Here is a 114714-nt window from a genome sequence, read left to right on the forward strand (position 1 = left end):
AAAAAGGAAAGCATTAAACATCATGTTGGAGATGGTTCCCTCTTTGGTGTCAATGTGACGTATATTGAGGAAAACGATCCGCTTGGGACGGCAGGGAGCCTCTTTCAACACGCGAACCGTTTTCAAGAAACATTTGTTGTATTGAGTGGGGATGCGTTGACGAATGTTTCATTGGAAGAAGCGATTCGATTTCATAAATCTAAGGGGGCGCTCTTGACGTTAGTAGCTGTGGAAGTGGAGCATCCAGAAGACTTTGGAATCTGTTTAGTGAATGAGGAAGGGCGATTACTATCTTTTCTCGAAAAGCCAACGAAAGAACAAATCTTTAGTAAGGTTGTTAATACAGGCATTTATATTATGGAGCCAGAAGTGTTTCAGCGATATTCATTTAAAGGAAAAGTGGATTTCGCTAAAGATCTGTTCCCTGTTATTTTAAAAGATTCTGAGAACATTTTTGTGTATCGTTCAGATGCTTATTGGCAAGATATTGGGAACCCTTATCAGTATTGGTTAGCAGAAAAAAGATTGAAACATGGCATTGCAGGTATAGACTGTACGCGAAAACCGCCTATTGTTCAAATTAGCGACTATTCAACACAACTTTTAAAGCGTTTTCATTTGCGTGATGCCCTTTCCGCTAGTTGGACTGAACGAAATACCCATCCGTGGGTCATGAAAACAACAGAACAATAAAAAAACAGACTAGCATTTGCGAAAAAAAAGTGATATTATAGAAAAGTCGTAAAGAAGATACAAATGATGTATTGAAAAGTTTGGAGGGAAAAAAAGATGCGCGTAAATATCACTTTAGCTTGCACTGAGTGCGGTGATCGTAACTATATTTCTAAGAAAAACAAACGTAACAACCCTGATCGTCTTGAACTTAAAAAATATTGTTCAAGAGAAAAGCGTGTTACTACTCATCGTGAAACAAAGTAAGCAGCGGGATCCTTTTCCTGCTGTTTTTTTTCTTTATATGAATGTTTTCTTCAATGATGCTGTTGTTTCACGTAAAAAGTAAGGGGGATGAATATGAATAAGCAGCTGTTGCGGCAGCAGATGAAAGAAAGCTTAGCAAAAATGACTACATTAGAGTATGAACAATACTCGTTTCAAATTGCTCAACAATTATTTTCCTTACCGTTATGGCAAAGAGCGGAGACGATAGCAGTCACTGTTTCTCGTGTGCCGGAAGTGGATACATGGTCGTTGATCACCAGAGGATGGGAAGAGGGGAAAAAGGTAGTGGTGCCGAAATGCAATCCAGCAGATCGGAGTATGGACTATTATCAGCTCACTTCTTTCTGTGAGCTTGAGACGGTGTATTCAGGCTTATATGAACCGGATCCTTTGAGAACAGCTTACGTTGAGCCGAAAGAAATAGATGTATTACTTGTGCCGGGGTTGGCGTTCGATCAGAGAGGATATCGCCTAGGGTTTGGGGGCGGTTATTTCGATCGATTTCTCGAACATTTTCAAGGGCCTACACTAGCGCTCCTATTTTCGCAGCAACTGTTAGCAGAAGTGCCGAGAGAAGCATACGACTTACCTGTCCAACAGCTGATTACAGAAAGGCAGTTATATAACTGTTCTTCTGAATAAAGCTTTGTCCAATCAATAGACTGACTTCAACTGTCTGGCACAATGTCAGTAGACACGAGGGGAAAGTTGTTATGGCCGTTTCCGCATAACCTTAAAATAAAAAGAGACCCTAGGCTTTACAGCTCCTTTTTTCATTCGTTATAGTAAGAGAAGAGTAAAATGAGAATAAAGGCAGTGATGAGATGGGCTCGAATGAAAATAATCTATTTTGGAAGCTTGCTTATTTTTTTGTAGTGGAGAAAGATTATCAAATCATGAGTATGGCTGATCATCGGCAGGAAATACTGCTTGAAAATATCACTAATAAATCCGCACAACTCATTCGATTAATACGTGCTGATGTTGGTTGGTCTAATCATCTTCGCAAAGATATTGAACGTGTGTCTGCGATAGGTGAAGGTATTCGCAAGCGATTAGGAAAGCGTTCTTTAAATGTGGTTAATATTTACATATCCTCTCATTCTCCGATTGATGATTATGAAAAATATGTGAAGGACCCGTTTTATTATCCGCAAGGGCAAAAAACAAAGGTGACATCCATTTTATTCAGTCAAGATCGTCATAGGGAAACAATAAATCAATTAAATCCGCTATTTCAAGAGGCGATTGTGTCTTCTTTTTTTGACAGTTGCTCGGATGAAGAAGCATATGCTTATCATCGAGCGGTTCTTGCTTATTCGGTAAAGAAAAAACAAGAAGATCAAAAGTTATTCAATTATGCCACTCCGTTCTTTTCTTTCTTATTTATTGGCATACAGGTCATTGTTTTTATGTTAATGGAATTAACGGGAGGAAGTACGAATTCATCTAACCTCATCCGTTTTGGAGCAAAATTTAATCCGCTTATTTTTGAAGGAGAATGGTGGCGGTTTTTTACTCCGATGTTTTTGCATATCGGCTTTTTGCATTTGTTGATGAATACGGCGGCTCTTTACTTGTTAGGAACAGCTGTAGAAAAGATTTTTGGCCGATTGCGCTTTTTATTCATTTATTTATTTGCCGGCTTTACAGGAACATTGGCTAGCTTTTTAATGAATGATTCGCTATCAGCCGGAGCCAGCGGAGCGATATTTGGTTGCTTTGGTGCTTTGCTATATTTTGGTACAGTGTATCCAAGACAGTTTTTTCGAACAATGGGAATGAATATTATCTTTATTATCATCATCAATCTTGTGTTTGGGTTTACAATGCCTGGCATCGATAATGCTGGTCATATTGGCGGATTAATTGGCGGTTTTTTAGCGGCTGGTGTCGCTCATTTGCCAACCAACAGCCAAGCAGGGAGACAGCTCGTTTTTCTAGCAGGAACGATGATGATAACAGCGGGTGCACTGTATGTAGGTTTTAACTAATAGATGTGTAAAATTTAGCTTAAAGGATAGGTGTCGATGAATACAATCTGGGATGTTCAACAGTTATTAAAAAGATTTGGCGTGTTTGTGTATATAGGAGATCGGGTTGCTGATTTAGAGTTAATGGAAGCGGAGTTAAAAGAATTAAATCAGTCCCAGCTAGTAGAACCAAAAGAGTTTCAGATGGCGTTACTATTGTTGCGACATGAGATTCGAAAAGAAAAAGAGAAACGAAAGAACGGGTGAATGATGTGAAGCCTTCATTAATCGCAGCTGTTGATCTTGGGGGTACGACAACAAAAATGGCTTTTATCAATACAGAGGGAGACATCATTGTTAGTTGGCAAATCCCCACGGATGTTTCGGATCAAGGGAAGAAAATTGTTGTGAACATTGCCCGGGAAATAGAGAAGAAGTTGGTAGAAATGGTGATGTCCAAAGAGGAGCTTCTCGGGGTAGGTGTAGGTGCACCAGGTCCTTTTTCGGAAAGCGGAGTGATGTATGAAGCGGTTAATTTAGGATGGGAGAAACATTACCCTTTAAAAGCTCTTTTAGAAAAAGAAATCGGTCTTCCTGTTATGGTAGAGAATGATGCCAACTGTGCAGCTCTTGGAGAAAGGTGGAAAGGTGCTGGGGGCGGAGCAAAAAACTTAATTTGCGTCACATTGGGAACGGGTGTTGGCGGTGGAGTGATTGTAAACGGTCAAGTTGTTCGCGGAGCGCGTGGAGCAGCCGGAGAAATTGGTCATATGACCGTAATGCCGGAAAATGGTTTTTTGTGTAATTGTGGAAAAAAAGGGTGTTTAGAAACGGTGGCTTCTGCTACGGGTATTGTTCAACTAGCTGTGCAACAACTACAAACAACTTCTACGCCTTCTGCTTTAAGAATGCAGGGGAAATTTAGTGCGAAAGATGTGTTTGTTGCGGCAAAGAATGGAGATGAATTAGCTGCTTTCGCTGTTGAACAATGCAGTTATTATCTCGGACTAGCATTATCCCATCTTGGCCATGCTTTAAATCCGGATGTCATTGTGATAGGAGGAGGAGTATCCAAAGCAGGAGAGCCCCTTTTGCAATCGGTCAGGAAAGCCTTTCATACCTTCGCCTTTTCTCCTGTTAAGCACTCAACGAAAATTAACTTAGCTGTTCTCGGCAATGAAGCGGGTGTGGTTGGTGCGGCTTCTTTAATTAAGCAATCCATGCCGCTCTTCTAATGAGACTAAAGATCTGTTTTTTCTGTAAATGGAATAAACAAAGGTGAACAAGCTCTATTTTCCTCTATGGAGTTTGCTCACCTTTTTAACGTTATTTTTAGTAACCTAACCTATTATTCTACAAAATCTCTGTTTTCTCTTGTTTGCTTTTTTGTAAAAAAAGTATTAAGATTATCTATGATGTTTTTACAATTGCTAAAAATAAGCAATTGTGTGAGCTGTGAGGGGTGTACTAAGGAGGGTATTTAATGAAAGGAACCTTACGCAACAATGTTACATTAATTGCTGTTGCTGTTTTGTTCTTGTGGTTGAAGACTTATATTACTTATAAAACAAGCTTCCATATGGATATTGAAAACACTTTACAAGAGATTATTTTATTTATTAATCCATTGAGTTTTATCATGCTTGTATTGGGAGTAAGTTTATTGTTTAAGAGTGATAAAGCAAGAAATCGTTATGTGATGATTACAAGCTTTTTCTTAACAATCTTACTTTATGCGAATGTAGTATTCTATCGCTTTTTTAATGACTTTATTACGTTGCCGCTGTTGTTCCAAACAAGTAACTTTGCTGATTTAGGAAACAGTGTCACAGAAGAGTTCAAATGGTACGATATTTTCTACTTTGTTGACTTAATTTTGTTAGCTGTCATTTTAAAAGTGAAACCAAAATTTATTGCATTCCGTTCCATGACTAAAATGAACCGGCGCGCTTATTTTTTAACAGCGGTCGCTATGCTGTTTTTAAACTTAGGTTTATCTGAAATTGAGCGTCCGCAACTTTTAACAAGAACATTTGATAGAGAAATGCTTGTTAAAAATATTGGTACATTTAATTACCATGTGTATGATGTGATTTTGCAGTCTAAGTCATCCGCGCAGCGTGCGCTCGCAGATGGCAGCGAACTAGCTGATATTGAAAACTATGCCGATGCTAATTACGCGAAACCGAATGATGACTTGTTTGGCGTCGCTAAAGGAAAGAACTTGATTGTTGTATCGGTGGAATCTACTCAAGACTTTGTCATTAATAATAAAGTCAATGGTCAAGAAATTACGCCATTTATGAATCAATTTGCGAAGGAAAGCTTGTATTTTAACAACTTTTATCACCAGACAGGACAAGGAAAAACATCGGATGCAGAGTTTCTTGTTGAAAACTCATTGTATCCATTAAGCCGCGGGGCCGTTTTCTTTACTCACTCTGGTAATAAGTTTCATTCAATGGCTGAAAAGTTAAATGAAAATGGCTACTACACGAATGCCATGCATGCCAATAATAAAAGCTTCTGGAACCGCGATATTATGTACAAATCTTTAGGATATCAGCGTTTTTATGAAGCGGGAGATTATGATGTGAATGACGAAAACAGCGTAAACTGGGGAATGAAGGATATCCCGTTCTTTGAGCAATCGGTTGAGCATATGAAAGAAATGAAGCAGCCTTTCTACTCAAAGATGATTACGTTAACGAATCACCATCCGTTTTATTATGATGAAGAAGATAAGTTCATTGATGAGTTTACTTCTAAAGATGGAACGGTGAACCGTTACTTTGTTACCGTCCGTTATACGGATGAAGCATTAAAGCGTTTTGTAGAGCAATTAAAGGCTTCAGGATTGTATGAAAACTCCGTGATCGTTCTTTACGGAGATCACTATGGCATTTCTGAAAACCATGACCAAGCGATGAGTGAATATTTAGGGAAAGAAGTGACACCATTTGTGTCCACTCAGTTGCAAAAAGTTCCATTTATGATCCATATCCCTGGAGTAAAAGGAAGAGTGGTTGAAAATGTAGGAGGTCAAGTAGATATTCGACCGACACTGCTTCATTTGCTTGGAATTAATACAAAAGATGACTTGCAACTTGGACAGGACTTGCTATCTGCTGATCATGAAAATTTAGCCGTCTTCCGTGATGGACGCTTTGCTACGAAAGACTATGTATATGCGGATAATAAATGTTGGGATAAAAACACTGAACAGCCAACAGAGAAAAAGTACTGTGAACCATTTATGGAGAAGGCATCTACAGAGTTAAGTTATTCGGATCGGATTATTTATGGCGATTTGCTTCGTTTTTATGATCCAAACTCTGCCAAAAAGCTTGCCCAATAATGTAAAGAAAAGCTTACCTATTATGGTGAGCTTTTCTTTTTTTGTTTAACAAAAGTGGACAGGTTAGCCTGCATATATATGAAGATAAGGGCTTTCTATAAGGAGGGGTTTCATGTCTTTTTTATGCTTTCGGCCTTATGATTTTCAGCAGCTATTAAAAGATATAAGTAAGTTAAATAATAACTATTCCTTTGTTCATGTGTATGAAATTGGGAAAAGTGTAGAGGGCCGTCCAATATGGGAAATAAAAATAGGAGAAGGGGAAAGGAAAGTTCATTTTAATGGGTCTTTTCATGCAAACGAATGGATTACTTCTTCTGCACTCATGTCTTTTGTTAAGGAGTATGCCGAGGCTGTTGATCAAGATGGAGAAATAGAGGGGGTGTCCTCTCAGTTTTTGTTTAGTGAAACAGCCTTGTCTATTGTTCCGATGGTCAATCCCGATGGAGTCGAACTAGTGATTAATGGACCCTCGAAAGCAAATGCTCAACAGGTAATGGCGATGAATCACGGTTTGACTGATTTTTCAGGATGGAAAGCGAATATTCGAGGAGTAGATTTAAATAATCAGTACCCTGTTGGCTGGGAGATTGAGAAGGAAAGAAAGCTTCCTAAGTCGCCCGCTGCCCGCGATTATCCAGGCGATCGGCCGCTAAGTGAGCCTGAAGCAATTGTCATGGCGGAACTTCAAATGAGAGAGCAATTTGATCGCGTCCTGGCTTTTCATACACAAGGAGCGGAATTTTATTGGGGGTATAATAATAAAGAGCCGGAAGAGTCTAAGCAGTTAGCTGAGCGATTTGAGCGAGTAAGCGGGTATGAGGCTGTTCACTTTATCGATAGTCATGCAGGATTTAAAGATTGGTTTATTCAAGAGTACGAACGTCCCGGGTTTACGATCGAACTTGGAAAGGGGTGCAACCCGCTGCCGCTGACACAATTAGCAGCCGTTTATGAAGCAACAAGAAGTATATGTATCGCGGCTTTATTGAAATAAATGAGAAAAGAGCTGTCTCTTAAAGCAGTAAGCCCTTTCTTTTTATGAGAAACAGCCAATGCTCTTTGTGGAGACAGCTCTTTGATGCTCTAGTTATCCGTAGTGGAATTTTAGTGTCCGCCAGGGTAACCAGAATGGATGAAGGTCATGATTGTAAACCATCCGAACACGCCAACAGTTCCAAGGCCAAAAATAATACCTAGAATATTTTTGTTTTTTAATGCGCCCAATGAACTGAATACGGCAAGAATTGCAACAAGACCGAAAATAATAATTAAGCCGTTCATTGTCAAACCCCTTTCTGATTTACTCGATATCCATAGAGTTTATAATAACTATGTAAAACAAGTACATACTCATCACTATTTTATATTTTTTTGGAAGGTTTGTCGAGGTGCAATGTAATATTCTTTCCATAGCCATGAAGGACTGGTACGATAAGAGTATTCCAGTAGAAAGGTGTGCGAAAAACATGAATTGGTCACAACTGCCATTAGGGACATTGAAGACAAATTGTTATGTGTTATCTAATAGTGAAAACGAATGTATTATTTTTGATCCAGGAGCAGAAGGGGATCGGCTAGTAGAATGGCTGAATGCCAATGAGCTATCGCCGTTAGCTGTATTATTAACCCATGCTCATTTTGATCATATCGGAGCTGTTGACGATGTTCGCGAGGCATTTAATATTCCTGTCTACCTTCATAGTGAAGAAAAAGATTGGTTAATGAATCCTGCTTTAAATGGGTCTGAATTTTTCCGCATGGGGATTGTAAGTGCCAACCCTGCTGATCATATTTTGACAAATGAAGAAGAACTGCAAATCGGGAATTTTCATTTTAAATTATTTCATACTCCAGGTCATTCGCCGGGAAGTATTTCTTATTATTATGAACAAGGTCAGGCGATTTTTTCCGGGGACGTTCTTTTTCGAGGAAGCATCGGGCGTACGGATTTGCCTCAGGGAAATCATGATCAGCTGATTGAAAGCATCCATCGTCATTTGTTATCTCTTCCTGAAGAAACCATTGTATTGCCTGGACATGGACCAGCAACTAGCATGATAGAAGAGATGGAGAGCAATCCTTTCCTGAATGGATTTTAACGGAGTAATAGAGTAGACATTGATGTTAAGGTTAAATGAGTGAAAAGTCAAACAATGTCTAACAGAAAAAACCAGCCTCTTGTAAAGTAGGCTGGTTTTTGTGAGCAATTAATGCCCAGCTCCTGGAGTTACCATAAACGTAGTCCAGTACGTAAATCCTGCAAAGAATACAGTCAAGTACGCTGCAAACACATAAATATACATTCTTTCAGTTAATTTTAAATAGCTCAATAGTAAGAAAAATCCTGTTTGACCTAAGAAGATTAGAGCAGTAATATTCATATGGCCAAGATAAAACATTACTGAAAAGATGCCTGTCCAAAAAGCTAAAACACGGAACATCCGATCCATTATGTATCCCCTCCTTTATACAACACTCCATCAATATCTTATTATAATGGAACAATCATGCAGTTGTAAATGTTTCTTTCAGTTACTTTGTGACGATTACATGATATGTACATTCTTTGCAGCCGTCTGTCATGCTTGCTGTTTGCTGAAAAGACAACTCCGAGAACAAGCGGCAGAAGGCTCCTTTTAAGAAAGCAATATGTATTTTACATGTAAGTTCGCCATACTCCTCCACTGATTCTTTAAAAGGGCAGTTATACAGGGTGAAATGAATATGCATCCCATCCGTTTTTTCTTCCACTGCTGGAATATATCCAGTCATCGCTGAAACTTCTTGTAATAGTTCTAATTTTTCTTCCTTTGATAAAGTTGGGCTATTGCCAGTTTTTTGTTTGATTACTTTTTCACCGAATGAATAAGCCACTTTTTGAGCCTCTTTCATTCCAGATTCACCCATGGCTGCGATAGTGGTTAAAGCAATATCAGCAAGCATCTGAAAATCTCTATGCGGAAAAGAAAGCTGAACGGGTTTTTCGGAAGGTTTATATAATCTTCCTGGTCGTCCTCCTTTTCCAGACTTGTGTAAATAGGAATTGATGACTTGAATATCTTCCAATTTCGAAAGATGCAGCCGTGCTACATTAGGGTGAATTTGAAATTGTTCAGCGATTTGTTGAACGGATACCTCTTTTTGATGCTTGATCATGTACTGATAAATAGAAAATCTTGTGGCATCAGCTAGTGTGGCAGTCATTTTTAATGTTTGTTCCATTTCCAACACCTCTATATTGTTTATTGTCCCCATTATAGTGAACAATCAATCGCAAAGAAATGATAAAAGTCATACATAAATGATGAAAAAAGTTTTGTTTATTATATGTGCAAGTAATGTTCAAATGTTGTATAATTAATTTAAATAGTTTGTATAACCTAATTCATGGAATGAATCAAGAAGGAGGAAGTGAATATGTCAGATATTATTTTTTATACGTATCCTAGTTGCACTTCATGCCGGAAAACAAAAAAGTGGTTGAATGCTCATTCTGTTGGTTTTCAAGAAAGACATTTATTTAGGGAAACGCCGACTTATGAGGAGCTGATTCATTTACTATCTTTAACGACAGATGGATTAGATGAATTGTTAGCTACTAGAAGTCAAACGTATAAAAATTTAAAAGTGGATGTGAATGAGCTTCCGCTATCAGAAGTTGTGAAATTATTGGTGAAAGAACCTAAACTGTTAAGAAGACCTATATTAACCGACGGAAATCAGCTTGTGGTGGGCTACCATCCAGAAGCATTAAGAGGTTTAACGAATAATAAGCAGCAGATGAATCGGATGTTATGCTAGAAAGTAACTTTGAGCAGATATGGAAAAAAGAAACGTTGGGAAAGTACATTTTCTCAGCGTTTTTTCGTTTTATAGGAAATAAGTAAAAATCATAAAAATGACGATGGTCACTTAGCTAATTACTTTGCAAAAAAATTCTAAAAAAAAGAAGGAGTTCAGCTATTCGTGTCGAAATGAGTGGGTAGCCAAAGTGAAAGGTGGTGAAATTTGTATATGGTGGTTGAAAAGGTGGTCGAAGAGATATTGAGCCAAGCATTAGCCCTCAATTCTACTGATATCCACTTTATCCCTCGTCAACATGGCTATGCCATTCAATTCCGTTCCTCTGGTCAATTAGTTCCTCACACTGAATTTTCTTTACGAGAAGGAGAACGATTAATCTCACATATTAAATTTATGGCATCGATGGATATTGGCGAGAAAAGGAAGCCTCAAAGTGGCTCTTTTCAGTTAGAATTATCCGGCTTTGTTGTCTCTTTACGTATTTCTACTCTTCCTACGGCCCTCTCTAAAGAAAGCCTCGTGATTCGATTATTGCCTCAGCAAGCCGTCCTTGATATGTGTCAACTATCTTTATTTCCAGATTCAGCTCGAAAATTATTGGCGTTGTTATCGCATTCTCATGGAATGATTATTCTGACTGGGCCGACTGGCAGCGGTAAAACAACGACCCTTTATTCGCTTATTCAGCATAGTACAAATCAACATGGAAGGAATGTGATTACGCTAGAAGACCCTGTGGAAAAGCAAAATGATCGCTGGCTTCAAGTGCAAGTAAATGAAAAAGCCGGTGTCACCTATTCTGCTGGACTGAAAGCAATTTTGCGCCATGACCCCGATGTGATTATGGTAGGGGAGATTCGCGATGAAGAAACAGCGAAAATTGCCGTCAGAGCCGCATTAACGGGTCACTTAGTTTTGACGACATTGCATACAAGAGATGCCAAAGGAGCTGTATTTCGTCTGTTAGAGTTCGGTTTAAAGTGGCATGAGATTCAACAAACACTCGTGGCAGTGACGGCCCAGAGGCTTGTGAATTTACTGTGTCCTGAATGTGGAGCTGTCTGCTCTTTGCAATGTTCGGTTGGGAATAAACGTAAGCAAGCGACCATTTATGAAATTTTAAGTGGCAAAGATTTGCAAGAGGTGCTGAAGGAAGCAAAGGGAGAGGACGGAGATTATCAATATCCGTTACTAAAAGATGTATTAAGAAAGGGGATTACACTTGGATATCTCTCTCAAAAAGAATATGATCGTTGGGTATTTGAAGAAGAGGAGAGCGACAAAGTATCAAGGTGAATTTATTTTCCGGCTAGGTGAGATGCTACAGCAAGGTTTTACTATCGGTGGTGCCCTGGAGTTTTTATTATTAAATTTTGATCGAAATCATCAGCAGTCGATTCGCTTAATTCGATCCGAATTAAATGCAGGGACTCCATTGAATGAAATTTTGCAGCTGCTTCAATTTCCTTCAACCATTTGCCTTCAAGTGTTTTTTGCCGAAAAACATGGACATCTTCCCGCTACATTAAAGCATGCCGGCGATCAATGGAAAAAAACTGAAGAAGCGAAAGAAAAACTAACGAAATTGCTTCAATATCCATTGTTTTTACTGTTCATTTTATTTATGCTGTTATTTTTATTAAACAGCTTTTTAACGCCTCGTTTTGAAGAGCTATATTCTTCACTCGGTTTTACCCCACAAGGAGGGACGTTTGCGCTAATTGCTTTTTTGCAGGTTGCTCCACCGCTATTTCTGATGATGACTTCGCTATTTCTGATCCTGTTTATCATGTTCTTTCTTTATTATCAAAAACAAACTCCTCAGAAAAGAATCACTTTTTTAATGAAAATACCCGTTGTTTCTGCTTATTTTTCGCTGTTTTTCACACGCTTGTTTTCTAAGGAAGTATCTTATTTGCTCAAGAGCGGTTTTGCGGTCAATGAGGTGCTGTTCATTTTGCAGCAACAGATGATGCATCCGATCTTAAAGCATATAGCCGCTGAGATGAAAGCTGCTTTATTGCTCGGTCACTCTTTTGCTGAAGCGGCAGAGAAAATTCCGTGCTTTGAAAAACAATTAGCCAAGCTTCTTCGTCATGGAGAAGCGAATGGCCGACTGGCAGAAGAACTGTTTATTTTCAGCGAGTTTTGCGAGAGGGTCATTGAAAAAAGGGTGAAGAACATGTTAGCTGTTTTGCAACCGTCTATTTTTCTATTTGTAGGTATCGTGGTTGTAGCCATCTATTTATCTGTCATGTTGCCGATGTTTCAAATGGTTGGATCGATATAAACGGAGGGAACAAAATGAGAAAAATACTTAAAAATGATCAAGGATTCACATTAATAGAAATGATGATTGTGTTATTGGTTATTTCCGTCTTGCTCTTTATTGCGATTCCGAATGTGGCGAAGCAAAGTAAGAATATTAATAGCAAAGGCTGCAGTGCTTTTGCACGGATGGTTGAAGGGCAAGTTCAAGCCTTTCGAATCGAGGAAAAGAAATATCCTAGTGACGTTCAAGAGATGGTGGACAAAGGCTATTTGAAAAAGGATGAAACAGCCTGTCCAAATGGCAACAAATTAACGATTGGCTCAGACGGGGAAGTTAAGGTTGAAGATTAAAGTGAATTTTCTTCGGAATCAAAAGGGGATGTCGATGCTTGAGATACTGATGGTTCTGTCGATTGTTTTAATTATATTAACCGCTGCGATGATTCCTTATCCGAAGATGATCGAGAATATGGAAAAAGAGAAGTTTATCGATCAATTACAAGCGGATCTTTATCTTGCCCAGTCCCATGCGATATCGAAACAGCAGATTGTCAACGTTCAATTATTGACAACAAGAGATGCCTACCAAATGAAAACATTGACGGCTCCTTCGACGATTCTTGTGCAAAGACAGTTTCCCGATTCCATTCGACATTTAGATGGTTCGTTGCAAGAAATTCGTTTTTTACCAAACGGCAATACGAACCGTTTTGGTACGATGCTTTTTCAATATAAGGAGAAGTATATAAAAGTGGTGTTTCAAATTGGGAAAGGGAGATTCTATGTGGAAGAACAATGAACAGGGTTTTTCTTTAGCGGAGAGTTTGTTGTCTTTTTCGGCCATTCTTATCGTAACAATCTTCATTTTGCCTTTGCTTCTGCAAATGATTGGTCAATCGAAAGCGTTGTGGGAGAGAGAAAAGGCGATGAGAGTGTTATTTGAAGAAGGAGAAAAATATTTTCAAGAAGATGTTGACTTTACCTATGTTTATGTGGAAGAGGGTGAACAATATCAAGTATCATGGGAAGCTAAAACAGCAGCATGTGTGGAAGTTTCCGGAAAGAGCTTTTGTATTCAGCAGCAATAAAGGCTTTACGATGATCGAATCATTGCTCATTTTGCTTGTGTTTATGACATTAGCCACTTTGTTTCCGATGATTTACGGGACTGTTTATCGTGTCAATGAGCAACTAGAGCCTGGTAGGAAGTCAGAGTGGGAGTTATTTGTCATTCAATTACGAAAAGAAATGTATGCTTCACAGTTATGGACACCAGCTAATGATAAGCTGTCTTATCAACATGAGGGGCAAAAGATTTCCATTGAAAAGTATAAAAAGGGCGTAAGGCGGAGAGTTAATGGGATGGGGCATGAAATGATTCTGCAACAAGTGGAATCCATTCAATTCTATTGGGAGAGCCAAACTCTTTGCGTAAAAGTCATTTTTACGAATGGAGAAGAAGAACAGGCCCAATTCTATGCGTTGCCTGAGGGAACGACATGAAACAATGGATCATGAATGAACGTGGCATGTTATTTCCTTATGTATTATTGCTGTTTATCGTTGTGTTATCAACCGCTATTTTAGGAGTCGACATTTTTGTCAGCAAGCAAAGAACAGCCATGCATTTAACGGAATACTACGAAACGAAAGTAATGGAGCTTCTTGCGTTGCAGCATGTGGCTTCGCAGCTAGATCAAGGGACAGCAGCGTCAGGAGTATTTGTGACAAATAAGGGAGAGGTTCATTACTCGGTCTCGGAAGAAACGAATCAAGATCAATATATCATTCACTTAAAAACAAAGAAAAAGGATTCGAACTTTTATTCAAAAGTCATTTATGACGAGAAGACGAAGCAAATGGTGAAACGTCTAGAATAGAAGCAAAAGAGCCGATATAATAGAAAGAGAAAGAAGGGAGATCTGTGGGATGACGACCATTTTTATGACGGGATTTATGGGAACAGGCAAAACGACTATCGGCCAATTACTAGCTGATCAACTACAAATGCCAGTGATTGATACGGATGTTTATATTGAGCAGCAAGAAGGGATCACGATTGCTGAGATTTTTGAACAAAAAGGGGAAGCTTATTTTCGAGAGTTAGAGACGGCTGTTCTTGAAAAATTAAGCACAAACGAACAGAAAGTCGTGACAACAGGCGGCGGCATTATTATGAAAGAAAAGAACCGACAGCTAATGAAGCAATGTGGGACCGTTGTTTTTCTAGAAACCGATTTAGCAGTGATTTTTGAGCGGCTGAGAGGGGATACGAGCCGACCCCTTATTCAAAATCAAGAACGATCCCGCATTGAAGAACTGTATGAAAGCAGGCTACCACTGTATAGAGAAGCAGCAGATGTCATTATTCATACAACGAATCAAACAGCTGAACAAGTAGCACAAGAAGTGATGCAACGTTTAAATCTTAAAAGAAACGGAGAAACTAACACCGTCTAATAGGAGGTGTGGCCGTTTGTCTATCTATGAACTTATTCGCTATTCCACTCACAAAATTTTAGCTTATTTAAATGAACCGAAACAAGAGAGAAAAGAAAAACGGCAACGCCGGAAAACAGAGAGACCAGCCTTTTCATCCAGATGGTTTGGTGTTGTACCTTGGGCTCTCCGTCAGTTGTTTCGGAAAAGTGGATAGTCAGTGACTTGGCGGGATCAAATAAATGATTCCGCCATTTACAATGTCCACTTTAATTTTTGGTTCATACCGTTTTCTTAATGCATCTTTCTCAAGGAAAAAAGCTTCCGGTTTTTCTTCTTCTCCTTCATAAAATGATGTCAATAAGGAAAGCTCTTCCTCCCATCTTCTAATCGCTTCGTTCGCCCAGTCTTGATGTTCATGTTGCAGTTGAGATTTTAGAAATTGTTGAATTCGTCGCACGCCGCTTAACGGTTTAATTAAAGGGGTAATGGTAAATGAGAAATCTGGAATTTTTCCTAAGAGTGATTTTCGTTCAAGCAAGTCCATAAATTGTTCTTCAATATAACCATTAATTAAATTCAGTCCGAGTGAATGAAACTGTTCTTTTTTTCGATCCGCTTCATAAGCGACTTTCACATTGGCAAGAAGCCAAGGATGAAGCGCTTGCTGATGAGTGGTTGGCGATTGTTCATAAAGGCGGATGAACCCAGCATGTTTTTTGGCTGATTGAAAAATTTGCTGCAGACGCGGAGCTCCGAAATGAACAACTTCTCCTTCGAGGGGCTCTTGAACTTCTTTCTGGTTAGTAATTAATGTCAATGAGAGCGGTTCGCCCATTAACCCGGTTTTTTCAATATAATGCCAATAAAAAGGGCGGTTCATTAGTTCCTTGTCCAATTCAGGCGTTAATTGAACCTTCATGAAATAAGGTTTTTTTTCTACAATTGAACATTGTGCCATATGAAAATATTGTTCAAGAAATTGATGAATTTCGTTTGTGTGCAATAATCTCTTCCTCCTTTTTCCATTCGTTTGCTAATTCAAATGCCGCTTCGAAATTTCTCATTTTAATTTGCAATTCACCTTCTGTTTTCGAATGCTGAAAAATATCTGTCAAATGCTCTTGCATATTAGGGATCTCCATTTTTGTTAAAATATCATCTAGTTCGCCGATGGCTTGCTCGAATAGATGAATTTTTTCGTATAATAGCTGCAAAATTCGGTCTTCAATGGTATCTTTGATCGAAAAGTTATAAATATGCACGTCTTTTGTTTGACCGAAACGATGAATACGTCCAATTCTTTGCTCAAGCCTCATTGGATTCCATGGAAGATCAAAGTTAATGAGATGATGACAAAATTGTAAGTTTAAACCTTCGCCGCCTGCTTCTGTGGCAATTAATACTTGGGCGTGATTTTTAAATAACTCTTTCATCCAATCTTTTTTTCCGCGTTTGAATCCGCCACGGAATGGTACTGAGCTGATACCATGCTGTTTAAAAAACCACTGCAGATAAAGCTGAGTGGCTCGATATTCCGTGAAAACAATGACTTTATCATCAATGGATTGAATGAGTTCCAATGCTTTTTGAGCTTTCGAATTATGAGAGAGCCCTTCAATCGCGGCCAGCACGTTATGGAAACTTTCAGGCAATGCTTCGGAGTGTTGCATCCATTGATCGGCCATATTTTTTAATGTATAAAACACTGCTTCTTTACTGCTACAAGCTTCCCGTTGCAAAGTGAGTAAAGAAAATGAGTGACCGATTTGTTCTGGATGTTGGCGAATAAATGTTTCCAGTACTTCATAAAGAGCACGTTCCTCTTCGGTAAATTCCACTTGAACATTTTCTACTTTCCTTGCTGTCCATTCCACTCCTGTATCTTGCCGGCGATGGCGAACCATTACTTTGTCCATTAATTTCATTAAATGCTGATGGTTTTGTACTTGGCGATCCCCTTTTTTAAATTGTTCACTGAACTGTGTTTCGCTTCCTAAATGGCCCGGCTTTAATAAGGAAACGAGATGAAACATCTCATCGAGGCGATTTTGAATCGGGGTGGCGGTTAACAATAAACAAAATTTCTTTTTTAAATGCCGAACAAATTGATAGTTTTTCGTTTTATGATTTTTTAGTTTATGGGCTTCATCAATGATGACCAAATCATATTCTTGTTCATAAATTTTCTCTTTATGGGGACTTCTTTTCGCCATATCAATAGAGGAGATTACAATATCATATTGATCCCAAGCGTATGATTTGTGTTGAGCGACGGCAGGGATATAAAATTTTTGATTCATTTCACTTGTCCACTGCGAGACGAGGGAAGCAGGAGTTAAAATCAATACCTTTTTTACTAATCCGCGAATTAAGTATTCTTTCAAGATCAATCCTGCTTCTATCGTTTTTCCAAGCCCCACCTCATCTGCCAAAATAGCTTTTCCGTTCATTTCCTCAATCACTTTTCTAGCCGCTTCTAGCTGATGAGGCAAGGGCGCAAGGTCCGGTAAGAGCTCAGGGGCTAACAATCCTTCAAAATCATTAACTAACATTCGTGTTTCCATTTTTGTAGCTGATTGAAAAAGAGGCCAGCTTCCCCATGGGCCGTCTTGGTTAAACCTTTTTTCAAGTTCTTCTCCCCACTCTTCATTAAACAGTATGTCTATGCTCATCTGCAAAACTCCTTTATAAAAATGATTGCGAACCTTTCATCATTAATGGTAGGATGTAATTGAACAAAATATTATGTCATTTCGCAAAAACCGAACGATAATCATCTGGAATATGCGGATGTTCATAGTATGCCCATTTTTAAATTTAATATTGCGAATGAAGGCAAGGGGAGAGACTGTGTATGCAGCGCCGAAGGAGCAAACAAGTCATTTGTGAATCTCTCAGGCAAAAGAACTCTTGTTGGACGCACCTCTGGAGAGTGTTTCGTTCACGAAACCACCAAAGAAGACAGCCTGTTCATTCAGGGTAAACTTTCAGGTTCAAGGACAGAGAACAACTTTTATAAGCTGTTCTCTGTCTTTTTTGTATGGAAGCGCCTAAATGAAGAGGGAAGCAACATGAAATGTTACACGAAAATCAATAATTAAGGGGGAAGGCTAATGGGAGACTTAAAACGTACACCGCTGTTTGAAGTATATAAACAATCTGGTGGAAAAACGATTGATTTTGGTGGATGGGAGCTTCCTGTTCAATTCTCAAGCATTAAAGAAGAGCATGAAGCGGTCCGAACGAAAGCAGGATTGTTTGATGTATCTCATATGGGAGAGATCACAGTCAAAGGCAAAGACTCGCTTATGTATCTCCAAAAAATGATGACCAATGATCTTTCCAAATTGACACCTAATGGTGCTATTTATACAGCAATGTGCTATGAAGACGGTGGAACAGTCGATGACTTGCTTGTTTATATGCTAGACGAAGAGGATTATTTACTTGTTGTGAATGCTGCTAACACAGAAAAAGATTTTGATTGGTTGAAGCAGCACGAAGAAGGAGAAGTTCATATCGAAAATGTGTCTAATGATTGGGCGCAGCTTGCTTTGCAAGGACCCTTAGCAGAAAGCGTGCTTCAAAAGCTTGTCAAAGAAACCGATTTAAGTGAAATTAAATTTTTTAAATTCCGTCAAGACGTGATGGTCAATGGAGTATCAGCGCTTGTTTCACGCACAGGCTATACAGGAGAAGATGGCTTTGAAATTTATTGCCAAAGCGCTGATGCTGCTAAACTATGGGAAACGATTTTGGCGGCTGGAGAAGAAGAAGGTGTGCGCCCTTGCGGCTTAGGTGCTCGCGATACCCTTCGCTTTGAAGCTAACTTAGCGTTATACGGACAGGAATTATCAAAAGATATTTCACCAATTGAAGCGAATCTTGGCTTTGCGGTGAAAACAAACAAGGATTTCTTTATCGGGATCGAAGTCTTAACCGCCCAAAAAGAAAACGGTCCAGCGCGCAAACTCGTCGGACTAGAAATGACGGAACGCGGTATTCCCCGTCATGGCTATCCGGTATACGCTAACAATGGAGAAGAAATTGGATGGGTGACAACAGGTACACAATCACCGACGTTAAAGAAAAATATTGGGCTTGCTTTATTAAAATCGGAACACATCTCCATGGATACAGAAGTGTTTGTCGAAATTCGCGGCAAAAAATTAGCAGCGAAATTAGTAAAGACACCATTTTATAAACGATCAAATTAGAAGGATAGGAGAGGGGAGAAAGTGATGAAGCATCGTTACTTACCAATGACAGAGGCTGATCAAAAAGAAATGCTTGCAACAATTGGCGTTCAAGCCATTGATGAATTATTTGAAGATATTCCAGAGAAAGTTCGCTTTCAAGGATTATACAATATTAAGGAAGCAAAAGCCGAGCCTGCTTTGAAAAAGGAGTTAAGTATACTCGCTGCGAAAAATGCTCATGCGAAACAATATACGTCCTTTTTAGGAGCGGGTGTGTATGATCATTACGCTCCATCTATTGTCGATCATGTCATTTCGCGTTCCGAATTTTATACTGCTTATACACCGTATCAGCCGGAAATCTCCCAAGGAGAATTGCAGGCGATCTTTGAGTTCCAAACGATGATTTGCGAACTGACAGGCATGGATGTGGCGAACTCTTCGATGTATGACGGCGGAACAGCATTGGCAGAAGCGGCGATGCTAAGCGCGGGACAAACAAAAAGAAAGAAAGTGCTCGTATCAAAAACGGTTCATCCGGAATCTCGTGATGTGTTAAAAACGTATGCGAAAGGCCAAAATATTGAAGTAGTAGAAATCCCTCATAAAAATGGAGTCACCGATATTGATCAATTAAACGCTCTTGTAGACGATGACACAGCGGCAGTCATTGTTCAATATCCAAACTTTTTTGGAGCGATTGAATCATTGCCGGCAGTAGAGAAATCCGCTCATGAGCATAAAGCGTTATTCGTCGTCTCAGCTAACCCGCTTTCACTTGGCGCATTAACGCCTCCTGGAAAGTTTGGGGCTGACATTGTAGTTGGTGACGCTCAGCCGTTTGGCATTCCAGCAAGCTTTGGCGGGCCGCACTGCGGTTACTTTGCGGTGACGAAAAAACTGATGCGTAAAGTGCCGGGCCGTTTAGTAGGTCAAACACATGATGACGAAGGCCGCCGAGGGTTTGTGCTGACGTTACAAGCGCGCGAGCAGCACATTCGCCGTGACAAAGCGACCTCTAATATTTGTTCGAATCAAGCCTTAAATGCACTGGCAGCGAGCGTAGCGATGACAGCTTTAGGGAAAAAGGGCATTAAAGAAATCGCTCTACAAAATTTGCAAAAAGCGAATTTTGCAAAAGAAACATTAAGACAACATGGGATAGAGATTGTGTTCGATGCCCCGATTTTTAATGAGTTTGTCGTTCGTTTACATCAACCAATTAAAGAAGTGAATCAACAATTATTCGAAAAAGGAATCATTGGCGGATACGACCTTGGTTTAACTTATCCAGGTCTTGAAAATTGTATGCTGATGGCTGTCACAGAATTGCGGACAAGAGAAGAAATCGAATTACTTGCGAAAGAATTGGGGGATATTCATGAATAACAACGACCAATTACTCATTTTTGAAATGTCTCAACCAGGCCGGATCGGCTATAGTTTGCCAGAACTAGATGTTCCTGAGCAAGATGTATTGACTTTGTTGCCTGCGGGCTTTTTGCGTGAGGAAGAGCCAGAGCTGCCTGAAGTATCAGAACTGGATATTATGCGTCATTACACAGCGCTGTCGAAAAGAAACCATGGAGTAGACTCAGGCTTTTATCCGCTTGGCTCTTGTACGATGAAGTACAATCCGAAAATTAATGAAGATGTTGCTCGTTTTGATGGCTTTGCTCATATTCACCCACTTCAGCAAGAAGAGACGGTTCAAGGCGCGCTGGAGTTAATGTATGATCTTCAAGAGCACTTGAAAGAAATCACAGGAATGGATGAAGTGACATTGCAGCCAGCGGCCGGAGCGCAAGGTGAGTGGACGGGGCTGATGTTGATTCGGGCGTTCCATGAAGCGAATGGCGATTTTAACCGCACAAAAGTCATTGTTCCCGATTCCGCTCATGGAACGAATCCGGCGTCTGCGACAGTGGCTGGATTTGAAACGGTCACGGTAAAATCAGGCGAGGATGGGTTAGTGGATATAGAAGATTTAAAACGCGTTGTTGATGAAACGACAGCCGCTTTAATGTTAACGAACCCTAATACGCTTGGATTATTTGAAGAAAATATTTTAGAGATGGCGGAAATTATTCATAGTGTAGGCGGAAAAGTCTATTATGATGGAGCGAATTTAAATGCTGTTTTATCAAAGGCTCGTCCTGGAGATATGGGCTTTGATGTGGTGCATTTAAATTTGCATAAGACATTTACAGGCCCTCATGGTGGCGGCGGACCAGGGTCGGGTCCTGTAGGCGTGAAGGCGGATTTAATCCCATTCTTGCCGAAGCCTGTTCTTGTGAAAGAAGGAGAGGCGTACCGGTTTGACTATGATCGCCCGCAAGCGATCGGACGTGTGAAGCCTTATTATGGGAACTTCGGTATCAATGTTCGAGCTTATACGTATATTCGTTCTATGGGACCAGATGGGTTAAAAGCAGTAACGGAATATGCGGTATTAAATGCGAACTACATGATGCGCCGTTTAGCTCCGTATTTTGATCTGCCGTTTGACCGTCATTGTAAGCATGAGTTTGTTTTAAGTGGAAAGCGCCAGAAAAAACTTGGTGTCCGCACGTTAGATATCGCGAAGCGCTTGCTTGATTTTGGCTATCATCCGCCAACCATTTACTTCCCGTTGAACGTTGAGGAATGTATTATGATTGAGCCGACAGAAACAGAATCGAAAGAAACGTTAGATGCTTTTATTGATGCGATGATCCAAATTGCGAAAGAAGCGGAAGAAAACCCAGAGGTGGTGCAAGAAGCCCCTCATACGACAGTGGTTGGCCGTCTAGATGAAACAACAGCGGCCCGCAAGCCGGTCCTTCGTTATGAAAGACCGCTGCAAAACGCCTAATCATAATAAAAACTGCCTCGTGTGGGCAGTTTTTATTTGCTTTTTACTTTTCCTGTCCATTTCTTGAAGCCGCCTTCAAGATGGCTAATATCATTGTAACCTTTTTTATGTAACATGATGGCAGCCCGTCCGCTTCGCATGCCGCTTTGGCAATAGAGATAAACTGGTTTATCAGGGCGAATTTCCTTCATGCGTGTTTTTAATTGGCTCATCGGAATATTTCGCGCACCTAAGATGTGGCCCGCTTCAAATTCGTTTGGCTCACGGACATCAATGAGCTGAGCTTTACGGTAACCTTTAATGAACTCTTCCTGTGAAAGTGGCGTGACCGCTTTTTTCTGGGAAAAATACATATATAAAGTGTACAAAATAATGATGCCCAAGATAGTGGCAATGGTATACAGCAACGTATACACTCCTTTCAAGTAAAATAGCGCTATGACCTATTATAAACTTGCTTTAATTAAGAATCAAAAGAAATTAAATCAATGTGTCCATTTTTGAACAGGGCTTTGTTTTTTTAGCTCGTATTTGATAGACTGTATGAGGGAATTTACAAACGAAAAAGGCGTGCATGGATCATGAAAAAAGAAGTATGGAAGTTTATTGATTCTGGTCATCGTTCAGCTAGTTATAACATGGCGATGGATGAAGCATTGCTCGATTGGCATAGTCAAGGAAAGATCCCGCCAGTGATCCGTTTCTACGGTTGGGATCCAGCTGCACTATCAATTGGGTATTTTCAAAAAGTAGAAAAAGAAATTAATATGGAAGCGGTCAAGAAGCATGGGCTTGGGTTTGTGCGACGTCCAACAGGCGGCAGAGGCGTTCTTCATGAGCATGAATTAACTTATAGTGTGATTGTGTCCGAAGAGCATACAAACATGCCTACGGGCGTTACAGAGGCCTATCGCGTTATTTCAGAAGGGATCTTAAAGGGGTTCCACCATCTCGGCTTGGAAGCTTATTTTGCTGTGCCTAAAACCGAAGAGGAGAAAAGTGCGTTGAAAAATCCGCGTTCTTCCGTCTGCTTTGATGCACCGAGTTGGTATGAGTTAGTTGTAGAAGGTCGAAAAGTTGCTGGAAGTGCTCAAACAAGGCAAAAAGGTGTCATTTTGCAGCACGGCTCCATTTTATTGGATTTGGATGAGGATAAGCTATTTAGTCTGTTTCATTATCCAAATGAACGCGTGAAAGAGAGAATGCAAAAAGCGTTTAAAAATAAAGCGGTAGCGATCAATCATATCAGCTCTGAAACCATTACATTGGACATGGCTCGCCAGGCGTTTAAGCGAGGTTTTGAGGATGGTCTGTCCATCGAATTAGAACCGCTGGAACTATCGGATGAACAGTTGGCCTATGTTGAAAAGATTGCCAAAGAGCGCTATGAGTCAGATGAATGGAACTTTAGACGATAAGTGACTGTACGGTTCGATCATGCTTTCGCGCAAAGACGAAAAAATTTTTTGACGCAACCTTGAAAATTATTCTTTTAGCCGGATTATCATTTGTTTTTCTAATGAAATCTCTCTTTTTCCGGCAAATACAGCAGTTTAGTAGCTTGACAAAAAAATGTTTTTAACTCAATATGTAGTAATGTAAACACTAGAACAAACACAATATATTGTGTTTGTTCTAGTTTTTTATCAAAATATATGGGTATACAATTAAGAACTGCTAAGAACTACCAAGAAAATTGTATAGAAAAGGAGTTGTCCATATGTCTGTTACGTCTGCAAAGAATATGTCTATCAACATTGACAGGCTGAATAAAGACATTAGCGTTTTTCCGCAGGTTCACCCTGTAACCCCTGAGATGAAAATTACACATAAAGGGGTTTCACGCCTTGTGATGATCGACCGCTATTCATTTAAAGACACAGAAAAGGTGACCTTAACAGAAGGGGATTTTGTTGTATTAACGGTTAAGGAAGATCCGAAGTTTCCTGCTCGAGGTGTTGGTTTCATCGTGAGCATCGACTGGGAAGAAAAGAAAGCGGAAGTGCTGGTGGAGGAAGAATTCCGAAGTGCGCTAGATGATCCTCAAGAACAAGAAACAGGGATCATTTGCCGCTCGCTTGATGTGATTGAAAAGCCGTTGGAAATTTTCTACGAGCAAATTGCAAAACGTAACGCGACAGGTCTTGCCTCCGTTGAAAAAACAGAAGAAAAGCGAAAAGAATGGTTTGAGAAGTTTTATCATGAACTTGTTCATTTGAACTTCATTCCGGCAGGACGAGTTCTATATGGAGCGGGTGCTGCGACAGACGTAACCTATTTCAACTGTTATGTTATGCCATTCGTACAAGATTCACGCGAAGGCATTTCAGAACATCGCAAGCAAGTGATGGAAATCATGAGCCGCGGCGGCGGAGTGGGAACAAACGGTTCAACCCTGCGTCCGCGCAACACGCTGGCTAAAGGAGTCAACGGAAAATCTTCCGGATCGGTCTCTTGGCTCGATGATATTGCGAAGCTCACACATCTTGTGGAGCAAGGTGGGTCACGGCGTGGAGCACAGATGATTATGTTGGCGGATTAAAAAAGTTGAAAGTTGTTTGTTTTTCCGTTATCCTCTAATCAGGAACAAGTGTTCTGTTGAGGGGCATGCGGAAAAGAAGAACAATTTATCCAAATGCTAGTCCGCGTCGTTCAGAGAATGAACGATTAGAAAACCGGGTGAATTGCAGGGAAATCCTGAGAGGCAATTAAGCTACAACGTGACTGGAAACGGTGAGCGTGAATGCTAAAAAATTAATTGCATTGGACAATCTGCAGCCAAGCGCCGTATAGGTGAAGGTTCAACGACTATCGAAAACATTCGAATGGAATGGAAGTAGAGTAGGAAAAAATTCTTTCCGAAGCGCCCGGCCCCTAACAGATAAAGCTGAGGGTGATGATATAGTCTATTCCGTCTGCATAAGCAGAGTTAAAGTATCCTGAAAAGGACGGTACAATTGTGGCATCCTGATATTGTTGAATTCATTATTTCAAAAATGCAAAACCCGCGTATTTTACGCTTCTTAATTGAAAATACAGAAGACGAACAAATTAAAAAAGCGGCGCAAGAAAAGCTGAACTTTAAGCCGTTGTCTGAGCGTGAATCAGCGATGTATCAAGGAGTGGTCAATTATAAAAACATTCCGGGTTATGGCGGATTCAGTCCTGAGATTATTTCAGATGCTGAGGAGAAATTACGTACAGGTGGAACGTACACGGTACACCACCCAGAGTTTTTAACAGGCGCGAATATTTCCATCTGCTTAACGAATGATTTTATGGAGGCAGTGGAACAAGATGCAGAATACGAATTGCGCTTCCCAGCTGTAGAAACGTACAGTAAAGAAGAAATGCAATATTACAATGAAAACTGGCATAAAGTCGGTGATGTGCGCGAGTGGGAAAAACAAGGTCATGCGATTCGAACTTATCGAAAGATCAAAGCGCGTGAACTTTGGAACTTGATCAACATTTGTGCCACATACTCCGCTGAACCAGGCATTTTCTTTATCGATAATGCCAACGAAATGACAAATGCCAAAGCATATGGTCAGCAAGTTGTTGCGACAAACCCATGTGGAGAACAACCACTTGCACCGTTTTCTGTTTGTAATTTAGCTGCTGTGAACTTAGCGGAAATGGCAGACAAAGAAACGAAAACGGTGAACTTTGAAAAGTTAAAACAAACGGTAGCTGTGGGCGTGCGTATGCAGGATAATGTCATTGATGCGACACCATACTTCCTTGAAGAGAACAAAAAGCAGGCATTAGGTGAACGTCGTGTAGGCCTAGGAGTCATGGGGCTTGCCGATCTATTGATCTACTGCGAGAAAGAATATGGCTCACCAGAAGGTAATGAACTAGTGGATCAAGTATTCGAAGCAATTGCTGTTACTGCTTATAAAGAATCCGTTGAATTAGCGAAAGAAAAAGGTAGCTTCCCATTCCTTCAAGGGGAAACAGAAGAAGAAACGAATCGTTTAAGACAAGCTTTTATTGAAACAGGCTATATGAAAAAAATGCCTGAAGATGTGCGTGCAGCGATTCGCGAACATGGAATCCGCAACTCGCACTTATTGACTGTTGCTCCAACGGGTAAATAATATTGCCCCCCGTGTGAGTAATCACATGGTGTAAATCGTACTATATGCGGGAAACTCTGAGAATTCTTTTGTACCTGTGCTTTGCCACCACGAAAAGGTAAAAATCAAAAGATGCAGACAATCCGCAGGGAAGTCGTGGCTGACCCCTCAACGACTAAACGTACGACAACCGATAATCTTCGGTTGATGATATAGTCTGACCCATATGGCGACGTATGGAGTGGGTACTAATAATCCCACCCTCCTAAATAAAGGAGAGTAACAAACGTGAGTACTGGAACAATGGTTGGCGTGTCAACAGGATTAGAACCATACTTCTCTTTCACTTACTACCGCAGCGGCCGCTTAGGGAAGTTTATTGAAGTGAAAGCGGATATTGTAAAGGAATATTTAGATCGTCATCCAGAGGCAGCCTCTGATCAGTTGCCTGAATGGTTTGTGACGGCGATGAGCTTGTCTCCTGAAGCACATGCGGATGTACAATGCGTGATTCAACGTTGGATCGACAGCTCGATCTCGAAAACAGTGAATGCGCCACGCGGCTACACGGTGGAGCAAGTAGAACAAGTGTATGAGCGTCTGTATAAAGGCGGAGCAAAGGGCGGTACGGTGTATGTCGATGGAAGCCGTGATTCGCAAGTGCTTACGTTGAAAGCAGAGGAAAATGTGTTTGAGGAAACAGAAACAAAAACAAAAGAACATGAAAACCATGTGGTTCTAGTTGATACGATTCAAGAAATTCGTTCAACGAATGTGACGATCGGCAGTGAAGTCGGCAACACTTGTCCGGTTTGCCGTAAAGGAACGGTAGAAGAAATGGGCGGCTGTAATACATGTACCAATTGCGGTGCTCAATTGAAATGTGGTTTATAAAGTATAAAGTGAAACTTCAATCAACGTAGTCTTACAGCCCGTTCATGCGGGATGAAATAGATAAGAAAGCGGCTACCCATCGTTTGATGGGTAGCCGCTTTTTGACTAGGCTTTATGAAAGTGTTTAGTTGACCTGATTTTACACTTCTAGGACAACTTTTTTCTGCTTACATATATAACAGTTGGGTGTAAGTAGGAGAGGTGTGGTAGCGATGAAGATCGATGGAGTGTTTTCGGGTGGTGGAATTAAAGGGTTTGCGCTAGTCGGTGCGTTTGAGGAGATTGAACAAAGAGGTTTAACCTTTGTCCGCTTAGCCGGCACTAGTGCAGGAGCGATTATTGCCGCTTTTATCGCGGCTGGGTATTCCAGTGAAGAGCTGAAGCTAATGGTGATGGAAGTAAACGAAAAGCAGTTATTAGATGATGTGATGTTTGACTTCCCCTTTTTTAAGTGGATGAAGCTTTATTTTCAGCTCGGTTTATATAAAGGGAAGAAACTTGAACAATGGCTAGAAATGAGGCTAGAACAAAAAGGAATACGAACGTTTGGAGATCTTCCACCAGAAGCGCTACGTGTCGTCACATCTGATATTACCAATGGTCGCTTGCTTGTTCTTCCAGATGATTTGCCCTCTTACAATAAAGATCCTCTCGCATTCTCAGTGGCGCGAGCCGTCCGGATGAGCTGTACGATTCCGTATTTTTTTCAGCCCGTCAAACTAAATGGCCGAGCGTTAACGGTCGATGGAGGGGTGTTGAGCAACTTTCCGATTTGGCTGTTTGATGAGGAAGATAAAAAACTGAGGCGGCCTGTGCTTGGGGTAAAGTTAATGACGAAAACAACAGGACTTCAGCGGCAAGTGAAAACAGGGATCGATTTATTTGGCGCCTTATTCCACACAATGAAGGACGCTCATGATGCCCGCTATATTTCAAGAAGACATGAAAGCAATATTCTCTTTATTCCCGTGCAGGAAACCGCTATTACCGATTTTAACTTAACAGACGAAAAAAAATACGCCCTTATTCAAACAGGACGTGATCATGCTAAAGCGTTTTTAAAGCGCTGGAGTTATTAATAACCGGGTTTTACGAAGAAGCCCGGTTATTTTTTTTGCCTTTCTTGCCTTCAATGACTCTTAAATGTGCAGAGGACTTTCTTCTTAAAGGCTTCTTTTTTGTAGCTGGAGTGGAGGGGTGAGTGGTTTTCTGGCGGCTTTTCAATCGTTTTTTCGATTGTTTAGCGGCCTTTGCAAACGCTCGCTCTTCACTATTGCCGCCTAAGCGCTTTCTCATGACGAGGCGATAGATTAACACAATAACAGCTACAGTTACTGCCGCAATAATCAGCTGCCGAGCCAAAGCTCCAGGGGCATTAAACAACATGGAAACGAGCCCAATGGCAGCAAGTGCAATTAATGAAAAGGTAATGACTGTACGAGTTGTCAATAAAGCCACCTCCTAACAAGCTGTTAATTACATATTAGACAATTTCCTCAGCGTTTAATCCTTTTTGTGTGTTTTCCTCAAAACTTATTAATTTTTCAAATGAGGCAATTGCTACTTCTACTTGATCATCTGTTGGTTCTTTCGTTGTTAAAAGCTGAAGCCACAAACCAGGATAGCCGAGAAAACGCAATACCGGAACATCACGCAATTTATTAGTAAACTGAAGCACTTCGAAAGAGATGCCGAGAACAACAGGAATCAAGGCGATTCGATTAAGCACTCTTACATATAATGGTTCAGTAGGTACTAACATATACACAAAGATACCGACAATCACGGTAAATAAAATGAAGCTTGATCCGCAGCGATAATGGAGACGGGAAGCTGCTTGAACATTTTCTACTGTGAGCGTTTGATTGTTTTCATAGGCATTGATGACTTTATGCTCTGCCCCGTGATACTGGAATACTCTTTTAATCATCGGGGTGAAAGAGATTAAGTAAATGTAAACTAATAGAAGGATGAGCTTGAATAGACCTTCGATTAAAATTTGCTCCATATCACTTGAAAAGATCGACCGGGTAGATTCGGCCAGAAAGACAGGAACTAAAGTGAAGATAAATTTCCCGAATAAAAAAGAGAGGATTCCGATGGCGGCCACTCCTAAAATCATTGCCAATTTAGATGGCTCCGAATTTTTTTTCGTTTCTGCCTCATCTGCATCTAAATCATACTGCTCTTGAGCGAAATTTAAATGTTTAGATCCGTTAGCGGCAGCATCTAAAATCGCAAAAATTCCTCGAATGAACGGAATCTTTTTTAACGTTTGAAAAGATGCTTTCTTTTTTCTTGGTAAATGGTAATAGGCGATCGATTGGTCTTTTTTGCGGACTGCGGTAACGGTATGGTGCTTTCCGCCAAACATAACGCCTTCTATGACTGCTTGACCGCCATAAACTGGCTTTTGTTCACTCATGGAATACCCTCTTTCATTAAATTAAAGATAAAGCTTGATATACATATTTTAGCTGTTATTCAGGAAAAATAAAAGCTGAATCACTCAATAAAGTGAAACTTCAATCAGCGTGGTCTGACAGCCCGTTCATGCGGGATAAAAAGGCTTTCTGGCAGCTTGTTATTTGTGAAGGTGGAGGTGCATGATGGAAAAGGACGTCAAACGAGCGGATGAGAATCATTTCTCGCTAAAAAATGCGATGATTATTGGTCTGTATGGAGGTTTATTTTGGGGTGCGCTTGCCCAATTTGTTTCATATTTTCATTTTATTAGTTTCAATCCGAATGCTGTACTGAAATATATGTATATCACCGAATTCAAAAAAACGTATTTGAACATCGCAACCAGTATTTTATTTTATATGATTTGTTCTCTCCTTCTTGCTTTGATTTATTATGCTTTATTCCGAAAAAAGAAGTCGATGTGGGTGGGAGTTATGTATGGCGCTGCTTTATGGGTTGTATTTTTTATCATTTTACGTTCGATTTATCCGGCCATTCCTTGGTGGAGAACGATGAATAACGATACGTTAGTGACAACGATTTGTCTTCTTCTTCTATACGGTTTATTTATTGGATACTCCATATCCTATGGTTATGAACATCATCAACAAATGAACCGTCAGGAGGAAGAAACAGAGTAAGTAGTTATTGGTAAAGTAAATATGTTAGAATGTTCTTGTAACTATATTCGGGGGCAGGAGACGGTATGAAGAACATTTTATTAGTAAATGGTCCTAATTTGAATCGGCTTGGCAAAAGAGAGCCGGACATTTATGGAACGACCACATTAGATGAACTGGAAAGTCGGCTCATTTCTAAAGCAAAGGAATGGGGAGCGACTCTTTCTGCTTTTCAATCGAATCATGAGGGCGAATTAATTGATCGGCTTCATTTGGCTGCAGATGAAGAGGTAGATGGGATTATTTTTAATCCTGGGGCATTTACACATTATAGTTATGCGCTTAGGGATGCGGTGGCCTCTATTTCGATTCCAGTGATCGAAGTTCATATTAGTAACATCCATACAAGAGAGTCATTCCGTCATCAGTCCGTCATTGCTCCGGTAGCTGTTGGGCAGATTGCCGGCCTCGGACTGATCGGATATGAGCTGGCTTTACAGGCGCTCATGCATAGAATGGGGGAGAGAGAGAAATGATCAAATTAAATAAGCTTCGCACGATGATGAAAGAAGAAGGAATCGATGGCTTGCTCGTTATGAGTCCATACAATCGCCGCTATTTAACGAACTTTACCGGTTCTTCTGGAGCCGCGTTAGTCACAGAGGATAAAGCGGTGTTTATTACTGATTTTCGCTATGTGGAGCAAGCACAAAAACAAGCGGAAGGCTTTCACATTGTGAAGCATGAAGGAACCATTTATGAAGAAGTCGCTCATCAAGTAAAAGAACTAGGGATTAACCGCCTTGGTTTTGAAAAAGCATATATGACTTTTCAATCTCACCAGCTTCTTAACGGGCTGGCAAAGTCAGAGCTTGTTCCCGTTAGTGAATTAGTTGAAAAGTTGCGCTTGATTAAGAGCGAATCAGAGATTAAGATATTAAAGGAAGCTGCCGCTATTGCTGATGCGGCATTCAAGCATATTCTTGCATTTATTCAGCCGGGTAAAACAGAGCTTGAGGTTTCCAATGAACTCGAGTTCTTTATGAGAAAGTGTGGCGCAACATCTTCATCTTTTGATACAATAGTAGCCTCAGGTAAACGTTCTGCTCTGCCTCACGGGGTGGCGAGTGACAAAGTGATTGAAAAAGGCGATATGATTACGCTTGATTACGGCGCTTATTATCAAGGCTACGTTTCAGATATTACTCGTACCATTGCAGTGGGAGAACCATCCGATCAGATGAAAGAAGTGTATCAAATTGTGTTAGAAGCACAGTTGAAAGGAATGAATGAAATCAAGGCAGGGATGACGGGGAAAGAAGCAGATGCTATTACTCGCGATCACATCACCAAGGCTGGATATGGCCAATATTTTGGTCACTCAACCGGTCATGGGATAGGCCTTGAAGTTCATGAAGGGCCTAATCTATCTTTCCGTTCGGAAATGGTATTGACACCGGGAATGGCTGTTACAGTCGAGCCGGGAATTTATTTGCCTGGAGTAGGCGGTGTGCGCATTGAAGATGATACGATTATCACGGAAAATGGAAATGAACCGCTCACACATTCTACTAAAGACTTAATCATTCTTTAATGATAATGGAGGATTTTCAACATGATTTCAGTAAACGATTTTCGTACAGGGTTAACAATTGAAGTGGATGGTGGCATTTGGCGCGTAGTCGAATTCCAACACGTAAAACCAGGAAAAGGTGCTGCGTTTGTTCGCTCTAAACTTCGTAATCTTCGCAATGGAGCTATTCAAGAAAAAACGTTCCGCGCGGGTGAAAAAGTAGCGAAAGCTCAAATTGACAATCGCAGAATGCAATACTTATATGCGAATGGTGATCAACATGTATTCATGGATAATGAATCATACGAGCAAATCGAGCTTCCAGCGGATCAAATTGAATATGAATTAAAGTTTTTGAAAGAGAATATGGAAGTTTCCATCATGATGTACCAAACAGAAACACTAGGTGTGGAACTACCAAATACGGTTGAACTAAAAGTAACTGAAACAGAGCCAGGAATCAAAGGCGACACGGCTTCTGGCGGTACGAAGCCAGCGACTGTCGAAACAGGCTTAGTGGTTCAAGTTCCTTTCTTTGTGAACGAAGGAGATGTATTAATCGTTAATACAGATGACGGAAGCTACGTTTCACGTGCATAAATTTCAAGAAAGCTGTTCCTGAATACAGGGACGGCTTTTTTTCATAGTATAATGGTTCATGACAATAACTGAAAGAAGGTTGAGCAATGATAGCTAGTACAGATAGCGCAAAAGGTCTATTAGATGCTTTAAAAGAGCTCACCAGTAGTTTTCAAGAGCGAGAAAGTGAGCTTGATGTATTGAATTCGTTTCCGTTTCAAAATGTCGAGGAGTTAAAAAAGATCCACTATACCCAACAAACGTTACCGCAGAAATATGGTGGGGGAGGCGTCAGTTTGTCGCAATTTCTTTCCTTTCAAGAGCAAATTGCCAAAGGTTGTGGATCAACCGCTTTATCGATCGGATGGCATATGGGAACGATATTAGAATTTGCTGAACATCGTCATTGGAATAAAGAAGTGGTAGCCATTCTTATTCCTGATATTCAAAAGGGAGCACTCATCAATACCGCTTCTAGTGAGCGTAATGCGGGAAGTCCTCTTCGTGGAGCCAAACCAGTGACAACCGCTGTGTTATCTGAAGACGGCCAATCTTATATCATCACCGGGGAAAAAACATTTACTTCCGCCTCTCCGGTCTTAGACTACTTTTTCGTGACGGCAACAAGAGAAGATGGAACGGTCGCCATTTTCCTTGTTCCACGCGAAACAAAAGGTGTTTCTATCCGCGAAACTTGGGACAGCGTCGCTTTAAGAGGAACGGCCAGTCATGATTTAATATTAGATCATGTAGAGATACCAGCTCAGTATGTCGTAGAGGAAGTAACCGCTGAAAGCAAGCGTCGACGCAAAGGTTGGTTATTGCACATTCCTGCCTGCTATTTAGGAATTGCCAGTGCAGCAAGAGATTACGCAGTGAAGTTTGCCGCTGGATACATACCAACGAGCCTTGGAAAACCAATCGGGACATTGCCCAATATTCAACAACAGATCGGTGAGATGGAAATGTTGTTGCTTTCCTCTAGACATTTTTTATATGGAGTAGCTAAAAAATATGAACAGCATCCGGATATTGATGTACAAACAGAAATGGCAGCTGCTAAAAGTTTTGTCACGAATCAAGCGATGAAAATCGTCGATTTAGCGATGAGAATTGTGGGAGCCAGAAGTTTAAGTGCGAAAAATCCGCTCCATCGTTATTATCAGCATGTGCGAGCAGGTCTTCATAATCCGCCGATGGACGACATTGCCTTTACTTCATTAGCGGAAAAAGCGTTAAAAGAAATCGAATGAAAGTGAATAAGTACGAACAAAAGACGGGCTTCGCCGGTCTTTTTTTGTTTTTGCGTTAGTGAAGAGCATAACTTGAACGGAAAAACATACATTGAATAAAAAGGGAGGGGAAGGAGGAAATCATGATCGATACCATTCTATCTTATTTGCCGCCGACATTAAAGGAAGTCATTCAAAGCCTGCCACCCCAAGTGAAAGATGAGATGGAAGAGATAAGAATTCGAATTAACCAACCGTTAGAGATCATTGCTAGGAACGTATTCTTTTTGCCGCATATTATTACCGCTGAAGAAGGACAAGTCCTAATCAACAAACTGAGCCACCATTCGTTTTATGCATTAGATGAAGAATTGAGATGCGGATATTTAACAATCGAAGGCGGTCATCGGGTAGGGCTAGCGGGAAAAGTGATTTTAGAACAGGGCAAAGTGAAAGCGATTCGTCATCTCTCTTCATTTAACTTGCGGATTGCCCGTGAAAAAATTGGCGCCGCTCAATCATTGATTCCATCTCTTTATCATGGTCGTTGGAAAAGCACCTTGATCATCGGACCACCGCAATCGGGAAAAACAACGCTGCTTCGGGATGTGGCACGGGTTGCTGCTAGCGGTGATCAAGCGATCAATATATCGGCAGTAAAAGTAGGGATTGTGGATGAGCGTTCAGAAATAGCGGGTTGTGTTAAAGGCATTCCGCAGCTTGATGTTGGAACACGTACAGATGTGTTAGATGCTTGTCCAAAAGCAGAGGGCATGATGATGATGATTCGCTCGATGAGTCCAGAGGTATTAATTGCTGATGAAATTGGAAGGGAAGAAGATGGACAAGCGGTTGCCGAAGCGATGAATGCAGGTATTGCCTTAATGGCAACAGTTCACGGAACGAGTTTGAAAGAAGTGATTCGCCGGCCAATGATTGAAAAAATTGTTCAAAATGGTGCGTTTGAACGATTTATTGAACTGGCCTATCAAGGTGGTGAGCGAGTGTTTCACATTTTAGATGAACATGGGAAGAAGCTAGCGACAAGAGTGGGGGAGACGGGGTGAAATGGATCGGGGCACTCTTCATTTTATTCGGATCTTTCTGGATCGGGACGGAGCAAGGCAGGAAACTGAGTGAACGAACGAAACAAATTCGTTTGCTAAAATCGGCTTTGCAAGCGTTAGAAGCAGAAATTGTGTACGGTCATACTCCTTTGCATGAATCAGCGAGAAAATTATCGGAGCGTTTGCCGCCACCGATTGCTTCTCTCTTTTCGTCTTTTGCTCATTTATTGACAACAACGGAAATGGATGCGCCATCCGCTTGGAGACAAAGCCTGAACGCCATTTGGCCCTATACCGAGTTAAAAGAGGAGGAACGATCAATTTTATTAGAATTTGGCGATACAGTAGGCAAACATGATCGGCTGACAGAGCAAAAACAAATTTTACTGACGCTAACACATTTAGCGCGTCAGGAACAGGAAGCAGCTGAAAAGTATAAGCAATACGGAAAGCTGTATCGCAATTTAAGTGTCATCGGCGGATTATTTATCGTATTGCTGCTTTTATAGCAGAGAAGGAGGAGAACTATTGGGCATTGAAGTGGAAGTCATATTTAAAATAGCCGGCATCGGTTTGATCGTGGCCTTCCTCCATACGATTTTAGAACAAGTAGGAAAAAAGGAGTACGCCCAGTGGGTAACGTTATTTGGGTTTATCTATGTTTTGTTTTTAATTGCTGCTGTAGTGGAGGATTTGTTTAACACCATTAAAGATGTTTTTTTATTTCAATGACGGGAGAGGAATACGATTGAAATTATACAAGTAGCTGCCATTGTTCTTGTTGCCGTATTTTTCGCTCTGTTACTTGAGGAGCATCAGCCGGTCTTTACTTTTTTGCTCGTGTTGTTCGTTGGCAGCAGTCTATTTTTGTTTTTAGCTGATCAAATTGCCAACATTATTTTAATGATCAAGAAGCTGGCTGCACGTGCGGAAGTGGAGCTTGTTTATGTGGAAACAATGTTAAAGATTATCGGAGTCGCTTACATTGCTGAATTTGCGGCACAAATGACAAAAGATGCTGGGCAAGACGCACTGGCAGCCAAAATGGAGCTCGCTGGTAAAGTGATTATTTTATCAATGGCTGTTCCCATTTTAACCCTTTTAATAGAAACGATCTTGTCCATGTTGCCAAATTAATCAAAGCATGAGTAACGGTGGGGGATGTGTATGAAGCAACGGTTAAAGTCCGCTCTCTTGCTATTCATTCTTCTCTTATCAGCTTCGTACAGCGTGCAAGCCACGAATGAGGAGAAACCGCTAGATCTAGGGGGAATGGCGAAAGAACAGTTACAGCATTTGGGGGTGGAGGATCTTTCCGCTCAATGGGATCATATCGTGAGAACGTACGGACAGTATTTGCCAGAAGCGCAGCGGAAATCGTTGCCTAGCTTGTTAGAAGGCGGACAAGCAGTTTCGTTAGGAGAGTGGGCAAAAGGGCTCGTATCGTTTATGTTTCATGAACTAACGGCCAATGGAAAACTGCTTGGTACCCTAATTTTGTTAACCGTTTTTTCTGTCTTTTTGCAAACGCTCCAAAACGCGTTTGAACAAGGAGTAGTGAGCAAGGTTGCGTACGGAGTGATATTAATGGTGCTGATGATTATCGCTTTAAATAGCTTTCGCTTAACGATGGACTATGCGACTGAAGCTGTAAATGAGATGATCCAATTTTTGTTCGCACTCGTTCCTATTTTACTTGCTCTATTAGCGACCACTGGCGGAGTGGTTTCAGCCACGATTTTTCACCCGTTTTTGCTTTTTTTAATGAACATTAGCGGAATATTAATTCAAAAAATAATCTTGCCGCTTTTGTTTTTTGCTACGTTGATTAGTTTAGTCAGTCTTTTTTCTGAACACTATCAAGCGACAAAATTGGCTGATTTGCTGCGGCGCTTTAGTATCGGCTTACTAAGTGCGTTCATGGCGATTTATTTAGCGGTTGTTTCCTTGCAGGGAACCGCTGCCGCTGTCTCTGATGGACTGGCGATTCGGGCAGCTAAATTTCTTGCAGGAAACTTTATTCCGGTGGTTGGCAGGATGTTTACGGAAGCAGCTGATACGGTCATGAGTGCCTCCTTATTATTAAAAAATACCGTTGGACTGGCAGGAGCAGGCATGCTGTTGTTAATCATTGCTTTTCCCGCTTTAAAAATACTTGCCTTGATTATGATCTATAAAGTTTCAGCGGCTATTTTACAGCCACTTGGAGATAAAATGGTCGTCAATTGTCTCGACATCATCAGCAAAAATATGACGTATGTATTAGCCGCGCTAGTGATTGTTTCTTTTATGTTTTTTTTATCCATTGTTCTTCTCGTAGCTGCCAGTAATTTAACGATGATGATTCGCTAAGAAAGGGACCAAGACTAATGGCATTTATCGTGGATTGGCTAAGTAAAGTACTAACTTTTATTTTGCTTGCAGCGGTAGTGGACATGCTATTGCCATCCTCCTCATTTCAAAGATATGCAAGGGTTGTGATGGGGCTGCTTTTATTATTAGTCATGCTCAACCCAATATGGACGTTATTTTCCATTAATATGGAGCAAGAGCTGTATGATTGGATGGCCAAACAAGCAAAAGATGAACAGTTGGAACAGGAACTATCTATTAAACAAGATCGTTTAGAATCTACAAAGCAACTGTATATATTAAAAAATGCAGAACAGCAACTTCGTGCAGAAGTGGAAGCTGAATTAAAGAATCAATTTCAAAAAAAGATAATAGATTTAAATATTGAAGTTCACAACTGGGGGAAATACGCGCCTGAAGACATTGCGCAAGTGGATGTGTATATCGCGTCTATAAATGAGCAGGAATCTTCCGCTACCGTAGATGAAGTAGTGATTGATTCATCCTTTCAGTCACAAGAAACTCAGAAAGAAGAACAGTCACTCATCGATTTTCTCTCGAAAAAGTGGAATATTCCGACCGAGCAATTGAATATTCATAAGGTAGAGGAGGGGGACAGCCTTGAGTGATCGGAAAAATCCGTTGGAGTGGCTTCAGTCCTTAATCCCATCTAAAAAAAGCGGAGAGGAGAAAGCGGCAAATAGGGCAAAGTGGATGGTGATTGTGGCTATCCTTGGTATGGGCATGATGTTTTTCAGTGATTTGAAGCAAAGAGGAGACATACCGATGATCAATCAAGATCAAGCAAGCTATGAAGAAGCATCTGGACAACAGAATGCACCGAATCACCCCTCAACAAGCGATTACGAGCAAGAATACGAAAAAAAACTACAATCTGCGCTTGAGGAAATGGCTGGTGTCAGTAATGTGACAGTTGTAGTCAATATAGAAGCCAGTGAACAAAAAGTGCTAGAAAAAAACACAGCTGTCAAATCTCAAGAAACGAAAGAAACTGATAAGAAAGGCGGGGAAAGGACAGTCATTGATCAGACGAGAGAAGAAGAGTTGGTCATGATGAAAGAAGAGAATGGGGATGCTCCTGTCATATTAGAAATGAAAAAGCCGGAAATACGCGGAGTGTTAGTTGTGGCAGAAGGAGTAGAAAACATTCAAGTGAAAAAATGGGTAATTGAATCGGTGACAAGGGTTCTTCATGTACCGAGCCATCGCGTAGCCGTCATGCCGAAAAAACCAAAGGAGGAAGCTTAAAATGTTATTGAAAAAACAAACAGTTTGGTTGTTAACAATGATTAGCTTAGTCGTTGTCTTATCTGTCTATTACATTACTTCCCCAGAACAGCTTTCCCCTGATGTCGTCTCTACGAAAAATCAAGCGGGAGAGGCGAATCAGTCAACTGAACAAACACCTCAAGAAACTAATGTAGCCGTCGATAATCAGGAGCTGGAGGTTGTAACAGAATCAGCGGGTGATGAAGCGTTTGATCTGCTGCGATTAGAGATGGAGGATGAAAGAAACAAATTGAAAGAAGACTTGACTGTGAAAGTGGCTTCATCAGATCTTTCAGCTGCGGACAAAAATCAAGCCTATGAAGAAATGGAAAAATTAACAGAACTAGCAACGAAAGAAAGCGTGTTAGAAACATTAATTAAATCGAAAGGATATAAAGATGCTCTCGTTCGAGCGGATGGAACAAATGTTAGAATTACCGTAAAAGCGGAAAAACATTCCGCTGCGGCAGCGAATGAAATCATTCGCCTCGTACGGGACGAGCTAGGGAAGCAGCCGGTTGCAGTGGAGTTTCAAACAGTCAAATAGCCAAAAACCTGCAGGCGAAATATTGTCTTAAACGGAGAGCTGCCTTTTACTAAGGCCGCTCTCGTTTTATTTTCGATGTTTTGACTTTCGTGTATTCATAGAGAATTTGTTAGAATAAAAAAAATATTATAAAAATTATTATTTATTCTATCATATTTGTTAGAAAACGGATAAAATATAAGGGGGGAATTCTATTTATTAATTAAAAGTTGAATTCTTACTAGATGTTATCGTAAGATATTATTATCTAGTCATAATCTTTCAAGGGGTGTCAGAAATGAAAGTACAGGAAATAAGAGAACTTATTAAGCTTGTGAGTCAATCTAATATTGAGGAGTTTGTTTTTGAATCAGAAGGCAGCAAAGTAAAAATGAAAAAGAATACAGGAGTCACGTATTCCGTAGTGAAAGATGTACCGCAGGAAGCGCCGAAAGTAGAAGTTGCACCAGAAGCGCCAAAAGCAGTTGAGAGTACAGAAAACTTACATAAAATCACTTCTCCAATGGTAGGAACATTTTATCAATCTCCATCTCCAGATGCAGAGCCATATGTAAAGCCGGGATCAAAAGTATCTAGTGAAACAGTGGTATGTATCGTAGAAGCGATGAAACTGTTTAATGAAATTGAAGCAGAAGTCGAAGGCGAGATTGTAGAAATTCTTGTCAAAGATGGGCAATTAGTTGAATACGGTCAACCGTTATTTTCAGTAAAGCCTTTATAAGGAGAGATCGGAATGATTAAAAAGTTATTAATTGCCAACCGTGGGGAAATTGCTGTGCGTATTATTCGCGCCTGCAAAGAACTGGATGTTGAAACGGTGGCTGTCTATTCTGAAGCCGATAAAGAGGCTCTGCATGTGCAGTTAGCAGATGAAGCGTTCTGTATCGGACCTACGGCTTCAAAGGACAGTTATTTAAATTTCACAAATATCATTAGTGTGGCTAAATTAACGAATTGTGATGCAATCCATCCAGGCTACGGTTTTTTGGCTGAAAATGCAGATTTTGCAGAACTTTGTCGTGAATGCAATATTATATTTGTTGGGCCTTCCCCAGAAGCGATTACACAGATGGGAACGAAGGATGTAGCGCGTGATACGATGGAAAAAGCCGGTGTGCCAATCGTGCCCGGTTCTGACGGCATTATTAAATCCGTTGAAGAAGGGATGTCTATCGCGAAAGACATCGGCTATCCCGTCATTATTAAAGCCACAGCTGGCGGCGGCGGGAAAGGGATCCGTGTAGCCCGCGATGAACAAGAGCTGGTGAAAGGCATTAACATGACCCAGCAAGAAGCGGCTACAGCATTTGGAAATCCTGGCGTTTATTTAGAGAAATTTATTGAAGATTTTCGCCATGTTGAAATTCAAGTGCTTGCAGATACACATGGAAATGTGATTCACTTAGGTGAACGGGATTGTACCATTCAACGCCGCATGCAAAAACTGCTTGAAGAAACTCCTTCACCAGCTCTTGATGCCAAAGTGCGTGAAGAGATGGGAAATGCAGCAGTGAAAGCAGCGCAAGCCGTTGAATATACAGGTGCAGGAACGGTAGAATTTATTTATGATTATAATCATAGAAAGTTTTATTTCATGGAAATGAACACAAGAATTCAAGTAGAGCATCCGGTGACGGAAATGGTGACAGGTGTAGATTTGATTAAAGAACAAATTCGCGTAGCATCCGGTGAAGAACTTTCTCTTCAACAGCAGGATGTAGAATTTAACGGCTGGTCAATTGAATGCCGAATTAATGCGGAAAATCCAGAAAAGAACTTCATGCCATCTCCTGGTCGCATTACAGCTTATATGCCGCCTGGAGGTTTTGGAGTTCGAGTAGATTCTGCCGCTTATCCTGGCTATATGATTCCGCCGTTTTATGATTCCATGATTGCTAAATTAATCACGTTTGGCTCTACGCGTGAAGAAGCAATTGCGCGGATGAAACGCGCGTTAAGCGAATTTGTGATCGAAGGAGTTCACACAACTATTCCTTTCCATTTGCAGCTACTCGAACACGAAAAGTTTGTTGAAGGAGAATTCAACACAAAATTCCTTGAAATGTACGAATTGATGAAGTCATAAACAATGGAACACGGAGGTGTTGATTGATGGCAGAAAATAGCCAAGCTAATCAAGTTTTAGAAATGAGTAATGGAGATAACGGGCTGGGTCGAATTGAGATCGCCCCTGAAGTAATTGAAGTCATTGCGGGAATCGCTGCATCTGAAGTAGATGGCGTTGAGAAAATGCGTGGTAGTTTTGCATCCGGCGTTGCAGAGCGTCTCGGCAAGAAGAACCATGGCAAAGGGGTTCGTGTCGATTTAACAGAAGATGGAATTAAAGTGGATGTGTATTGTGTCATCGCCTTTGGTGTATCCATCCCAGGAGTTGCTCAAAAAATTCAAGATAATATCCGACAAGCGCTATTAAATATGACGGCTTTAGAAGTGGATGAAGTCAATATTCACGTTGTCGGTATTCAATTCGAAACAAAAAATACTGAAAGCGATTTCGCAACAGAAGCGTAACTGAAAGGCTGACCTAAAGAAAAGGGAGAAGGCGGATAAAGCCTCCCTTTGGTAGGTCAGCTTTTTCATGTTACAAGAGCAGGATTTGAAATAAAACACATCCTTTTTCCGAAGAACGTGTGTATTCTTTTCATTTTATGCTATTATCATTTTATGATGAAAAAGCAAAAGGAGTTAAAAGGAATGAAAAGACGTACAGCACGTGAGAAAAGCTTGCAGGCTCTTTACCAAATCGATATGAGCGGAGCAACCCCTGAAGAAGCAATCCAACATGTATTAGAGGATGCTCCGGTTGATGAATATTTACAGAATAGTGTGATGGGGACCATTTCTCATCTAGAAGAGATTGATCAAATGGTGAAAGTAAACCTTGAAAAATGGTCCTTTGATCGTTTGGCAAAAGTAGATCGAAATATTTTGCGATTAGCGGTGTACGAAATGAAGTATGCAGATGATGTGCCTGATAAAGTAGCGATTAATGAAGCCGTAGAGTTAGCTAAACATTTTAGCGATGAGCGTTCAAGCAAATTCATCAATGGTGTATTATCAAGAATTAAAGATTCCATACAATAATGAACAATTAATTAAGGGGGAAAACAATCGTGACAGCAACAATCATCGATGGTAAACAAATTGCTAAAGAGATTCGTCAAGAGTTAAAGGGAGAAATTGAAGCATTAAAGCAGCAAGGAATTACACCGGGGTTAGCAGTGATTTTAGTTGGGGATGATCAAGCTTCACAAACATATGTTAGAAATAAAGATAAAGCTTGCGAAGAGGTAGGGATTCATTCAGAAATCTATCGCTATCCGGCCGATTTGACAGAAGCAGAACTGCTTCAAAAAGTACAGGAGTTGAACGAAGATGACAACATTCATGGCATTCTTGTTCAATTGCCATTGCCTTCTCATATTTCAGAAGATAAAGTGATCGATGCGATCGCTCCCGAGAAGGATGTCGACGGTTTTCATCCGGTCAACGTAGGGAAAATGTCCATCGGGAAAGAAGCCTTTTATTCTTGTACACCTTATGGCATCATCAAAATGTTGGAAAAAGAAAATATCTCATTAGAAGGCAAGCACGTCGTCGTTGTTGGCCGCAGTAACATTGTTGGTAAACCGGCTGCTTTGCTTTCTTTAAAAGAGAGCGCAACAGTAACCGTTTGTCATTCTAGAACGAAAGACCTTTCTTCTTTTACGAAGCAAGCAGATGTTGTCATTGCAGCTGTAGGTAAAGCGAAATTTTTGAAAGCGGAAGATTTCAAGCCAGGGGCGATTGTGATTGATGTTGGGATGAATCGCGATGAAAACGGCAAGCTTTGCGGAGATGTTGATTTCGACAGCGCCAAAGAAGTAGCCGGTGCCATTACCCCAGTACCAGGCGGTGTAGGCCCAATGACTATTACGATGTTATTGTTTAATACAGTGCAATCTGTGAGACAAAAATCGGCAATGGTGGCATCTAAATAAGCAGTTTGAAATGTCAAAGCTGCCCCCCGAACATGTTATAATGGGGAGGCAGCTTTTTAGCTTGACTAAAAAAGGTGGAATGGAAGATGGATGTTCAACGCTATTTAACCGTTAAAGCGTTAACGAAATACATAAAACGAAAATTCGATGCCGATCCGCATTTGACCAATGTGTTGGTTAAGGGGGAAATTTCCAACTTCAAAATGCACTCTAGCGGGCATATGTACTTTACTTTAAAAGATGATCAGGCTCGAATGTTGGCGGTTATGTTTTCCTCTGCCAATCGATCGTTAAAATTTAGGCCGGAAAATGGCATGCAAGTACTTATTAACGGAGATGTCACCGTTTACGAAGCAGGCGGCCAATACCAAATGTATGTGAAATCGATGCAGCCGGATGGCATCGGCGATCTTTATCTTGCGTTTGAGCAGTTAAAGAAGCGGTTAGAGAAAGAAGGCTTATTTGATATTGATAAAAAACGGCCGCTGCCAGTGTACCCTAAAGTGGTTGGCATTGTTACGTCGCCAACAGGAGCAGCTGTGCGAGATATTATGACAACGATTAAGAGGCGCTATCCGGTTGCTCAAATGCTCGTTTATCCAGCGCTTGTTCAAGGAGAAAATGCGGCTCCTTCGATTGTTTCAGCGATTGAAAAAGCGAATGATGATGGTCGAGCAGATGTGTTAATAGTCGGGCGAGGCGGCGGATCGATAGAGGAGCTTTGGGCTTTTAACGAAGAACAGGTAGCTTTGGCGATTCGTGCTTCTCAAATACCGGTCATCTCAGCTGTTGGACATGAAACGGATATAACCATTGCCGACTTTGCTGCTGACATGAGGGCTCCGACACCAACAGGAGGAGCTGAGTTAGCTGTGCCGCACATAGAAGAAGTTGTGGAAAAAATAGCTGCGAGGAAAATGAGATTAATCCGTGCGATGTCAGAACAAATTCGGCGCGAACGAAAGCGATATGAAACGGTGAAACATTCTTATATTATGCGTAATCCAGAGACGTTGTATCGTCAGCAAGCCGAAAGATTGGACCGATTAACCGAAAAATTGAGGAAAGAACGAGCGCTTTATTTCAAGCAAGCTTATACTCAAGTCAATGAGTGGACCAGTCGATTAGAAAGAAGTCATCCTGGGAAGAAAATTCGTGAATCAGCTATCGAGGTAGATCGATTAAAAATGGATTTAATTCGACAGATGCAGTCCGTGTTTAATCGAAAAGAAGCCGAGTTTAAACGAAGAGTCTCTTTACTTCATGCATTAAGTCCATTAAAAGTGATGGAACGAGGCTACAGTCTTACGTATACAGCGGACAATCAATTAGTGAAATCGACGAAAGATGCAAAGGTAGGAAATGAGTTAAGAGTACGACTATCTGATGGTAGCCTGTATTGTCAAATTCAATCAGTGGAGGAGAATCAAAGTGAAGAATAAATCACTTAGTTTTGAAGAGGCGATGGATCAGCTAGAGTCGATTGTGACGAAGCTAGAAGAAGGAGATGTTCCGTTAGAAGAAGCGTTAAGTTATTATCAAAAGGGAATGGAACTGTCTGCTTTTTGCCATGAAAAGTTGATAAACGCCGAAGAGCAGCTAGCAAAATTAATGACGGAAGATGGAGAGCAGGACTTCGTTATTAGTGAGGGGGAATAATATGGAAACCCAATTGTCACGGTTTATGAAAACACATAAAGAAAAACTTGAAGCGGAATTACGAGCTATTATTTCGGCAATCACGGCTCCAGATCTATTAATACAATCGATGGATTATTCCCTCCAGGCGGGCGGTAAAAGATTGCGTCCAATGCTGTTGTTTGCGACTATCGCCGCATTTCGGCAAAATCCTTTGATCGGTATGGAAGCTGCCGCCGCTTTAGAAATGATCCACACTTATTCTTTAATCCATGATGATTTGCCGAGTATGGATGATGATGATTTACGGCGCGGCAAACCAACGAATCATAAAGTGTTTGGGGAAGCGACAGCTATATTAGCAGGAGATGCTTTATTAACCTATGCTTTTCAAGTGGTCGCTCAATCGAAAGTATATACGAACGAACAAAAAGTGTGGCTGATTAATTGGCTATCTCAAGCAGCTGGCCCTGCTGGAATGGTTGGCGGACAAATGGCTGATATGGAGGGAGAAAACAAGCGGCTGGCGTTAGAAGAGCTTGAATATATCCATAAGCATAAAACAGGAAAGCTATTAGAATTTAGCGTGATGGCAGGAGCCTTTTTATCGGGAGCGTCAGAAGCCCAATTACAGCATTTTCAAACATATGCGAATCATATTGGGCTTGCTTTTCAAATCCAAGACGATATATTAGATGTGGAAGGTTCGGAAGAGAAGATTGGTAAACGAGTGGGCAGTGATGTGAATAAGCATAAGAGCACGTACCCTGCTTTGCTGACCCTTGCAGGCGCGAAAGAAAAGCTGCAAGAGCACGTATCCGAAGCGCTTCAAGCAATTGAACAAACGAATACTAATGCAGAACTTTTAAAAGACCTGGCACATTTAATTGCCAATCGAGACCAATGAAAAATGACTAAAATTGTTGTGATTTGAGACATATGGTATAATGTCAATACTATTTTTTATTAACTTGCCGTTATCACGCCATAGTGTTAGCGGCTATTTTTTCAAAGTCACTAATAACTGTTATTTTTGCAGTAAAAAGTTGTAGAAAATAACGAGGACGTTATAATAAAGACAAAGTGACAAATGACACAGTAATGAAAGCGAGTGATCCTATTGGATCTATTATCAATTAAAGACCCTACTTTTTTGAAAGATATGTCCATAGATGAATTAAAAGATTTGAGTGCGGAAATTCGGCAATTTTTAATCGAAAATTTATCTAAAACGGGTGGGCATATTGGGCCTAACTTGGGAGTAGTAGAATTAACGATTGCCTTGCATCGCTGTTTTCAAAGCCCGAAGGATAAAATTTTATGGGATGTTGGGCATCAATCATATGTTCATAAAATATTGACGGGGCGTGCAGACAAATTTGATACGTTGCGTCAGTATAAAGGATTATGCGGTTTTCCTAAATGTTCGGAAAGCGAACATGATGTGTGGGAAACAGGACATAGTTCCACGTCTTTATCAGCCGCGATGGGAATGGCCATTGCAAGGGATTTAAAAAAGGAAACATCTCATATTATCCCGGTAATCGGAGATGGGGCGCTAACTGGAGGAATGGCCCTTGAAGCGCTTAATCATATCGGGCATGAAAAAACGAATATGATTGTGATTTTAAATGATAATGAAATGTCTATTGCTCCGAATGTCGGAGCTTTGCATCAAATGTTAGGGCGTCTCCGAACAGCTGGTAAGTATAACTGGGTGAAGGATGAGCTGGAAAGCTTGCTCAAAAAAATTCCTGCTGTTGGCGGAAAAATGGCTCACACGGCTGAGCGTTTAAAAGACAGCCTAAAGTATTTATTCGTATCAGGCATGTTTTTTGAAGAAATGGGCTTTACGTATCTTGGCCCGATTGATGGTCATAGCTTTGAAGATTTGGTTGAACAGCTACAATACGCCAAAAAAATGGAAGGGCCTGTGATCGTTCATGTGATTACTAAAAAAGGAAAAGGTTACCGGCCAGCGGAGTTGGATACGAAAGGAACATGGCACGGCACCGGTCCATACAAGATGGAAACAGGCACGATTATTAAGCCTGTAAATCAGCCTCCTGCTTGGAGCTCGCTCGTGAGTGAAACAGCTAGAAAGATCGCTCGAACGGATGACCGTGTGGTCGCTATTACACCAGCGATGCCTGTCGGTTCTAAGCTATTAGGGTTTGCGGAAGAGTTTCCTGATCGGATGTTTGATGTAGGAATCGCGGAGCAGCATGCCGCTACTGTAGCAGCTGGACTGGCTACTCAAGGGATGAAGCCGTTTTTGGCAATTTACTCCACGTTTTTGCAGCGAGCGTATGATCAAGTTGTTCATGATATTTGTCGTCCAAACTTAAATGTATTTATTGGTATTGATCGGGCGGGGCTTGTAGGTGCCGATGGTGAAACACATCAAGGAGTATTTGATATTGCCTTTTTACGCCATTTGCCTAACATGGTGCTGATGATGCCGAAAGATGAAAACGAGGGACAGCATCTCGTTTACACAGCTTTTCAATATAACGACGGTCCAATTGCGATGCGTTTTCCACGAGGCAATGGATTGGGTGTACCGATGGATCAAGAATTCAAGGAAATTCCTATCGGTTCTTGGGAAGTGCTGAAAGAGGGCGAGGATGCAGCCATCTTAACATTTGGTACAACGATTCCAATGGCCTTAAAAGCGGCTGAGCAGGCCGAAAAGCAAGGCATTTCCGTAAAAGTTGTCAACGCCCGGTTTATCAAGCCAATGGATGAAGAGATGCTGTTGAGTATGTTGAACGCTGAAATGCCGATTTTAACGATTGAGGAAGCGGTTCTTGAAGGTGGATTTGGAAGTGCAGTTCTCGAATTTGCTCATGATCATGGTTATCACCATCATATTATTGAACGCATGGGGATTCCTGACCGCTTTATTGAACATGGAAGCGTGGACTTATTACTAGAAGAAATTGATTTAACGGAAGAAGCGGCAGTGGGAAAACTGCATGCGATGGTTCCAAAAAAACAGAAAAGAGCTTAAGTATGAAGATAAAGAAAGAGCGAATAGATGTACTTCTTGTAGAAAGAGGATTAATAGAAACAAGAGAAAAGGCGAAGCGTGCTGTGATGGCTGGGCTTGTCTACTCTAATGAGGAGCGCCTTGATAAACCAGGAGAAAAAATTGCTGTTGATGCCCATCTTCAAATTAAAGGAAATACGTTGCGGTATGTGAGTCGCGGCGGGTTAAAACTGGAAAAAGCGTTGCAGCAATTCAATGTTGATGTAAAAGACAAAACCATGCTCGATATTGGCTCTTCCACCGGCGGCTTTACCGATTGTGCTCTTCAAAATGGAGCGAAGCTGTCTTATGCGCTAGATGTCGGGTATAATCAGCTCGCTTGGAAGCTTCGTCAAGATGAGCGAGTAGTGGTAATGGAACGGACCAATTTTCGCTACGTCACACCTGCTGATTTGGAGAAGGGAATGCCTGACTTTGCGACGATTGACGTTTCCTTTATTTCCTTATCATTAATTTTGCCAGTGCTGAAAACATTGCTCGTTCCAGGTAGTGATGTTATCGCTTTAATTAAACCGCAATTCGAAGCAGGCAAAGAGCAAGTAGGCAAAAAAGGAATTGTTAGAGAAGCCAAAATTCATCAACAAGTGATCGTTAAAATTATGGATTTAGCGTTGGAGCTTGGATACGATGTGAAGGATTTATCATATTCTCCTATTACTGGAGGGGATGGAAATATTGAATTTTTGATTCACTTACATTGGCCCGAGCAGCCGAAAGAAATAGGAGAGAATCAGCTATTGATGACGGTTGACGCCATTGTTACGGAGGCTCATGAACAGCTAAAGCAAAAAACGAATAAATAATGGTATTAGTTTGAAAACAGCAAAAAGAGACTGTTCAAAAGACAAAGGATCTTGAGAACAGTCTCTCTTTTTTGTGCCGCGCGATATAACAACTATACATGAGGATAAAATTGAGATAAAATGTGAATACTACAGTATATTTATACGTTTTTTGAGGTGATAGGATGAATAAAGGACAACGTCATATAAAGATTAGAGAAATCATTGCCAATAATGAAATTGAAACACAAGACGATCTGGTCGATCGCTTAAAAACTTTAGGATACAATGTGACGCAAGCAACTGTCTCAAGAGATATTAAAGAGCTTCACTTAGTGAAAGTGCCTCTCATGGATGGGCGCTATAAGTACAGCCTTCCTGCTGATCAGCGCTTTAACCCGCTACAAAAACTAAAACGATCGTTAGTAGACGCATTTGTCAGCATTGATTCTGCTGGTCATTTTGTTGTTATGAAAACTTTGCCGGGAAATGCTCAAGCTGTGGGTGCTTTAATCGACAACCTTGATTGGGAAGAGATTATGGGAACGATTTGCGGGGATGACACTTGCTTAATTATTTGTCGCGCCCCTGAGCATACAGGTACTATTTCACAACGCTTTTTAGAAATGCTTTAATTTGAGGTGAATAGACATTGCTACAGGAATTGTCCATACGCAATTTTGCCATCATTGAAGAATTAAATTTATCATTAGAAAAAGGATTAACAGTGTTAACGGGGGAAACAGGAGCCGGAAAATCAATCATTATTGATGCTGTTCATCTATTAGCAGGAGGAAGAGGCTCATCCGAATTTGTCCGCCATGGAGAGAAAAAGGCGGAAATTGAAGGGATGTTCAGCATAGATGGACCAAATCATCCTTCGATTGAAAAAGCCCGTCAATTTGGGATTGAGATTGAAGATGAGATAATTGTTATGCGCAGAGAAATCTCTGCAACGGGAAAAAGTGTGTGTCGAATTAATGGCAAGCTCGTAACGATTGCCATTCTTCGTGAGATTGGTTCAACGCTTGTTGATATTCACGGTCAGCATGAACATCAAGAGCTGATGGATACGAATCAACATTTACATTTGCTTGATCAATTCGGCGGCAGTGATATATTGTCAGCAAAAACGAACTATGCTGAAATTTTTAACCGGTATGAGCAAACGATGAAAGCCATCCGCCAACTGAGTGAAAATGAGCAACAAATGGCCCATCGCCTTGATTTAATTCAATTTCAACTAAATGAAATTCAAAAAGCTGATTTGAAATTAAGAGAAGATGAGGAGCTAACAGAAGAAAAAAGAAGACTTAGCAACTTTGAGAAATTGTATGAGTCGACTCAGACGAGTTATAATGCTCTACAAGGAGAAGGGAAAGGGCTCGATTGGGTTAGTCTGGCGATGAGCCAACTAGAAGCAGCTGCGGAAATTGATGAACAATATCGTCCTCTTTATGATGCGGTCTCGGAAAGCTTTTATGCGATAGAGGATGCATCACGTCAAATTAGTTCCGCGCTCGACGAATTAGAGTTTGATCCGAATCGCTTAAATGAGATTGAAGCAAGACTAAATGAGATTAATGTATTGAAGCGGAAATATGGAAGTACGATTGAAGAAATTATGGAATATGGCGGGAAGATTGAAGAAGAAATTGAAACACTCATCAATCGGGAAACACATATTGAGAAGCTGCAGCAAGAGCGGTTGGCCTACGAAAAAGACTTATTGCTTGAAGGGAAACAGCTTAGCTATTTAAGAAAACAAGCCGCTAAAAAACTAGAAGAGGCCATCCATCATGAGCTCAAACAGCTTTATATGGATAAAACAGTATTCCGCATTCAATTTCTTGTGGATGGGGAAAATCATACAAAGCATCTTCCTTCATTTAAAAAAGATGGGTTAGATGAAGTAGAGTTTTATATCTCCACGAATCCAGGTGAACCGTTGAAGCCGCTATCTAAAGTTGCTTCTGGAGGGGAATTATCCCGAATGATGTTAGCGATGAAGACGATTTTCTCGAAGCATCAAGGAGTGACCTCGATTATTTTTGATGAAGTTGATACAGGTGTAAGCGGTCGAGTCGCTCAAGCGATTGGAGAAAAAATTCATCAAGTAGCGATCCATTCACAAGTGCTTTGTATTTCTCATTTGCCGCAAGTAGCCGCGATGGCTGATGTACATTTATACATATCTAAAGTGATGACAGGCGGGCGAACAAAAACATTTGTGGAACCGCTTGAGAATGAGGAGAAAATTAAGGAAATCGGACGAATGATTTCTGGAGTCGAAATGACTGACTTAACGAAACAACATGCAAAAGAGTTACTTGAATTGGCCGCTTCTTTAAAAAACAGCTAAATCATATGACTGCCTCTCTAAAATAAGGGAGGCAGTCATTTTTATTAGGAGCGTTAAGCTATCCAATGATGGGAGGATTTTTCCGTAATAATTGATTCGCTCTAAGGAAAAAGTAAACGTACAGCCATCAAAGCGGCTTATTCAAAAGCGAGGAGAGTGAAGGGGTTGAAGAAAAAAGGACTTTACAAAACCACTGGTGGAATTCTCCTTGTTTCCATTATAGTTTGTTTATTGAATTGGTTCATTATACATCCTGTTGATGCAAAAGAGATCAAACATCGACAGGAAGAAAGCATTTCAGCAATCACACGTGCAGACGTTGGGCAAGAGGAAGAGCTGCTTCAATCAGCAGGATTTCCATTAACGAAAAAACAAGCGACTGCTATAAGAGAAATAAAGGTGATTCCAGGCGGGCAATCCATTGGAATTAAAATGAATACAATCGGTGTCTTAGTTGTTGGTCATCATTTAGTCGACACCACTCAAGGAAAATGGTCTCCAGGGGAGCGAGCGGGTATTCAAGTAGGGGATGTCATTACTAAAATCAACGGAAAGAAAATAGAAAAAATGCAAGATGTGGGGGCATTTCTTCAAGGTACAGAAAAAAGTCAACCGATGAATATCGTTATTCAAAGAGATCATAAGCGATTAGAAACGAAGTTAACACCATTGAAGGATCGAAAGGAGAAATCCTATAAGCTAGGGCTTTATATTCGCGATTCTACAGCGGGAATCGGTACATTAACATTTTATGAACCGAGATCGGGAAAATACGGGGCGCTTGGCCATGTGATTACCGATGTAGATACAAAAAAGCCTATTATCATTCAAGATGGAGAAATTGTACAATCAACGGTCATGTCAATTCAAAAAGGCCGTTACGGAAACCCGGGTGAAAAGCTGGCGCAATTTTCGGCTAGTCAAGAACGGTTAGGAAATATCACGAATAATAGTCCATATGGCATTTTTGGACAATTAAATAAACCGCTTCAACAACCGCTGATCAACAAAGCCTATCCAGTTGCGTTATCCCATGAAGTAAAAGAAGGTCCTGCCAAAATTTTAACGGTTGTGAATGGTAAAAAAATTGAGGCGTACGATATCGAGATTGTCACGACCATTCCACAAAAATATCCAGCCACAAAAGGAATGGTAATAAAGATTACGGATCCAAAACTTCTTGATCGCACAGGAGGAATTGTTCAGGGGATGAGCGGTAGCCCGATTATTCAAAACAACAAAGTAGTGGGAGCGGTTACTCACGTATTTGTTAATGATCCAACGTCAGGATATGGCGTTCACATTGAATGGATGCTGAATGAGGCTGGTATTTCATTGGTCGAAGAAAAGGTCAGTTAAAACAAGCGAACCCCTCGCTTGTTTTTTTTACATGAATTGTTTAAAAACTAAGTCCAAAATCAGTTCTTGCTTAAAAGCCTCGCTTACATAGAAAATCGTCGAATGTGTAAGAAAAATAAGGGAAAAAATATATATAATAAAAAAACAGGAAAAATTAAAGGATTTCATTTCTCTTTGTCGAAAAAACAATTAGAATATACTCTAGTACTAAAAAGAGTGAGGGGGAGCATTTTTGAAAAAAATTAAAGTAGCTGTTGTTGATGATAATCGTGAACTAGTGAAGTTGCTCGAAGAATATATTTCTTCTCAAGATGATATGGAAGTAGTAGCAAAGGCGAACAATGGGCAAGAGTGTTTAGAAATTCTTCCTCAAGTGAAAGTAGATGTGTTGATCCTTGATATCATTATGCCGCATGTGGATGGCTTAGCTGTATTGGAGAAAATGAGAGAACTCCATTTATCTCCTATCCCCAATGTGATTATGTTAACGGCATTTGGTCAAGAGGATGTGACAAAGTAAGCGGTAGATCTTGGAGCCTCCTATTTTATGTTAAAGCCATTTGATATGGAAAGCCTTGTCAGTCATATTCGCCAAGTAAGCGGTGCTGAAAATCCAACGGTCCAGCGCTCCTTAAATTCCGTGGTAAAGACAGCTGAGAAAAAGCCTGTCAATCTTGATGCTAGCATTACAAGCATCATTCATGAAATTGGTGTTCCTGCACACATTAAAGGTTATTTATATTTACGTGAAGCCATTTCCATGGTTTATAATGACATTGAACTGCTTGGCTCAATTACGAAAGTGTTATATCCTGACATCGCAAAAAAATACAATACAACAGCCAGTCGAGTAGAACGTGCGATTAGGCATGCGATTGAAGTGGCTTGGAGCCGTGGAAACATTGATTCGATTTCTACTTTGTTTGGCTATACAGTATCCATGACAAAAGCCAAGCCGACGAACTCAGAGTTCATCGCGATGGTGGCTGATAAATTGAGACTAGAGCATAAGGCGTCTTGAAAGAGTTAGAAGAACCATCCATTATGTAAGCAAATTAAGAGGAGCGAGTACTATCGTCTCCTCTCATTTTTTGTGTAGAAACAAGCGGAAGAAGGAGGTCTAATGTTATGACGCTTATTTTTGCTCATCGAGGCTACTCAGCTACAGCGCCTGAAAATACGATGATGGCATTTGAAGCCGCTAAAGAGGCTGGGGCAGATGGAATTGAATTGGACGTTCAAATGACAAAAGACGGCTACCTTGTCGTTATTCACGATGAAAAAGTAGACCGTACGACAAATGGAAAAGGGTATGTAAAAGATTGGACTTGGAATGAGATGAAGCAGTTACAAGCCTCTTATAAATTTATGAACTTGCCGTCTACGCCAACGATCCCCCTTCTCACAGATGTGTTTCATTGGATGATGACGAATGCCATCATCTGTAACATTGAGTTGAAAAATAACGAATGTTTATATCCTGGGATGGAGGAAAAAGTCATTGAACTTATTCGGCAATATGGCTACGAACGCCGAGTGATTCTTTCCTCATTTAATCATTATTCTTTAGCCCATGTTCATCGTCTTGCACCGGATATTCAAACAGCTATTTTATACTCCTCTCATTTATATATGCCGTGGAAATATGCGGCGGCTATCGGGGCTAGTGCCATTCATCCGAATATTCGCACCGTCAATAGTAGTATTATTAAACACTCTGCTGCAAGCGGTATAGCGGTTCGTCCGTATACAGTGAATAAAGAGAAGCAAATGGAGTGGCTCATCCGACAGGGCTGTTCAGCGTTCTTTACTGATGATCCCAAAAAAGCAGTGAACCTTCGTAAAACAATTTTGAGGCCATAACAGATGAAAGGCTGTTTTATACATGTTTATGCCAACATGTATAAAACAGCCTTTTTGATGTGGTTATCCATCATGTTTTCACTACTTTTTGAAACGGTCTTGGACTTTATTGTTTTTCCGATCACGACGAAGAATAAAGCCCGCGATAAACCCTAGTCCCCCAATAAATAAGAGTAAACCGGCGATAAACTGCATCCACAAAAAAGGAAAAAAGGGATGTGAGATGCCAAACAGCATATCTCTCATTAATTTAATGCCCAATCCCGCTAAGAAGCCAGGGATGACTAATATTAATAATGCGATAAACCGAACCATTTGTATGCTCCTTTAATTGTTCCTCACAAAAAATCATATCTTACTAGGTAAATTTGTCAAGCAAGAGTTTCTACGATTACAATAGAAGTATGCAAAAATCTGCAGGGGGAAGAAAGCGGGGATGGAAAGATGCAATATGATCTTATTTTTGAATCCATTGATGAAGGAATGATTGTTGTCGATCAATCTGAAAAAGTGATTTTATACAATAAAAGCGCAGAAAGAATTATCGGAATCGAAAAAAATCAAGCGATTGGTCAGCATATTAGAAAGGTGATTCCAACGAGCCGATTGCCGGAAGTGATGAAAGAAAAGAAAGCAGAAATTAATCAAGAGCATCAGCTGTTCACAGGTTTAAAGATCATTACTTCGCGCATTCCGATGATTACTCATGAAGGGGAAGTAATTGGTGCTTTTTCGGTGTTTAAGGATATTACTGAAGTGATGAACTTAGCTGCGGAAGTAACGAATTTAAAAGAAGTACAAACGATGCTTGAGGCGATTATTTATTCGAGTGATGACGCCATTTCAGTTGTGGATGAACAAGGGAGAGGGCTGTTAATTAATCCTGCTTATACAAGATTGACGGGATTAAGTAAAGAAGAGGTAATTGGCAAACCAGCGACAACGGACATATCTGAAGGGGAAAGCGTTCATCTCCAAGTGTTGAAAACGAAGCAACCAGTGCGAGGGGTGAAAATGAATGTCGGTTCTAAAAAAAGAGAAGTGGTTGTCAATGTGGCGCCTATTATTGTAGATGGTCAATTAAAGGGCAGTGTAGGTGTTATTCATGATTTAACAGAAATACAGTCATTAACGAAACAATTGAATAGAGCAAGACAAATTATTCGAACATTAGAAGCGAAGTATACATTTGAAGACATTGTCGGGAAATCTGAAGAAATGAAAATAGCGATTGAACAAGCAAAAGTAGGAGCGAGCACGCCAGCAACTGTGTTGTTAAGAGGAGAATCCGGAACGGGAAAAGAGTTGTTTGCTCATGCGATTCATAATGCCAGTGACCGGCGCTATAATAAATTTATTCGGGTCAATTGTGCCGCGCTTTCGGAATCATTGCTAGAAAGTGAACTATTTGGATATGAAGAAGGAGCCTTTTCGGGAGCAAGGCGCGGGGGAAAGATCGGACTTTTTGAAGAAGCGAATAATGGCAGTATTTTTCTTGATGAAATTGGTGAATTAAGTGCCAACACTCAGGCAAAACTGTTACGGGTACTACAGGAGCAGGAAGTTGTTCGTGTAGGTGGAACGAAATCGATTCCGATTAACGTTCGCATCATTTCAGCGACTAATGTTCATTTAGAAAAAGCGATGGTCGATGGTCGTTTTCGTGAGGATTTGTATTATCGTTTAAATCGAATGCCAATCCATATTCCTCCCCTTCGAAATCGAAAAGCGGATATCCCTTTATTATGTGAGCGTTTAATTATTAAATTAAACCAAGATTATGGTCGGAATGTAAAGGGGTTGACTTCAGCTGCTCTAAAGAAATTAATGAATTATCATTGGCCTGGCAATGTCCGCGAGTTAGAGAATATTTTAGGTCGGGCGATGATTTTTTCGACGTACACAGAAACAATGATTGATGCAGATACGTTGCATGTCATTGAAGGCCAGCCTGATGAAATGCTTCATCAACGAAAGGAGATGGATCAAAAGGAAGACGGTGAAACTCTTCAAGAACTGATGGATCACTATGAACAAAACGTAATCCGGGCTGCTCTTGAACAAAATAACGGAAATAAGACGGCCACAGCGAAAAAGCTGGGTGTGTCTGTTCGTAGTCTGTATTATAAGTTAGAAAAATATAACTTGAATTAAAATGCATGCAAAAAGATGCATACATTGCATTTTTTTGCACAGTTTCATTTGGGAATTAAAGCGTTTTCATAAAGAAAACGCTTGGCATGATAATTGCATTAAGATAGATGAAGAAGTTAAAATTATCTATGCTTAAATAAGGGGGATTTACAATGGAAATTTTTAAATATATGGAAACATATGATTATGAGCAACTTGTCTTTTGTCAAGATAAGACATCTGGATTAAAAGCGATCATCGCGATCCATGATACAACGCTTGGCCCTGCGCTCGGCGGAACGAGAATGTGGACATATGAATCAGAAGAAGCAGCCATTGAAGATGCCTTGCGTTTAGCTAAAGGAATGACATATAAAAATGCGGCAGCCGGACTTAATCTCGGTGGAGGAAAAACGGTGATTATCGGTGATCCTCGAAAAGATAAGAACGAAGAAATGTTCCGGGCGTTTGGTCGCTACATTCAAGGTTTAAATGGCCGCTATATTACGGCTGAAGATGTGGGAACAACGGTGGAGGATATGGATTTAATTCATGAAGAAACCGACTATGTCACAGGAATTTCACCAGCCTTTGGATCGTCAGGAAATCCATCACCTGTCACTGCTTATGGCTGTTTTGTCGGAATGAAAGCAGCAGCGAAAGAGGCATTCGGCACAGATTCATTAGAAGGATTAACGGTGTCTGTTCAAGGCGTAGGAAATGTGTCTTATCACCTTTGCCGTCATCTTCATGAAGCAGGGGCCAAGCTGATTGTTACAGATATTAATAAAGAATCCGTTAAGCGGGCAGTAGATGATTTTGGTGCTCAAGCCGTGAATCCAGCCGAGATTTATGGCGTGGAAGCGGACATTTTTGCACCATGTGCCCTTGGAGCGATCATCAATTCAGACACGATTCCGCAATTGAAAGTAAAAGTGATCGCAGGCTCCGCCAATAACCAATTAAAAGAGGATCGCCATGGCGAGGAATTGCATGAGCGCGGCATCATTTATGCACCGGACTACGTCATTAATGCGGGCGGAGTGATCAATGTAGCCGATGAACTTCACGGATATAATCGTGATCGGGCAATGAGAAAAGTGGAGCAAATATACAACAGTATTGAAAAAACAATTGAAATTTCTAAGCGTGACGGCATTCCGACATATAAAGCAGCCGATCGTATGGCAGAAGAAAGAATTGCTAAGATGCGCGGATCTCGCAGTCAGTTTTTATTAAATGGTCACCATACTTTATCTAGACGTTAAGGAATTGATCAGTTATTCCAGATGAATGGAGGTGCGGCCGTGCAGATGAAACCATACCGAATGTTGGCCATCTATGTGGATAAGTATTCGGTGAATACAGGAATATTTGATCATGAAACAGCTGTATTTGAACGAACTCTGCCTTTAGAAAAAGAGCCGCCATCTGCCTCATTTATCACTGCTTATTCAGAAAGACTGTTAGCTTCTCTTGATGAAGAGGGCATGAATATCTCGAAGCTAAAGGCAATTTGTGCACCAAGTGCCGCAAACAAGATAACGAAGCAAGATCTATTTGTCGGTATGAAAATCGCAGATGCCATTGCTGAACGGCTGCATATTCCTGTTTTCTTTGTTCACATAGATGCGTCAAGACAAAGGAATCCTGAACAAGTCGCTTATGGCGGTGATCGATTGTTGCTTTCGCTTGCTCAACAATCATTAATCAAAAGGTCATCAATGAAAAAGGAAGAGTAAAGGAGGAGAATCAATGGCTGAAGAATATGATGTAGTCATTCTTGGTGGAGGTACAGGCGGTTATGTAGCGGCGATTCGAGCGTCACAGCTCGGCTTAAAAACCGCCATTGTAGAAAAGGGAAAACTAGGAGGTACTTGCTTACATAAAGGCTGTATTCCAAGTAAAGCCCTGCTTCGAAGCGCAGAAGTATTTAAAACCGTTCAAAAAAGTGAAGAATTTGGTGTCTCTACAGGAGATGTATCATTAAATTTTAAAAAGGTGCAGGAACGAAAACAAAGCATTGTAAATGGTCTTCACAATGGAGTCATTGGGTTAATGAAAAAAGGAAAGATTGATGTATTTGAGGGAATCGGACGCATATTAGGCCCATCGATATTTTCTCCGCTTCCAGGGACGGTTTCGGTTGAGATGAATGATGGAAGTGAAAATGAAATGCTCATTCCTAAAAATGTGATTATCGCAACAGGATCGCGCCCGAGGACATTGCCTGGTCTAGAGTTTGACGGTGAGTACATTCTTTCCTCTGACGAAGCGCTTGAACTACAGGAAGTACCCGAATCCATTATTATCGTTGGCGGAGGCGTGATCGGAATTGAATGGGCCTCTATGCTAGCTGATTTCGGGGCAAAAGTGACGGTGTTAGAATATGCTGAGCGCATCATTCCAACGGAGGATGAAGACATTTCTAAGGAAATGGAAAGGCTATTGAAAAAACGAGGCATTGAGATTGTGACGAATGCTAAAGTGTTGGTGGAAACAATGGAGAAGCACGAGGGGGAAGTCACGATTCAAGCGGAAGTAAAGGGTGAGACGCATTCATTTACAGCGCAAAAGCTGCTCGTTTCAGTTGGTCGACAAGCAAATGTAGAAGGAATCGGTCTTGAAAACACAGATATCGTTGTGGAGAAAGGATTTATTTCTGTAAATGAATTTTACCAAACGAAGGAATCGCATATTTACGCGATTGGTGATGTGATCGGTGGCCTTCAGTTGGCACATGTTGCTTCTCATGAAGGACTGACAGCCGTTGAGCATTTAGCGGATGAAGAAGCGGATCCGATCGATTATACAACTGTTTCAAAATGTATTTATTCCAGTCCAGAAGCAGCGAGTGTCGGTTTAACTGAACAAGAAGCAAAAGATAAAGGCTATGACGTGAAAACAGGTAAATTCTCTTTCCGAGCAATTGGAAAAGCACTCGTTTACGGAGAAAGTGATGGCTTTGTGAAAATAGTAGCTGACAAAAAAACCGATGATTTGCTTGGCGTTCATATGATTGGTCCTCATGTGACCGATATGATCTCAGAAGCAGGACTGGCTCGTGTGCTTGATGCGGCTTCGTGGGAAGTGGCTCATACGATTCATCCGCACCCGACATTAAGTGAAGCAATTGGTGAAGCAGCGCTAGCCGTGGATGGCAAAGCGATTCATTCTTAAAATACGCGATTTGAGGAGGAATAAAGATGGCTGAAAATCGTCACGCAGCATTAGGATTAAGTGATGAAAAGGTACTAGAAATGTACGAAGTGATGTTGCTTGCCCGTCGTTTAGACGAACGGATGTGGTTGTTAAACCGCTCAGGGAAAATTCCGTTTGTTATTTCTTGCCAAGGACAGGAGGCAGCGCAAGTAGGAGCGGCGTTTGCTCTCGATCAAGAGAAGGACTATGTTCTTCCTTACTACCGCGACTTAGGTGTCGTGTTGACATTTGGTATGACAGCGACTGAAATTATGCTTTCTGGTTTTGCCAAAGCGGAAGATCCTAACTCTGGCGGCCGACAAATGCCTGGACACTTTGGTCAGAAGAAGAACCATATCGTGACAGGATCTTCTCCGGTAACCACACAAGTTCCTCATGCCGTTGGAATTGCTTTAGCGGGGAAAATGGAGAAAAAAGATTTAGTGACGTTTGTAACATTTGGAGAAGGCTCATCGAATCAGGGAGATTTTCATGAAGGAGCTAACTTTGCGGGCGTTCATAAGCTTCCGGTTATTTTCATGTGTGAAAACAATAAATATGCAATCTCCGTTCCAGTAGAGAAACAGTTAGCTTGTGAGAATGTATCGGACCGGGCGATTGGCTATGGAATGCCGGGATTCACAATTGATGGAAATGATCCGATTGAAGTGTATAAATATGTGAAAGAAGCTGCTGAACGTGGACGTCGCGGTGAAGGACCGACATTGATTGAAACGATTTCCTACCGCTTAACTCCGCACTCTTCTGATGATGATGATCGTAGCTACCGTTCACCGGATGAAGTGCAAAAAGCGAAAACAAACGATCCGATTATTACGTTTGGCGCGTATTTAAAAGAAACGGGCGTCATGAATGATGAACTTGAAAAAGAAATTAATGATCGCGTCATGATTCAAGTAAATGAAGCAACAGACTATGCTGAAAATGCACCTTATCCAAATCCGGAAGATGCACTTTCGTTTGTCTACGCACAAAAGTAATAAGGGGGGAGTAACTAATGCCAGTAATTTCTTATATTGATGCGGTAACTATGGCGATTCGCGAGGAAATGGAACGGGACCCTAAAGTATTTGTTTTAGGGGAAGATGTTGGGAAAAAAGGTGGCGTATTTAAAGCGACACAAGGATTATATGAGCAATTTGGTGAGGAGCGCGTCATTGATACGCCGCTTGCTGAATCAGCGATTGCTGGAGTCGGAATTGGAGCAGCGATGTATGGAATGCGCCCAATTGCGGAAATGCAGTTTGCTGACTTTATTATGCCAGCTGTGAACCAAATTATTTCGGAAGCGGCTCGCATTCGCTATCGTTCCAATAATGATTGGAGCTGTCCTATGGTCATTCGTGCGCCTTATGGTGGTGGTGTTCATGGGGCATTGTATCATTCACAATCCGTAGAAGCGGTTTTTGCCAATCAACCAGGTTTAAAAATTGTGATGCCTTCAACACCTTATGATGTAAAAGGGTTATTAAAAGCAGCGATTCGTGATGAAGATCCTGTCTTATTCTTTGAACATAAACGAGCGTATCGTTTAATTAAAGGGGAAGTCCCTGCGGATGATTACGTACTGCCAATTGGGAAAGCGGACATTAAGCGCAAGGGGGATGACTTAACGGTGATCACGTACGGTTTATGTGTCCATTTTGCGATGCAAGCGGCCGAAAAGCTCTCGAAAGACGGGATCGAAGCTGAGATTCTGGATTTACGCACCGTTTATCCATTAGATAAAGAAGCGATCATTGAAGCGGCGAGCAAAACGGGGAAAGTACTGCTGTTAACAGAAGATAACAAAGAAGGCAGTGTGATGAGTGAAGTATCGGCGATCATTGCCGAACATTGCTTGTTTGACCTTGATGCCCCGATTAAGCGATTAGCAGGTCCGGATGTACCAGCAATGCCGTACGCGCCAACGATGGAAAAATACTTTATGGTGAACCCGGATAAAGTAGAAAAAGCAATGAGAGAACTAGCAGAGTTTTAATCATAGAGGAAGGAGGAGTTTGTGTGGGTGTAGAAAAGGTAACGATGCCTCAACTTGGAGAAAGTGTGACAGAAGGAACAATTAGTAAATGGCTTGTGAGTGTAGGGGATCACGTCAATAAATACGATCCAATTGCTGAAGTAATGACCGATAAAGTCAATGCGGAGGTGCCGTCTTCTTTTACCGGTGTGATTAAAGAACTAACGGCTGCGGAAGGAGATACGCTAGCAGTAGGAGAAGTCATTTGTTTAATGGATGTGCAAGGGGCTGGTGTCAGTACAGAAGCAGAAGCGCCGAAACAACAACAGGCAGAGTCACCTGTTGAACAAACAACAACTGGAACTGAAAATAAAGCACGTTATTCTCCGGCTGTGTTGAAGTTATCTCAAGAGCATGGCATTGACTTAACGCAAGTAAAGGGGTCTGGAAAAGGTGGCCGAATTACGCGCAAGGATATTTTGCAGGTCGTCGAGTCCGGCGTCATTCCACAGGCGAATGAATCGTCTGTAAGTGCAACTCTTGAGCAGCAAGCGCCAAATCAAGCACCTGTGTATGAAGAAAAAGCGGCTCCAAAGCCAGCTAAGCCAAGCATTACTCCACTTCCAGGCGATGTCAGCATTCCTGTGAATGGTGTCCGCAAAGCGATTGCTGCTAATATGGTACGCAGCAAGCAGGAAGTCCCTCACGCGTGGACGATGATGGAAGTCGATGTCACAAACCTCGTTGCTTATCGCGATTCGATTAAGAAAGAGTTTAAACAAAAAGAAGGTTTTAACTTAACCTATTTCGCTTTCTTCGTCAAAGCCGTCGCTCAAGCGCTGAAAGAATTCCCACAAATCAACTCGATGTGGGCAGGCGACCAAATCATTCAAAAGAAAGAGATTAACTTATCGATTGCAGTAGCAACGGACGATGCGTTGTTCGTTCCTGTCATTAAACAAGCTGATGAAAAAACGATCAAAGGCATCGGTCGTGAAATTTATGAGTTGGCGGGAAAAGTGCGGACAGGCACGTTAAAAGCGGATGATATGCAAGGCGGTACGTTTACGATTAATAATACGGGATCATTTGGCTCTGTGCAGTCGATGGGCATTATTAATTACCCGCAAGCAGCAATTCTGCAAGTCGAGTCGATTGTGAAGCGTCCTGTTGTCATGGATAATGGAATGATTGCTGTTCGTGATATGGTCAACCTTTGCTTGTCACTTGACCATCGCGTGCTTGATGGCCTTGTTTGTGGCCGCTTCTTAAAACGTGTGAAAGAAATTCTCGAAAACATATCTGAGCAAACATCGGTATATTAATCAGAAAGAGACTGGCTGTTTAAGTCAGTCTCTTTCTATTTTTCTCTTCATTTATTGTGTAAATGAAACTAATGAAAAATACAATGCTAAAAATAATGAGTGATCCTTGAGAGAAAAAAGTTCGTCTGCCTGTTTCAAATAATAAATGTGCCCCATATTGAAGCCCTATATTGATTCCTAAAATAAGCAAAGCAGTCATTGTACTAATAATCACAACGCGAGCATATAAGGAAATGTTATTCATCATTGAGCACTTCTTCTTCAAAAGATAAATTGATGGGCTCGTCTAATAAAGTTCGTGAAATTTCTACATGAGTAACGGGCACACTTTGATCAACTTCTTCAAACTGGAATCCATCGACCCACACATGACCTGTTCCAGAAAGCAATATACCGAAAGAAATAGTAGAACTGCCTTCAGGAATGTCTAACACGATCGAATAGCGGTTCCAGTTGGTATCATTTTGGATTGGCCGATTATACATATTATCAAATTGCAAAACATCACCAGCTGTATTATCGACTCGCATCCACATTCCGCAAAATGGCTGTACCTGCTCCGTCTTAATAAAAGCGGATAGCTTCATTCGTTTTCCGATAAATTTCTCTGCCTTAAATTGCTGCATCATTGTCGCAAATTCACCTTCTTCTTGAACGGTTACAGATTTTAAATAACCGGAGTAGCTCCCTTGATGAATCACTTTTTGATCTCTTCCCATTTGATAATTGTGAGGATGGCTTCCGCTTAAAAACCATCCTTTTACCATTTGTTGCGTGTCCATTTGATTCCCTCCGTTTGAGTGCATAATCGGGCTCATGATTTTGCGATATTGTCCCGGTGGCATTTGATACTCTTTTTTGAAAGCTCTTGTAAATGATTCTTGCGTACTAAAATGAAAATGATAAGCAATTTGAATAATCGTTTCATCAGTATAAAGCAGCATTAATGCGGCGTTCGTTAAACGTCTGCGGCGAATATACTCTGTGGTTGTCATCCCTATTTCCTTCTGAAAGATGCGATGAAAGTGAAATGGAGAGAAGCCGGCATGTGCCGCTATTGCTTCTGGCGGCAATGGCTCATGTAAATGATTTTCAATGTAGTCAATAGTTTTTTGTAAAACAGGCTGATAATTCATCGTAGGTACCTCCCTTCAATTACAGGATACTAAAGAGCAAGTGAAGATTCTTGATTTTTTTTGCTGTTTTTACGTCCATCACAAAAAAACTGCCAGGGAGCTCCCAGCAGTTTTTCAGTTAATTATTTAAAGAGGCCAGCAATCCAGTCAAAGATGGATCGAAAGAAATCAATGATGGATTGTAAAATGCCTTGCCCTTCTTCTGAGTTTTTGAACTCATTCCATCTTTCTTTCGCTTTGTCGAGCTGATTCGTCACTTGATCCCAGTTAATGTTTAAGTCTTTCATTCGGTCAAACAGAGCGGCCAGCTGGTCAATTTGATCTTGCGTCAGTTGAATGTTCAGCTCGTTTGATACGTTATTAATGATGATTTGAATATCTTGGATCGTTTGCGGATTTTGTTTCGCGATTTCTTCTTTAATGCCTTGAATTAATTCCGTTGCTTTTTCTTGTCCGATTTGATCACCGAGTTTTGCTGTAGTGACCATTTCTTCATTCGCTACTTGTTTTTGATCTTCTGGAATTTTCTCTCCTGTGGATGTTTCATATGCTTTAATAAGACCTGTTAAGCCGGCTGTTCCGGATACTTCAAACGGCGCTGTAACGAAAACATCGGCGTCTTTCACTCCCGCAGTTGATAGGGCGTTCATATACATTTCTTTTGATACCCATGAAATGTTATTCGTTTGGACGTTAATGCCGTATCCTTTTTCTTTCATCGTGATTTTGCTCGATGAGATTGCTTTGGAGCCAATTTGTGCTTTCGGAATATAGTTTCCTAAATATTTATGTTCTTCTGCATTCGATACAGTGATCGTTGTGACATCTGCAGGAACGTCCATTTGTTGTAGTACCTGTTCTTTTTGAGCTGGTGTTAAGTTTTCGCCGAGAGTAACAATTACATCTCCGGTGATGCTATCTGCTTGAGCAATCGTTCCAAAGCTTAGCAACAGTACCCCTAACCATGCGATTATTCTTTTCATCATGTTCTCTCCTAATTTCATTTTCCTCTTTAAATATAGAGGGTACTAATAGAATAGCATGTTCCCTCATTTTTTTCACGAAATGCCTTTTCTCTTGCATCTAAAAAAGGAAGATGGATTTCCGTTTTTTCTCTTTCCCTCATTGATTGATAAGAATGCTTCATATAAAATAAAAATAGGTATAATATTTAGAATTTTTGTACCGTCTGTTGTAACCGATTACAAAGCAAAGGGGGAAAAGGGATGAAGATGCAAGAGATGAAAGCTCAACGTTTTGATCAAGTGTCTTTAGAAGAATGGGAAAAGACAGCGGAAGCCTCATTAAAAGGGAAGCCGCTAGCTAAACTGTATACAGAAACGTATGAAGAAATTACGTTAAAACCGCTCTATGTAAAAGCAGACATAGAACAGGTAGGAACAAAACAGTTTCCAGGTGTTCCTGATTACACTCGTGGGTTTTATAAAGGTGGGTATGAAGAAAAGCCGTTAAAAGGAGCGCCTCCATTAAAAGCTCATTCGGCTAGTGATCTTCAAGCGAAACGATTTGCTGCCATGCAGGCGGGACAAAATGCATTCTCTTTTTCGATCGAGGAACAAGCGAGAATGACCTTCTATGAATGTTGCGAATTGTTATCTAGCTCATATCCATTATACATAAATACGAAAGATCATTTTTTAGCATTTTCTGCTTTCCTTTTAAAAGCAGAAGCAGGGGAGTTACAAGGAGTGGTCGGAACAGATCTGTTATCTCATTTCGCAACAAAGGGGTTACTTCCGGATGAACAAGCGCTCGCTTTTCATTTTGAGGCAGTCGCAGAAATGAAGCAGCGCTATCCGAAAGTGAAAACGATGGTGATCAACACAGTTCCTTACCATGAAGCAGGCGCTAATGCAGTGCAAGAAATTGCTATAGCATTGTCTGAAGCGGTATTCTATCTCGAATCTTTAAAAGAAAAAGGATGGACTCCAGCCGAAGCCATTCAATCGTTTAGCTTTCATTTTGCTATTGGATCGCAGTTCTTTATGGAAGTAGCGAAACTGCGGGCTTTCCGTCAGCTATGGACGGCTTTATGTGAAGCTTATGAAGTGGATGGGGAAGCGGTGAAAGTAACGATTGGTGCAGAAACGTCTGAGTTTACGCTTTCGAAGTTAGATCGTCATGTCAATATTTTGCGCACAGGCACTGAAGCGTTTGCCGCTTTGCTTGGAGGAGTTGAATATTTACAAGTTACACCTTTTGACCAGTTCAATGGTGCGCCATCTGTTTTAGCTGAACGCGTCGCTAAAAACATTCCGTTGATTCTGCAAAGTGAATCTCATTTAACAAAAGTAGTGGACCCAGCCGGTGGTTCTTATTTCGTCGAATCTTTAACGAGCGAACTAGCTCAAGCCGCCTGGCAAAAGTTTATGGATATAGAAGAATGCGGTGGCGTGTTAGCGGTGCTGAAGGAAGGAACACTTCAAAAGGAACTAGCGCAGCTGTTAGAACAGCGGATTAGTGATTTAGCTATGCGTAAAAAATCGCTGATCGGAACAAATATTTACGCTGATTTAAATGAAACGTTGTCAAGTGGCCCCGCAGCAATGGAAGTGTTGTTAGCGGATCGAGAAATTTCTTCTTATGAGGAATTGCTTGGCCAAGTAGTAGCTACTAAAACGTTGGCTGAGCTTCATGTGAGAGATCGTGGAGAGCAAGTGATACCGGTGAAAGCTCAACGGTTAGCAGAACCTTTTGAACAATTAAGAGAACGGGCAGCCGGGATCCAAGCGAGTGGAAAGGTGATTCAAGCAGGTTTGATTTGTTTAGGCAAACTGAAAGATTTTAAACCGCGGGCAGATTATGTAACAGGTGTGCTTTCTACTGGTGGCATCTCTGTTCAATTGAGCGACGAGTGTCATTCGATGGAAGAGGTATTACGTTACGTAAAAGAAACTCAATTTCCTTATTATTGTATTTGCGGAAAAGATGAGATCTATAGGGAATTTGGTCCAAGCTTAGTGGCTGAGCTGAAACAAACCGGAGCAGCGATTCAAGTAGATGTGGCTGGCAAGCTGTCAGAAGAGGAGAACACGGAATGGCTGGCAGCCGGACTGGATGGATGTGTATTTGCTGGACAAAATTTATTGGATAAGCTTTCATCTTTGTTAACGCTATGGGAAGGAGAACACCCTCATGAGTAAACCTGATTTTAAGACCGTCGATCCATTTGCTGGAGAGAAAGAATATTCGCTAGAGGAATGGAAACAGTCATTAGAAAAAGAAGTAAAGCAATCGTTTGAAGAGCTTTCTTTTGAAACGAATGAGTTTATTTCTCTTCAGCCTCTTTATACAGAGGAAGATACGAAAGAACTTTCGCATACGGACGATATGCCAGGTGTTGTTCCTTATACGAGAGGACCTTATCCGACCATGTATGTCAATCGCCCTTGGACGGTTCGCCAATATGCTGGGTTCTCAACAGCAGAAGAAAGTAACGCTTTTTATCGACGTAATTTAGCGATGGGGCAAAAGGGGCTATCTGTTGCCTTTGATTTGCCGACGCACCGCGGATATGATTCCGATCACCCGCGAGTGGTTGGAGATGTTGGAAAAGCGGGCGTAGCCATCGATTCTGTTGAGGATATGAAAATTTTATTTTCCGGTATACCGCTTGATCAAATGTCTGTCTCCATGACAATGAATGGAGCGGTGTTGCCAATTATGGCTTTTTATATCGTCACAGCCGAGGAGCAAGGCGTCTCTCAAGAAAAATTATCTGGAACGATCCAGAATGATATTTTAAAAGAGTATATGGTGCGTAATACGTATATTTATCCTCCAGAAGCATCCATGCGGATCATTGCTGATATTTTTGAATACACGTCTAAGCATATGCCAAAGTTTAATAGCATTAGTATTTCTGGCTATCATATGCAAGAAGCGGGAGCACCGGCAGATATTGAGCTCGCTTATACATTAGCCGATGGCCTTGAATATGTTCGCACGGGCTTAAAAGCGGGAATTGATATCGATTCTTTTGCGCCACGCTTATCTTTCTTCTGGGCGATTGGGATGAATTACTTTATGGAAGTGGCGAAAATGCGAGCCGCTCGTCGCATTTGGGCTCAACTCATGAAGCCATTCGCCCCGAAAAACAGCAAATCGATGGCGTTAAGAACTCACTCGCAAACATCGGGCTGGAGCTTAACGGAGCAAGATCCATTTAATAATGTGACGAGAACGTTAATTGAAGCTCATGCGGCCGCTATGGGACATACACAATCTCTTCATACGAATGCGCTCGATGAGGCGATCGCCTTGCCGACGGACTTCTCTGCTCGAATTGCTCGTAATACGCAGCTGTACTTGCAGGAAGAAACAGGAATTACGAAAGTCATTGATCCATGGGGCGGTTCGTATTACGTCGAAGCATTGACGAATGAGTTAATGGAACGGGCATGGAAGCATATTGAAGAAATTGAAGAACTCGGCGGGATGACGAAAGCGATTGAGACAGGACTTCCGAAAATGAGAATTGAAGAAGCGTCTGCCAAACGGCAAGCTCAAATTGACTCTGGAACGGAAACGATTATCGGCGTGAATCGTTATCGTCTAGAGCAAGAAGATCCAATTGATATTTTAGATATTGATAACACAGCCGTTCGCTTAAAACAAATTGAACGAATTCAAAAGATGAAAGAAACACGTGATGAAACGAAAGTAGCCGTTGCCCTTCAAGCGATTACGGAGGCAGCTAAAACAGGAAAAGGGAATTTGCTAGCTTTAGCTGTAGAAGCAGCAAGAGCAAGAGCAACGCTAGGGGAAATTTCTGATGCTATTGAAATCATTAGCGGTAGACATAAGGCGGTGATCCGATCAGTGAGTGGCGTGTACAGTTCTAATTTCTCAGATGAAGAACAAATCGAAGAAGTAAAGCGGATGACAGAGGAATTTAATGAGCAGGAAGGACGTAGACCGCGGATTTTGATCGCAAAAATGGGGCAAGATGGACATGACCGCGGAGCAAAAGTTGTTGCGACTGCCTATGCGGATTTAGGGTTTGACGTCGATATCGGTCCATTGTTCCAAACACCAGAAGAGACTGCTTTACAAGCAGTAGAAAATGACGTTCATGCCATTGGGGTTAGTTCGTTAGCCGCCGGTCATAAAACATTGCTTCCAGCGTTAATTGCTGAATTGAAAAAGCTTGGACGTGAAGATATTATCGTGTTCATTGGCGGAGTCATTCCGGCTCAAGATTATGACTTCTTGCGCGCCAATGGAGCAGCTGCCATTTTTGGACCAGGAACAGTGATTCCAGTGTCTGCTCAAAAGATTTTAGAAGAAATTTATAAGAGCCTCGGTTATGAGGAAGTGACGGAATAATGGATGAGAAACAAGATCCGAAGCTCAAAGATAGCGGAGATTCCGCTCTCCATGTCATGAAAGGCATTGCTTCCTCGCATGACGGTTTCGCTTCGTCAAAAAAGAAACGATTTCAAAAAAAAGTGAAGAGCTTGCCGAACATCGATGAGCTCGTTGCGGGGGTTCTCTCAGGAGCAAGAAAGGATTTAGCGAAAGCAATTACTTTCATTGAGAGCAACGCCAACGAACATTATCAGTTTGGGCAAGAGCTATTACAACGACTGTTGCCGCAAACAGGAAAGTCGATTCGCATCGGTATTACCGGTGTACCAGGAGCGGGGAAAAGCACCTTTATTGAAGCATTCGGCAACATGTTATGTGACCGCGGGTTGAAAACAGCGGTACTAGCCATTGATCCGAGCTCCTCCATTAGCGGAGGGAGCATCCTTGGTGATAAAACTCGGATGGAATTACTCTCTAAGCACCCTAATGCTTTTATTAGACCTTCTCCATCTAGCGGAACACTCGGCGGTGTGCATCGCAAAACACGTGAGACCATGCTTCTTTGTGAAGCGGCTGGATTTGAAGTTATTTTAGTGGAGACGGTCGGAGTGGGACAAAGTGAATTTCTTGTTCGCGGCATGGTGGATATTTTTCTCTTACTTGCCTTAACAGGAGCCGGTGATGAGCTTCAAGGCATGAAAAAAGGAATTATGGAGCTGGTTGATGCCATTATTGTCAATAAAGCGGATGGAGAAAATGAGCTTTTGGCAAAAAAGACGCAGCGAGAGTTTAATCAAATTCTTCATATGCTGCAGCCGTCGACAAAAGGCTGGCAATCAAAGGCTTACACTTGCTCATCGATCGAACATCGAGGGATTGTTGAGATTTGGGAAATGATTCAAGCGTTTGAAAAAGCGACGAAAGAAAGCGGTGTGTTTGCCGAACGTCGAAGTAGCCAGACGAAAGAATGGATGCATACGTTAATTTTGGAGCAGCTCAAAACAAGCTTCTATCAGCATCCTTATGTGAAAGAGCATATAAAAGAAATGGAGATCAAAGCGATGGAGGGGGAAGTAACTCCTTCACAAGCCGTCAAGGATTTATTTGCTCATGTGTACCCTAATATGGAGTAACTAATACTTGACAAATCATTTTTTTTTAATCATTTTAGCTATTGACAAATTTCACTATGCTAACGAATGTTGTTAAACTGGTAGTCATCTAAAATTGCCAGTTTAACAACATTCTTTTTTGTTTCCTTGTTTTCCACTCTTTTTGAGCTATTATATAGAGAATAACCTGGCTCGTTTAAATTAACTATAGAAAAATCAACTTGTAGTATTTGAAAACAATCGTCAATTAGCTTATCATAGTAGTACACTATGAAGGAAAAAGGAGAAGAGTCAATGAATATCGATTTTAATTTTTTAATGAATGATGTCGTTCGTCAAGCTCGTGAAGAAATTACGGCGGCAGGATATACACAGCTTCAAACAGTAGAAGAGGTAGAAGCCACATTTGCCAAACCGGGAACGACGCTTGTGATGATTAACTCTGTTTGTGGCTGTGCAGGCGGGATTGCTCGTCCGGCGGCAGCTCATGCGATTCACTATGATAAGCGTCCCGATCAATTAGTGACGGTATTTGCTGGTCAAGATAAGGAAGCGACAGCGAAAGCCCGTAGCTATTTTGAAGGTTATCCGCCATCTTCTCCATCGTTTGCTTTATTAAAGGATGGCAAGATTTGCACAATGGTTGAACGTCATGAAATCGAAGGCCATGATCCGATGTCAGTCGTTCAAAAGCTGCAAGAAGCATTTGATCAATATTGCGAGGAAGTATAATTTTTTATGAAAGAGGTTGACCCTAATGATGTCACTGTTCCTGATTAGATAAGTATCTGCTGCAATCAATAGTTGATGCTATATCAGGAGAGGATGAAAAAGGGGAGCCTCTTTTTTCATTATCAATCTGTAGGAGTGCATTATGTTTAAAATCGGATATCGTACCATTAAGACAGCGATCGGTACTTCGTTAGCGATTATGATTTCTCAGTGGATCGGGCTTGAAAACTTTGTTTCTGCAGGTATTATTGCGATTTTATGTATTCAAAATACGAAAAAAAAATCCTTACAAGCCGCTTGGAGCCGGTTTATTGCTTGTACCATTGCCATTCTTTTTTGCGCGGCGTTTTTTGAAGGAGTTACTTATCATCCGCTGATGATCGGTTTATTGTTATTATTCTTTATTCCAACAACCGTTGCTCTCGGTTTAAAAGAAGGGATCGTAACAAGCAGTGTCATTATTCTGCATATTTTTTCAGCTGGCGAAATGACAAAGGACATTATAGTCAATGAGTTTGGAATTATCTCCGTCGGAATGGGGATCGCCTTATTGATGAATTTATATATGCCGAGCTTAGAAGAAAAATTATATCGTTTACAAGAGGAAATTGAAAATAATTTTTATCAAATTTTTCACCATATTACGCTCTATTTGCGCGACAATGACCATATGTGGGACGGGAAAGAAATTACAGAGACAGCAGAATTATTAAAGGAAGGGAAAATGCTCGCTTATCAAGATATCGAAAACCATTTTTTAAGAGAAGAGAAATTATTTTATAGTTATTTTAGTATGAGAGAAAAGCAGTTTGAAAAAATTGAGCATATTTTATGGATTGTGACGTCTCTTTCTCATGAAGTGCAACAAGCGCATATTATTGCGGACTTTATGGAGGATTTAAGCACGAATATTCATCCAGGAAATACCGTGCAGCTTTCTTTGCAAAAGCTGCAAAAAATGAAAGCGGAATTTGAGCAAATGGAACTGCCGACCACGAGAAAAGAATTTGAAACGAGAGCGGCGCTGTTTCAATTCGTGCAAGAAATGGAACAATATTTATTAATTAAAAGCTCCTTTAAAGGGCTAAAAAAAAGGAAAAAGGCTGTCCGTTCAAAAATAGCTCGAGCCTGAATAAATCGTTCAGGTTCGAGCTATGTAGAGGACAGTCTTTTTACATGAACATGGATAAACCAACGAATAAAGTAGAAACTAACATTGTGATTAACATCAAATAAACGACTGTTTTTTGTATTTTTTTATTTCCCATAGAAAGAACGTTCTCCCCTTTTACACTATACATTTTCCTCTTCATGATAGCTGTTTTTCCTAGAAATCACAAGTTGATTCATCCCACCCGATCAAGCTGCACTTTATTTTAGATCATCTTGATGAGTAAGAAGGAATTTAGCGAACTATGGCGAATATTTAAAATGTTATAGATTCTTTCTGAACAGGGGGATAGAGGATGATTAATAATGTCAATCATATCGGGATTGCGGTCCGATCATTAGCTGAAACTTTACCTTTTTATACAGAGCAGCTGGGGTTAACGATTGAAAAAATTGAAGTGGTGGATTCCGAGAAAGTGAAAGTTGCTTTTATTGATGCAGGAAATGTAAAGCTTGAATTGCTTGAGCCGACGAGTGAAGACAGTCCAATTGCTAAGTTCATCGAAAAGCGCGGACAAGGCATTCATCATGTTGCATTTGGCGTCACTGAAATAGAAGAAAGAATTCGCGAAGTGAAAGAGCGCGGCATTCAAATGATTAACGAAACGTCGAAGCCGGGAGCAGGAGGAGCACAGGTAGCGTTTATGCATCCTAAATCCACATATGGCGTATTATTTGAACTTTGTGACAAAAGCCGAACGAAAGGGGAATAACGGGATTATGACAACTCAAGATATTTTCACAAGCATCAATGAACTGTATGATAGACGTCGTGAAGTAGAGCTTGGCGGTGGAGATGCTCGGATTGAAAAGCAGCATGAGAAAGGGAAATTGACAGCGAGAGAGCGTATTGAGCTGTTAGTAGATAAAGGTTCATTTGTTGAAATCAATCCATTTATTGAACATCGCTGCACGGATTTTGGATTAGACGGTGTGAAAGGACCTGGCGATGGTGTCGTAACGGGCTACGGAAAAGTACACGGTCGTCCGATTTATTTATTTTCTCAAGATTTTACTGTATTTGGTGGAGCTCTCGGCGAAATGCATGCGAAGAAAATTGCCAATGTGATGGACTTAGCTGCGAAAAACGGTGCGCCATTTGTGGGTTTGAATGATTCGGGCGGTGCACGTATTCAAGAGGGAGTCGTATCTCTTGACGGCTATGGTCATATCTTTTATCGAAACGCCATTTATTCAGGGGTGATCCCGCAAATTTCTGTGATTATGGGACCTTGTGCTGGGGGAGCGGTTTATTCTCCGGCGATTACGGACTTTGTGTTTATGGTAGATAAAACGAGTCAAATGTTTATTACTGGTCCTAAAGTTATTGAAACCGTAACAGGGGAGAAAATTTCCTCCGAAGATCTTGGCGGGTCAAAAGTACATAATACAATTAGCGGAAATGCTCATTTCCGTGGGAGCTCTGAAGAAGAAGTGCTGGAAATGGTTCGTGCTTTATTAAGCTATCTTCCACAAAATAATGAGGAAAAGCCGGCCATTACTGAGTTTGCTGAAGAGGATGATTACCGAAAGGATATTACAGATGTAGTTCCATTTGATGGATTGCGCCCGTACGATGTGCGAAAAGTATTAGAACATGTCGTCGATCGAGGTTCCTTTATGGAAGTTCAAAAAGAGTTTGCTAAAAATATTGTCATTGGCTTTGCTCGTATTAAAGGAGAAGTCGTTGGTCTTGTTTGTAATCAGCCGAAGTTTATGGCTGGCGGCTTAGATATCGACTCTTCTGACAAAGCGGCTCGCTTTATCCGTTTCTGTGATTCCTTTAATATTCCGATTATTACATTTGAAGATGTGTCTGGCTTCTTCCCAGGAGTGAAGCAAGAGTTAGGCGGAATCATTCGTCATGGAGCGAAAATTTTATACGCGTATTCCGAGGCGACTGTGCCGAAAATTACTGTGATTTTGCGTAAAGCATACGGGGGAGCTTATGTAGCGCTGAACAGTAAATCGATCGGAGCCGATCTTGTTTATTCATGGCCAAATGCAGAAATTGCCGTGATGGGACCTCAAGGGGCAGCGAATATTATTTTTGCGAAAGAAATTGCCAACAGTGAGAACCCAGAAGAAACGAGAGCCAATAAGATCGAGGAGTATCGCGAGAAGTTTGCCAATCCATATGTAGCCGCAGCACGCGGGATGGTGGATGATGTCATCGATCCGCGAGAAACAAGAATCAAATTAATTCAAGGATTAGAAATGATGCGGACCAAAAAGGAAACAAGACCGCAGAAAAAGCACGGAAATATTCCTTTATAATGACCATTCATCCGGTGTTCTTATGGGCACCGGATGAATTATTTGGCTTCATTCTGATACAGGAGTATACTTGAAAATAGAACCGTTTTTATCCCGCATTAACAGGATGTAAGACCCCCACCTCAACATAGCTGAAAGGCGTGTAGGTGGAGGGTCAACAGCCCGTAAACGCCCGATTGGTTCAACTAACAATCAGTGGGGGGATGAAGAAAACCCCCACTGATTGAAGTTTCACTTTATTGGAGGGAATTGACGAATGATTAATCAAGAGCGTTTATTAAATGAATTTCTTGAACTTGTTCAAATTGATTCAGAAACAAAAAATGAAGCAACTATTGCCAAAGTATTAACGAAGAAATTTGAAGAGCTCGGTGTTCATGTATATGAAGATGATACAACGGCTGAAACAGGACATGGAGCAGGCAATTTAATTTGTACACTTGAGGCGACGAAAGAGGGCATTGATCCTATTTATTTTACTTCTCATATGGATACGGTCGTTCCTGGTGTTGGTGTAAAACCGAGTATTAAAGATGGGTACGTTGTGACGGATGGAACGACGATTCTTGGTGCGGATGATAAAGCGGGTCTAGCGGCGATGCTAGAATTAGTGAGAGTGTTGAAGGAACAAAGCTATGACCACGGGATGATTCAGTTTATCATTACTGTAGGAGAAGAATCAGGTCTTGTCGGAGCGAAAGCATTGGATCGATCTTTAGTAAAAGCCAAATTTGGTTATGCGTTAGATAGTGATGGTCAAGTAGGGAATATCATTGTAGCCGCGCCGACACAAGCGAAGATTACGGCAGAGATTTATGGAAAGACAGCGCATGCTGGAGTCGCACCTGAAAAAGGAGTATCAGCGATTACCATCGCTGCAAAAGCAATTGCTAATATGCCGCTTGGTCGAATTGACGAGGAAACGACAGCCAATATTGGTCGCTTTGAAGGCGGACGTGCTACGAATATTGTATGTGACTATGTACATATTTTAGCAGAGGCGCGTTCCCTTGTTTCAGAGAAAATGAAAGCGCAAGTAGCAAAAATGAGGGAGGCCTTTGAAACAACGGCGGAACAAATGAATGGACAGGCAAAAGTAGAGGTAGAAGTGATGTACCCAGGCTTTAAGTATGGAGAAGGGGATCATGTCGTAGAGGTAGCGAAACAAGCTGCTGCTCGTATTGGACGTCCTAGTCAGCTGTTAACGAGTGGAGGCGGAAGCGACGCCAATGTGATTGCTGGTTTCGGTATACCAACTGTTAACTTGGCTGTCGGCTATGAAGAAATTCACACAACGAGTGAAAGAATGCCGATCGAAGAGCTAGTAAAGCTAACTGAAATGGCTGTTGCGATCGTAGCCGTCGTTTCGGAGAATTAATTTTTTGTATTTGGATGGGGTGAAAGAGTGCATTGTCCCCATTCATTTCTTTAAAAAGAATCGAAAGTGTAAAATTCGTTAAATAAAAAAACAGCATCTACTGAGCAGATGCTGTTTTTTGTATTTATTTAACTTTTTTAACTTGACTGCTACCAGTCATAGATGCGCTAGATGAACGTGAAGACATCTTCATGGCGAAGAAGAATCCAGCAATCCACCAGCCGATCGTAATGAGCCACTCATACGGCCAAATTAACGCCGAAGGCATACCAGGCATGTATAAAATGATAAAGCCAAATGTTAGAACGAAAGACATCCAGCCGATGAAAGGGCTTTTTCCTGCACGGAATGGTCTTTCAAGATTCGGTTGATTTTTACGCAACACAAGGAATGCCCATGATACCATAAAGTAAGCGATTACGATTGCTAAACCGCCTGCATCTACAAACCAAACAAGTGCAGGACGACCTAATAAAGGACTAAGTGTAGATAATGTACCAATGAATAAAATCGCGTTAGCTGGCGTTTTATATTTAGGATGCATTTTGCCAAACCAAGCTGGTAATACACCATCTTGAGCCATTGCATACATAATGCGGCTACCGCCAATGATAAAGGCATTCCAGCTTGTTAAAATACCAGCAATCCCACCAAGAATTAAAATTTTAGAGAACATAGGAGAACCAAAAGCAGCAGCCATCGCATCTGCTGTAGCTAAAGAGCTGTTTGCCAATTCTTCTGGTACTAGACTTAATGAGACCCCAAAAATAATTAACACATACCATAAAACAGCGAAGCTTACAGATAGAAGAAGAATTTTTCCGATTGCTTTCATTGGAATATTCATTTCTTCCGCTACTTGAGGGATGACATCAAATCCAACGAATAAGAATGGAGTCATGATCATAACTGCCATCATTCCGCCCATACCGCCAACAAACAGCGGTTCCATATTCTTGACTTCTCCGCCACCGAAAATTGAACCAAAAACCAGCATTAATCCAATAACTGTTAATAATGATGTTAATACGATTTGAAGAAAGGCAGCTTGCTTAACACCTTTCCAGTTAATAATCGTTACAATAATTGAGCCAACCATCCCAATCGCTGCCCATGAAGCATATACTTCATAATCAGCTAATGTCCATAAATAACCTGTTTTATAATCAGGGAAAATATATTCAATAACCGTTGGAAGCGCTACTGCTTCAAAGGCAACTACAGTAATATAACCTAATAGCAAAGCCCAAGAAACAATAAACGCTGCCTTGACACCGAGGGTTTCTTTGACGAAGTAATAGGCGCCACCGGTTTTCGGAAAGACCGTTGTCAGTTCAGCGTAAGTTAAACCGACGAAAATGACCAGTATTCCGCCAAGTAAAAAGGCGATAATTGAACCGAGGGAACCTGCTTTTAAGATCCAATCACCAGAAAGGACCACCCATCCCCAACCGATCATCGCACCAAATGCTAAAACTAACACGTCAACACGCGATAATACTTTATTAAAGTCTTGTTGTTTTTCCATTATGACCTCCAATATTTCAGATGGAACCGCTATCATTCCAAATTATTTTTTAGATTAAGAATATTACGTCTTCGTTAGGCCGTTAACTTTCTATTTTGTTCATATGTATAACAAACAGGTGATAAAAGCCGGCTCTGTGGTCGAGGACTTAGTAGGTTATTCAATTGCCGGTTACTTCCTCACTCCTTTCAAGCAATAAAAAAACCAGCCTATTTCCGCCGACAGCAAAAACTGGGGTATGAAATAAACTGGCTTCTTGTCTACTGAAGCTGATCTGGCTGGAAAAGCGAGTAGACTTAACAGTTACCTTAATATTGGATAGATGATTTGTTGCTAAGTTTTAAAATATAAAACTAGATGGTTTGGTATAACGACAGTTTACAATATTGCGAAAACTTTGTAAACAAAAAATTAATTTTTTTACAGGCTTATTGCAACAAAATGCAATAAAAAGTACTTTCAAAGGCTGTTTTGACAAGCAGAGATTGTTATAATATAAAAGTAAAGTTTATAGCTTAGAGAGGATGTGAAATCATGCCGCAACAAATTGGTGTGATTGGGTTAGCAGTAATGGGCAAGAATCTTGCTTGGAATATTGAAAGTCGAGGATACTCTGTTTCGGTCTTTAACCGTTCACGAGAAAAAACGGATGAAATGCTTCTTCAAAGTAAAGGGAAAAATATTATTGGTACATATAGTGTGGAAGAATTTATTCAGTCGTTAGAGACACCGCGAAAAATTTTGTTAATGGTAAAAGCGGGAGAAGCAACCGATGCAACGATTGAGCAACTAAAGCCATTTTTAGCGCCTGGCGATATTTTAATTGATGGCGGAAATACGTTTTTTAAAGATACACAACGCCGCAATAAAGAATTAAGCAACAGCGGTATCCATTTTATTGGAACAGGTGTTTCCGGCGGAGAAGAAGGAGCGCTTACTGGACCATCGATTATGCCGGGCGGACAAAAAGAGGCGTATGAACTTGTTTCGCCGATTTTTAAGGATATTTCTGCTAAAGTGAATGGTGAAGCATGTTGTACTTATATCGGTCCTGATGGGGCTGGTCACTATGTGAAAATGGTGCATAACGGAATTGAGTACGGAGATATGCAGTTAATCTCTGAAGCCTACTTTTTACTAAAGCATGTGCTTGGTTTAACAGCGATGGAGCTTCACGAAGTGTTCTCCGATTGGAATAAAGGAGAACTAGATAGTTATTTAATTGAAATTACAGCCGATATTTTTACAAAAGTAGACGAAGAAACAGGGCAGCCGCTCGTCGATGTCATTTTAGACAAAGCAGGGCAAAAAGGAACAGGTAAATGGACGAGTCAAAGTGCCTTAGACTTAGGGGTTCCGCTTCCGTTAATTACTGAATCTGTATTCGCTCGTTTTATTTCTTCGTTAAAAGAAGAGCGCGTACAGGCAAGTCAATTATTAAAAGGTCCAGAGCAGAAGGAATTTGCCGGTAACCGCGAGGAATTTATTGAAGCGGTGCGCAAAGCGCTGTATATGAGCAAAATCTGCTCTTATGCCCAAGGGTTTGCTCAAATGAAAGCGGCATCTGAAGAATATGGCTGGGACCTTCGTTATGGAGACATTGCGATGATCTTCCGCGGAGGCTGTATTATTCGCGCTCAATTTTTACAAAAAATTAAAGAAGCGTATGACTGTGAGCCAGGATTAACGAATTTACTGCTTGATCCGTATTTCAAAAACATTGTCGAGAATTATCAGGAAGCACTTCGCGATGTGTTAGCTACAGCGGTGAAGGCCGGAATTCCAGTGCCGACCTTATCAGCTGCTTTGTCGTACTATGATAGTTATCGTACGGCTTCCTTGCCAGCTAATTTAATTCAAGCACAGCGCGACTATTTCGGTGCCCATACATATGAACGCGTTGATAAAGAAGGTATTTTCCACACAGAATGGATGAAATAAAAACAAGCGGGTGCCTCACCCGCTTGTTTTTTTACTATACAGTGAAGTTGTCTATTAGAAGAACCCGAGCCGGTGAAGCATCTGTTCCAGAAATTTTAAGCGGAGCTGCCATCATAAAATAGCTTCCGGCTTCTACCTCTTTCAGCGCTAAACCTTCGATAATAATCACACCTTGTCCCATTAACGTACGATGAGTTGGGTGGCCTTCTTGCGCCCGTTCAATGCCGAGTGAATCAATGCCTACACCGGCAATACCGATGTTTGCTAAATATTCGGCAGCATCTTCAGCCACATAAATAAAGTCGAAATTGAATTCTGTATCAAATGAATTTTTCGTTTTTAATAAAATAAAGTCGTCTTTTTCAATGGACATTGCTTTAAGATCTGCTTTTGTAATTTTTTTCATTGCATGCGTCACATCAAGCACTTTGCAAGGACGGACGAGCTGTTCGATCGTGATCGTTTCAATCGTGTCGCCTTCATTCATCATATGAAGGGGAGCATCGACATGAGTACCTGTATGTACATCCATTGAAATGCGAGATTCTGTTACATGTCCGTTCGTTTTTGTTTCAATCGCCGGCTGTTTTTCCGGCTTGTTTTTATACACAGGCATACCGGGAAAAATGGGAGCTGTAATATCATAAATTTTCAATGTAAATACATCCTTTCTTAATTGCAAACATCTACTTCAAGAGTGGATAACGGCCACCAGAAGAAACCGTCTTTTTCCAATAGCTCATCTGCTTCTTTTGGACCGGTTGATCCGGCAGCGTAGTTAGGAAATGCAGCTTTTTTCTCTTCCCAATAGTCTGAAATGACATCAACAAAGCGCCAAGAGAGAGCGACCTCATCCCAATGGGTAAAGTTCGTTGCATCTCCACGAAGGGCATCATGTAATAGCTTTTCATAGGCTTCCGGTGTATTCATGCCATCGATACTGTTATTGGCGTAGCTGAGCTTGACAGGAATGGTTGACAGCTGCTGTCCGGATCGCTTGGCATTCAAATGAAGCGTAATCCCTTCTTCAGGTTGAATATGGATCACCAGCAAGTTTGGTGCAAGCGGCTGATCTGGCTGGTAATACAAGTTCATTGGAATATCTTTAAATTGAACGACAATTTTCGTGGACTTCGTTGGCATTCTTTTTCCTGTTCTTATGTAGAAAGGAACGCCTGCCCAGCGGAAATTATCAATCATCAGTTTTCCAGCGACGAATGTCTCTGTATTAGAATCAGGTGCGACATTTATTTCTTCAAGGTAGCCTTGTACATGTTCGCCGTCTAGTTCTCCTGGTCCGTATTGGCCACGGACGAAATAATCATCGGCATTTTCTTTTGTAATTGGACGAAGGGCACGCAGCACTTTTACCTTTTCGCTGCGGATCTCATCGGTCGAGAGCTTGATAGGCGGTTCCATGGCAAGCAAAGCGACCATTTGTATTAAATGGTTTTGGACCATATCCTTTAAGGCGCCGCTTGTTTCATAGTAGCGTCCGCGTTCTTCTACCCCAAGTATTTCGCTAGATGTCACTTGAATATTAGAGATGTAGCGGTTGTTCCACAACGGCTCAAACAAGGCGTTCGCAAAGCGAATGGCTTCAATATTTTGGACCATCTCTTTGCCGAGATAATGATCGATTCGGTAAATTTCATTTTCTTCAAAGGATTGACGAATTTGTTGGTTAAGCTGTTCAGCTGAAGGAAGATCGTGACCGAATGGCTTTTCGATTACGAGGCGGTGATATCCTTTCGTATCTGTTAGGCCATCTGCTTTTACATGATCAGCAATTGTACCAAAGAATTCAGGTGCCATTGCTAAGTAAAATAGGCGGTTTCCTTGTAAACTGTATTTTTCATCTAACTGATCAGCGAGTGATTTTAACGTGCGATAAGAGCCTGAGTCTGAGACGTCATGCGCTTGATAATAAAAATGAGAAACGAACTCATCTAGTTTCTCGCACTGGCTAGTAGAGGCCATTACAGATTCTTTCACATGCTGTTGAAATGTTTCATTTGTCCATTCTCTGCGAGCCGTTCCGATCACAGCAAATTGATCGTTCAAGCTCCCTTTTTGGTAGAGCCGGTACAAAGAAGGGAATAATTTTCTCTTCGCTAAGTCACCTGTTGCTCCGAATAATAAGATTAATGCTGAAGTGGTTTCTGTTGAATTCACAGTGTAAGACCTCACTTTATAATGTATAGAACTATTCTCTATTGCATTTTTTCATAAAATCAACTTTCATACAAGTACTATTTGCGATCGTAAAGGGTAGCATCTTTTTTGGGAATGTGACACAATATGAGGATAGTGAAAAAAGGCTAGTTGACTCACAAGGAAGTGGACATATTGGAATTATTATTTTTAGGAACAGGCGCTGGCATGCCTGCGAAAATGCGAAATGTCAGCTCAGTAGCATTGAAGATGTTAAATGAACGGGGAGCGGTCTGGCTATTTGACTGCGGCGAAGCGACTCAGCATCAAATTTTGCATACGTCGCTGAAGCCGAGACGGATCGAAAAAATATTTATTACTCATTTGCATGGCGATCATATTTTTGGGTTGCCTGGCTTTTTGGGAAGCCGCTCTTTTCAAGGTGGAGAGCTTCCGCTGACGGTATATGGACCGCCTGGGATTAAAGAATTTATCGATGTCAGTTTGCGCATCAGCTGTACAAGATTGCAGTATGAATTAACAGTTGTAGAGATAGAGGAAGGAATGATTGTTGAAGATGACACCATGACTGTAGAAGCTCGGCTACTTGATCATGGCATGGCATCGTATGGATATCGTGTATGCGAGAAGGATAAGCCAGGTGTGCTGCTCGTTGATCGGTTAAAAGAGGATGGTATTCCGCCCGGTCCGTATTATAAAGACATTAAAGAAGGGCGCCCAGTTCAATTAGCCGATGGCCGCTATATTGCGCCTAATGCTTATGTAGGGCCCCCTCAAAAGGGAAAAGTTCTCGCTGTTTTAGGGGATACACGACCTTGCGAAGCGGCAGTTATGCTTGCAAAAGAAGCAGACGTATTAATCCACGAGGCGACCTTTGCTGCGGACCAGCCACAAATGGCGTATGATTATTTTCATTCAACTACGCAGCAAGCAGCAGAGATTGCACGCGAGGCGGGAGCGAAAGCCCTTTGCTTAACGCATATTAGTTCGCGCTACACGAAAGAGGAAGCCGTCCTGCTTCGAAGCGAAGCGGAGACTGTTTTTTCCCCAGTCACTATTGCGTATGATTTAATGGAAATATCGATATGAACAAGAGACGGGGCTGTGACTCACAGCCCCGTTTACATATATGTAGCTTTCATTAATCCCAGCCTCGTTTATATTGTACAGGGGCATTGATCTCAGCATGTAATTGTTTGGCGGCTGTTCGCGGCCAATAGGGGTCACGCAGCAATTCCCGCCCTATAAAAATTAAATCGGCTCGGTCATTTTGGAGAATTTCCTCCGCTTGCAGGCCGGATGTGATCATCCCAACTGCGCCAACTGGTACATGTGCTCTGTGTTTGATTGTCTCGGCGAGTTTGACTTGATAGCCGGGAAAGATGTTGATTTGTGCTGGCACGACTGCTCCGGAACTGACATCGATTAAATCGACACCTAGTTCTTTCATTAATTTGGCAAATTCAATATAATCATTCACATTCAATCCGTGTTCGTGATAATCAGTGGCTGAGATACGAACGAATAAAGGTCCATCCCATTCTTGTTGAACTGCTTCAATGATTTCTTTTAAGAAGCGAAAACGACTTTCAGCGCTCCCGCCATATGCGTCGTCTCTTTTGTTGGTTAATGGGGATAAGAATTCGTTAATTAAATAACCGTGTGCTCCGTGGATTTCGATGATGTCAAAGCCAGCTTGCTTAGCCCGTTTCGCTCCTTTTGCAAAGGCATCGATCGTTTCTACGATTTCTTCACTTGTCATTTCTTTTGGCACCCTCATGCTTTCATCAAATGGCAGTGAGGAAGGAGCAAGAATGTCGCCGTTTACTGTTGACTTACGTCCGGCGTGAGCGAGCTGAATGGCTGTTTTTGCCCCATGCATCTTGATCATCGAGACAAGCTTCGATAAACCTTCTATGTGATCATCGCTCCAAATGCCAAGGTCACGTTCAGAAATGCGCCCCTCAGGTGTTACCGCGGTTGCTTCGATCATGATGAGGCCTACTTGCCCGACTGCGCGTGCAGGGTAGTGGATGAGATGCCAATCGGTGACTTTTCCGTCGTTTTCAGCCGAATACATACACATCGGTGACATAACGATTCGATTATTTAACGTGACATTTTTTATTTTATAGGATTCCAATAATTTGGCTGCCATCATTATTACTTCCTCCTTATGATTGATCTTTTTCATTATAGCAAGAGTTGTCAGACAGCCCAAATGATAGGTGTTAAGATTGAATAGATGTTTGGTATGGTAAGCCAAGCCGTTTCGATTGAGCCGTTGCTTCTTTAATGCAGTTGACGAAGGCCTCTTTTACTTGCTGATTTTCTAACAACCGAATACCAGCTTCTGTTGTACCACCTGGGCTAGTGACCGCTTTTCGCAGTTGTTCTGCCTTCCCGTCCGAAACAGATAGCATTTCTGCTGCTCCAAGCAAAGTTTGAATGATCAGAGGCTTCGAAATTTCTTTTTCTAGTCCGATCGCTTCAGCTGCTTGCTCCATTGCTTCGACGACATAATAAATATAAGCAGGGCCGCTTCCAGAAAGTCCGGTAACCGCATCAAGCTGTTCTTCTTTCACAACCTTTGTTACGCCAATAGAAGAGAAGAGGCTGAGAGCTTTCGCTTTTTGCTCTTCTGATACATGCTTATTTAACGCAATAGCTGTTGCTGATTTTCCAACGGCTGCTGATGTGTTAGGCATGGCTCGGATCACAGCGCATGGCTGATTTAGTTCTCTTTCAATAAAGCTAATCGTCACACCAGCCATTAAAGTAATAATTAAAGAAGTAGAACAAACGAAAGGTTTGATCGCTTCTAAAGCGGATTTTGCATCTTTTGGTTTCATTGCTAGCACGATAATTTTGCTGTCCTTGAACATTTCGTCGATTTGATAACTTGTATGAATATTGTATTGTTCTTCTAGTTCCTTCAGTCTTGCTTCGTTCGTCCGATTAGTTACATAAATGTCTGTGTGCTTTAGTGCTCCATTTGAAAGGGCACCAGAAATCATGGCCTCTGCCATGGAACCTGCTCCGATAAATACGGTTTTCATAGTATAGCCTTCCTCCTCCATAGGGTATGTGAAATGATGATATTGATCTTTGACAGAAAAGAATGAGTCAAAAATAGTTGGAAGCAACATCGGTATTTCACAACATTTGTACATAAAAAACACCCTTTCATCCTCCAGAAAGGACGAAAGGGTGTTAGCTTCCGTGGTACCACCTTTATTTGCGAACTTAAAAAAAGACCGCACTCTTCTCTTCCCGTTAACGCTGGGGAAGCGTTTAGGTTTTCCTAACAGCTCATAAGGTAGGTTCAATAAAAAAGCGGGTGATGAAGCCTTTCAGCCGGTGAACTTCATTCTCTGGCACCTTTTTTTATTTACTGGTCTTAGTCATCGCTTTTATTTTTAGAATTTTCTAATTAATACTTATCGATTTATATGTGATTATGCAGAATGATATGCCCTTCTGTCAAGGATTAATTTAAAAAAATGGTGAATTTTTTCAGCAATCATGGAAAGAAAATAATGACTTTTCCAATAGGAACATATAAAATTAAATGAATGATGCTTCAATATTTACCAATTATTCATGAGGTGGTGTGCAGAAATGACGAATGTAGAGCGGTTTGGAGATATTGCTAAAATTACGTTGCCCACTCCTTTTTCTGTTGGAGATGTAAATGTATATGTCATAAAAGGAGATCGTTTGACGCTTGTGGACGCTGGAGTTAAGACAAAGGCTTCTTGGGAGGCTTTTGTTTATGGATTATCTCAGCTTGGATATACGCCAGAAGATATAGAGCAGGTTGTATTAACTCATCATCATCCGGATCATGTTGGTCTGATTGATTTTCTCTCAGATGAAGTTGATGTGATTGGTCACCCTTATTGTGCTAAATGGCTATCATGGGATGAGGAATTTATGAAGGAGTATATAGATTTTTTACGTGCTTTATATGTTCAATTAGGTTTGCCGAAAGAGATGGAATTTCGTCCGGAACAAATAGGAGCTCCATTGAAATTTTCTTGTGAACAGGCGAAATTGACACAGGAGGTGCAAGAAGGTGAGCGCTTGCTCGGTCTGGATGAATGGCTCGTGTATGAAACACCTGGACACTCGCAAAGTCATGTCGTCTTTTTTCGAGAAAAGGATGGTGTGCTTTTAGCGGGAGATCATTTGTTAGCGACTATTTCTTCTAACCCTTTACTTGAACCTCCTCTGATTGTGGGCGAGGAACGGCCTAAGCCGCAAGTGCAATATAATCACTCATTGAGAAAAATGTTGCAATTGCCGATTGAAATTGCCTATACAGGCCATGGGGCAGAGGTGAAAAACAGTCACGCACTTATCCATCACCGTTTAAAAAGACAGCATGAACGAGCGATATCGGTAAAAGGGATGCTGAAAGATAGAGCGATGACCGCTTTTCAAGTATGCCAGCAGCTGTTTCCTTCGATTTACCAAAAAGAGACGGCTCTTACGTTATCAGAAACTGTCGGTCAACTAGATTACTTGCAAGACAATGGGCAGGTAGAAGCTCGATTGAATGATGAGGGGGTTTTGTATTATTTCTCTGTGTAAAAAGGGGTGGGGATTTGACTCGTCTACAAGGAAAAACGATCGTGATTACAGGCGCTTCTAGTGGCCTTGGATATGAAATAGCTAAGCTAGCAGCTCAAGAAGGGGCTAAGCTCGTTTTATTAGCGCGCCGTCTCGATCGCTTGCAGCTACTCAAACAAAAAATAGAACAGGACTTTGCTCAAAAGGATGTTCTTGTTTATTCGCTAGATGTTAGCAAAAGAACAAATGTTGAAGAAGTCTTTGCTGAGATCTTTACTCGTTGTGGTTCTATTGATGTGTTGATCAACAATGCCGGTTTTGGTGTGTTCGATTATGCTCATGAAGCCAAATGGGAAGAGACCGAGGCGATGTTTCAAGTCAATGTTTTAGGGTTGATTGCTTGTACTCAAGCAGTGATGTCGCATATGCAGGCACGCCGTAGCGGCCATATCATTAATATTGCTTCTCAAGCAGGGAAGATGGCCACGCCGAAATCGAGTGTATATGCAGCGACAAAACATGCGGTTCTTGGCTACACGAATAGCTTGCGGATGGAACTTGCTCGTGATCATGTACATGTCACCGCTGTGAATCCAGGGCCGATTGCGACCGACTTTTTCGCCACAGCTGATCCTTCAGGAGCCTATGTTGCTAATGTAGGCAAGTGGATGCTGCAGCCGGAAAAAGTAGCCAGGGCGATTATACAAGCCATTGGCACGAATAAAAGGGAAATTAATTTACCGAAGTGGATGAATGCAGGCAGTGTGTTTTATACATTGTTTCCGCGTGTCGTTGAGCGATTAGGGAGAAAAGCTTTTTTTAAAAAGTAGCATGTATTATGAGGGACTAGACTTCGTTGCTTGCTCAAGCAGCGAAGCCTAGTCTTTTCTTTATTCATTATTTCCGGTTACGAACGAGTAAATTTCATCTTCAATGACTTCGTAAAGTTCTTCCTCTCCGCCGGAGCAGCGTTGTTTAATCCGGTGAATAAGGTCGAGCAAAACTTCTTCATCCTCTTGCCAGTCCAATTCATAATCATAGTTGGCCAGGCTTTGTTCGATTCTTTTTTGAATAAATATGTGCGGCAATCCGATCTCCTCCAACAGCTCTGTAATTGTGAAGAATGGACAGCCGAGCGACTGTCCGTCCATAATTATTCTTCGTCTAACACTTTCTCAGCGCGTACGCAGGATTCAAATTTCCCTTTATGTCCCGCGTCACAAAATGGCATGTTTTCGGATAGCCCGCAGCGACATAAAGAAAAGGTTGGTTTTGTTTCAAATACGTTTCCATCCATATCAACAAGTTCTACATCGCCGGATACTTTGAAAGATCCATTATCCATTACTTTAATTTGTGCTTTTGACATGACAATTCCCCCTCTTATATGATTGACACAATTTGATCTTATAGAGAAAAGGGGGAAAAAGCAATATAAGGGGAAGATTCGTGTTTATCCCGCATTAACGGGCTGTAAGACCCCCACTAATTGAAGTTTCACTTTATTGCAGATCGAAATGCTTGAGAAAATGATCCACTACTTGTTCATATTGTTCCGGATTTTCATTAAAGGATTGAGCATGTCCGCCATTTGGTGCTAAATACAACTCCTTTGGTCCGTTTTTGCGACGAAAGAGTTCCTTTGTCATATCGGGGAGAATAAATTCATCTTGTTCACTATGGATGAAAAGAATCGGCTTTTTGATGTTTTCCACCGCTTGCAGAGGAGAGATCTCTGATAAACGAAAACGATCTCGTAAGGCAACCATCCACTCAGCTAAGTGAATCAGGAAACGAGGAGCCACTTTGATTTCCCGTTTCATTTGATGAATCATTTGCTCTCTAAAATCAGAGAATGGGCAATCAGCAATATAAAAATCGGCACGGTCCTCCACCGTTCCTGCATATAAAAGCAAAGTAGCGGCTCCCATTGATTCGCCGTGAATTCCAAAAGAAACATGTTCTCCTTCTCGACGGATGAGTTCATTGACGACAGCTTGTAAATCATACTTTTCATAATGCCCGTAACTGGTCGTTCCTCCTTCAGATTCCCCGTGGCGGCGATGGTCGTAAATAATGGAGTTAAAGCCACGCTTAATAAATATATTCATATATTTAATCGAATTGATTTTGTTTTCTGTGACACCATGACAGAAGATTACATACGGCCGACCGGGATAAGGAGCCACAAAGACGGCTTTCAGTCGGTAGCCAAAAGGCGATTGAATCCAGACTTCTTCTTTTGGTAGCTGTTCATATGCCTCCATGTCGAGTCGTTTTGATTCTACTTCTCGTTGATAAATAAGTTGTTCATCTTTTTTTCTCATGTACAGTACCCGGTTAGATACATACAGACCAGTAGCCGCGGTTACTGCAGCTGTCGTCCCAAGAAAGGTCAGCCACTTTTTCATACTCTCACCTCAAATTAGTCACATTCTACCTTTAGTCTACCATGTTAAGTGAGAAAGTTCATGTAGTTCACCTCAAGCTCATTCTAAGGTAAAATATACGATACATATAAGCAGGAAGGGGAAGAAATGATGAAAAAGAAAAAACAGTCAGCGAAACATCAACCAGCATCCGCTAAGGAAGATCTATTAACTTTAAAAGATACATTAAACGCCGGTGTTCTTGAACAGCTAAAAAGAAAGCAAAAAGAATTAAAAGAACAGGAGCAACAGCAAATAGATGCAGAAGAAAAGCGCAAGAAAGAGGACAGACGCCAGCGGGAGAAAAACAAAAGTTTTGAAGAATTGTTAAATGAAAGCTCGATGGATTGGATGAAATTTAAATAGAAGAAAGAGGTGATTCGTAAGTACACACTGGTGAATCACCTCTTTTTCATATTAAAAATTAGCATAAACAAAAACCGCCTCGACAGTAGCGGAAAAGGATAGTTCTCCGGGCTCGATCGGAACGGACTCGGTGCTAGCGGCTAACACCATTTTCTCCATTGGCCTTGGTTGCACATGGGCGCTTCTTTCTATCAAGTGATGCGGTGTTTCATTTAGTTGAACACGGAGCGTTTTCGCCAGTTCCTTCGCTTTTCCAATGGCATCTAAAGTCGCAAGCTGTAAGGCTTTACGATAGGCAGCGTGGGGGGTGGACGTCTTGAAGGTAATATCTTCAATGATATTGGCCCCGTTTTCGGTAGCAATGGTTAAAATAGTTCCGATTTGATTTAATTGGTTGACTTGCACTTCTAGTAAATGTCGAACCTCATAGCCAGTTAAAATCGATTTTCCTTCCGTATATTGATATACCGGTCTAACGGAATATTGCTTTGTCTTAATGTCATTTGAAGGAATCCCGCTTTTATTTAATGCTTGAATGATTTGATGAGAAATAGAGCTGTTTTGTTGTTGCGCCTCGATGACCTGTTTCGCTTCGCTCACAACACCGATCGTGATGATGGCTTGATCAGGGGCGGTCGTGACTGTTGCTTTTCCCTCAACGGTCATTGTATGGGCACGAGATTCATCATATTTCATTATTCTCCCTCCTTCGTTTTTAATATATGTCTTAAAGAAGGGAGTTACTACCTGTTTAACGATGCTGGCTGTAATGCGCTTCTTTTGTGAGTGTTTGCAATAATTCATATTCTTGCTTGGAGAGAGCGGCTTCCTTCACTGCGCGAATATTTTCCTTTAACTGCTGGACAGAGCTTGCCCCCGTAACAACTGAAGCGACGGCTTCACTTTGTAGAATATAGCGGAGTGCCAGACCGTTTAGCGAGTGGTTGCTTGCTGTTAGCTGTTCTAATTGTTCAAGCAGCTCTTTTAATTCCTGCGCTGAATAATCAAGATACCCTTGCTCTTTGATTTTCTCCCATTTTTCGCGCCAATGAGTGCTTAATAAGCCTTTAGCGAGCGGACCGCGCGCTACGACACTGATGCCGTGCTTTTCAAGTAAAGAAAGGACGTTTTCTTCTGGACGGCGATCAAGTAAGTTGTATTGCATCATGACGCTATCGATAGACGAACGCTTCACGAATTCGCGAATCACATTGGGGCGAATCGAGGATATTCCGTAAGCGCGGATCAATCCTTCTTTTTTGAGCTCTTCAAATGCTTCGATCGTTTCTTCGATCGGGTCATCGATCGTTCCGCCATGAAGTTGATACAGATCAATATAGTCGAGTTGTAGGCGTTGTAGACTATCTTTGACCGCCTGCTTTATGTATGCTTTTGATGGATCCCATGACCAGCCATCTTTCCCTTCCTGCCAACGATTCCCGACTTTTGTAGCGATGATTACTTGATCGCGAACCGATTTTAGCGCATGTCCAACGAGGCGTTCATTGATGCCAAAATCATACAAGTCGGCCGTATCAAAATAGTTAATCCCTTCTTCTAATGCAGCTTCAACAATAGCGTGTGCTACTTTTTCATCTGTTCCTAGCGACATGCAGCCCAGGGCGAGTTCACTGACTTCTAACGGCGATGTTCCAAGTGGTTGTTTTTTCATTTATCTTCCCTCCTTTCCCTTACTATAACGAAGAAAAGTTCTTCGAGACAAATGTTCTGTCTAGCTATGCTAAAATGAGAGGGAAAAAAGAGAAAAAGGGAGCGATCCGTGTGAAAAACTTTGAAGAAAAGACGATCCATATAGAACAAATTTTTGAAGGAAGAATCATTCGTCTCCAAGTCGATGATATTGTGCTGCCAGATGGGAAAATGGGTAAAAGGGAAATTATTAAGCATCCTGGCGCTGTCGCGGTGCTGGCTTTAACGGCTGAAGGAAAGATCATTCTTGTAGAGCAGTACCGCAAAGCATTGGAACGTTCAATAATAGAAATACCAGCGGGCAAACTAGAAGCGAAAGAAGAGCCGGAAGTATGTGCACGCCGAGAATTAGAAGAGGAAACGGGTTATGCATGTGAAAGTATGACGCTACTGCAATCATTTTATACTTCTCCGGGTTTTGCTGATGAGTTGGTTCACGTATTTATTGCCAAGGGCTTAGTGAAGAAGGAGAATGCGCGATCATTGGATGAAGACGAATTTGTGGAAGTGATGGAAGTAACGTTAACAGAAGCCGAGCAGCTCATTAAGGAGCAACGGATTTTTGATGCGAAAACAGTATATGCTATTCAATATTTACAACTTCAGCAGCAGCTAAATAAATAATCATCGGTTAAACAGACAGAAGCATATTAAGCTTTCCTAATACATACAGTGAACTAATAGTAAAAGGGGGAGCTTATATGCGGAAAAAGATCTCGTCGATTTTAATTGGTCAACATGTTCAGGCAAATGCCTCCATCTATGTATTTGTCGCTGTCCTTTTTTTCATGGGAGTTGTCTTTGGGGCTGTGGTGGTCAATAGTCTGTCGCTGAACCAAAAAGAAGATTTAGCCTATTATTTACAGCAATTTTTTGGGCAAGTGTCCGACGGTCAAATTGCGGCGTCTCAAGATATATTTTGGCAAAGTTTTGTTCATAATTTAAAGTATTTAGGCTCTATTTGGCTTTTTGGCATTTCCATTATCGGCTTGCCGCTTATTTTTATTTTTTTATTTATGAAAGGCATTGTTGTTGGCTTTTCGGTAGGATTTCTCGTACAGCAAATGAATTGGAAAGGCTTTTTCTTAGCGATGACGACGGTGCTGCCGCAAAACTTAATTATTATTCCCGTCTTTTTGTTTATTACCGCGGTCTCAACCGCTTTTTCCTTGCAGCTCATTAAAAAGATCTTTATGAAACAAGCTCAGCAGTTTTATATCGGTCCTTTCTTTATGCGGTATGTTCTGTTTTTATTAATAGCTATTGCAGCAGTAGCGATGGCGGCCGGAATTGAAGCTTATATTTCTCCTTTCTTAATGAAAACAGTAATATAATAATCATTCTCAGTAAAAAATAATTATTAGAAGAATATTGTAATGATTTTATTTTGCAACTTCCCTCCAATTTGTTATAATAAAGCATACATCAGCGTGGGAGGGGACTAATTGATGGAAAGTCGGATAGAAAGAATTAAGAAACAGTTGCATTCCGCGAGTTATAAATTAACTCCTCAGCGCGAAGCTACTGTAAGGGTGCTGCTTGAGCATGAAGAAGATCATTTAAGCGCAGAAGATGTATACCTCCTAGTGAAAGAAAAAGCACCTGAAATTGGATTGGCTACCGTCTATCGAACGTTGGAATTACTGAATGAATTGAAAGTAGTGGATAAGATAAATTTTGGGGATGGTGTTTCCCGTTATGATTTGCGTCAAGAAGGCGCGGCTCATTTTCATCATCATCTTGTCTGCATTGAATGTGGCGCAGTTGATGAAATTCAGGAAGACCTTCTCGAAGACGTAGAGGTCATTGTGGAACGGGATTGGAAATTCAAAGTGAAAGATCACCGTTTAACATTTCACGGGATTTGCTGGCGTTGTCAAGAAAAAGCCGAACAACAAGGCGAAAATGAGAAGCAGCATGTAGACTAATAAAGGGCTGTCCTAAAAAGAGGAGCAAACGCCTTCGCGATTACAGGTTGTATCGATGGAAGCATCCGATATGAATACCTCAGTGAAGAAGCGATGCGCTTGAAGGACAGTCTTTTTATATTGATTTTGTTCTTCATGATTTTTTGTTCATTCGTTCTAACCTTCTGCTGAACTAGCATAAGCTGTATAAATAAATAAACTAGCAGGAGGGGAGTAGAATACGTGAATGGATGAGGACGATACAGCGAGCGAGTGGAATCTTTTTTTTATTTACTAGTTTAACGCTCTTGTTTTATATTGGGATTGTTTGGTTTCAAAACGAATATGAAAAAAAGCATCGGTATGATGAGCCGGAGGGAGCGGCGCTGAAAGTAGCTGTTTCTTTAGATGAGTTAGATGTTCATTGGCTTGAGCGGCTGTTGCTTTTTTATTTAGATGGGGAGTAATGCAATGAAGGATCAATTACAAGATTTCATTCATTATATGGTCGTAGAGAAGGGGCTAGCTAAAAATACAATTTCCGCTTATGAGCGTGATTTAAAGCATTATTTACTGTATTTAGAGAAGGTGGAGCAAGTAGCTTCATTAAATGACGTCACGCGTGTTCATATTGTGCAGTTTTTAAACGAGTTGAAAACAGAAGGAAAGTCATCGAAAACGATCGCACGCCATGTAGCATCTATTCGATCTTTTCATCAATTTCTTCTGCGTGAAAAAGCAGTCGAACAAGACCCTTCTGTTCATATTGAAACACCGCAAATAGAGAAGAAATTACCGCAAGTACTCAGCTTGTCTGAAGTGGAAGCGTTAATGGAAGCGCCGGATATATCCACACCGTTCGGATTGCGCGATCAGGCGATGCTTGAGCTATTGTATGCAACAGGTATTCGGGTCAGTGAGTTAACTTCATTAAATTTAGAAGATATCCACTTAACGATGGGGTTTGTTCGTTGTTTTGGTAAAGGGAATAAAGAACGAATTATACCAATTGGTAAGACAGCCATCGGTGTGTTAGAGGCGTATCTTGAAAACGGAAGGCCGAAATTGCAATCTGCCAAACATACGACCGAAGCGTTATTTTTAAATCATCATGGCAAGCGTTTAACACGTCAAGGATTTTGGAAGATTTTAAAGACCTTGACTCAAAAATCGAATATCCAAAAAGACTTGACGCCGCATACATTGCGCCATTCTTTCGCTACTCATTTATTGGAGAATGGGGCGGATTTGCGAGCGGTTCAGGAAATGCTTGGCCATGCCGATATTTCAACGACACAAATTTACACACATGTGACGAAAACTCGAATGAAAGATGTGTATACACAATTTCATCCGAGGGCCTAGCAAAGTCATATAAAATAGAGGAAAAGGTTGTCCTGTATCAAGAAATAATTTGATTGGACAGCCTTTTCCTTTTGCTTGTACAAAAGCGGTTCCATCAGGTAAAATAAAAGCATAGAAGGTTGTCAGACTTCTGACGATTTAACATAGGATTATTCGAATAGAATTAGGGTAATATGTTCAATAAGAGAGAAAAAGGAGGAAGTAAAATGACAACACCTACATATAAACGCATTCATTTGCTTGTGATGGATTCAGTAGGAATTGGTGAGGCGCCAGATGCCGAGAAATTTAACGACCTAGGAGCAGATACATTAGGTCATATTGCTGAAAAAATGAATGGACTACATATGCCGAATATGGCGAAGCTTGGACTTTCTAACATTCGAGGCATTCAAGGTGTAGAAAAAGCGAGTGAGCCGCTTGCTTATTATACAAAGATGCAGGAAGCTTCCAATGGAAAAGATACGATGACTGGTCATTGGGAAATTATGGGGTTGAATATTGAGACACCTTTTCAAGTATTTCCAGATGGATTCCCAGATGAGCTTATTCAAGAGTTAGAACAGAGAACTGGCAGAAAAGTGATTGGCAATAAGCCGGCCAGCGGAACTGCGATTTTAGATGAGCTTGGGAAAGAACACATGGAAACAGGAGCGCTAATTGTTTATACATCAGCTGATTCTGTGCTACAAATTGCGGCGCATGAAGAAGTAGTGCCTTTAAAAGAATTATATCAAATTTGTGAAATTGCAAGAGAACTCACTTTGAATGAAAAATATATGGTGGGCCGTGTGATTGCTCGTCCATTTATCGGAGAGCCAGGAACTTTTACCCGCACATCGAATCGTCATGACTACGCTTTAAAGCCATTTGAGCGCACAGTGATGAATGAAATGAAAGATGCGGGGTATGACGTCATTGCGATCGGAAAAATTTCTGATATTTACGATGGAGAAGGTGTGACACAAGCGTTACGGACGACATCAAATATGGATGGAATGGACAAGTTTATTCAAACATTTGATCAGCCGTTTACAGGATTAAGTTTCGTTAACCTGGTCGACTTTGATGCGCTGTTTGGACATCGGCGTGATCCGATCGGGTATGGAAAAGCGTTGGAAGAGTTCGACGCTAGACTTCCCGAAGTTTTTGAAAAAATGACGGACGATGATTTGTTGATCATTACAGCCGACCATGGGAATGATCCGATTCACCACGGTACGGATCATACACGTGAATATGTTCCGTTAATTGCGTATTCTACACGCTTCCAATCCGGAAAAGAACTGCCGATTAGAAAAACGTTCGCTGACATTGGCGCCACAGTAGCTGAGAACTTTCATGTGCAGATGCCGAAATATGGAGAAAGTTTCTTAAAAGACTTAAAATAAGGGAGAAAAAACGATGAACTTGGAAAAAATACAACAAGCAACACACTATTTACAAAAGGTAAGTCAAAAAAGCCCGAAAATCGGTTTAATTTTAGGTTCCGGTCTTGGCGTGCTTGCGGATGAAATTGATGATGCGGTCAAAATTCCTTATAGTGACATTCCTGATTTTCCAGTTTCTACTGTAGAAGGACATGCTGGACAGCTCGTATTCGGTACATTATCAGGCAAAGAAGTAGTGGCGATGCAAGGTCGCTTTCATTACTATGAAGGATATTCTTTTGATCAAGTGACATTCCCTGTCCGCGTCATGAAAGCGCTAGGTGTAGAAATCGTGATTGTGACGAATGCAGCCGGAGGAGTGAATGAATCTTTTGAGCCGGGAGATTTAATGATTATTACCGACCATATTAATATGATGGGCGGCAATCCGCTGATCGGTCCAAATGACAATCGCCTTGGCGTACGCTTCCCAGATATGTCAGAAGCGTATAATAAAGAGCTTCAGCAATTGGCAAAGGATATTGCTAGCAACATCAATTTATCCGTCCGAGAAGGTGTATATGTAGGAAATACAGGACCGGTATATGAAACGCCAGCTGAAGTGCGGATGGCAAGAATACTTGGCGGTGACGCTGTTGGGATGTCCACTGTGCCAGAAGTGATCGTGGCCCGTCATAGTGAGATGAAAGTGCTTGGAATTTCTTGCATTTCCAATATGGCGGCTGGAATATTGGATCAGCCCCTTGCTCATGATGAAGTCATCGAAACAACAGAAAAAGTCAAAGCGGACTTTTTATTATATGTAAAAGAAATTATTAAATCTATGTAAAGAGAGGCGCGATCATCACATGAGAATGGTAGATTTAATTGAAAAAAAGCGTGATGGACATGAATTAACTACGGCCGAGATTGAATTTATTATTGAGGGCTATACAAAAGGCACGATCCCGGATTATCAAGTCAGTGCTTTATTAATGGCGATCTATTTTCAAGGGATGACAGAAAAAGAGCGAGCAGATTTAACAATGGCGATGGTCGCTTCCGGTGATCAAATTGATTTGTCAGCTATTGAAGGTATCAAGGTGGACAAACATTCTACTGGCGGGGTAGGGGATACAACAACGTTAGTATTGGGGCCGTTAGTGGCGGCTGTCGGTGTGCCTGTTGCAAAAATGAGCGGTCGCGGTCTTGGGCATACAGGCGGAACAATCGATAAGCTAGAAGCAGCAGAAGGGTTTCATGTTGAAATTACGAATGAACAGTTTATTGAGTTAGTGAATAAAAATAAGATCGCTGTGATTGGTCAAAGTGGCAATTTAACACCAGCCGATAAAAAATTATATGCGTTGCGTGACGTGACAGGAACGGTAAACAGCATTCCGTTAATCGCTAGTTCGATTATGAGCAAAAAAATCGCTGCTGGAGCTGATGCGATTGTATTAGATGTGAAAACCGGAGCGGGCGCGTTCATGAAGACGCTGGAAGACTCTCGGGCTTTGGCTCAAGCAATGGTAAACATCGGGAATCTTGTCGGTCGTCAAACGATGGCGGTGATTTCCGATATGAGCCAGCCGCTAGGATTTGCGATCGGAAATGCGCTGGAAGTACAAGAAGCGATCGATACATTAAAAGGAAAAGGACCGAAAGATTTAACCGAGCTTTGCTTAGTACTCGGCAGCCATATGGTGTATGCGGCGGGGAAAGCATCCTCTTTAGAAGAAGCTCGTCAAAAACTGGTCGACGTCATCGAAAATGGAGAAGCGTTAGAGAAGTTCCGAGTATTTATTGAAGCTCAAGGAGGAGATGGATCCATTGTGGATGATCCGATGAAACTTCCTCAAGCGGCTTATCAAATCGAGCTTCCGGCAAAAGAAGCAGGCTATGTGTCAGCAATTATTGCAGACCATGTGGGAACAGCGGCGATGTGGCTTGGAGCTGGACGAGCGACGAAGGAATCGGAAATCGATCTGGCTGTCGGTTTAATGTTAAATAAGAAAATTGGTGACGAAGTTGAAGTGGGCGAATCTTTAGTCACTATATACAGCAATACGGAAGAGGTAGAGAAAGTAAAAGAAGAACTGTATAAAAGCATTCTTCTTTCCGAAGAAAAAGTGGATCCGCCTGTACTCGTTCATGAAGAAATGACGAAATAAATCTATACGTACAAAGAAGCATCCTAAAAGGGTGCTTCTTTTTTATCGTTGGGAAAGAAACATGTCCAAAAAATTCATGTTATTGTTTCCTAAATATTTGTATAAAAATAGGGAAGTTGGAAAAAATGGGGGTTATACCGTATGGATAGTTAACCACAAGGGAGGTCATTGAATGATGATGCGAAAGTTTCTATTATTTCTTGTCTTTTTACTCATTTGTAATAGTGCACCCACTCTTTCTTTAGCTAATGAGACAAATGATAAGTTACCAATCGCAAATAATACGAAGTCCGCTATTTTAATCGAAAAAGACACTGGAACGGTATTGTTTGAAAAAAACAGCCATAAGCCGCTTCCCCCTGCTTCTATGACGAAAATCATGACGATGCTCCTTATAATGGAAGCGATTGAGGGCAAAAAAATCTCATGGACGGATCGGGTGCGAACGAGTGATTTTGCCGCTTCGATGGGAGGATCACAAATCTTTTTGGAGCCTGGAGAAGAAATGAACGTTAAGGAAATGCTTCAAGCGATTGCGATCGGATCAGCTAATGATGCCTCTGTTGCTATGGCCGAACGACTTGGCGGTAGCGAGGAAAATTTTGTGAAGATGATGAATAAGAGAGCTAAAGAGCTGGGCTTAAAACACACGCAATTTAAAAACGCAACGGGCCTTCCTGAAAAAGGGCACTACAGTTCTGCTCATGATATGGCGTTGATGGCAAAAGCGTTATTAAACCATGAGAAAATTACTGAATTCACAGGTACATACGAAACTTATTTGCGAGATGGTACGGATAAAAAGTTTTGGCTCGTCAATACGAATCGTTTAATTAAATTCTACCCTGGAGTAGACGGGGTGAAAACAGGGTTTACAAACGAAGCGAAATATTGTTTAACGACTTCGGCCAAAAAAGGAAAGATGCGTCTAGTGGCTGTTGTGTTCGGCGCGCCAACACCGAAAGATCGAAACGCTCAAATTACTAAGATGATGGACTATGGATTTGATCATTATACGTTGACGCCCCTGTATGAAAAAGGCAGGGACATCACTGATATCAAAGTGGTCAAAGGACATAAAAATAAAGTGTCTTTGCAAACGGGAGAAAATGTATCGATTATCGCTCATAAAGGGGACAAACAAGCAGAGTTAAAACAACAGCTATATGTAAAGAAAAACATTCATGCTCCGATTAAAAAAGGCACGAAGCTGGGGGAGTTACGCATCAAACGAGAAGGAAAAGTCATTTCAAAAACGCCATTAATTGCAAAAGAAGATATTCATAAAGCCAGCTGGTGGCAATTTTATAAAAAAGTGTTTCACTATTTCACGAAAACGACGGATTCATAATGACGAAGTGAGGCTTCTTTTAGCGAATGTCTACTAGTTTTGTCAAGGAGCAGGATTGATAAAGGACGCTGTCGAAATGCTTCCTATGACTGAAAAAAGGGGGCTTAATGATGAGCTTAACAGTAGAAATGGAAGTAGTCGATCAAGTTCTTTGTCTTCGTTTAATCGGAGAGTTGGATCACCATACAGCTGAATCGCTCAGAAAGCAAGCAGACGCAGCCATTGATAGACAAAGAATTCGCCATATTATATTAAACCTCGAAGAATTGACTTTTATGGACAGTTCAGGGCTCGGAGTTGTATTGGGGAGATATAAGCAAATTCAGCAAAAAAATGGTGAAATGGTCGTCTGTGCGATTTCTCCCTCCGTGAAAAGGTTGTTTGATTTGTCAGGTTTGTTCAAAATTATTGGAATGGAAACATCTGAACAACAGGCACTTGAACGATTGGGGGCAGCTTAACATGAAAAATGAAATGAATGTTCAATTTAGTGCGGTTAGTCAAAATGAATCATTCGCGAGGGTGGCCGTTGCTGCTTTCATCGCTCAGTTAGATCCAACCATGGATGAATTAACGGAAATAAAAACGGTTGTTTCTGAAGCTGTGACAAATGCGATTATTCATGGCTATGAAGGAAACCCAGCAGGCATTGTTTATATATCGGTCATCATTGATGACGGCTTGATCGATCTCGTCATTCGGGATGAAGGAATTGGCATGGAAAATGTGGAGGAAGCAAGACAACCATTATTTACAACAAAGCCAGAGTTAGAGCGTTCTGGAATGGGCTTTACGATTATGGAAAATTTTATGGATGAAGTGGAAATTACCTCACATCAAGGATCAGGCACCGTGATTCGTTTAAAGAAGCAGCTTGCTAATAAAAAAGCATATTGTAATTAAGGGGCCAAGCCATGGATGTTGAAATTAAAAAAAACAAGCCGACTATTTTATCCGATGCTCAGTTAAAGGAGTTAATTAAAGCTAGTCAAGAAGGAAATCAACAAGCGCGAGATACGATTGTTGAGAAAAATATGAGACTCGTCTGGTCAGTCGTTCAGCGTTTTTTGAACAGAGGATATGACCCTGATGATTTATTTCAAATCGGTTGTATCGGTTTATTAAAGTCCGTTGATAAATTTGATTTAAGCTATGATGTGAAGTTTTCAACTTATGCTGTCCCGATGATCATTGGCGAAATCCAACGCTTTATTCGGGATGATGGAACGGTGAAAGTGAGCCGCTCTTTAAAGGAAACCGGAAATAAAATCCGCAGGGCAAGAGAGGAATTGCTGAAAAAGTATGGCCGGACACCTACGATTCAAGAGATTGCCACTCATTTAGAGATTCCAGCAGAGGAAGCGGTCATGGCACAGGAAGCCGCGCGTTCGCCATCATCGATTCATGAAACAGTCTACGAAAATGATGGCGATCCGATTACTCTTTTAGACCAAATGGCGGATAAAAATGGCCAGCAGTGGTTTGATCAAATCGCCTTAAAAGAAGCCATTAGAGAATTGGAGGAAAGGGAGCGGCTGATTGTCTACTTGCGCTATTACAAAGATCAGACGCAAGCAGAAGTCGCTGCCCGACTCGGAATTTCTCAAGTTCAAGTGTCGAGGCTAGAGAAAAGGATTTTAACAGATATGAAAGAAAAAATGAAATCTACGTAAACGATTGCGCCGGTTCAACGATGGTTGGCCGGCTTTTTTATGGAAAGAATCGCATAAATGGGCAGGCTTGCGCTCATACTAAGCACTATAATGATGAAACAGCAAGGTGGGGAAATGATGGAAACTGCCATTTTTATTCGGTTGATTCCTCGGATTCACCTCGATATGAATGCGAAAGTAAAGTTAAAAGATATTGCTCAAGTCATTGCGCCAGAACCATTACTGCCAAGTGTACTCCACATGGACATACATCAGATTACGCCAAAGGATCAACAAATTGTGGTCATTGGAGCGATGACGATCGTGAAGATATTGCTTCAACGATGGCCAGAAGCAGATATCCAATTTATTGGACCTTCAGAAACAATTATTGATACTGCTGCACCTAAGAGAAAAGATTCTTTTCTTCTTTTTCTATTCGTTTGGTGTTTATTATTTACAGGTGCTGCGTTAACAATTATGAATTTTCATGAAGACGCCGGCATGCAAGCAGTTCATGTGAAATTATATGGAATCATCACGGGTGAGAGGAAAGAACATCCACTTATTTTGCAAATTCCGTACTCGATTGGCTTAGGTGTTGGGATGGTTTTATTTTTCAATCATTTATTTAAAAAGAAGTTTAATGAGGAACCGAGCCCTCTGGAAGTAGAGATCTTTAAATACCAGCAAGATGTGAATCAATATGTTGTATTAAATGAGTATAAAGAAAGCAGGAAGAGCAGTGGATACCGTTCATAATATGCTTTTAGCCATTCTTGGTTTAGCTGGCGGCTTATCTGTGGGCGTTGGTTATGTTGCCTTTATTACGGTCCTTGGCATTATTCCAAGGATGATGCAACTGACGAAAACGTTTAGAAAAATCAGAGAGTATGAATGGGCAGTCATTTTAGGCGTACTTGCTGGAACAGTCGGCAGCTTACACCCTATTCGACTGGTTGTATCCGCTCTATGGACACTACCTGTCGGTTTGTTAAGTGGAATGTTCATCGGTATGCTGGCGGCTGCATTGACGGAAGTATTGAATGTTTTTCCGATTATAGCGAAGCGACTCGGTGTTCATAAACATATTTTGGCATTGATTATGGCAATTGTTCTTGGAAAGATCGCAGGTTCATTGTTCCAGTGGCTGTATTTTGTGTACCAGTAAGCATATATCACGACAGCGAGGGGGGTTATCCGTGCAAGAAACGAAAGTAGCGAATATTCCAAAAGATCCTATGAAAATGAACGAAATCATGACAGGGAAAATTGGTTTAGGCAAAAGTTTTGATGTCGGCGTTCGTGAGTTTTTGATTTTAGGAAAAAAAGTGCATATTTATTACGTCAATGGATTGTGTGACACATTGTTCATTATTGGCATTTTATCAGAATTAACCCAGATTAACGATCATGAAAAAAGAAGTATGCACGTCGGTCAAGTGATTTACAATCGAATCGCCCATCAGTCAGTGGCAAAGATTGATGCAGTCGATCAAGTCATGGATCAAGTGTTGTCTGGATTAATCGCGATTGTCATTGAAAATGAAGAACAAGCTTTAGTTGTTGATGTTCGTAGCTATCCAGGACGACAGCCGGAAGAGCCAGATACAGAAAAGGTCGTTCGTGGTTCGCGTGATGGCTATGTAGAAAATATCATTGTCAATACGGGGTTAACAAGAAGACGCATTAGAGACGGGCGACTCCGTTTTGAAATGACAAAGGTTGGAAAGCGGTCCAAGACAGATGTAGCGATTGCCTATATCGATGGCATCGCTGACCCCGACTTAGTGTCCATTGTGAAACAAGAGTTAGATGCGATTGATATTGATGGCATTCCGATGGCTGATAAAACGATTGAAGAGTTTATCGTTAAACAAGGTTACAATCCTTATCCCATTGTCAGATATACGGAAAGAGCAGATATTGGTGCGGTTCATCTATTAGAAGGTCATGTGCTGTTATTTGTAGATACCTCACCAAGTGTGATCATTTTACCAGCCACTTATGTTCATCATTTGCAGCATGCCGAGGAGTTTCGGCAATCAGCCGCTGTAGGGACATTTCTTCGTTGGCTCCGCTTTTTTGCTGTGATCGCTTCGTTATTTTTATTGCCGTTATTATTGCTGTTTTCACTGGAACCTCAGCTGTTGCCAAACGCCTTGGAATTTATCGGTCCCAATAAAAAAACGAACATTCCTTTAGTATTGCAAATCTTTATCGCGGATATTGGGATTGAATTTTTAAGAATTGCAGCCATTCATACTCCTACTCCGTTGTCCACTGCGATGGGATTAATTGCTGCTGTTCTCATCGGGCAAATTGCGATCGATGTCGGTTTATTTGTAGCGGAAGTGATTTTATATGTAGCCATTGCCGCCATTGGGACCTATGCGACTCCTAGTTATGAGCTAAGCATTGCCAATAAATTATCTAGACTATGTTTACTAGTCGCGGTTGCCATATTTAAAGTGCCGGGATTTATGATTGCCTCCACTTGTATTATTATCTTTTTAGTGCATATGAGAGCCTTAAATACGCCTTATTTATGGCCAATTTTGCCTTTCGATCACCACGCCTTTTGGCAAATATTCTTAAGAAAAACGGTTCCGTCATCGAAGCTTAGACCATCGATCGTTAATCCGCGTGATTCTATTAGGCAACCGATAAAGTGAAACTTCAATCAGGGGAAGCTCCATCCCTTGCGAATTGTTAGTTGAACGGATCGGGATAAATGAATAACGATATTGAGCAGATAACCGATGTGTGGTATAGTACTTTTAATCATTTTAGTCACTAGACAGTTTGTTGTGTATACAGCTGTCTATTTCTTCTTTTTGTATTATCTGAATATTGACATTTGAGAAAAAAGAAACTTGAGGAATAGAGGAGATTGTATGCATACATATGGAACTGCCCGCGTGAATCAAGCGGGTCACTTAGAAATAGGAGGAGTAGATGTCATCGATTTGGCTCAAAAATATGGCACTCCTCTTTATATTTATGACGTTGCTTTAATAAGAGAAAGAGCCAGAGGATTTAAAGAGACATTCGAAAAGCTGGGTGTTAAAGCTCAAGTGGCTTATGCAAGTAAAGCTTTTTCTGCTATCGGTATGATTCAGCTTGTAGAGGAAGAAGGGTTATCTTTAGATGTTGTATCTGGAGGAGAGCTTTATACAGCATTGAAGGCTAGCTTCCCGCCTGAGCGAATCCACTTTCACGGTAATAATAAAAGCAAAGAGGAACTGATCATGGCAATTGAGAGTGAGATTGGCTGTATCGTTGTCGATAACTTTTATGAACTGAAGATGCTGCAATCTCTTTGTGAGCAGCAAGGAAAAGAGATGAATATTTTGTTGCGTGTGACGCCTGGAGTAGAGGCTCATACGCATGACTATATTACAACGGGACAAGAAGACTCGAAATTCGGTTTTGACTTAAACAATGGCCAAGCAGAAGAAGCACTGCAAATGGCTGTGCAAATGCAAGGAATCAAACTTTTAGGTATCCATTGTCATATTGGCTCACAAATATTTGAAACAGCTGGTTTTATACTGGCAGCCCGGAAAATTATTGAAAAACTAGCCGAATGGAAAGAGCGTTATCACTTTGAATCTGATGTATTAAACCTTGGCGGTGGCTTCGGAATTCGCTATACTGAAGAAGATGCTCCGCTTGAGCCTTCCCAATATGTAGAAGAAATTATTAAAGAAGTACAAGAAAAGACGGCTAGTTATGGAATGTCTATGCCAGAAATCTGGATTGAGCCAGGACGTTCACTTGTTGGTGATGCCGGCATTACTTTATATGAAACAGGATCTGAAAAGCACGTTCCTAATGTAAGAAAGTATATCGCTGTTGACGGAGGAATGAATGACAATATTCGTCCTGCTTTGTATGAAGCGAAGTATGAAGCGGTATTAGCCAACCGTGTCAACGATCCTGTAGAAGAAACAGTATCTATTGCAGGGAAATGCTGCGAATCAGGAGATATGTTGATCTGGGATTTGCCCTTGCCAAAGGCTCAGTCTGGAGATGTTTTGGCGGTATTTTGTACAGGTGCTTATGGCTATTCAATGGCTAATAACTATAACCGTATCCCAAGACCGCCTGTCGTTTTCGTTGAGAACGGAAGGGTTGACTTAATTATCAAAAGGGAAAGTTACGATGACATGATTAAGCTTGATCTTCCTCTGACAAAAACGATGAGCCATAAATGAAGAACCAACAATTTGAGGTGAAGTATGAATAGAAATAATGCCATACTGTTTATCATTCTTGTGTTAATTGCCTGTGGTTGGGGTGTATACTATTGGTTATTTATTGCTTAAGGAAAGTTGAATAATTTCCAAAGTCTTGTTAAAATGGTAATCAATGAATGGCGATTATATGCATGATTACCATAAAATCGAAGAGGGATTTCATATGTTAATTCGTTATAAAAAGTCTTTTGAAAAAATTGCGATGGGTTTGTTGTCATTTATGCCTGAGGAGAAGGAAATCAAAAAATTGCAGCAAACAATAAAGTCCTATGAGGAAAAGGATGATTGGCAACTTTATTTATGGAAAGATGAAGAAATTATCGGCGCCTTAGGTACGAAAGAACAGGGAGGTACGATAGAAATTCAGCATATTTGCGTAAATCCTTCTTATCGTATGGAAGGGATTGGGAAAAGCATGGTGAAAGAGCTCAAAGAAATGCATGCGGATAAGAAAATTGTCCCTAACTCATCCACCTCTAAATTTTTTCATAAGTGTGAAGAAGACCCGGCTGAATAAGTGCGGGTCTTTTTTTACTGAATGATATTTTTAGACATGTTTCTAGCTTGTTGCCGTTCTTGTAATGAACGCTCTCTAGCAGCAAGGACATCTGATCGATCTCTTAACGTATGTTTATGGTATAAGTAATCAGTAGACTCCTTTATAAGTGGAGAAAAACAGGATTGCTTCACAAGTTGATATTGCTGTTTGAGTTCTGGATCATTCAAAGGAATGGAGAAAGAAGTAAACGGTTGTTCTTGTTGTAAATCTTGAAGACGCGCGGAGAAGTTGTTTAAGAACACTTGACTGTCAATTCCCAATTCGTCAAGCTTCTTTCGCTGTTTCGTTAATGTGTTAAGGGCTTTTACTGCTAATTTGAGAGCGCCCTTCATGTTGCCTCGGCGGTGATGATAAAGAACAACGGCTGTTTGAATCAGCCCAACCCAAACGGAATCACGAGTTTGATCCGTCTTTTCTTTCCAATATTCTTCTAGCACTTCATGGCATTCAAAGTAATCTTGATGGTCATGAAAATGAACGAGAAAGGTTAAATAAGCCAACGGATATGAATACATAAACATCCTCCTGCTCAAGTTACACTACACACATCTTAACATGCTTAAAACTCTTGATCAAATTCCCAAAATAGTAGTGGACACGACCGCTGAATCCTCTATACTAAAGGTTGAGCTTTTTTAGTGAACTGAAAAGAATTGGTGATAAAATATGCAATATAAAGTAAAAGTTGATGCATTTGAAGGGCCGCTTGATTTATTGCTGCACTTAATTCAACGGCTAGAGATCGATATATATGATATTCCTATGGCAGAAATTACAGAGCAATATTTATTGTTCATTCATGCGATGAAGGAATTAGAGCTTGATGTCGCCAGTGAGTATTTAGTAATGGCTGCTACATTATTAGCGATTAAAAGTAAAACTTTACTGCCTTCCCATGCTGAAGAAGAAGAGGTCGATTGGGTGGAAGAAGACCCGCGAGATGAGTTAGTAGAACGGTTAGTGGAATACAAAAGGTATAAAGAGGCCGCTGAGCGCTTAAAAGAAAAAGAAGAAGAGCGAGGACAGTTTTTTACGAAAGCACCGAGTGATTTAACCGCTTTTGAAGATGAATATCCATCAGCGAAAGACTTACAGGTGACTGTCTATGATATGCTTGGAGCGTTTCATAAGCTCCTTCGCCGCAAAAAGCTACAGAAACCGATGACGAAAAAAGTGAAAAGGCAAGAGATCTCTTTAGAAAAACGAATGAATCAAATTTTGATCACATTAGCCCGTTGCAGAAAGCCGACTCGTTTTGTCGATTTGTTTCCTTATGACGATAGAGGAGAAATGGTCGTCAGCTTTTTGGCCATTTTAGAATTAATGAAACAAAATGAGATTGTCGTTGAGCAACAAGATCATTTTTCTGATCTATTTGTTATGGCAAAAGGAGGAGGCAGCGAATGAATATTATTAATTGGCTGAGCATTACAGAGAGTCTGCTTTTTGCTGCTGGCGATGAAGGGTTATCATTGAAACAAATCAGTCAAGTACTTGAAGTAGAAGAACATGAAGCAAAAGATATTCTCAATGAATTAAAGGAGCGCTATGAGCAAGATCAAGATCGAGGGATTGTATTAATTGAACTCGCGGAAACGTATCAGCTGGCAACAAAAAAGGAACATGCTCCTTATATTAAAAAGCTAGTGGAGAACAGTCATTCTCAAACGCTTTCTCAAGCAGCTCTTGAAACATTAGCGATCATTGCCTATAAGCAGACGATCACAAGGGCGGAGATTGAAGAAATTCGCGGGGTGAAGACCGATCGTGCCCTCCAAAATCTCACAGCTAGAGGATTGATTAAGGAATATGGACGAGCGGAAGGTCCGGGTCGTCCGATTTTATACGGAACTACAAAAGAATTTTTGGACTGTTTTGGTTTGAAAGACATTTCTGAGCTCCCACCGTTGTCGGAAATGGAAGAGAATGAACAAGAGGAAGCCGATTTATTTTTTGAACGGTTTGAACAAGTATTAAATCATGAGGAGTAAAAAGCAGCCGCGGCTGCTTTTTTTTCATTTCATCTGATGGCACTCTTCCTTTGAAGTTTCACTTATCGGGCATGTTGACTGCTTATTTTGCATATAGTTGTACAAATCAATGAGGGAGAGATCAGCGGATGAATAAAAAAGTGCCAGTTATCCTCCTGGCTTTCCTACTGTTCTTGCTGTCAACGAACTGGGCGGCACAAGCCAGTACGAGTGCTGTTAGCGCTATAATAATGGAGCAACAGAGCGGCCGGGTATTATATGCGAAAGACCCACATGAGGTGATGCGTATTGCTAGTATCACGAAAATTATGACGGCAATTCTTGCAATTGAATCAGACAAGCTGCATGAAAAAGTCAAGGTGAGCAAGAATGCTGTGCTAACAGAAGGATCCTCCCTTTATTTGAAAAAAGGAGAAAAGATTCCGCTCGAAGATTTAGTGTACGGCTTAATGTTGCGCTCAGGGAATGATGCAGCTGTTGCCATTGCAGAACATGTAGGAGGAAGTAAAGAAGGATTTGTGTTTTTGATGAATGAGAAAGCGAAAGAAATTGGTATGAAGAATACTCATTTTGCTAATCCCCATGGGCTCGATGATAGCGAGAAACATCGCTCCACTGCTTATGACATGGCTTTGTTAACTCGGTATGCGATGGAAAATGCCACTTATCGAAAAATAGCTGGCACCAAGAAATACCGATCAAAAGATCCAAGCGGTGAGTGGGATCGAATTTGGCATAACAAAAACCGTTTATTAACAGAAAAGTATGAATACTGCACGGGAGGGAAAACAGGTTTTACAAAAAAAGCGCATCGAACGCTAGTGACAACAGCTACTAAAGGAGATATGGACTTGATCGCAGTCACATTAAATGCCCCGGATGACTGGAAGGATCATATTTATATGTATGAACGGAGCTTTGAGCAATACGATCCAAAAGTGATTTTGGAGAAAGGGGAGCTTGAGATTGATAGTCTTCCTTTTTATGATGATCATCTTTATTTAAACAGAGATGTACTATTCCCTCTCACAAAAGAAGAGGAAAAACAACTCTCTATTCACTATAAGCTTTTGAAGCCGAAGAGAAGCTGGAAGGATGGGAAAGTGCCTGAGGTGGTTGGACAAGCAGAAGTATATATTGATAAAGAAAAAGTATTTACCATGCCTATTTATTATAAATCGGAGAATGAAAAACAGCGGAAATCTCTCCTCGATAAGTGGAAGGAATGGTGGTCATGATCAACAACGAGGAAATAAGTTATGGTTAACTACATTTGGGTAGGGCTGACCTTAATTGGACTGATCTTTGCAGGGATTAACGGCAAAATGAATGAAGTGAATAAAGCTGTATTTCAAGCTTCTGGAGACGCCGTCACCATTTGTATCGGATTAATTAGTGTGCTAGTTTTTTGGCTTGGGTTAATGAAAATAGCTGAGAAGGCTGGGATGCTACAGCAATTTGCTCGTTTGTTTAAGCCGATTGCGAAGCGATTATTTCCGGATATTCCAGCTGATCATCCAGCAATGGGGTATATTTTATCCAATATGACAGCTAATATGTTTGGTCTTGGAAACGCAGCGACTCCGTTTGGGATTAAAGCGATGGAGGAGCTAAAGCGGTTAAATGGGGGAAAGAGTGAAGCGAGCCGTTCGATGATTACCTTTTTAGCTATTAATACATCGAGTATCACACTCATTCCAACCACTGTTTTAGCAATTCGCTTTTCTTATCATTCCGCCTCACCTGCAGAAATCGTGGCACCGACTCTATTTGCAACCGCCTGTTCAACCGTCTTTGCAATTGCAATTGACCGCTATTTCTATTTGCGCCGTAAGCGAAAGGGAGGGGGATAAATGACGTGGCTCTCGACCATTTCTATATGGATTATTCCTGTAATGATCGGCTTTATTTTGTTTTATGGTACGATGAAGAAAGTTCCTACCTATGAAACTTTTGTAGAAGGAGGAAAAGAAGGGATAAACATCGCTATTTCTATTATTCCTTATTTAGTAGGGATGATGGTATCCATTGCTATTTTTCGAGCATCTGGAGCGCTTGAAAGTATAGTGGAATGGATGAGACCGGTGCTGTTATGGATTGGCATGGCACCAGAAGTTTTTCCGCTTGCATTAATTCGTCCTATTTCAGGAAACGCTGCTTTAGGAATGGTGAGTGACTTAATTGCCACTTACGGTCCAGATTCTTATATTGGCCGTCTAGCTTCTGTCATGCAAGGAAGCACGGATACGACTTTTTATGTGTTAACGATTTATTTTGGTGCAGTCGGCATCAAGCAAATGGGAGATGCGTTAAAAGTCGGTTTGCTTGCTGATTTAGCTGGGTTTGTGGCTGCTGTTTTTATTGTTTCATGGATGTTTTCTTAACGAACGATAATTATGGCAGAATATCGTCTACAATTTCCCCTCTCATTCCGTCGAGAAAATTTATTTTCTCGGCATTTTCTATTTGTTCTAGTCCAACCCGTTAAAAACAACTGAAACGAACACGATTGTTTAGAAAAGCCTGCTGGCTAAAAAGCGAATCTGCATCATTTGAATGATGTCTGTGGCTTTTCTTATTTCAACCGATGTGTAATAATGCATAATGACACATATTGAAGAATTTAGAGGTGATGGAATGGAGCGGCTACAAAAAGTGATCGCGCAGGCTGGTTTTGCGTCAAGGCGTAAAGCAGAGCAACTCATAATAGAAGGAAAAGTAACCGTTAATGGGAAAGTAGTAACAGAACTTGGAACGAAGGTATCCCCTTCCGATAAAGTCGAAGTAGGTGGCATTCCAGTGGAAGGACAGGAAAAAGTCTATTTCCTATTCTATAAACCACGCGGAGTCATTTCAGCGGTTTCTGATGATAAAAACCGTAAAGTGGTGACAGATTACTTCCCGTTTGTAGAAGAAAGGATTTTTCCGGTTGGACGCTTAGATTATGACACATCGGGGTTATTGCTTTTAACGAATGATGGAGAATTTGCTAATTTGCTGACACATCCGCGTTATGAAATTGATAAAACGTATGTGGCGCGTCTTAACGGTATTCCTCAGCGTTATATGTTAAAGCAATTAGCGACTGGGATTAAGCTTGAAGATGGGAAAACAGCACCGGCAAAAGTAAAGGAACTTGCGGTCGATAAAAAGAAACAGCGGGCAACGATTGAGATTACGATCCATGAAGGACGAAACCGTCAAGTCCGTCGTATGTTTGAAGCAATCGGTTTTGAAGTTCAAAAGCTCAAACGTGAACGATATGCGTTTTTAACGTTAAAAGGGTTAAATGCTGGAGAGTTCCGCGAATTAACAGCTCATGAAGTGAAACAACTCCGCACTTTGGCAGAAACAGGGATGTTGCGTTGACAAGAAATTGTCACACATCCTTCAAAACCATTTTTTTTAGGAAAAACACGGAAATGGTATAATGAAATAAGCATTGGTTACTAAAATAATAACAATGGTATGTTACATCGGGAGGGACAGCTGCTTGGATAAAAGAAAGAAAAGATTTATGATGCGTTCCGCTATTCTAGCAGTCTTAGCGATTGCTGTCGGTTATACGCTTTATACGAATTTGACGAAAGAGGCTCGAGGCACTTTACAAGTAGGTGATCAGGCACCTGATTTTGTCGTAACCGATCTTTCAGGAGAAAAGCATCAATTGTCTGAGTATAAAGGCAAAGGTGTTTTTCTTAATTTTTGGGGGTCATGGTGCGCCCCATGTAAAGAAGAGATGCCTCATATGGAAACGATATCAAAAGAGTTTAAAGATCAAGGAGTAGAAGTTCTAGCTGTAAACGTTGGAGACTCGGAATTACAAACGAAGAATTTTGCAAAGCAGTATGGCTTAACTTTTCCGATTGCGATCGACACAACGAAAGAGGTAGAAAAAGCATATGGTGTGAGCAGGCTTCCAGCTACATACATGATTAATGCAGACGGGAAAGTCGAAGAAGTGATTGTTGGTGGATTAGTGAAAGAAGAACAAGTGAGGGCTTTATTTGAAAAAGTGAAACCATAATTTTAAGGAGTTTTAAAATGGAGAAAGTTAAATGTGAGTGCGGCCATGTCAATCCTCACGGGACGATTCTATGTGAATCATGCGGGCGAGCATTAACGGAAGAAGCGAAGCAAGAAAAGCTGCATGATATGCGCTATGAAGGCAGTGCCCGCCGATCACAAACATATCAAAAGACCGTCGTTGATAAAGTATGGAATTTCTTTTCTTCGGTCAAAGTTGGGGTTTGGCTCATTGTTTTAACGCTTGTTGCATCATCCATTGGAACTATTTTTCCGCAAAAACTATTTATTCCTCAAAATATACCGCCAGAGCAATATTATGAAGAGGTTTATGGGTTTGCTGGGAAACTGTATTATGTGTTAGGGTTTTATGATTTATATAATTCTGCTTGGTTTATTGCTCTAATTGCCGCTATTGGTGTGTCTCTTGTGATTTGCAGTCTTGATCGTGTCATACCGCTTTATCGGGCACTGAAAAACCAACGGGTAGATCGGCATGTGTCATTTATGAGCAAGCAACGCTTCTTTGCGAAAAAGGAAATGAAGCTGAGTGAAGAAGAATGGCATGCAGTGAAAAATCAATTATCAAGCAAGCGCTATAAACTTCGCGAAGAAAATGGCAGTTTGTTGGCGGAGAAAAACCGTTTTTCACGTTGGGGACCTTATGTGAATCACATCGGTCTGATCATTTTTTTAATTGGTGCAATGCTTCGTTCAGTGGACGGAATGTATGTGGATGACCGCCTATGGATTCGTGAAGGAGCAACATTGGAGATTCCTGGAACGAATGGTGAGTATTATTTGAAAAATGAAAAATTCATTATTGAAAACTATGATAAAGAAAAAGATCCAGAAGTGTTCAATCAAGCGCTGGATCGAGCGAATGGCGTGGTGAAGACGTATCAAACGAATGCAGTTCTTTACCGGGATGAAAACCAAGGGCTGCCTGGGGCAGAACCAAAGCTCAAAAAGGTGAAAGAAGAGGAAATTCGCGTGAATGAGCCTTTGAAGTTTGACCATTTCGCTCTTTATCAAGATAGTTTCAGCAAAGATGAAATGAAGTCTATGGAGTTTGGGTTAACGAATAAAGCGACACAAGAAGAAGTAGGTCGAGTGAAGATCGACTTATTAAAACCTAAAGATGTGTACGATTTAGGAAATGGATATAAAGTAGAGCTGATTGGCTATTATCCAGATTATGATGGTTTTTCTGAAAAAGGAGAACCAACAACTAAGTCGCCTTTACCAAATAATCCGGCCTTTTTCTTTAAAATGATCTCTCCTGAGCATCCAAAAGGGGAAATTAGTTTCGTGGCGATTCGTAAAACGCTCGAGCCTGTTGGAGAAACTGAGTACAAAATGGAGTTCAAAGGAATTGAAACGCGCAATATTTCTGTACTGACTGTACGTAAAGATTTAACGCTATGGATTTTAGCAGTTGGAGGAGCGATCTTTATGATTGGGGTCGTCCAAGGAGCTTATTGGAATCATCGACGTCTATGGATTCGCCGAATTGATAGCGAAGTGTACGTTGCCGCCCATACAAATAAAAATTGGCATGGACTTAAACGAGAAATTGACGCAGCGCTCGAATCAACGAAAATACCGATGCTTGAAGATCAACAGAAGTCATCATAAGGAGGGGGAACCAAAATGTCTGACTTAGTTCAATGGAGTGGGAATCTGCTATACACTTCATTTATATTATACTTAGTGGCGACATTTTTATTCGGAGGAGCTGTTCGCCAAAAGAAAGATGGGCAAAAACAAGAGGAAAATCGCTGGGGAAAATTAGGGTTTACAGTGACAGTGATCGGTTTTATTGCCCAGCTAGGCTACTTTATTACACGCTGGATGGCTTCAGGGCATGCGCCTGTTAGTAATCTGTTCGAGTTTGTTACTTTCTTTGCTATGATGTTAGTTGGAGCTTTTATTGTCATTTATTTAATGTACCGTCTGCCTGTATTAGGGTTGTTTGCCTTGCCGGTTGCGACGATCGTCATTGCCTATGCAAGCATGTTCCCGAAAGAAATCAGTCCGCTCATTCCAGCACTTCAAAGTGATTGGCTACATATTCATGTGACGACGGTTGCGGCAGCGGAAGGAATTTTAGCGATTAGCTTTGTTGCAGGGTTGGTTTATTTAGTGAAAAATATTGATCAATCGAAAAGAAACAAACAAACGATTTGGCTAGAAGTTGTGATGTTTAGCCTTGTGGCAACGATCGGGTTCGTCATTGTGACAACATCTTTTAATCTTGCGGGATACGAAGCGAAGTTTGACTATATTAATAAAGATGGAAATCCGGCTGAAGAAACATTTCATATGCTAGCCATCATCGGTCCAAATGAAGGTCAATTACTAACAGACGGAAAATTTGAACCGATCATGGAGGTTCCTGGTTTTATTAATGCGAAAAAGCTAAATACGCTCGTTTGGTCACTTATATCTGGACTTCTTCTTTATCTCGTGATTCGTCTCGTGACTCGCAAACGAATCGGTGCGCTTGTACAGCCTTTTGTGAAAAATGTTAATTCAGACTTAATGGATGAAGTAAGTTACCGTTCGGTTCTCATTGGTTTTCCAGTTTTTACTCTTGGAGGATTAATCTTCGCCATGATTTGGGCCCAAATTGCCTGGTCTAGATTTTGGGGATGGGACCCGAAAGAGGTATGGGCACTGATTACATGGTTGTTCTATGCGGCTTTTTTACATCTTCGCTTATCGAAAGGCTGGCATGGAGAAAAATCGGCTTGGTTGGCCGTCATCGGATTTGTGATTATTATGTTTAACTTAGTAGCGGTGAACTTAGTCATAGCGGGTCTTCACTCGTACGCAACGCCGTAAATATGAAACCTCCGCTTTTATGCGGAGGCTTTTTTCTATAAGAATAGTTGATAAATTGAAAAAAAACAAAGATTAGTTAATAATGAAAGCAATGAATAAAAAGTATGATTCATTGTATGATTGGGAGGTTGCTACGTTGGAAACTGAATTAAAGATTTTAGTGGTAGATGATGAGGAGAGAATTCGCCGCTTGCTGCGAATGTATTTAGAAAGAGAAAATTATGTAATCGATGAAGCGGAAGATGGGGAAACAGCTCTCGAAATGGCTTTAAACGAAGAATACGATTGCATTTTGTTGGATTTAATGATGCCGGGGAAAGATGGTATTGAAGTATGTAGAGAGCTGAGAGAGAAGAAGGCTACACCGGTGATTATGTTAACGGCGAAAGGAGAAGAAGCCAATCGCGTTCAAGGATTCGAAGTAGGAACAGATGATTATATTGTGAAGCCTTTTAGTCCGCGGGAGGTTGTTCTTCGTGTGAAAGCCTTATTACGACGATCGTCTCCAACAACTTATTTACAGACAGATACGAAATCAAAGGATTTGATTGTGTATCCGCATTTGACGATTGACAATGATGCCCATCGAGTAACTGCGGATGGAGAAGAGGTCAATTTAACACCGAAAGAATATGAATTGCTTTACTTTTTAGCGAAAGCGCCAGATAAGGTATTTGATCGTGAACATTTATTAAAAGAAGTTTGGCATTATGAATTTTTTGGAGATTTACGGACGGTAGACACACATGTAAAGCGCCTGCGTGAAAAATTAAACAAAGTATCCGAGAAAGCGGCAAAAATGATTGTCACTGTATGGGGAGTAGGCTATAAATTTGAGGTTGTGAATGAATGAAGCTTTGGAGAAGTGTAGTAGGAAAGCTTTGGATGACCATTCTTTTGCTTGTATCGTTTGTTTTATTCTTTTTAACGATTTTGCTGCTTGAGTTTTTTGAGAATTACCATGCGAGAGAAGTCGAGAAAGAATTATCTGACACAGCGACAAAGATCTCTAAAGTTATTTCTGATCATGAAGATAAACAAACGGGTATGCAAGTCGCTTGGGATTTAGTAGATGAACCGGTTCATC

At 41.0% G+C, this 114714-nt stretch carries 123 protein-coding genes, 4 pseudogenes, 2 riboswitches and 1 other annotated feature (2 of these 130 only partly in view); of the genes and pseudogenes, 103 read left to right on the top strand and 24 right to left on the bottom strand.

Annotated features, from left to right (window positions below):
* From IRB43_RS02005 to IRB43_RS02040, 8 genes are all read left to right on the top strand, one after another.
* Positions 1-693: the 3' portion of a nucleotidyltransferase family protein gene (locus IRB43_RS02005; RefSeq protein WP_203361750.1), read on the top strand. 165 nt of this gene lie to the left of the window's left edge; only the last 693 of its 858 coding nucleotides appear in the window; its start codon lies beyond the left edge, outside the window; its stop codon occupies positions 691-693.
* Positions 694-789: 96 nt separating this feature from the next.
* Positions 790-939 (top strand): 50S ribosomal protein L33, encoded by a 150-nt coding sequence (gene rpmG / locus IRB43_RS02010; protein WP_203361751.1) that lies wholly within the window; start codon positions 790-792, stop codon positions 937-939.
* Positions 940-1032: 93 nt separating this feature from the next.
* The gene (locus tag IRB43_RS02015; protein ID WP_203361752.1) at positions 1033-1602 is read left to right on the top strand and encodes a 5-formyltetrahydrofolate cyclo-ligase; all 570 of its coding nucleotides are present in this window, start codon (positions 1033-1035) and stop codon (positions 1600-1602) included.
* Positions 1603-1784: 182 nt separating this feature from the next.
* Positions 1785-2954 (top strand): rhomboid family intramembrane serine protease, encoded by a 1170-nt coding sequence (locus tag IRB43_RS02020; RefSeq protein ID WP_203361753.1) that lies wholly within the window; start codon positions 1785-1787, stop codon positions 2952-2954.
* 36 nt (positions 2955-2990) lie between these two features.
* Positions 2991-3200: a YqgQ family protein gene (locus IRB43_RS02025; protein ID WP_203361754.1), complete on the top strand. Its 210-nt coding sequence runs from the start codon at positions 2991-2993 to the stop codon at positions 3198-3200.
* Between the two features lie 5 nt (positions 3201-3205).
* On the top strand, positions 3206-4168 hold the full coding sequence (locus IRB43_RS02030) for an ROK family glucokinase (protein ID WP_203361755.1): 963 nt from the start codon (positions 3206-3208) through the stop codon (positions 4166-4168).
* A 248-nt stretch (positions 4169-4416) separates the two neighbouring features.
* Positions 4417-6291 carry an LTA synthase family protein gene (locus IRB43_RS02035; RefSeq protein ID WP_203361756.1) on the top strand — a complete coding sequence of 625 codons (1875 nt, stop codon included), beginning with the start codon at positions 4417-4419 and terminating at the stop codon, positions 6289-6291.
* 112 nt (positions 6292-6403) lie between these two features.
* Positions 6404-7288, top strand: coding sequence for a M14 family metallopeptidase (locus IRB43_RS02040; RefSeq protein ID WP_203361757.1), 885 nt, complete (start codon positions 6404-6406; stop codon positions 7286-7288).
* A gap of 110 nt (positions 7289-7398) precedes the next feature.
* Here IRB43_RS02040 and IRB43_RS02045 read toward each other — a convergent pair whose 3' ends face one another.
* The gene (locus IRB43_RS02045; RefSeq protein WP_203361758.1) at positions 7399-7575 is read right to left on the bottom strand and encodes a DUF2759 domain-containing protein; all 177 of its coding nucleotides are present in this window, start codon (positions 7573-7575) and stop codon (positions 7399-7401) included.
* Between the two features lie 185 nt (positions 7576-7760).
* Here IRB43_RS02045 and IRB43_RS02050 point away from each other — a divergent pair, with 185 nt between their 5' ends.
* The gene (locus tag IRB43_RS02050; RefSeq protein ID WP_203361759.1) at positions 7761-8393 is read left to right on the top strand and encodes an MBL fold metallo-hydrolase; all 633 of its coding nucleotides are present in this window, start codon (positions 7761-7763) and stop codon (positions 8391-8393) included.
* 108 nt (positions 8394-8501) lie between these two features.
* On the opposite strand, the gene IRB43_RS02055 is transcribed toward IRB43_RS02050, so the two are convergent.
* Both IRB43_RS02055 and IRB43_RS02060 read right to left on the bottom strand, forming a co-directional pair.
* Positions 8502-8744, bottom strand: a complete 243-nt coding sequence (locus tag IRB43_RS02055; RefSeq protein WP_203361760.1) for a DUF2626 domain-containing protein — start codon at positions 8742-8744, stop codon at positions 8502-8504.
* Between the two features lie 82 nt (positions 8745-8826).
* The gene (locus IRB43_RS02060) at positions 8827-9516 is read right to left on the bottom strand and encodes a helix-turn-helix transcriptional regulator (protein WP_203361761.1); all 690 of its coding nucleotides are present in this window, start codon (positions 9514-9516) and stop codon (positions 8827-8829) included.
* Positions 9517-9711: 195 nt separating this feature from the next.
* Between IRB43_RS02060 and IRB43_RS02065 the strand changes: the two genes are divergently transcribed.
* The 10 genes from IRB43_RS02065 (at position 9712) to IRB43_RS02110 (ending at position 15025) form a co-directional block, all read left to right on the top strand.
* Positions 9712-10095, top strand: a complete 384-nt coding sequence (locus IRB43_RS02065) for a Spx/MgsR family RNA polymerase-binding regulatory protein (RefSeq protein ID WP_203361762.1) — start codon at positions 9712-9714, stop codon at positions 10093-10095.
* A 213-nt stretch (positions 10096-10308) separates the two neighbouring features.
* On the top strand, positions 10309-11394 hold the full coding sequence (gene comGA, locus IRB43_RS02070; RefSeq protein WP_203361763.1) for a competence type IV pilus ATPase ComGA: 1086 nt from the start codon (positions 10309-10311) through the stop codon (positions 11392-11394).
* Complete coding sequence (comGB, locus tag IRB43_RS02075) at positions 11345-12388, top strand: competence type IV pilus assembly protein ComGB (RefSeq protein WP_275296745.1); 1044 nt, start codon at positions 11345-11347, stop codon at positions 12386-12388. The genes comGA and comGB overlap by 50 nt, the downstream gene beginning before the upstream one ends.
* A gap of 14 nt (positions 12389-12402) precedes the next feature.
* Complete coding sequence (comGC, locus tag IRB43_RS02080) at positions 12403-12720, top strand: competence type IV pilus major pilin ComGC (protein ID WP_203361765.1); 318 nt, start codon at positions 12403-12405, stop codon at positions 12718-12720.
* 1 nt (position 12721) lies between these two features.
* The gene (comGD, locus tag IRB43_RS02085; protein ID WP_343070788.1) at positions 12722-13168 is read left to right on the top strand and encodes a competence type IV pilus minor pilin ComGD; all 447 of its coding nucleotides are present in this window, start codon (positions 12722-12724) and stop codon (positions 13166-13168) included.
* A complete protein-coding gene (locus IRB43_RS02090; RefSeq protein WP_203361767.1) occupies positions 13152-13457 on the top strand; it encodes a type II secretion system protein in 306 nt (101 codons plus the stop codon). Before comGD ends, IRB43_RS02090 begins: the two co-directional genes overlap by 17 nt.
* Before the next feature lie 10 nt (positions 13458-13467).
* Positions 13468-13872, top strand: coding sequence for a competence type IV pilus minor pilin ComGF (gene comGF, locus IRB43_RS02095; protein ID WP_203361768.1), 405 nt, complete (start codon positions 13468-13470; stop codon positions 13870-13872).
* Positions 13869-14249 (top strand): competence type IV pilus minor pilin ComGG, encoded by a 381-nt coding sequence (locus IRB43_RS02100; protein WP_203361769.1) that lies wholly within the window; start codon positions 13869-13871, stop codon positions 14247-14249. The genes comGF and IRB43_RS02100 overlap by 4 nt, the downstream gene beginning before the upstream one ends.
* Positions 14250-14298: 49 nt before the next feature.
* Positions 14299-14829, top strand: a complete 531-nt coding sequence (locus IRB43_RS02105) for a shikimate kinase (RefSeq protein ID WP_203361770.1) — start codon at positions 14299-14301, stop codon at positions 14827-14829.
* A gap of 16 nt (positions 14830-14845) precedes the next feature.
* Complete coding sequence (locus IRB43_RS02110) at positions 14846-15025, top strand: YqzE family protein (RefSeq protein ID WP_203361771.1); 180 nt, start codon at positions 14846-14848, stop codon at positions 15023-15025.
* Here the strand turns inward: IRB43_RS02110 and IRB43_RS02115 are convergent, their stop codons facing one another.
* A complete protein-coding gene (locus tag IRB43_RS02115; RefSeq protein ID WP_203361772.1) occupies positions 15026-15814 on the bottom strand; it encodes a YqhG family protein in 789 nt (262 codons plus the stop codon).
* Complete coding sequence (locus IRB43_RS02120) at positions 15783-17483, bottom strand: DEAD/DEAH box helicase (protein ID WP_203361773.1); 1701 nt, start codon at positions 17481-17483, stop codon at positions 15783-15785. Before IRB43_RS02120 ends, IRB43_RS02115 begins: the two co-directional genes overlap by 32 nt.
* A gap of 157 nt (positions 17484-17640) precedes the next feature.
* A riboswitch (glycine riboswitch) is annotated at positions 17641-17731 on the top strand.
* Between the two features lie 3 nt (positions 17732-17734).
* Positions 17735-17816, top strand: a riboswitch (glycine riboswitch).
* Positions 17817-17924: 108 nt separating this feature from the next.
* Here IRB43_RS02120 and gcvT point away from each other — a divergent pair.
* From gcvT to gcvPB, 3 genes are read left to right on the top strand one after another with little or no spacing between them, the layout of a single operon-like run.
* The gene (gene gcvT / locus IRB43_RS02125) at positions 17925-19028 is read left to right on the top strand and encodes a glycine cleavage system aminomethyltransferase GcvT (protein WP_203361774.1); all 1104 of its coding nucleotides are present in this window, start codon (positions 17925-17927) and stop codon (positions 19026-19028) included.
* A gap of 24 nt (positions 19029-19052) precedes the next feature.
* Positions 19053-20399, top strand: a complete 1347-nt coding sequence (gcvPA, locus tag IRB43_RS02130) for an aminomethyl-transferring glycine dehydrogenase subunit GcvPA (protein ID WP_203361775.1) — start codon at positions 19053-19055, stop codon at positions 20397-20399.
* Complete coding sequence (gene gcvPB / locus IRB43_RS02135) at positions 20392-21864, top strand: aminomethyl-transferring glycine dehydrogenase subunit GcvPB (RefSeq protein WP_203361776.1); 1473 nt, start codon at positions 20392-20394, stop codon at positions 21862-21864. Before gcvPA ends, gcvPB begins: the two co-directional genes overlap by 8 nt.
* 32 nt (positions 21865-21896) lie before the next feature.
* On the opposite strand, the gene IRB43_RS02140 is transcribed toward gcvPB, so the two are convergent.
* Positions 21897-22217, bottom strand: a complete 321-nt coding sequence (locus tag IRB43_RS02140; protein ID WP_203361989.1) for a rhodanese-like domain-containing protein — start codon at positions 22215-22217, stop codon at positions 21897-21899.
* A 228-nt stretch (positions 22218-22445) separates the two neighbouring features.
* On the opposite strand from IRB43_RS02140, the gene IRB43_RS02145 reads away from it, so the two are divergent.
* The 5 genes and pseudogenes from IRB43_RS02145 to IRB43_RS02165 all read left to right on the top strand — a co-directional run bounded on the left by IRB43_RS02145 (position 22446) and on the right by IRB43_RS02165 (position 27919).
* Complete coding sequence (locus IRB43_RS02145) at positions 22446-23282, top strand: lipoate--protein ligase family protein (protein WP_203361777.1); 837 nt, start codon at positions 22446-22448, stop codon at positions 23280-23282.
* A gap of 302 nt (positions 23283-23584) precedes the next feature.
* Positions 23585-24403: pseudogene (locus IRB43_RS02150) on the top strand (ribonucleotide reductase N-terminal alpha domain-containing protein); the annotation flags it as partial.
* Positions 24404-24824: 421 nt separating this feature from the next.
* Positions 24825-25961 (top strand): annotated as a pseudogene (locus tag IRB43_RS02155) (ribonucleoside-diphosphate reductase); the annotation flags it as partial.
* Between the two features lie 276 nt (positions 25962-26237).
* Positions 26238-26840, top strand: a pseudogene (locus tag IRB43_RS02160) (ribonucleoside-diphosphate reductase); the annotation flags it as partial.
* Between the two features lie 212 nt (positions 26841-27052).
* On the top strand, positions 27053-27919 hold the full coding sequence (locus IRB43_RS02165; protein WP_203361778.1) for a patatin-like phospholipase family protein: 867 nt from the start codon (positions 27053-27055) through the stop codon (positions 27917-27919).
* Between the two features lie 10 nt (positions 27920-27929).
* Here the strand turns inward: IRB43_RS02165 and IRB43_RS02170 are convergent, their stop codons facing one another.
* Positions 27930-28289: an SA1362 family protein gene (locus IRB43_RS02170; RefSeq protein WP_203361779.1), complete on the bottom strand. Its 360-nt coding sequence runs from the start codon at positions 28287-28289 to the stop codon at positions 27930-27932.
* Positions 28290-28323: 34 nt separating this feature from the next.
* On the bottom strand, positions 28324-29265 hold the full coding sequence (locus tag IRB43_RS02175; RefSeq protein WP_203361780.1) for a DUF1385 domain-containing protein: 942 nt from the start codon (positions 29263-29265) through the stop codon (positions 28324-28326).
* 181 nt (positions 29266-29446) lie between these two features.
* Between IRB43_RS02175 and IRB43_RS02180 the strand changes: the two genes are divergently transcribed.
* The 28 genes and pseudogenes from IRB43_RS02180 to IRB43_RS02315 all read left to right on the top strand — a co-directional run bounded on the left by IRB43_RS02180 (position 29447) and on the right by IRB43_RS02315 (position 53623).
* On the top strand, positions 29447-29947 hold the full coding sequence (locus IRB43_RS02180; RefSeq protein ID WP_203361781.1) for a YqhR family membrane protein: 501 nt from the start codon (positions 29447-29449) through the stop codon (positions 29945-29947).
* A gap of 65 nt (positions 29948-30012) precedes the next feature.
* Entirely contained in the window at positions 30013-30462 is a 450-nt protein-coding gene (aroQ, locus tag IRB43_RS02185) for a type II 3-dehydroquinate dehydratase (protein ID WP_203361782.1), read from the top strand.
* A complete protein-coding gene (locus tag IRB43_RS02190; protein WP_203361783.1) occupies positions 30459-31520 on the top strand; it encodes a M24 family metallopeptidase in 1062 nt (353 codons plus the stop codon). Before aroQ ends, IRB43_RS02190 begins: the two co-directional genes overlap by 4 nt.
* Before the next feature lie 21 nt (positions 31521-31541).
* Positions 31542-32099 carry an elongation factor P gene (gene efp, locus IRB43_RS02195; protein ID WP_203361784.1) on the top strand — a complete coding sequence of 186 codons (558 nt, stop codon included), beginning with the start codon at positions 31542-31544 and terminating at the stop codon, positions 32097-32099.
* Positions 32100-32185: 86 nt separating this feature from the next.
* Positions 32186-33331 carry an acyl-CoA dehydrogenase family protein gene (locus IRB43_RS02200; RefSeq protein WP_203361785.1) on the top strand — a complete coding sequence of 382 codons (1146 nt, stop codon included), beginning with the start codon at positions 32186-32188 and terminating at the stop codon, positions 33329-33331.
* Positions 33332-33456: 125 nt separating this feature from the next.
* On the top strand, positions 33457-34377 hold the full coding sequence (gene spoIIIAA, locus IRB43_RS02205) for a stage III sporulation protein AA (protein WP_203361991.1): 921 nt from the start codon (positions 33457-33459) through the stop codon (positions 34375-34377).
* Positions 34374-34886 (top strand): stage III sporulation protein SpoIIIAB, encoded by a 513-nt coding sequence (gene spoIIIAB, locus IRB43_RS02210; protein ID WP_203361786.1) that lies wholly within the window; start codon positions 34374-34376, stop codon positions 34884-34886. Before spoIIIAA ends, spoIIIAB begins: the two co-directional genes overlap by 4 nt.
* A gap of 19 nt (positions 34887-34905) precedes the next feature.
* Positions 34906-35109, top strand: a complete 204-nt coding sequence (gene spoIIIAC, locus IRB43_RS02215) for a stage III sporulation protein AC (protein WP_203361787.1) — start codon at positions 34906-34908, stop codon at positions 35107-35109.
* A gap of 24 nt (positions 35110-35133) precedes the next feature.
* On the top strand, positions 35134-35514 hold the full coding sequence (gene spoIIIAD, locus IRB43_RS02220) for a stage III sporulation protein AD (protein ID WP_203361992.1): 381 nt from the start codon (positions 35134-35136) through the stop codon (positions 35512-35514).
* Between the two features lie 30 nt (positions 35515-35544).
* Positions 35545-36729, top strand: coding sequence for a stage III sporulation protein AE (gene spoIIIAE, locus IRB43_RS02225; protein WP_203361788.1), 1185 nt, complete (start codon positions 35545-35547; stop codon positions 36727-36729).
* A 17-nt stretch (positions 36730-36746) separates the two neighbouring features.
* Positions 36747-37358, top strand: a complete 612-nt coding sequence (gene spoIIIAF / locus IRB43_RS02230; protein WP_203361789.1) for a stage III sporulation protein AF — start codon at positions 36747-36749, stop codon at positions 37356-37358.
* Complete coding sequence (spoIIIAG, locus tag IRB43_RS02235; protein ID WP_238941743.1) at positions 37351-37998, top strand: stage III sporulation protein AG; 648 nt, start codon at positions 37351-37353, stop codon at positions 37996-37998. The genes spoIIIAF and spoIIIAG overlap by 8 nt, the downstream gene beginning before the upstream one ends.
* 1 nt (position 37999) lies before the next feature.
* Positions 38000-38566, top strand: coding sequence for a SpoIIIAH-like family protein (locus tag IRB43_RS02240; RefSeq protein WP_203361790.1), 567 nt, complete (start codon positions 38000-38002; stop codon positions 38564-38566).
* Between the two features lie 277 nt (positions 38567-38843).
* Complete coding sequence (accB, locus tag IRB43_RS02245; RefSeq protein WP_203361791.1) at positions 38844-39287, top strand: acetyl-CoA carboxylase biotin carboxyl carrier protein; 444 nt, start codon at positions 38844-38846, stop codon at positions 39285-39287.
* 12 nt (positions 39288-39299) lie between these two features.
* Positions 39300-40652, top strand: coding sequence for an acetyl-CoA carboxylase biotin carboxylase subunit (accC, locus tag IRB43_RS02250; protein ID WP_203361792.1), 1353 nt, complete (start codon positions 39300-39302; stop codon positions 40650-40652).
* Between the two features lie 26 nt (positions 40653-40678).
* A complete protein-coding gene (locus tag IRB43_RS02255) occupies positions 40679-41098 on the top strand; it encodes an Asp23/Gls24 family envelope stress response protein (RefSeq protein WP_203361793.1) in 420 nt (139 codons plus the stop codon).
* 183 nt (positions 41099-41281) lie between these two features.
* On the top strand, positions 41282-41671 hold the full coding sequence (gene nusB / locus IRB43_RS02260; protein WP_203361794.1) for a transcription antitermination factor NusB: 390 nt from the start codon (positions 41282-41284) through the stop codon (positions 41669-41671).
* Between the two features lie 29 nt (positions 41672-41700).
* Complete coding sequence (folD, locus tag IRB43_RS02265) at positions 41701-42567, top strand: bifunctional methylenetetrahydrofolate dehydrogenase/methenyltetrahydrofolate cyclohydrolase FolD (protein WP_203361795.1); 867 nt, start codon at positions 41701-41703, stop codon at positions 42565-42567.
* 86 nt (positions 42568-42653) lie between these two features.
* On the top strand, positions 42654-44009 hold the full coding sequence (xseA, locus tag IRB43_RS02270; RefSeq protein WP_203361796.1) for an exodeoxyribonuclease VII large subunit: 1356 nt from the start codon (positions 42654-42656) through the stop codon (positions 44007-44009).
* Positions 43954-44226, top strand: coding sequence for an exodeoxyribonuclease VII small subunit (xseB, locus tag IRB43_RS02275; RefSeq protein ID WP_238941744.1), 273 nt, complete (start codon positions 43954-43956; stop codon positions 44224-44226). The genes xseA and xseB overlap by 56 nt, the downstream gene beginning before the upstream one ends.
* Position 44227: 1 nt before the next feature.
* The gene (locus IRB43_RS02280) at positions 44228-45112 is read left to right on the top strand and encodes a polyprenyl synthetase family protein (RefSeq protein WP_203361798.1); all 885 of its coding nucleotides are present in this window, start codon (positions 44228-44230) and stop codon (positions 45110-45112) included.
* A 213-nt stretch (positions 45113-45325) separates the two neighbouring features.
* Entirely contained in the window at positions 45326-47218 is a 1893-nt protein-coding gene (gene dxs, locus IRB43_RS02285; protein ID WP_203361799.1) for a 1-deoxy-D-xylulose-5-phosphate synthase, read from the top strand.
* A 2-nt stretch (positions 47219-47220) separates the two neighbouring features.
* The gene (locus IRB43_RS02290) at positions 47221-48060 is read left to right on the top strand and encodes a TlyA family RNA methyltransferase (RefSeq protein ID WP_203361800.1); all 840 of its coding nucleotides are present in this window, start codon (positions 47221-47223) and stop codon (positions 48058-48060) included.
* A 164-nt stretch (positions 48061-48224) separates the two neighbouring features.
* A complete protein-coding gene (gene ahrC, locus IRB43_RS02295; protein WP_203361801.1) occupies positions 48225-48674 on the top strand; it encodes a transcriptional regulator AhrC/ArgR in 450 nt (149 codons plus the stop codon).
* A gap of 17 nt (positions 48675-48691) precedes the next feature.
* Positions 48692-50401 (top strand): DNA repair protein RecN, encoded by a 1710-nt coding sequence (gene recN, locus IRB43_RS02300; RefSeq protein WP_203361802.1) that lies wholly within the window; start codon positions 48692-48694, stop codon positions 50399-50401.
* 165 nt (positions 50402-50566) lie between these two features.
* A complete protein-coding gene (gene spoIVB, locus IRB43_RS02305) occupies positions 50567-51760 on the top strand; it encodes a SpoIVB peptidase (protein ID WP_238941745.1) in 1194 nt (397 codons plus the stop codon).
* Between the two features lie 232 nt (positions 51761-51992).
* Positions 51993-52781 (top strand): annotated as a pseudogene (gene spo0A, locus IRB43_RS02310) (sporulation transcription factor Spo0A).
* Between the two features lie 107 nt (positions 52782-52888).
* A complete protein-coding gene (locus IRB43_RS02315) occupies positions 52889-53623 on the top strand; it encodes a glycerophosphodiester phosphodiesterase (protein ID WP_203361803.1) in 735 nt (244 codons plus the stop codon).
* Positions 53624-53704: 81 nt separating this feature from the next.
* Here the strand turns inward: IRB43_RS02315 and IRB43_RS02320 are convergent, their stop codons facing one another.
* Positions 53705-53938, bottom strand: a complete 234-nt coding sequence (locus IRB43_RS02320; protein WP_203361804.1) for a DUF2627 domain-containing protein — start codon at positions 53936-53938, stop codon at positions 53705-53707.
* A gap of 129 nt (positions 53939-54067) precedes the next feature.
* On the opposite strand from IRB43_RS02320, the gene IRB43_RS02325 reads away from it, so the two are divergent.
* The 7 genes from IRB43_RS02325 (at position 54068) to IRB43_RS02355 (ending at position 62263) form a co-directional block, all read left to right on the top strand.
* Positions 54068-55777, top strand: a complete 1710-nt coding sequence (locus tag IRB43_RS02325; protein ID WP_203361805.1) for a sigma-54 interaction domain-containing protein — start codon at positions 54068-54070, stop codon at positions 55775-55777.
* 152 nt (positions 55778-55929) lie between these two features.
* The gene (gene bcd / locus IRB43_RS02330; RefSeq protein WP_203361806.1) at positions 55930-57024 is read left to right on the top strand and encodes a Leu/Phe/Val dehydrogenase; all 1095 of its coding nucleotides are present in this window, start codon (positions 55930-55932) and stop codon (positions 57022-57024) included.
* 39 nt (positions 57025-57063) lie between these two features.
* Positions 57064-57498 carry an acetate and sugar kinases/Hsc70/actin family protein gene (locus IRB43_RS02335; RefSeq protein WP_203361807.1) on the top strand — a complete coding sequence of 145 codons (435 nt, stop codon included), beginning with the start codon at positions 57064-57066 and terminating at the stop codon, positions 57496-57498.
* 13 nt (positions 57499-57511) lie between these two features.
* Positions 57512-58936: a dihydrolipoyl dehydrogenase gene (lpdA, locus tag IRB43_RS02340; protein WP_203361808.1), complete on the top strand. Its 1425-nt coding sequence runs from the start codon at positions 57512-57514 to the stop codon at positions 58934-58936.
* A 26-nt stretch (positions 58937-58962) separates the two neighbouring features.
* Complete coding sequence (locus IRB43_RS02345; protein WP_203361809.1) at positions 58963-59958, top strand: thiamine pyrophosphate-dependent dehydrogenase E1 component subunit alpha; 996 nt, start codon at positions 58963-58965, stop codon at positions 59956-59958.
* 17 nt (positions 59959-59975) lie between these two features.
* Positions 59976-60959: an alpha-ketoacid dehydrogenase subunit beta gene (locus tag IRB43_RS02350; protein WP_203361810.1), complete on the top strand. Its 984-nt coding sequence runs from the start codon at positions 59976-59978 to the stop codon at positions 60957-60959.
* Between the two features lie 44 nt (positions 60960-61003).
* Positions 61004-62263 (top strand): dihydrolipoamide acetyltransferase family protein, encoded by a 1260-nt coding sequence (locus IRB43_RS02355; RefSeq protein ID WP_238941783.1) that lies wholly within the window; start codon positions 61004-61006, stop codon positions 62261-62263.
* Between the two features lie 19 nt (positions 62264-62282).
* On the opposite strand, the gene IRB43_RS02360 is transcribed toward IRB43_RS02355, so the two are convergent.
* The 3 genes from IRB43_RS02360 to IRB43_RS02370 form a co-directional block, all read right to left on the bottom strand.
* Entirely contained in the window at positions 62283-62510 is a 228-nt protein-coding gene (locus IRB43_RS02360; protein ID WP_203361812.1) for a hypothetical protein, read from the bottom strand.
* On the bottom strand, positions 62500-63399 hold the full coding sequence (locus IRB43_RS02365; protein WP_203361813.1) for a helix-turn-helix domain-containing protein: 900 nt from the start codon (positions 63397-63399) through the stop codon (positions 62500-62502). The genes IRB43_RS02360 and IRB43_RS02365 overlap by 11 nt, the downstream gene beginning before the upstream one ends.
* A 122-nt stretch (positions 63400-63521) precedes the next feature.
* Positions 63522-64382: a DUF1002 domain-containing protein gene (locus tag IRB43_RS02370; protein WP_203361814.1), complete on the bottom strand. Its 861-nt coding sequence runs from the start codon at positions 64380-64382 to the stop codon at positions 63522-63524.
* Positions 64383-64625: 243 nt separating this feature from the next.
* On the opposite strand from IRB43_RS02370, the gene IRB43_RS02375 reads away from it, so the two are divergent.
* From IRB43_RS02375 to IRB43_RS02395, 5 genes are all read left to right on the top strand, one after another.
* A complete protein-coding gene (locus IRB43_RS02375; protein ID WP_203361815.1) occupies positions 64626-66563 on the top strand; it encodes a methylmalonyl-CoA mutase family protein in 1938 nt (645 codons plus the stop codon).
* Entirely contained in the window at positions 66556-68748 is a 2193-nt protein-coding gene (gene scpA / locus IRB43_RS02380; protein ID WP_203361816.1) for a methylmalonyl-CoA mutase, read from the top strand. Before IRB43_RS02375 ends, scpA begins: the two co-directional genes overlap by 8 nt.
* The gene (gene meaB, locus IRB43_RS02385; RefSeq protein WP_203361817.1) at positions 68748-69863 is read left to right on the top strand and encodes a methylmalonyl Co-A mutase-associated GTPase MeaB; all 1116 of its coding nucleotides are present in this window, start codon (positions 68748-68750) and stop codon (positions 69861-69863) included. The genes scpA and meaB overlap by 1 nt, the downstream gene beginning before the upstream one ends.
* A gap of 273 nt (positions 69864-70136) precedes the next feature.
* Positions 70137-70574, top strand: coding sequence for a BrxA/BrxB family bacilliredoxin (locus IRB43_RS02390; protein ID WP_203361818.1), 438 nt, complete (start codon positions 70137-70139; stop codon positions 70572-70574).
* Positions 70575-70716: 142 nt separating this feature from the next.
* On the top strand, positions 70717-71706 hold the full coding sequence (locus tag IRB43_RS02395) for an aromatic acid exporter family protein (RefSeq protein WP_203361819.1): 990 nt from the start codon (positions 70717-70719) through the stop codon (positions 71704-71706).
* Positions 71707-71746: 40 nt separating this feature from the next.
* Here IRB43_RS02395 and prli42 read toward each other — a convergent pair whose 3' ends face one another.
* Entirely contained in the window at positions 71747-71887 is a 141-nt protein-coding gene (gene prli42 / locus IRB43_RS02400) for a stressosome-associated protein Prli42 (protein WP_343070774.1), read from the bottom strand.
* 156 nt (positions 71888-72043) lie between these two features.
* Here prli42 and mce point away from each other — a divergent pair, with 156 nt between their 5' ends.
* The 3 genes from mce (at position 72044) to IRB43_RS02415 (ending at position 75399) form a co-directional block, all read left to right on the top strand.
* Positions 72044-72457 carry a methylmalonyl-CoA epimerase gene (gene mce, locus IRB43_RS02405; RefSeq protein WP_203361996.1) on the top strand — a complete coding sequence of 138 codons (414 nt, stop codon included), beginning with the start codon at positions 72044-72046 and terminating at the stop codon, positions 72455-72457.
* A gap of 7 nt (positions 72458-72464) precedes the next feature.
* Positions 72465-74021, top strand: coding sequence for an acyl-CoA carboxylase subunit beta (locus IRB43_RS02410; RefSeq protein ID WP_203361820.1), 1557 nt, complete (start codon positions 72465-72467; stop codon positions 74019-74021).
* A 256-nt stretch (positions 74022-74277) separates the two neighbouring features.
* Positions 74278-75399, top strand: a complete 1122-nt coding sequence (locus IRB43_RS02415; protein ID WP_203361821.1) for a M20/M25/M40 family metallo-hydrolase — start codon at positions 74278-74280, stop codon at positions 75397-75399.
* A gap of 124 nt (positions 75400-75523) precedes the next feature.
* Here IRB43_RS02415 and IRB43_RS02420 read toward each other — a convergent pair whose 3' ends face one another.
* Positions 75524-76927 (bottom strand): APC family permease, encoded by a 1404-nt coding sequence (locus IRB43_RS02420; protein ID WP_203361822.1) that lies wholly within the window; start codon positions 76925-76927, stop codon positions 75524-75526.
* A 531-nt stretch (positions 76928-77458) separates the two neighbouring features.
* Between IRB43_RS02420 and gndA the strand changes: the two genes are divergently transcribed.
* Positions 77459-78868 (top strand): NADP-dependent phosphogluconate dehydrogenase, encoded by a 1410-nt coding sequence (gene gndA / locus IRB43_RS02425; RefSeq protein WP_203361997.1) that lies wholly within the window; start codon positions 77459-77461, stop codon positions 78866-78868.
* A 34-nt stretch (positions 78869-78902) separates the two neighbouring features.
* Here gndA and IRB43_RS02430 read toward each other — a convergent pair whose 3' ends face one another.
* Positions 78903-79523 (bottom strand): cyclase family protein, encoded by a 621-nt coding sequence (locus IRB43_RS02430; RefSeq protein ID WP_203361823.1) that lies wholly within the window; start codon positions 79521-79523, stop codon positions 78903-78905.
* Positions 79524-79540: 17 nt separating this feature from the next.
* Complete coding sequence (gene zwf / locus IRB43_RS02435) at positions 79541-81043, bottom strand: glucose-6-phosphate dehydrogenase (protein ID WP_203361824.1); 1503 nt, start codon at positions 81041-81043, stop codon at positions 79541-79543.
* 174 nt (positions 81044-81217) lie between these two features.
* Between zwf and rnz the strand changes: the two genes are divergently transcribed.
* Entirely contained in the window at positions 81218-82132 is a 915-nt protein-coding gene (gene rnz / locus IRB43_RS02440) for a ribonuclease Z (RefSeq protein ID WP_203361825.1), read from the top strand.
* A gap of 52 nt (positions 82133-82184) precedes the next feature.
* Here the strand turns inward: rnz and namA are convergent, their stop codons facing one another.
* Both namA and proC read right to left on the bottom strand, forming a co-directional pair.
* The gene (gene namA / locus IRB43_RS02445; RefSeq protein WP_203361998.1) at positions 82185-83201 is read right to left on the bottom strand and encodes an NADPH dehydrogenase NamA; all 1017 of its coding nucleotides are present in this window, start codon (positions 83199-83201) and stop codon (positions 82185-82187) included.
* 73 nt (positions 83202-83274) lie between these two features.
* On the bottom strand, positions 83275-84102 hold the full coding sequence (gene proC / locus IRB43_RS02450) for a pyrroline-5-carboxylate reductase (protein WP_203361826.1): 828 nt from the start codon (positions 84100-84102) through the stop codon (positions 83275-83277).
* Positions 84103-84238: 136 nt separating this feature from the next.
* Positions 84239-84460 (bottom strand) — a binding site (T-box leader).
* A 204-nt stretch (positions 84461-84664) separates the two neighbouring features.
* Between proC and IRB43_RS02455 the strand changes: the two genes are divergently transcribed.
* Complete coding sequence (locus IRB43_RS02455) at positions 84665-85639, top strand: MBL fold metallo-hydrolase (protein ID WP_203361827.1); 975 nt, start codon at positions 84665-84667, stop codon at positions 85637-85639.
* A gap of 14 nt (positions 85640-85653) precedes the next feature.
* On the top strand, positions 85654-86448 hold the full coding sequence (locus tag IRB43_RS02460; RefSeq protein WP_203361828.1) for an SDR family NAD(P)-dependent oxidoreductase: 795 nt from the start codon (positions 85654-85656) through the stop codon (positions 86446-86448).
* Positions 86449-86508: 60 nt separating this feature from the next.
* On the opposite strand, the gene IRB43_RS02465 is transcribed toward IRB43_RS02460, so the two are convergent.
* The 3 genes from IRB43_RS02465 to IRB43_RS02475 form a co-directional block, all read right to left on the bottom strand.
* Complete coding sequence (locus tag IRB43_RS02465; RefSeq protein ID WP_203361829.1) at positions 86509-86769, bottom strand: YqzH family protein; 261 nt, start codon at positions 86767-86769, stop codon at positions 86509-86511.
* A gap of 2 nt (positions 86770-86771) precedes the next feature.
* A complete protein-coding gene (locus IRB43_RS02470) occupies positions 86772-86987 on the bottom strand; it encodes a CDGSH iron-sulfur domain-containing protein (protein ID WP_203361830.1) in 216 nt (71 codons plus the stop codon).
* A gap of 133 nt (positions 86988-87120) precedes the next feature.
* The gene (locus IRB43_RS02475) at positions 87121-88029 is read right to left on the bottom strand and encodes an alpha/beta hydrolase (RefSeq protein WP_203361831.1); all 909 of its coding nucleotides are present in this window, start codon (positions 88027-88029) and stop codon (positions 87121-87123) included.
* A gap of 126 nt (positions 88030-88155) precedes the next feature.
* Here IRB43_RS02475 and IRB43_RS02480 point away from each other — a divergent pair, with 126 nt between their 5' ends.
* Positions 88156-88413, top strand: a complete 258-nt coding sequence (locus tag IRB43_RS02480) for a YqkE family protein (protein WP_343070778.1) — start codon at positions 88156-88158, stop codon at positions 88411-88413.
* Between the two features lie 51 nt (positions 88414-88464).
* On the opposite strand, the gene IRB43_RS02485 is transcribed toward IRB43_RS02480, so the two are convergent.
* Positions 88465-89109 carry an SIMPL domain-containing protein gene (locus IRB43_RS02485; RefSeq protein ID WP_203361832.1) on the bottom strand — a complete coding sequence of 215 codons (645 nt, stop codon included), beginning with the start codon at positions 89107-89109 and terminating at the stop codon, positions 88465-88467.
* 55 nt (positions 89110-89164) lie between these two features.
* Positions 89165-90085: an aldo/keto reductase gene (locus IRB43_RS02490; RefSeq protein ID WP_203361833.1), complete on the bottom strand. Its 921-nt coding sequence runs from the start codon at positions 90083-90085 to the stop codon at positions 89165-89167.
* A 110-nt stretch (positions 90086-90195) separates the two neighbouring features.
* Between IRB43_RS02490 and IRB43_RS02495 the strand changes: the two genes are divergently transcribed.
* From IRB43_RS02495 to IRB43_RS02575, 17 genes are all read left to right on the top strand, one after another.
* The gene (locus tag IRB43_RS02495) at positions 90196-90747 is read left to right on the top strand and encodes an NUDIX domain-containing protein (RefSeq protein ID WP_203361834.1); all 552 of its coding nucleotides are present in this window, start codon (positions 90196-90198) and stop codon (positions 90745-90747) included.
* Positions 90748-90824: 77 nt separating this feature from the next.
* Positions 90825-91457: a stage II sporulation protein M gene (spoIIM, locus tag IRB43_RS02500; protein ID WP_203361835.1), complete on the top strand. Its 633-nt coding sequence runs from the start codon at positions 90825-90827 to the stop codon at positions 91455-91457.
* Positions 91458-91571: 114 nt separating this feature from the next.
* The gene (gene fur, locus IRB43_RS02505) at positions 91572-92051 is read left to right on the top strand and encodes a ferric iron uptake transcriptional regulator (protein WP_095478316.1); all 480 of its coding nucleotides are present in this window, start codon (positions 91572-91574) and stop codon (positions 92049-92051) included.
* Positions 92052-92281: 230 nt separating this feature from the next.
* Positions 92282-92497, top strand: coding sequence for a DUF4227 family protein (locus IRB43_RS02510; RefSeq protein ID WP_203361836.1), 216 nt, complete (start codon positions 92282-92284; stop codon positions 92495-92497).
* Positions 92498-92501: 4 nt separating this feature from the next.
* Entirely contained in the window at positions 92502-93395 is an 894-nt protein-coding gene (gene xerD / locus IRB43_RS02515) for a site-specific tyrosine recombinase XerD (protein ID WP_203361837.1), read from the top strand.
* A gap of 206 nt (positions 93396-93601) precedes the next feature.
* Positions 93602-94786, top strand: coding sequence for a phosphopentomutase (gene deoB / locus IRB43_RS02520; protein WP_203361838.1), 1185 nt, complete (start codon positions 93602-93604; stop codon positions 94784-94786).
* A 13-nt stretch (positions 94787-94799) separates the two neighbouring features.
* Positions 94800-95615, top strand: a complete 816-nt coding sequence (locus IRB43_RS02525) for a purine-nucleoside phosphorylase (protein ID WP_203361839.1) — start codon at positions 94800-94802, stop codon at positions 95613-95615.
* Between the two features lie 19 nt (positions 95616-95634).
* On the top strand, positions 95635-96939 hold the full coding sequence (locus IRB43_RS02530) for a pyrimidine-nucleoside phosphorylase (RefSeq protein ID WP_203361840.1): 1305 nt from the start codon (positions 95635-95637) through the stop codon (positions 96937-96939).
* A gap of 175 nt (positions 96940-97114) precedes the next feature.
* Positions 97115-98290 (top strand): D-alanyl-D-alanine carboxypeptidase family protein, encoded by a 1176-nt coding sequence (locus IRB43_RS02535; protein ID WP_203362000.1) that lies wholly within the window; start codon positions 97115-97117, stop codon positions 98288-98290.
* Positions 98291-98400: 110 nt separating this feature from the next.
* On the top strand, positions 98401-98751 hold the full coding sequence (spoIIAA, locus tag IRB43_RS02540; RefSeq protein WP_203361841.1) for an anti-sigma F factor antagonist: 351 nt from the start codon (positions 98401-98403) through the stop codon (positions 98749-98751).
* A 1-nt stretch (position 98752) separates the two neighbouring features.
* Complete coding sequence (gene spoIIAB / locus IRB43_RS02545) at positions 98753-99193, top strand: anti-sigma F factor (RefSeq protein WP_203361842.1); 441 nt, start codon at positions 98753-98755, stop codon at positions 99191-99193.
* Between the two features lie 11 nt (positions 99194-99204).
* Positions 99205-99963, top strand: a complete 759-nt coding sequence (gene sigF / locus IRB43_RS02550; protein WP_203361843.1) for an RNA polymerase sporulation sigma factor SigF — start codon at positions 99205-99207, stop codon at positions 99961-99963.
* A gap of 117 nt (positions 99964-100080) precedes the next feature.
* Entirely contained in the window at positions 100081-100704 is a 624-nt protein-coding gene (locus IRB43_RS02555; RefSeq protein WP_203361844.1) for a stage V sporulation protein AA, read from the top strand.
* Position 100705: 1 nt separating this feature from the next.
* Positions 100706-101113, top strand: a complete 408-nt coding sequence (locus tag IRB43_RS02560) for a stage V sporulation protein AB (protein ID WP_203362001.1) — start codon at positions 100706-100708, stop codon at positions 101111-101113.
* 70 nt (positions 101114-101183) lie between these two features.
* On the top strand, positions 101184-102617 hold the full coding sequence (locus IRB43_RS02565) for a spore germination protein (RefSeq protein ID WP_203362002.1): 1434 nt from the start codon (positions 101184-101186) through the stop codon (positions 102615-102617).
* A gap of 222 nt (positions 102618-102839) precedes the next feature.
* Positions 102840-104162: a diaminopimelate decarboxylase gene (gene lysA, locus IRB43_RS02570; RefSeq protein ID WP_203361845.1), complete on the top strand. Its 1323-nt coding sequence runs from the start codon at positions 102840-102842 to the stop codon at positions 104160-104162.
* Between the two features lie 205 nt (positions 104163-104367).
* Positions 104368-104721 carry a GNAT family N-acetyltransferase gene (locus tag IRB43_RS02575; protein ID WP_203361846.1) on the top strand — a complete coding sequence of 118 codons (354 nt, stop codon included), beginning with the start codon at positions 104368-104370 and terminating at the stop codon, positions 104719-104721.
* Between the two features lie 14 nt (positions 104722-104735).
* On the opposite strand, the gene IRB43_RS02580 is transcribed toward IRB43_RS02575, so the two are convergent.
* Entirely contained in the window at positions 104736-105278 is a 543-nt protein-coding gene (locus IRB43_RS02580; protein WP_203361847.1) for a DUF309 domain-containing protein, read from the bottom strand.
* 151 nt (positions 105279-105429) lie between these two features.
* On the opposite strand from IRB43_RS02580, the gene IRB43_RS02585 reads away from it, so the two are divergent.
* From IRB43_RS02585 to IRB43_RS02635, 11 genes are all read left to right on the top strand, one after another.
* Positions 105430-106170 (top strand): segregation/condensation protein A, encoded by a 741-nt coding sequence (locus IRB43_RS02585; protein WP_203361848.1) that lies wholly within the window; start codon positions 105430-105432, stop codon positions 106168-106170.
* On the top strand, positions 106167-106754 hold the full coding sequence (scpB, locus tag IRB43_RS02590; protein WP_203361849.1) for an SMC-Scp complex subunit ScpB: 588 nt from the start codon (positions 106167-106169) through the stop codon (positions 106752-106754). The genes IRB43_RS02585 and scpB overlap by 4 nt, the downstream gene beginning before the upstream one ends.
* Positions 106755-106882: 128 nt before the next feature.
* The gene (locus IRB43_RS02595; protein WP_203361850.1) at positions 106883-107992 is read left to right on the top strand and encodes a D-alanyl-D-alanine carboxypeptidase family protein; all 1110 of its coding nucleotides are present in this window, start codon (positions 106883-106885) and stop codon (positions 107990-107992) included.
* Between the two features lie 21 nt (positions 107993-108013).
* Positions 108014-108607: a nucleoside recognition domain-containing protein gene (locus IRB43_RS02600; protein ID WP_203361851.1), complete on the top strand. Its 594-nt coding sequence runs from the start codon at positions 108014-108016 to the stop codon at positions 108605-108607.
* Complete coding sequence (locus IRB43_RS02605; protein ID WP_203361852.1) at positions 108608-109138, top strand: spore maturation protein; 531 nt, start codon at positions 108608-108610, stop codon at positions 109136-109138.
* A 253-nt stretch (positions 109139-109391) separates the two neighbouring features.
* Positions 109392-110123: a pseudouridine synthase gene (locus IRB43_RS02610; RefSeq protein WP_203361853.1), complete on the top strand. Its 732-nt coding sequence runs from the start codon at positions 109392-109394 to the stop codon at positions 110121-110123.
* 124 nt (positions 110124-110247) lie between these two features.
* Positions 110248-110781 carry a thiol-disulfide oxidoreductase ResA gene (gene resA, locus IRB43_RS02615; protein WP_203361854.1) on the top strand — a complete coding sequence of 178 codons (534 nt, stop codon included), beginning with the start codon at positions 110248-110250 and terminating at the stop codon, positions 110779-110781.
* Positions 110782-110798: 17 nt separating this feature from the next.
* Positions 110799-112418 (top strand): cytochrome c biogenesis protein ResB, encoded by a 1620-nt coding sequence (resB, locus tag IRB43_RS02620; RefSeq protein WP_203361855.1) that lies wholly within the window; start codon positions 110799-110801, stop codon positions 112416-112418.
* A 15-nt stretch (positions 112419-112433) separates the two neighbouring features.
* Positions 112434-113627 carry a c-type cytochrome biogenesis protein CcsB gene (gene ccsB / locus IRB43_RS02625; RefSeq protein WP_203361856.1) on the top strand — a complete coding sequence of 398 codons (1194 nt, stop codon included), beginning with the start codon at positions 112434-112436 and terminating at the stop codon, positions 113625-113627.
* A gap of 91 nt (positions 113628-113718) precedes the next feature.
* The gene (locus tag IRB43_RS02630; protein ID WP_203362003.1) at positions 113719-114480 is read left to right on the top strand and encodes a response regulator transcription factor; all 762 of its coding nucleotides are present in this window, start codon (positions 113719-113721) and stop codon (positions 114478-114480) included.
* On the top strand, positions 114477-114714 hold the beginning of the coding sequence (locus IRB43_RS02635) for an ATP-binding protein (protein WP_203361857.1). The gene runs 1538 nt beyond the window's last position; only the first 238 of its 1776 coding nucleotides appear in the window; the start codon lies at positions 114477-114479; its stop codon lies off the right edge, out of view. Before IRB43_RS02630 ends, IRB43_RS02635 begins: the two co-directional genes overlap by 4 nt.

This window comes from Bacillus sp. REN10 (assembly GCF_016820555.1).
Taxonomy (GTDB): Bacteria; Bacillota; Bacilli; order Bacillales; family Domibacillaceae; genus Bacillus_CE.

Excerpts from the sequence above, each read along its gene's own strand:
- rpmG (WP_203361751.1), top strand. The coding sequence starts at position 790 with ATGCGCGTAAATATCACTTTAGCTTGCACTGAGTGCGGTGATCGTAAC.
- IRB43_RS02015 (WP_203361752.1), top strand. The coding sequence starts at position 1,033 with ATGAATAAGCAGCTGTTGCGGCAGCAGATGAAAGAAAGCTTAGCAAAA.
- IRB43_RS02020 (WP_203361753.1), top strand. The coding sequence starts at position 1,785 with ATGGGCTCGAATGAAAATAATCTATTTTGGAAGCTTGCTTATTTTTTT.
- IRB43_RS02025 (WP_203361754.1), top strand. The coding sequence starts at position 2,991 with ATGAATACAATCTGGGATGTTCAACAGTTATTAAAAAGATTTGGCGTG.
- IRB43_RS02035 (WP_203361756.1), top strand. The coding sequence starts at position 4,417 with ATGAAAGGAACCTTACGCAACAATGTTACATTAATTGCTGTTGCTGTT.
- IRB43_RS02040 (WP_203361757.1), top strand. The coding sequence starts at position 6,404 with ATGTCTTTTTTATGCTTTCGGCCTTATGATTTTCAGCAGCTATTAAAA.
- IRB43_RS02045 (WP_203361758.1), bottom strand. The coding sequence starts at position 7,575 with ATGAACGGCTTAATTATTATTTTCGGTCTTGTTGCAATTCTTGCCGTA.
- IRB43_RS02050 (WP_203361759.1), top strand. The coding sequence starts at position 7,761 with ATGAATTGGTCACAACTGCCATTAGGGACATTGAAGACAAATTGTTAT.
- IRB43_RS02055 (WP_203361760.1), bottom strand. The coding sequence starts at position 8,744 with ATGGATCGGATGTTCCGTGTTTTAGCTTTTTGGACAGGCATCTTTTCA.
- IRB43_RS02060 (WP_203361761.1), bottom strand. The coding sequence starts at position 9,516 with ATGGAACAAACATTAAAAATGACTGCCACACTAGCTGATGCCACAAGA.
- IRB43_RS02065 (WP_203361762.1), top strand. The coding sequence starts at position 9,712 with ATGTCAGATATTATTTTTTATACGTATCCTAGTTGCACTTCATGCCGG.
- comGA (WP_203361763.1), top strand. The coding sequence starts at position 10,309 with ATGGTGGTTGAAAAGGTGGTCGAAGAGATATTGAGCCAAGCATTAGCC.
- comGB (WP_275296745.1), top strand. The coding sequence starts at position 11,345 with ATGATCGTTGGGTATTTGAAGAAGAGGAGAGCGACAAAGTATCAAGGT.
- comGC (WP_203361765.1), top strand. The coding sequence starts at position 12,403 with ATGAGAAAAATACTTAAAAATGATCAAGGATTCACATTAATAGAAATG.
- IRB43_RS02090 (WP_203361767.1), top strand. The coding sequence starts at position 13,152 with ATGTGGAAGAACAATGAACAGGGTTTTTCTTTAGCGGAGAGTTTGTTG.
- comGF (WP_203361768.1), top strand. The coding sequence starts at position 13,468 with ATGATCGAATCATTGCTCATTTTGCTTGTGTTTATGACATTAGCCACT.
- IRB43_RS02100 (WP_203361769.1), top strand. The coding sequence starts at position 13,869 with ATGAAACAATGGATCATGAATGAACGTGGCATGTTATTTCCTTATGTA.
- IRB43_RS02105 (WP_203361770.1), top strand. The coding sequence starts at position 14,299 with ATGACGACCATTTTTATGACGGGATTTATGGGAACAGGCAAAACGACT.
- IRB43_RS02120 (WP_203361773.1), bottom strand. The coding sequence starts at position 17,483 with ATGAGCATAGACATACTGTTTAATGAAGAGTGGGGAGAAGAACTTGAA.
- gcvT (WP_203361774.1), top strand. The coding sequence starts at position 17,925 with ATGGGAGACTTAAAACGTACACCGCTGTTTGAAGTATATAAACAATCT.
- gcvPA (WP_203361775.1), top strand. The coding sequence starts at position 19,053 with ATGAAGCATCGTTACTTACCAATGACAGAGGCTGATCAAAAAGAAATG.
- gcvPB (WP_203361776.1), top strand. The coding sequence starts at position 20,392 with ATGAATAACAACGACCAATTACTCATTTTTGAAATGTCTCAACCAGGC.
- IRB43_RS02140 (WP_203361989.1), bottom strand. The coding sequence starts at position 22,217 with ATGTATTTTTCCCAGAAAAAAGCGGTCACGCCACTTTCACAGGAAGAG.
- IRB43_RS02145 (WP_203361777.1), top strand. The coding sequence starts at position 22,446 with ATGAAAAAAGAAGTATGGAAGTTTATTGATTCTGGTCATCGTTCAGCT.
- IRB43_RS02165 (WP_203361778.1), top strand. The coding sequence starts at position 27,053 with ATGAAGATCGATGGAGTGTTTTCGGGTGGTGGAATTAAAGGGTTTGCG.
- IRB43_RS02175 (WP_203361780.1), bottom strand. The coding sequence starts at position 29,265 with ATGAGTGAACAAAAGCCAGTTTATGGCGGTCAAGCAGTCATAGAAGGC.
- IRB43_RS02180 (WP_203361781.1), top strand. The coding sequence starts at position 29,447 with ATGATGGAAAAGGACGTCAAACGAGCGGATGAGAATCATTTCTCGCTA.
- aroQ (WP_203361782.1), top strand. The coding sequence starts at position 30,013 with ATGAAGAACATTTTATTAGTAAATGGTCCTAATTTGAATCGGCTTGGC.
- IRB43_RS02190 (WP_203361783.1), top strand. The coding sequence starts at position 30,459 with ATGATCAAATTAAATAAGCTTCGCACGATGATGAAAGAAGAAGGAATC.
- efp (WP_203361784.1), top strand. The coding sequence starts at position 31,542 with ATGATTTCAGTAAACGATTTTCGTACAGGGTTAACAATTGAAGTGGAT.
- IRB43_RS02200 (WP_203361785.1), top strand. The coding sequence starts at position 32,186 with ATGATAGCTAGTACAGATAGCGCAAAAGGTCTATTAGATGCTTTAAAA.
- spoIIIAE (WP_203361788.1), top strand. The coding sequence starts at position 35,545 with ATGAAGCAACGGTTAAAGTCCGCTCTCTTGCTATTCATTCTTCTCTTA.
- spoIIIAF (WP_203361789.1), top strand. The coding sequence starts at position 36,747 with ATGGCATTTATCGTGGATTGGCTAAGTAAAGTACTAACTTTTATTTTG.
- IRB43_RS02240 (WP_203361790.1), top strand. The coding sequence starts at position 38,000 with ATGTTATTGAAAAAACAAACAGTTTGGTTGTTAACAATGATTAGCTTA.
- accB (WP_203361791.1), top strand. The coding sequence starts at position 38,844 with ATGAAAGTACAGGAAATAAGAGAACTTATTAAGCTTGTGAGTCAATCT.
- accC (WP_203361792.1), top strand. The coding sequence starts at position 39,300 with ATGATTAAAAAGTTATTAATTGCCAACCGTGGGGAAATTGCTGTGCGT.
- IRB43_RS02255 (WP_203361793.1), top strand. The coding sequence starts at position 40,679 with ATGGCAGAAAATAGCCAAGCTAATCAAGTTTTAGAAATGAGTAATGGA.
- nusB (WP_203361794.1), top strand. The coding sequence starts at position 41,282 with ATGAAAAGACGTACAGCACGTGAGAAAAGCTTGCAGGCTCTTTACCAA.
- xseA (WP_203361796.1), top strand. The coding sequence starts at position 42,654 with ATGGATGTTCAACGCTATTTAACCGTTAAAGCGTTAACGAAATACATA.
- xseB (WP_238941744.1), top strand. The coding sequence starts at position 43,954 with ATGGTAGCCTGTATTGTCAAATTCAATCAGTGGAGGAGAATCAAAGTG.
- IRB43_RS02280 (WP_203361798.1), top strand. The coding sequence starts at position 44,228 with ATGGAAACCCAATTGTCACGGTTTATGAAAACACATAAAGAAAAACTT.
- IRB43_RS02290 (WP_203361800.1), top strand. The coding sequence starts at position 47,221 with ATGAAGATAAAGAAAGAGCGAATAGATGTACTTCTTGTAGAAAGAGGA.
- ahrC (WP_203361801.1), top strand. The coding sequence starts at position 48,225 with ATGAATAAAGGACAACGTCATATAAAGATTAGAGAAATCATTGCCAAT.
- IRB43_RS02315 (WP_203361803.1), top strand. The coding sequence starts at position 52,889 with ATGACGCTTATTTTTGCTCATCGAGGCTACTCAGCTACAGCGCCTGAA.
- IRB43_RS02320 (WP_203361804.1), bottom strand. The coding sequence starts at position 53,938 with ATGGTTCGGTTTATCGCATTATTAATATTAGTCATCCCTGGCTTCTTA.
- IRB43_RS02325 (WP_203361805.1), top strand. The coding sequence starts at position 54,068 with ATGCAATATGATCTTATTTTTGAATCCATTGATGAAGGAATGATTGTT.
- bcd (WP_203361806.1), top strand. The coding sequence starts at position 55,930 with ATGGAAATTTTTAAATATATGGAAACATATGATTATGAGCAACTTGTC.
- lpdA (WP_203361808.1), top strand. The coding sequence starts at position 57,512 with ATGGCTGAAGAATATGATGTAGTCATTCTTGGTGGAGGTACAGGCGGT.
- IRB43_RS02345 (WP_203361809.1), top strand. The coding sequence starts at position 58,963 with ATGGCTGAAAATCGTCACGCAGCATTAGGATTAAGTGATGAAAAGGTA.
- IRB43_RS02350 (WP_203361810.1), top strand. The coding sequence starts at position 59,976 with ATGCCAGTAATTTCTTATATTGATGCGGTAACTATGGCGATTCGCGAG.
- IRB43_RS02355 (WP_238941783.1), top strand. The coding sequence starts at position 61,004 with ATGCCTCAACTTGGAGAAAGTGTGACAGAAGGAACAATTAGTAAATGG.
- IRB43_RS02360 (WP_203361812.1), bottom strand. The coding sequence starts at position 62,510 with ATGATGAATAACATTTCCTTATATGCTCGCGTTGTGATTATTAGTACA.
- IRB43_RS02365 (WP_203361813.1), bottom strand. The coding sequence starts at position 63,399 with ATGAATTATCAGCCTGTTTTACAAAAAACTATTGACTACATTGAAAAT.
- IRB43_RS02370 (WP_203361814.1), bottom strand. The coding sequence starts at position 64,382 with ATGAAAAGAATAATCGCATGGTTAGGGGTACTGTTGCTAAGCTTTGGA.
- IRB43_RS02375 (WP_203361815.1), top strand. The coding sequence starts at position 64,626 with ATGAAGATGCAAGAGATGAAAGCTCAACGTTTTGATCAAGTGTCTTTA.
- scpA (WP_203361816.1), top strand. The coding sequence starts at position 66,556 with ATGAGTAAACCTGATTTTAAGACCGTCGATCCATTTGCTGGAGAGAAA.
- meaB (WP_203361817.1), top strand. The coding sequence starts at position 68,748 with ATGGATGAGAAACAAGATCCGAAGCTCAAAGATAGCGGAGATTCCGCT.
- IRB43_RS02390 (WP_203361818.1), top strand. The coding sequence starts at position 70,137 with ATGAATATCGATTTTAATTTTTTAATGAATGATGTCGTTCGTCAAGCT.
- IRB43_RS02395 (WP_203361819.1), top strand. The coding sequence starts at position 70,717 with ATGTTTAAAATCGGATATCGTACCATTAAGACAGCGATCGGTACTTCG.
- prli42 (WP_343070774.1), bottom strand. The coding sequence starts at position 71,887 with ATGAAGAGGAAAATGTATAGTGTAAAAGGGGAGAACGTTCTTTCTATG.
- IRB43_RS02410 (WP_203361820.1), top strand. The coding sequence starts at position 72,465 with ATGACAACTCAAGATATTTTCACAAGCATCAATGAACTGTATGATAGA.
- IRB43_RS02415 (WP_203361821.1), top strand. The coding sequence starts at position 74,278 with ATGATTAATCAAGAGCGTTTATTAAATGAATTTCTTGAACTTGTTCAA.
- IRB43_RS02420 (WP_203361822.1), bottom strand. The coding sequence starts at position 76,927 with ATGGAAAAACAACAAGACTTTAATAAAGTATTATCGCGTGTTGACGTG.
- namA (WP_203361998.1), bottom strand. The coding sequence starts at position 83,201 with ATGGCAGCCAAATTATTGGAATCCTATAAAATAAAAAATGTCACGTTA.
- proC (WP_203361826.1), bottom strand. The coding sequence starts at position 84,102 with ATGAAAACCGTATTTATCGGAGCAGGTTCCATGGCAGAGGCCATGATT.
- IRB43_RS02455 (WP_203361827.1), top strand. The coding sequence starts at position 84,665 with ATGACGAATGTAGAGCGGTTTGGAGATATTGCTAAAATTACGTTGCCC.
- IRB43_RS02465 (WP_203361829.1), bottom strand. The coding sequence starts at position 86,769 with ATGGACGGACAGTCGCTCGGCTGTCCATTCTTCACAATTACAGAGCTG.
- IRB43_RS02470 (WP_203361830.1), bottom strand. The coding sequence starts at position 86,987 with ATGTCAAAAGCACAAATTAAAGTAATGGATAATGGATCTTTCAAAGTA.
- IRB43_RS02475 (WP_203361831.1), bottom strand. The coding sequence starts at position 88,029 with ATGAAAAAGTGGCTGACCTTTCTTGGGACGACAGCTGCAGTAACCGCG.
- IRB43_RS02480 (WP_343070778.1), top strand. The coding sequence starts at position 88,156 with ATGATGAAAAAGAAAAAACAGTCAGCGAAACATCAACCAGCATCCGCT.
- IRB43_RS02485 (WP_203361832.1), bottom strand. The coding sequence starts at position 89,109 with ATGAAATATGATGAATCTCGTGCCCATACAATGACCGTTGAGGGAAAA.
- IRB43_RS02490 (WP_203361833.1), bottom strand. The coding sequence starts at position 90,085 with ATGAAAAAACAACCACTTGGAACATCGCCGTTAGAAGTCAGTGAACTC.
- spoIIM (WP_203361835.1), top strand. The coding sequence starts at position 90,825 with ATGCGGAAAAAGATCTCGTCGATTTTAATTGGTCAACATGTTCAGGCA.
- fur (WP_095478316.1), top strand. The coding sequence starts at position 91,572 with ATGGAAAGTCGGATAGAAAGAATTAAGAAACAGTTGCATTCCGCGAGT.
- IRB43_RS02510 (WP_203361836.1), top strand. The coding sequence starts at position 92,282 with ATGAGGACGATACAGCGAGCGAGTGGAATCTTTTTTTTATTTACTAGT.
- xerD (WP_203361837.1), top strand. The coding sequence starts at position 92,502 with ATGAAGGATCAATTACAAGATTTCATTCATTATATGGTCGTAGAGAAG.
- deoB (WP_203361838.1), top strand. The coding sequence starts at position 93,602 with ATGACAACACCTACATATAAACGCATTCATTTGCTTGTGATGGATTCA.
- IRB43_RS02525 (WP_203361839.1), top strand. The coding sequence starts at position 94,800 with ATGAACTTGGAAAAAATACAACAAGCAACACACTATTTACAAAAGGTA.
- IRB43_RS02530 (WP_203361840.1), top strand. The coding sequence starts at position 95,635 with ATGAGAATGGTAGATTTAATTGAAAAAAAGCGTGATGGACATGAATTA.
- IRB43_RS02535 (WP_203362000.1), top strand. The coding sequence starts at position 97,115 with ATGATGCGAAAGTTTCTATTATTTCTTGTCTTTTTACTCATTTGTAAT.
- spoIIAA (WP_203361841.1), top strand. The coding sequence starts at position 98,401 with ATGAGCTTAACAGTAGAAATGGAAGTAGTCGATCAAGTTCTTTGTCTT.
- spoIIAB (WP_203361842.1), top strand. The coding sequence starts at position 98,753 with ATGAAAAATGAAATGAATGTTCAATTTAGTGCGGTTAGTCAAAATGAA.
- sigF (WP_203361843.1), top strand. The coding sequence starts at position 99,205 with ATGGATGTTGAAATTAAAAAAAACAAGCCGACTATTTTATCCGATGCT.
- IRB43_RS02555 (WP_203361844.1), top strand. The coding sequence starts at position 100,081 with ATGGAAACTGCCATTTTTATTCGGTTGATTCCTCGGATTCACCTCGAT.
- IRB43_RS02560 (WP_203362001.1), top strand. The coding sequence starts at position 100,706 with ATGCTTTTAGCCATTCTTGGTTTAGCTGGCGGCTTATCTGTGGGCGTT.
- IRB43_RS02565 (WP_203362002.1), top strand. The coding sequence starts at position 101,184 with ATGAAAATGAACGAAATCATGACAGGGAAAATTGGTTTAGGCAAAAGT.
- lysA (WP_203361845.1), top strand. The coding sequence starts at position 102,840 with ATGCATACATATGGAACTGCCCGCGTGAATCAAGCGGGTCACTTAGAA.
- IRB43_RS02575 (WP_203361846.1), top strand. The coding sequence starts at position 104,368 with ATGTTAATTCGTTATAAAAAGTCTTTTGAAAAAATTGCGATGGGTTTG.
- IRB43_RS02580 (WP_203361847.1), bottom strand. The coding sequence starts at position 105,278 with ATGTATTCATATCCGTTGGCTTATTTAACCTTTCTCGTTCATTTTCAT.
- IRB43_RS02585 (WP_203361848.1), top strand. The coding sequence starts at position 105,430 with ATGCAATATAAAGTAAAAGTTGATGCATTTGAAGGGCCGCTTGATTTA.
- scpB (WP_203361849.1), top strand. The coding sequence starts at position 106,167 with ATGAATATTATTAATTGGCTGAGCATTACAGAGAGTCTGCTTTTTGCT.
- IRB43_RS02595 (WP_203361850.1), top strand. The coding sequence starts at position 106,883 with ATGAATAAAAAAGTGCCAGTTATCCTCCTGGCTTTCCTACTGTTCTTG.
- IRB43_RS02600 (WP_203361851.1), top strand. The coding sequence starts at position 108,014 with ATGGTTAACTACATTTGGGTAGGGCTGACCTTAATTGGACTGATCTTT.
- IRB43_RS02605 (WP_203361852.1), top strand. The coding sequence starts at position 108,608 with ATGACGTGGCTCTCGACCATTTCTATATGGATTATTCCTGTAATGATC.
- IRB43_RS02610 (WP_203361853.1), top strand. The coding sequence starts at position 109,392 with ATGGAGCGGCTACAAAAAGTGATCGCGCAGGCTGGTTTTGCGTCAAGG.
- resB (WP_203361855.1), top strand. The coding sequence starts at position 110,799 with ATGGAGAAAGTTAAATGTGAGTGCGGCCATGTCAATCCTCACGGGACG.
- ccsB (WP_203361856.1), top strand. The coding sequence starts at position 112,434 with ATGTCTGACTTAGTTCAATGGAGTGGGAATCTGCTATACACTTCATTT.
- IRB43_RS02630 (WP_203362003.1), top strand. The coding sequence starts at position 113,719 with ATGAATAAAAAGTATGATTCATTGTATGATTGGGAGGTTGCTACGTTG.